Source organism: Pseudomonas sp. FP2294 (assembly GCF_030687625.1).
Lineage (GTDB): Bacteria > Pseudomonadota > Gammaproteobacteria > Pseudomonadales > Pseudomonadaceae > Aquipseudomonas > Aquipseudomonas shahriarae.
This window is the reverse complement of the sequence record NZ_CP117441.1, coordinates 1375838-1485864: the sequence shown is the minus strand read 5'-3', so window position 1 is coordinate 1485864 and position 110027 is coordinate 1375838. Positions and strand designations below refer to the sequence as shown.

Sequence of the window (110027 nt, the reverse complement as noted above, 5' to 3'; positions counted from 1 at the left end):
GGCAGACACTGGGCTAGGCGCGCCAACGCCAATGGCGTCAAAGCCCCCAATCGCGGGTAGCCGCCAATGGTCTGGCGATCATTGAGCAATACAATCGGCTGCCCATCCGGCGGTACCTGGATCGCACCCAACGGGATGCCTTCGGAGATCAGCGACGGCCCCTGATACGCCAACGGCGTGCCCAGCAGGCGCATGCCCATGCGGTCGGCGCGGCTGTCCAGGGTCCATTCGGTATTGAAGGCATCGAACAGGCTCTGGCCACTGAACTGGCCGATCTGCGCGCCGAGGATCACGTCCAGGGGCGCGGTGGATTGCAACCGCTCAACCGGCAACTCACGCAACTCACTGCCGGTACCGGAATACACCAGGGACCCACCTTCAGCCAGGGCCCGGCCAAAACCGTCCAGCCCGCCCAGGGCTTCGCGCCCGACACTGGCACAACTGCCCAGCACCTTGGGCGCGTCAAACCCGCCTGGCGCCGCCAGGTAAGCCCGTGCACCGCGGTGGGGTTGGGTGAAGCGCAAGCGCTGGCCTTTTTGCAGAATGAAACTGCGGCCTGGGCTGATGGCGCGCTCGTCGATGTACGCGCCCAGGTCCGCGCCGGCCAGCGCCAGCACGCAAAGCTCCTCGGCCTGCACGGTAAAACCGCCCAGGGTGATTTCCACCACCGACGCATCCAGCGGATTGCCCAGCAGCCAGTTGGCCCAGGACATCGACACCCAATCCAGCGCGCCGCCCTGGGTCACGCCCAGATGCCGCACACCAAAACGCCCGGCATCCTGCAACAAGCACAGCGCGGTGCTGGCCTCGATCAACAAGCGGCTCATACCTGGGCCTCCAAGGGCGTGTCATCGCCACCCAGGTTGATAAATTCAGCACGCCCGATGGCTTCGAAACGCACACTGTCGCCCGGCTGCATCAGGCTGTAGCCGTCGCGCTCGCGGTCGAACAATTTGGCCGGGGTGCGCCCGATCAGGTTCCAGCCACCCGGGGATTCCACCGGATAGGCTGCGGTCTGGCGCTCGGCGATGCCGACGCTGCCCGGCGCCACCCGTTTGCGTGGGGTGCCCAGACGCGGCGCCGCGAGTTGCTCTTCCACCAGCCCCATAAAGGCAAAACCGGGGGCAAAACCAAGGGCAAAGACCTGGTATTGATGCTGGCTGTGGCGGCGAATCACCTCGTTGACCGCAAGCCCGCTGCGCTGGGCGAGCAAGGTCAGCTCAGGGCCGACGCTGAGGTCGTACCACACCGGCAAGACATGACACTGCCCGCTGCCCTGGGCCTGGGGCTGCAAGCCCGTGAGGGCCTGATTGATCAGTTCCCGCGCCTGTGCCGGACTCAGCGCCAGCAGGTCGTAATGCACCATCAGGGTCGTGTAGGAAGGCACCAGGTCCACCAGCGCCGCGCCAAACCCCTCGCGCAGGCGGCGCGTGGCAGCGAGCATCCAGGGCATGTTGTCTTCGGCGATCACGTCAAACAGGCGCACCATCAGGCAGTCGATGGCTACCACTTCAATCCGTGGGTTCATGCTGGCGTCAACGCCTGGCGAATACGCTGCACCGCCGCCACCGAGCTGGCGTTATCGCCATGCACGCAGAGGGTGTTGGCCTGCAGCAGCAAGGGGCTGCCGTCGCTGGCAACCAGGGTATCGCCACGGGCAATGGTCAAGGCCTGCTCGAGAATGACCTGTGCATCGTGATGCACCGCGCCCGGCAACTGCCGCGAGACCAGATGCCCGGCGTTGTCATAGGCGCGGTCGGCGAAAGCTTCGAACCACAGGGTCACGCCGTACTCATCCCCCAAGGCCTGGGCGGCGCTGTTGTCACGGGTGGCCATCAGCATCAAGGGCAGGCTGGCGTCATACGCCGCCACGGCCTGGATCACTGCACGCAGTTGCGCAGGCTTGGCCATCATGTCGTTGTACATCGCACCATGGGGTTTGACGTAGCTGACCCGGCCACCCTGGGCCCGGCAAATACCATCGAGGGCACCGATCTGGTAATGCAGCAGGTCCTGGATTTCCTGGGGTGCATAGGCCATGGAGCGCCGGCCAAAACCTGCCAGGTCCTGATACGCCGGGTGCGCACCGATCTGCACGCCATGCTGCAACGCCAGGGCGACGGTCTTGCGCATGATGCTCGGGTCGCCGGCGTGGAAGCCGCAGGCGATATTGGCGCAATCAATGAATGGCATGACCTCGGCATCCAGACCCATGGTCCAGGCACCAAAACTTTCGCCGATGTCGCAGTTCAATAGCAGGCGGCTCACGGTGAAGACTCCTGTAGGCTTTATTTTTTTGTAGTGTGGGATCTTTTACCAAGATCTCGCAACGATGTTGTCCTGAGCCCCGACGACGCTTATCGTGAGACAGCCCGATTTTTGGCGCGCAGCCCCTGTTGCGTCCAACTAATAAAAACCGATCCATGCATAAGAAAAAGTTGATCCCATGAATTTGAAGTTCCTCGAAACCTTCGTCTGGGTGGCCCGACTCAAGAGCTTCCGGCTCACGGCAGAGAAGCTGTTCACCACCCAGGCCTCGATCTCCAGCCGCATTGCGGTGCTGGAAGGCGAGTTGGGGGTGAAACTGTTCCTGCGTGACTCGCGTGGCGTGAGCCTGACCCCGGATGGGGTGAAGGTGCTCGAGTATGCCGAGCAGATGATGATCACCATGCAGGGGCTCAAGCAGTCGCTGGAAACCACCAGCAGCAAGGTCGGACGCATCCGTATCGGCGTGATGGACACGGTGATCCATACCTGGCTCAGCCCCTTGGTGACCGAGTTGATGAACCATTTCCCCCTGGTGGAAATCGAGCTGGTCGCCGATACCGCGCTGAACCTCTGCGATCAGCTGCAAAAAGGCTTTCTCGACCTGATCCTGCAAACCGACCTGCTGCGCCAGGAATCGGTGCGCAGCCTGGAGCTGGCCAGCCACCCCATGGGCTGGATCGTCGCCAGCCATTCTATCTACAACCGTGATTACACCTCCCTGGCCGAACTGGCCCAGGAACGGATCATCACCTACTCGAAAAACTCCCATCCGCACCAGGATGTGCTGAGCCTGATGCAAGCCCATGGCGTCGCGGCGCCGCGCATGAACTGCGTGAACTCGGTGTCGGCCATCACCCGCTTGCTGCGCGACGGCTTCGGTATCGGCGCGTTGCCGCCGGTGCTGGTCAGCGAAGAGTTGGCGCGGGGTGAGTTGATATTGCTGCCCATGGCGCAGCGCTTGCCGAACCTGCAGGTGGTGGTGTCGTGGCGGGTGGGGGTGGAGTTGGTGGAGGAAATCGTCGCGCTGTGCCAAAGCGTAGCGGCGCGGTATGCCGAGGAAGTGGGTGAAGAGCGCATGGTGCTCAACCAGAAGAAACCCGATTAAACCTAGCAGGCGCGGGCTTGTGTGAGAGCTGGTTTGTGTGGGAGCTGGCTTGCCTGCGATGCAAGCACCTCGGTACATCAGTTGCATCGCGGTGACGCTATCGCAGCATGGGTATCTACACAACTACTCTCTGGGTATGTGTACATATCCATTGCTGCGGTCACGGCCGCTTAGGGTTCCGCCCTTACGGCGGCTCACTTTGGAGAAGCGCCAAAGTAAGCAAAACGCTCTTGCCGGTATGACTCACCCACATGGGTTACAAATCAGTTCACGCACATAGGTAACAGTTATTAACTGGCAGGGTCGATTTTGTGAGGATCTGACCATGCCCTGGGAAGAGCTGAAACCTATGGACCTCAAAGTGATGTTCATCGCCGCCTATTTGGCTGAAAGAGATACCTTTAGCCAGCTGTGCCGCGACTACCAGGTCAGTCGAAAGACTGGCTACAAATGGGTCGAACGGTACGAGGCTGAAGGACCCAGAGGGCTCGAAGAACGTAGCCGGTGCCGGCACAATCAAACCTATGTTGTGCCTCTTGCTATCAGGCAAGCAATTATCGAGCTTCGTTCTATCGGGGAGACTATTCCCGGGCCGAAGAAGATTCAGAACGACTTGCGCCAGCGTTTTCCCGGGCAGGATCCACCCTCGAAAACCACCATTTACAACATCCTCAAGGCCGCTGATCTGATTGCACCTCGACGTGTGCGTCAGCGCGTGGCTGTCTATCCAAAGCCCCTGTGCAAGGCAGAGACCCCAAATCAGCTCTTTAGCGCTGACTACAAGGGGCAGTTTCTGACAGGGGCCGGAGTGTGGTGTTATCCGCTGACGATCATGGACCATGCCAGCCGCTTTCTACTGGCCTGCCAGGGCATGCGCAATACCAACTTCAAAGAAACCCAACAAACCTTCGAGCGTGTTTTTCGCGAGTATGGCTTGCCTGAACGTATTCGGACCGACAACGGCATACCGTTTGCCAGCACGGGCCGTGCAGGGTTATCACAGCTGTCGATCTGGTGGCTGCGGTTGGGGATTATCCCTGAGCGAATTGAGCCCGGCCGCCCAGATCAGAATGGGCGCCATGAAAGGATGCACCGAACCCTGAAAAGCACTTTGCCCCAACCAGCGGCGATTGCTTGGGAAGCTCAGCAGAAACACTTTGATCGCTTTATGCAGCACTATAATCATGAGCGAGGGCACGAGGCGCTTGGCCAGAAAACACCAGCCTCATGTTATTTGCCCTCACCCCGCGCTTACCCGGAAAAGCTGCCTGAAATGGGGTATGCGAGCCACGTGGAGTGTTACCTGGCTGATAGTAATGGAATCATCAATCGAGCAGGTCTTAGGATCTACATAGGCAATCTGCTCAAGCATCAGACCATTGGAATGGAGCTAATTCGAGATGATGTCTGGGAGGTGATCTTCGGGCCTGTGATCCTAGGCCGTGTCGATGCTAGAGACGCAAAGAACGGGTATGTTTCAATCAAAGTGTCACCTATGTGAATGCACTTTTTTGTAACCTATGTGGTTGTCCCGTACATGCCCCACCACTCGGTGCCTCGCCTAGGCTCGGCATGCCCGCAGTCAGGCATTGCTCCGTGGGCCCGCCGCGATCGGCCATCCATGGCCGTGTCGCGGCTACCCCGGCATCCATGCCGGGGTGCCCACTGCGCAATACCTGCCTGCGGCCATCGTGGTTTAACGGGGCGCCTAAGATCAAGATCAAAAGCCAAATCAAAAGCCAGATCAAAAGCCAGATCAAAAGCCGGATCAAAAGCAGAGCCAGAGCGTGAAGCTGCATTCCTCCCGGTGGGAGCTGGCTCCAACCGGGAGATCTGTGGCGTATTCAGAGGCCTTTGAGGTCCCGCTCTTCAATCGGCCGGCTCTGGCGCAGACGCTTGCCGCCCAGCACCACCCAGTCAATCAAACGGAACAGGCACTCCAGGCCGAACGACAGCAGCATCGCCCCGCCCAAACCCCAGCCCATGGCCTCGGGGGTCAGGAGGATCTGGTAGCTGTAGCCATTCCAGGTTTCCCGGCGGATATCCGGGTCGGCGGCCACCGCCACCTGCAAGGCGCGGATGTACCACGGCCCCTGCATGGCCTGGAACTGCTTGTCCAACGCTACCTGGCGATCGAGCAAACTGCCGAGGCTGTTGGCATCGCTGCGGAATACCGGGTCATCGCTGGCGCGGTAATGGGCGACCAGGGCCTGTAAATCGCCTTTGAAGAACTGCTGCGCAGTGCTTTCAAAACCGCGCAGGCCGGTCTGGGCCTCGATCAAATGGGCCTCGACCCGCTTGGCGTAGTCGTTGATAAACCCCGGGACTTGCACCCCGACCAACAAGCCAATGGCAAACAACACCAGGCGCAGATAGCTGAGCAACATAATCAACGTCCTTATGCAGTTGTGCCCTGGCTGACGCATTCGCCGCGCCGCCATAGGCTCCACTGGCCCGGTTCGTAACGGGTCCAGGTCTCGTTTTCGGTCAAGGGTTCGGTGGCAATCACCGTCACCACATCGTTTGGCGTGGTTTCGGCCTGAAAATCGACGATCACGTCGACATCTTTGAGGCGCGCCGGGCCAAAGGGTGCGCGGCGGGTGATCTGCGCCAGTTTGGTCGAGCAGTAGCAAAACAGCCAATCACCATCACTGAGCAGGCAGTTGAACACGCCCTTGCTGCGGTATTCGGCGCAGGCGGCGATCAGGTCCGGCAGCACCTGCTCGATATCCACGGGCTCGGGAAACGCCTCACGGATGCGGTTGAGCAGGTCGCAGAAGGCGGCTTCGCTGTCGGTATCGCCCACCGGGCGGTAGAACGTGGCCCGGGGCGTGAAGTCGGCGAGTTGGCCGTTATGGGCGAAACACCAATTGCGCCCCCACAACTCGCGGACGAACGGATGGGTGTTGGACAGGCTCACCTTGCCGACGTTGGCCTGGCGGATATGGCCAATCACCACTTCACTCTTGATCGGATAACGCTGCACCAGCAGCGCCACTTCCGACTCGCTGCTGGCCGCCGGGTCCTGGAACAGCCGTAAGCCACGGCCCTCGTAGAAGGCAATGCCCCAGCCATCGCGGTGCGGCCCGGTGCGCCCACCGCGCTGCATCAGCCCGGTGAAGCTGAACACGATGTCGGTCGGTACGTTGGCACTCATGCCCAATAATTCACACATGCCAGGACTCTCGATGCTGGGCAAACAACGTTAAAGACGCGGTTCGACCCGCATACCACTGACGGGGGCCGGCGCACGGCCATAGGGTTCGTCGTCCTCAGGCTCGGCCGCAACCGCTGCCGCAGCGGCGGCTTTCTGCTCACGCCGGGCCTTGGCGGCCCGTTCGATGGGCCAGCGGATCAGCACAAAGACCAGGTACAGGCCAAAGGCGATCATGGCGTACATCAGCAAGTCGGACACCGCCCGCCAGGCGTTATTGCCCACTTTGAGCAACAGATCCAGGGCGGTGATGGCCACGGCCGGGGCGAATTGCTCCTTGACCGGGTCGACAATGGTCGGGCTCAACAGCAGCACCGCCATCAGCAACCGCAGCGGTTCGCGCAGCCAGCGCCAGATCCAGCGGGTCAGGCGAAACCACACCAGCAGGCAGCCCAAAGCGGCGAAGGCGTAGAGGCCCCAAGCGGTCAGATAGTCGTTCTCGGTCATGGTGTCCATGGCAAGGTAGGCAAACAGGCCCGTATGATAACGGCTTTTGAGTGCCACGGCTGCAACGCCGTCGGCCCACCCCCAGACAGAGAGTGATCCATGCCTTCATCGACCCACGCCGCTGCCGCCCCGATTGCCCGCCAGGATTCAGGCCAGGACCCGTACGCCTGGTTGCAGGAGCGCGACAACAGCGAGGTGCTCGACTACCTCAAGGCCGAAAATGCCTGGCAAGAGGCGCAACTTGAGGAGCAGAGCGCGTTGCGCGAAAGCCTGTTCCAGGAGATCAAGGGCCGTATCCTCGAGACCGACCTGTCACTGCCCTCGCCCTGGGGCCCGTACCTGTATTACACACGCACCACTGCCGGTGACGAATACGCGCGGCATTACCGTTGCCCACGCCCGGCCGACGACAGCCAGCAGATCGACGAAAGCGCCGAAGAATTGCTGCTGGACCCGAATGTGCTGGCCAATGGTGGTTTTTTCTCTCTCGGTGCCTTCAGCATCAGCCCGGACCACAAGCGCCTGGCCTACAGCCTGGATACCAACGGCGAAGAGATCTACACCCTGTACGTGAAGGAATTGTCTTCAGGCAAGGTCAGTGAACTGGCCTTCGAAGACTGCGACGGCAGCATGACCTGGGCCAACGACAGCCTGACGCTGTTCTTCGGTGAACTGGACGACACCCATCGCCCGCACAAGCTGTATCGCTATCGGCTGGACGGCACCGCCGCCGAAGAAGTGTTTCACGAGCCCGACGGGCGCTTTTTCCTGCATTGCTACCGCTCCAGTTCCGAGCGCCAATTGCTGCTGTCGCTGGGCAGCAAGACCACCAGCGAAGTCTGGGCCCTGGACGCCGAGCAGCCGCAACAGGCATTTGCCTGCCTGGCGCCACGGGTTGAAGGCCATGAATACGATGTCGACCACGGCAAGCTGGACGACCAATGGACCTGGTTTATCCGCAGTAACCGCGATGGCATCAACTTTGCGCTGTTCCAGGCGGCTGACAACGGCAGCGTGCCCACTGAAGACCAGTGGCACAACCTGATTGCCCACGATGACGCAGTGATGCTCGATGGCGTGACCCTCAACGCCCGGGCCATGACCCTGAGCCTGCGCATTGGCGGCTTGCCGGTAATCGACGTGCACCCACAAGGCCTGCCGACTTACCGCGTGGAATTACCAGACGCGGCCTACAGCCTGTACGTGCAAAACAGCCTGGAATTCGACAGCGACAAGATCCGCCTGCGCTATGAAGCACTCAATCGTCCGGCCCAGGTCCGCCAGTTGGAACTGGCCAGCGGCGCGCAGCAAGTGCTCAAGGAAACCCCGGTATTGGGCGTGTTCAATGCCGACGATTATGTCAGCCAGCGGCTATGGGCCACTTCTGCCGATGGTACCCAGGTGCCGATCAGCCTGGTGGTCAAGCGCGACCAGGTGGGCCAGCCAACGCCGCTGTACCTGTACGGCTACGGCGCCTACGGTTCGAGCCTCGACCCGTGGTTTTCCCATGCGCGCCTGAGCCTGCTGGACCGTGGCGTAGCGTTTGCCATTGCCCATGTGCGCGGTGGCGGCGAATTGGGCGAAGCCTGGTACCGCGCCGGCAAGCAGGAGCACAAGCAAAACACGTTCAGCGATTTTATCGCCTGCGCCGAACACCTGATCGCCGAGGGCCTGACCACCTCCAAACAACTGGCTATCAGCGGCGGCAGCGCCGGCGGGCTGTTGATCGGTGCCGTGCTCAACCAACGCCCGGAGCTGTTCCAGGCGGCGATTGCCGAAGTGCCTTTTGTCGATGTGCTCAACACCATGCTCGACCCGGACCTGCCACTGACCGTCACCGAGTATGACGAATGGGGCAACCCACAGGAGCCCGAGGTGTATGAGCGGATCAAGGCCTATGCGCCCTACGAAAACGTCAGCGCCCAGGCCTACCCGGCGATGCTGGTGATCGCCGGCTATAACGACAGCCGCGTGCAGTACTGGGAAGCCGCCAAATGGGTGGCCAAGCTGCGGGCCACCAAGACCGACGACAACCTGCTGCTGCTCAAGACCGAACTGGGCGCCGGCCATGGCGGCATGAGCGGGCGTTACCAGGGTTTGCGTGATGTGGCCCTGGAATACGCCTTTGTGTTCAAGGCCCTGGGGCTGGTTTAAGAACCCGCCGCCTTCGGCTTGCTGTCGTTTTGCTGCAGGCCGGGCAAGGTCTGGTCCTTGGGCGGCTTGGGCATTTCAATCGGTGGCAACGGCACCCCGGCCCCTTGTGGCTTGGGTGCGGTTGGCGGGGTGATTTGCGGATAGGGGGTCGGCGTTGCAGTGCCCGGCGCGCCGGTGGTGGTCGCCGGCGTGTTCGGCACCGGTTGCAACTGCTGGGCATGTGCGGCACCCAATGTGAGCACACTTCCTACAATGACCGCTAGAATGCTGCACTTCATCGATGGCTCCATGGCCTGACTGTTAACCAGTCCCAAGGCTACTCCCAACCGCGCAAGAATGCCCTTCCCAATGAGATTTCCATGAAACGTTTCGTGCTGCTCGACACCACCCCGATCCCCGATAACGGCGGCGCCCTGTGCCTGTTCGAATACGGCGAGGATTTTGTGATCAAGATCCAGGGCGGTGACGGCGGGCAATTGATGAACACGCGCATGCACGGTTCCGAAGATGCCCTGGCAGAGATTCCCTGCCGCAAGGTCGCCGGACGCCCCGGTTCACGGGTATTGATTGGCGGCCTGGGCATGGGCTTCACCCTGGCCTCGGCCCTCAAGCACCTGGGCAAGACGGCCGAAGTGGTGGTGGCTGAATTGGTGCCGGGCGTGGTGGAGTGGAATCGCGGCCCGCTCGGGGAAAAATCCGGCAACCCGCTGCAGGACCCGCGCACCGTGATCCGCCTGGAAGACGTGGCCAAGGTGCTGCAGGGCGAGCCCCAGGGCTTTGATGCAATCATGCTCGACGTCGACAACGGCCCCGAAGGCCTGACGCAGAAAGCCAACAGCTGGCTGTACTCCGCCGGCGGCCTCAGCGCCTGCGCCAAGGCCCTGCGCCCCAAGGGCGTGCTGGCCGTGTGGTCGGCCAGCGCCGACAAGCAGTTCAGCGACAAATTGCGCAAGGCCGGCTTCAAGGCCGAGGAAGTGCAAGTCTTTGCCCATGGCAACAAGGGCACCCGGCATACCATCTGGATTGCCGAGAAACTCAAGGGCTGAAGGGCGCGCCGGTCAGATCGAGCGGCGCAGGCGATTCAGATGCCGCAAACCTTCCAGCACCAGCACCACCACCGCCAGCCAGATGGGCAGGTAGGTCATCCACTGGCCCGGCTTGAGGCTGTCGCCCAGCATCAGCGACACCGCCACAAGCAGCACCGGCTCAGCGTAACTGAGCAGACCGAACAGGCTGAAGGGCAACAGGCGGCTGGCGAGGATGTAGCAATAACCTGCCGCCGCACTGACCAGGCCCATCACTGGCACCAGCCAGTACAACGCCGGGCGCTGCGCCAGCGTCTCGCCGATGGGGTGGCCGCCGAGGATGAACCACAGCGCCACCGGGATCATCAGCATCATGTCCAGCCATAAACCACCCAGGTTGTCGGTGCCACAGCGCCGGCGCAGGACGAAATACAGCGGGTAACCGACGCAGACCACCAGGGTGGTCCAGGAAAACCCACCCGTGCGGTACAACTCATTGCCCACCCCCACCGCAGCCAACACGGCGGCAATCTTTTGCAGATGGGAAAGGCGTTCGCCATAAACGATACGCCCGGTAATGACCATGGTCAGCGGCAACAGGAAGTAACCCAAGGAAACGTCCAGGCCGTGGCCATTGAGCGGCGCCCACATAAAGATCCATAACTGCACGCCCACCAGCGCGCTGGTCAGCACCACGCAGGGCAGCAAGGCCGGTTTCTCGCGCAAGCGCTTGTAGATCAGCGGCACCCATTGCCAATCCCCGGACAGGGCGAGCAGCAGCGTCATGAAGGGCAACGAAATAAGGATTCGCCAGGCAAATATCTGCTGGCCATCCAAGGGCTCAAGAAGAGAGGTAAAGAAATACAGCACGCCAAACAGGAAGGAAGCGGAAACCGCCAGAACAACACCTTTAGACACAACAGCCTCTACAACAAATTGCATGTATTGAATTGAAGACCGAGCCGTTGAATATAAGCAAAATGAGCATCAAAACTTATTAACACGCACCACAAACTTACAACTCACACAGAATATAATTCCAGAGTCATGAATTTATAAGCACAGGGTAATTCGTCGTTTTTTATTATTGGAAAGACGATCATCAGACTCTTCAACCCACCCGACTTCGGTGATAGGCAGCAGCACGCTCTGGACGAGCGCCTCTGATTTGAAACGCCACAACGCCAGCCGCGGAGGCTGATATCGTGATGGGAAAACCCGATTGCACGGGAAACTAACAGTCGCCCGGAAAGACCAGGCTTATTGAATACTCGACACCACAGCGGCGGTGGGCCAAGAGGCGCCACATTAAAGAACTTGGCAAAGTTAGTCCAACACTTTCTCGCCCCAGACTAACTTTTGCGCTCATTAACTTCCCAACGGTTTTTAAATAGATAGGCGGGCATTATTACCCCGCTCCACAGCACCCCGTCGCCGGCCGGCACCCGGGCTGAAAAAGCCAAGGGCTTATTGCCCCGCGAGCAGCTAGAATCAACGCCATCCGTGATCCACTAGAAAACAGGAGCCATGATGAGCTCAAGCAACCCGCCCTCCCACACCGCCAAGCTGGACCGCATCCTCGCCGATGCCCAGCGCGACCGGGAAATGGGCTACCGCGACAAAGCCCTGAAAATGTACCCCCATGTGTGTGGCCGCTGTGCCCGTGAATTCGCCGGCAAGCGCCTCAGCGAGCTGACTGTGCACCACCGTAACCACAACCATGACGACAACCCCCAGGACGGTTCCAACTGGGAATTGCTCTGCTTGTACTGCCATGACAACGAGCACTCGCGCTATACCGACCAACAGTATTTCGGCGAAGGCTCCACCAGCAGCCCGACCATCGCCAAGGCCACGCACAACCCGTTTGCGGCGTTGGCGGGGTTGATGAAGAAGGACGACTGACGGTCGTCGCTGAACGTTGCGACGTCATCGCGGGCAAACCCGGCTCCCACATTTGAAATGTGTTCACCTGTGGGAGCCGGGCTTGCCCGCGATGACAATCGCCCAAACAGGCCATGTCTATAGCGACCGCTGCTCGAGCAATCCCCGTATAATTGCGGTTTTTCTCGAAGGCACCCTCTCCCGTGGGCAATAAACGCTACAGCTGCATCGGTCTGTATAACCCCAAATCCCCCGAAAACGTCGGTTCGGTCATGCGCGCCGCCGGCTGCTATGGGGTGGCTTCGGTGTTCTACACCGGTAAACGCTATGAGCGGGCCCGGGACTTTATTACCGACACCAAGAAAGTCCACCACGACATCCCGCTGATCGGCATCGACGACCTGAAAAAGATCCTGCCTCTGGGCTGCATTCCGGTTGCCGTGGAGTTGGTGGACGGTGCCCGGCCGCTGCCGGAATACACCCATCCTGATCGCGCGCTGTATATCTTCGGCCCCGAAGATGGCTCCCTCGATAAAGAGATCCGCGAGTGGTGCGAAGATGTGGTCTACATCCCGACCACCGGCTGCATGAACCTCGCGGCCACCGTCAACGTGGTGCTCTACGATCGCCTGGCCAAGGGCAATAACACCCGTTCGGGGCCCAAGTACTGATTTGGCGGGAACATCCACCTCTGGCCCGCAGTCAGTTACATATCTATGGCCCTTTGTTGGAGACAGACCATGAGCGACAGCAAAACCCTCAAACCCATGATTGAATCGACACCGTTCCAGACCCAGCCGACCCAGAACGTCCAGGGCTGGGAGCGCATTGGCTCACTGGCCGGTGGCGTAGTGATGATGGGCAAGGGCATTCGCCGCGGTGGCTTTTTCGGCCTGATCCAGGTGGCGATTGGTGGTGTGGCCTTGGCGCGCGGGATCAGCGGCCATAGTTCGGCCAAGTCGCTGCTGGAAAAAAGCCGCCAGGATATGAATAGCGTGCGCACCCGCATCGAGCGCGCGGGTGAGGAACTGAAGAACCTCAAGACTCGGGCTGAAGTGGCTGCCGAAAAAACCGCGCCCTGAGGCACAAGCCAAAGGTGGGGGCTGGTTTAGTCGGGGCGCAGCATAGGTATCTACGCAACTCTTTCGTGGTTCTTGGGGTTGTGTGCATATCCGTTGCTGGGGTCACGGCGGCTATTGGTTCCGCTCTTACAGCGGGTCACTTTTGGAAAAGAGCCCCAAAAGTAACCAAAAGGGCTCTTGCCCCACCACTCGGCACCTCGCCTAGGCTCGGTGTGCCCGTCATCCGACATTGATTTGGGGGGCCGCCGCGATGGGCCATCCATGGCCCAGCGCGGCTAACCCGGCGTCCTGCCGGGTTACCCCCCAAATCAAAATCGGATGACGGCCAGCGTGGTTTAACGGGGCGCCTAAGATCAAGATCAAGATCACAAGCAAAGCGAGGCGACCTGATCGTCGAGGCGTGCGCAGACTCCTGTGGGAGCTGGCTTGCCTGCGATGACGGTAGCTCAGTCAGCACATTGGCCACTGGTAGACCGCCATCGCAGCGATGCGGCGACCCAACTCCTACACAAACCTGCTTCCACCGTTGAGCTTCAGCGCAGCAATTTGCTGTCGAGCACCTCCGAGGATTGGCCGATCACGCTTTCGGCCAACTGCACAAACTCCTTGGTGCTGAAGCTGTCCAGGCGCATCAGTGCCTGGGTCAGGTCGTCCAGGGAGCGTTTGTTGTGGGTTTTCAGGCGGATTTCACGATCCAGCTCCTGCAACACCACCACTGCCCGCGCCACTGTGGCGCCGTTGACGTGCTCACCGCGTAACGTCGTTACGCCCTTGCCGTCCTTGCTCAAGCGCGCCTGTATCGCCCCATAACGCTCATCGCTGATACCGCCTGCGCGACGCAGCAGTTCGATGGCGTAATACTCCGCGAGGCCCTCACTGATCCAGTCACTGCCCTGATGGTCATTGAACCGGCCAATGGCCTGCACCACTTCGCGGATCAACGGGCTACTGCCGTTTTCACTGACCAGCGGCGTACGGCTATTGAGGTACACCGAATCGCGCCCGGCGAACGCGCCGCGGCGCATCGGGTCACTGGCGCCCACCAGCAGCAGCTTGGCCGGATGCCGGGGAAACGCCGCTTGTACCTGGGGCCAGACAAATGTCAGCAAGGTCAGCACGTCCATGCGGCGCATGGCCTGGCCCTTGGGCGAGGACACGGTGATTTCGGTTTCGCCCAGGCGCACCCGGCGGCTGCCCAGGCTGCCGGCGACCATCCAGCCGGTGGGCCGGTCGAACAGCCGGGAGACATTGTCGATACGGAACTTGTGCTTGCCAATCCGTGGCCAGGCGGTCTCGACGCTTTTCCAGCCCGGCGGCAGCTCGAAGGTCAGCCGGGACACCAACTCCACGCCGTCCTGCTGGTCCAGGCGAGCCGCCGGCACCAGATCCTCGCCGCGAAACAGCGCCCAACTGGGGGTCATGCGCGACTCGTAGATGCCGGCCTTGCGCGCATGGCTCAGGCGCACGCGGTAGGTCAGGCTGGCCTTGTCGGCGCCCGGCTGCCACAGGCCGCGACTGGCCCCCGCGTCAGGCGTGACCTGCCACTGGCCATCGGCCTTGAAGTCGCTGTAGTCACCGTCGCGACCCAGGTCGAAATTCAGGCTGCGCACAGCCGAACCCTGGGACAGGCTCAGGCGCACCTCGGCCTGATCGCTCTGGGGCAACAGTTTGACGTGATAATCGAGGTCGACCTTTTTCGCCGACCACGCCGACGCGCTCAACCCCAGCAATAGCAGGCTCGCCGCCAGCTTGGCTTGGACCGTCATACGCTCTCCTCAGCCTGCGCGGAAAATCAGGTAGTCCTCCCAATCGTCCTCGGGCACGCTGCCTTCGCTGAGCATGCGGCCGGACTGGGAAATGCGTTCGTGGTGCACCGCATCGCGGTCACCGCAGACCAGGTGGTGCCAGAGCGGCAAATCCTTGCGCTCACTGACCAGGCGATAGCCACAGGTCGGCGGCAGCCACTTGAACTGGTCGGCCTGGCCCGGGGTGAGCTGGATGCAATCGGGCACCGAGTCCCGGCGGTTAGGGTAGTCGGTGCACTGGCAGGTTTTCAGGTCCAGCAGTTTGCAGGCGATACGCGTGTAATAGACGCTGTTGTCGTCTTCGTCTTCAAGCTTTTGCAGGCAGCACAGGCCACAGCCGTCGCACAGCGACTCCCACTCCTCCTGGTCGAGGTGCTCAAGGGTTTTGCGTATCCAGAAAGGTTCGACTTTAGCGGCCATGGCTCTACATCAGTATCGGTAGGTGAAAAGGTCGCCAGTCTAGTGCCCAAGCCCCCTGGGGCCAAGCGCTTACGACTGCCGGTAAGGCGAGACTTGTCAGACGTGCAGTGGCGACGTAGCTTTGAAGGCCGTTTTTTTCATCAGGATGCGCTTATGAGCACTGAGCCACGCGTTGCCGATTATCCGATTCATCCGCAGTTCACCGAACGTTGGTCGCCGCGTGCGTTTACCGGCGAGAGCATTGCGGTGGAAACCCTGCTGAGTTTCTTCGAAGCCGCACGCTGGGCACCTTCGGCTTATAACTCGCAGCCCTGGCGCTTTTTGTACGCGCGGCGCGATACGCCGGATTGGCAACGGTATCTGGGCCTGCTGAACGAGTTCAACCGTGGCTGGGCACAACATGCGTCGGCATTGGTGATCGTGATCTCGAAAACCGACTTTGCGGTGCCCGGCGCCAGTGAAGAAACCCCGGCACTCTGGCACACCTTTGACACCGGCTCGGCCTGGGGCCACCTGGCGCTGCAGGCCAGCCTCAGCGGCTGGCACACCCACGGCATGGCCGGTTTCGATCAGGAGCTGACCCGCAAGGAACTGAAGATCCCCGAGGGTTATGCGCTGCACGCGGCCGTCGCCGTGGGCAAGCTCGGTGACAAATCGACTCTGGCGGACTACCTGCAGGCCCGGGAGGCTCCCAGCCCGCGCCGGCCTTTGACCGAGTTGGTGGCTGAAGGGGATTTCAACCTTTAAGCACGGGATCCGCCTGTGGCCAGGGCAGTCGCCCCCCCCTGCCGTTAAACACCGGCAGGGGGCATCGCAAGTTGCTCAAGGGGCTTTAGCGACAAGGCTGGCAAACGCCCTGCGCAGTTCCTCCTTCTGTCGCTTATAAGCCGCCATCACCACCGGCACCATAAACTCCGCGCCCTGCGAATCCATATCCACCGGATAAATCTTCTGGTCTTTGGCCGAATACATAAAGTTCTTTAATTGCAGATCATTGTGATAGATATCCTTGGCCTCCATTTGCGCCAATACATCATCCATTAATGATCGCGCTTCTGGCGGCAAACTGTTTCTTTCAAACTTACTGAGATCCACGCCATCGACTTTGCCCATCTTTATATATTTACGACCGTCCTCGATGATCACACTTGCAAACCCCTCACCATAATATTTATTCAGCGATATCGCCTCCATGCTGACGTATTTAGCGGGAGGTTTGATTGAGGTAGGGCCAAGATCCTTGTAGACACTTTTCCCGTCGCGACTTGCGTAGATGACCCCCTCGCCGCCAAGTCCAATCACCTCCCCCAGATCGTCTGCCACCGATTGCGGAGCGGCGCCGGGCAAACGCAGGCGCTGCCACTGATCGCCCTGTACATGCTGAACCAGCAGCGGCGTCTGCCGACCTTTGTGATAGATCCGAGCCTGCACCACCCCATCCTCGGTACGGGTGACTTGGCGGACTTCATAGACCGCAGTCTTACCAGCGCTGTCGGTGTGGCGGATATGGGACAGGTGGCCATCAGCCGCGACGTAGACCCCCTGACTATTGCGCGAAAGCCCGGCAATGCTTGCGGGTGCAACGCTGTACTCGAGCAGCATCCGATTGCTCAGCTCACTGCCCGGCGCAATACGCGCCACGGCGAGCGTGCCGCCCATCGCCTTGGTTTCTGCGGTGAACCCTTCAAGGGGCCCGCCATAAGGCCGCATCTTGTCGGCGTCGAAGGCATACCATTTGCCGCCCTGGAGCACCGCACCGCCCTCGACACGCTGCCCTGCGACCCTGAACGTGCCCGTGGCCGCGGTGCCATAGTCCTTACTGACCGCCTTCAACAAGTCATAGCTGCCGGAAGCCCCCCTGAGCCGGTTAACCGCCTCAATCCCTTTGGAAACGCCTTTGCCGACCAACCTGGCACCGCCGACCGCCAACTCGCCCCACCCGCCAAGGGGGTTCAATGCACTGATCGTGGCAGCCCCAATGATCTTTGCGCCCTGTAAAACCTTCGCCGCTGCGGATAACGCAGTCCCACCCAATCGGCCCAATTTCCCTGCGTTTGCAGCGCCAGCGCTGAGCAAGCCAAAGATATCCAGCGCAAGGTCAGTAGCCCCTTCGCCATAATTACCCTGCTGGAAATTGCCAATCGCCGAATAAAACGGAACAAGGCTCAACAGATACGCTTCAGCCACTGCTGCCCTGCCCCGCTGTTTGTCCAACGTGGTCTGCCCCCGCGCGTGTTCCTTTATGTCGGGATCATCGAGATCAAGGTGTTCAACAAATGCATCGGCGATGTATCGAGTGCGATCCGAAGCAAAGCTATCCAGTAACGCGTTGCTTACCGGAACGCTTTGTTTTTTCTGCTGCACAGCGTCATTGCGCGGTACGAACTCTCGGGTCTCGCGGACAAGATTGGCCTTTCTTGAAGTGCGCACATCCGCTCGCCAGAGGTCCGTCGATCGAATAACACCTTGGGCAAAGTTGATTTCGTATGCTGCAGGCTCACCCTCCCCTTCAATTTTCAACAGCAGTTCCTGCCCCTTGGGATGATCGGTTTTATCCGCAAATCCAAGGCCTAGCGTGTGGGACAGGTTTTGATAGAAGGTGATTTTTCCATATTCGAATTTCTTCCGATCCGCCAATGGAAGCTGTGCGATCAAGTGTTTGATGGCGACAGCGATCGCAGCCTTTTTACTCCGGATCGTGTCATTGAACTGCTGGTTGAATGCCTCGGTTATGCCAAATCGGTGATTGGCATTCAATTCGGCCAGGGGAATGCGACTGTCCGCCGAATAGAACACCGCCGGCGACGGCAGGTCCATCATGGCGATATCCAACAGCGAATGATGGCCGACCAGTGTGGTTGCCGGTGTTCCGGGGCCACCACGAGGATGATGGGTGGTGTTGATCAACGGCTCTTCAAAAAGCCCGCCCAGCTCGCCAAACCGGTGCTTGAGCGCCTTCAGGGCCATCGCTTTGCGACTGGGAATGTCCTTATCCAAGGACTGGCTGGCAGTGATCATTTGCCGCTGGCGGGTGTTGAAGGTGGTTTGCAGCAGGTTCAGCTCTGCGTCGGTGTAGCGCTCATCCTCCTTGCGTTCGAGCAGGCCATTGACCACACCCCAGCCCACCAGGGCCGCCCGCTGCACATCGCGGGTAAGACCAGGATCGGCCGTGCCCGCACTTTCTGCCTGCTGCATGACCTGGGCGAAGGTCATGTTCGGCACTTTCCCCGGCGACTGGGCCTCGATGGTCGCCGCAGCAATTGCCAGGCTGACCCAGGCCGGGCTGCCATAGGTCACCCGGTCCGGGATGTCCTTGACCAGAAATTCAGGCGCCTTGCGGGCCAGCAACCCATAGGCGCCTACCCCGGCCATCTGCGGGCTGGTCTTGCCACTGCTGCTCAGGTGCCTGCTCAACCTGTCCACCACGAAGGAGGCAGGTTTGCCCCAGTGCGCATCGCTGGCCAGGTCGAAACCCGCCACCTTGTTGCGATGAGGCGCGGCGATGGACTGCGGATCCAACTGCACCGCGATGGCGGCCAGCAGATAGTCGTTGACGCTGCGGTCGGTGGCTATCCCGCCCATTTGCTCTTGCAGATGCTTTCCCAGCCGCTGCCCTTCAGCGGAACTCACCAGGGATTCCAGGGCCTTGACGGGGTTGCTCGATACCGGTGTGGCAACGGGCTGGCGCTGGTCCAGAAAATCCAGCAGCCCCTGGCCTTGTGCGCCCTGCGGCTGCTCTGCGAGGTGGCTCTGGGCGAACGCACCCAGCCTGCGTTGCTCATCCGGGCTCATGGGCACCGGCCACGACAACCCTCCGCCAAAATCGCCAAGCGGATGCTCCAGGGCTCTTGCAGTGACTGCATCGGCGAGGCTGATGAGATGAAAGTGGCTGAGGGGCAGGAACAGGCCGAGGTGCCTGATGACGCTCGCCAAAGTGGCGCTCTTGCCGTCTGCCAGGGGATAGGAGGAGCCGGCGTCTATGTCCAGGGGGGTATGCGCCAACGCGGCCTGCACTGCCTGGGGTGTGGCGTTTACCCCCAGCCGGGTGGCGACTTCGTAGAGCTTTTGCCCCAGTACCTTGAGGTTCTGCCTGTCGCCCAGTGCAGCCTCAAGGCCTGGCTTCTCCTCGACCAGGCTGATCCGGACCTCTTCGCCGCCAGTTGCCAGGTTGGATTCCGTCGGTGGGGTGCTGACGGGATCAGCCAACGATGCGGGCAGCATGGCCCCCAGAGACGGTTGCGAAGCAACAGAGCGCGATTCAAGCATGGAGAGGCCTCCCTTCTTAAGGTCAGTGAGCCTCCCACGTTGCCGCCAGCGATAAAATCAGATGCGCGCTACTCGCGATGTGGGGTGTTTCAGTATCCCCGCTCGAAACTCACCTCGCCACGCAGCGAATCCTTGGCCTGGTACGCCCGCAGATTTTCGACAAACAGTGCCACCATGCGTCGCGGGCAGGTCGGCGCCGAGCTGTGGCCGGTCAGCAACAAGCCCCAGGCGGTCCAGAACGGATGGCGCTGTGGCAGTGGTTCCTGGCGACAAACGTCGATGACCGCGCCGGCCAGGTGCCCTTCTTTCAGGGCCTCGACCAGATCGGCATCCACCACCGCCACACCCCGGCCGACGTTGATAAACAGGCCGGTGGGTTTGAACTGCTTAAACAGCGCCGCATCGTACAGATCGTGGGTATTGGGGGTGTTGGGCAGCAGGTTGACCACATAGTCCACCTCGCCCACCAGACGGCCCAGTTGATCCGGCCCGGCTACCTCGATAAACGGGGCCTGCTCCCGGGCTTGGCTGGCAATGCCGTACAACTCCACACCAAAGGGCAGCAGGAATTGCGCCACGCTCTGGCCGATATCACCGGTGCCGACAATCAGCACCTTGCGCCCCGCCAGGCTCTGGCCCATGCGGTTGTCCCACTTGCGCTCGACCTGGCTGACCAGGCGCGCCAGCACCTCACGCTCGTGACCGAGCATGTAGGTGAGCACGTACTCGGCCATCACCTGGCCAAAAATGCCGACCGCGCGGGTCAGGCGATAATCCCGAGGCAAGCCATCGGCCAGCAGCGGCGTGATGCCAGCCCAGGTCGATTGCAGCCATTGCGGGTGATGGCCCTGGCGCAGCAGGGTTGCCAGCAGGTCCGGCTGGCCCAGCCATACCGGGCAATCGGCGGCATGGCGCGACAATTGGGCCGAGTCGCCACTGGTCAGGACTTCAAGATCCGGCGCCGCTTCGCGCAGCAGTCGGGCGTACAGCGGGTGGTCCTGTTCTGCTATCAGAACGCGCATGGTTCAAACCTTTCAAAAACAGTGCAGGCGGCCACCGACAGCAAACTGACTGCAGGGCTCGGGACTCGCCAGGTCATTCGATTCAAACGTGTCCCGAGCGGGACACGGGTCGATCACATCGGGTCGTTACGGCGCAGCAGTTCTTCGGGCAAGTGCTCGATGTACTCGTCATCCGGCGGTGGCATTTGCAGGTGGTAGCCCTGCTTTTGCAGGTTGTCCAGGACCGCGACGATATCTTCCTGCTGCAGTTTGCGTTCCGGCGTCAGCACCAGGTTGAACGCGTGTACCGGCTTGCCGAACACGGTCAGCAGGCCCTCGGGCACGCGTTCCAGGGCATCGCTTTTGAGCACATAGAGGTACATGCCTGCGCGTTTCGGGCTGCGGTAGATGGAACAAATATGTTTCAAGGCTGTTCTCCGGCAGTGGCCAGGCTGTCGAGCAGCGCCTGGCCCATCAACTCGCGGCGCCAGCCACGCAGCGAGTCAGGCAATTGGTAAGGCCCATCGGGGTAGCCACTCTTGACCAGTGCCTCGAGGGTTTTCTTGCGCAGCATCAGCTCCGGGGCCATGTCCAGGCGTTCGGCGAAGGTCTGGCCGAGGGCGCGCAGTTGCTTGATCAGCACAGCGGCATCCACCGGCAACGGCTCAGGCACGGCCGGCGGCCATTGGTCCATCGGCACACTGGCGGCACGCTTGATCAGGCCCAGCAGGAATTCGCCGTCCTGGCGCACGGTACGCGGGTGCATGTCTTCGATTTTGCCCAAGGCCGCGAGGTTATCCGGCTGCGACTTGGCCAGGGGCCATAGCGAGTGTTCGCGGACGATGCGGTTGCGTGGCAGGTCGCGGGCACGGGCTTGCTGCTCGCGCCAGGCGCACAGTTCGCGCAGGACGGCGAGCTGGGCACGGGACAGTTTCCAGGCCAGCTTGGCGTCGCGGTACACCTCGTAAGGGTCGATTTCCCGGCGCAGGTTGGCCACCAGCTCGGCGCCGTCTTCCAGAACCCAGGCGTATTTTTCGTCCGACAGTCGCGGACGCAGGCGTGTATAGACTTCCGCCAGGTGCACCGCGTCTTCGGCGGCGTAACTGACCTGGGTCTCGGACAATGGCCGCTGCAGCCAGTCCGAACGGGTCTCGCCCTTGGGCAACTCGATGTCCAGCACCGCTTGCACCAGGCGCGAGTAGCCCATGGAGAAACCGAGGTTCAAGTAGGCGGCTGCCAGTTGGGTGTCGAACAATGGCACCGGCAGGCTGCCGGTCAGGCGCAGCAGCACTTCCAGGTCTTCACTGCAGGCATGCACCACCTTGATCACCGCCGGGTTTTCCAGCAAGGCGGCCAGGGGTTGCCAGTTATCAATGGTCAGGGGATCGATCAGATAAGCGCGTACACCATCCCCGATCTGGATCAACCCGGCGATGGGATAGAAGGTGTCGACCCGCATGAATTCGGTGTCGAGGGCGACGAATGGCAACTGCTGCCATTCGGCGCAATGCTGGCCGAGGCTATCGTTGTCGCAGATCCAGTGAATATCGATGGCCACACGGCTCTCCCTTGAAGAATGGCGCGCAGTATATATCGCCCGCGGGACTTTCGAGCACCCGCAGTGTGCCAGCCATCATGAAAACTCTGACAGGAGAGGAAGAATAGCCCGACAGTTGAGGGTTATCCTCTTTTGCGCAGCACATAAACCCGCCACAGGGCCGAGCCGGGCATGAACTCTTGCTGGTTCAGCACCGTAAAGCCCGCCTGGCGAAACTCCGCTTCCACCTCCACACGATGGGACAACAAGGGTTGCCCTGTGCCCGGCGGGTGGAGCTGACGATGGCGGCTGTCGCTGTCCACCGCGACAATCACCGTGTCGCGGCTGACCCGGTGAAACTCGCGCAACAGCGTCAGTCGCGCCTCGACACTGGAGACGTGGCGAAACAGTTCCAGGCAAAAAATACAGTCCACCGCGTTGGCCGACAGGCCGATGGAAAATGCCGAACCCTGGAACGTCTTGATCCGCCGCAGAAAGGCCGCGCCATAGTGGCTCTGGGCATGATCAAGCATGGTCTGGGAAAAGTCCGAGGCCAGGATCACGCGATTGCTGTGCTCGGCCAGCACCGGCCAGAAGCGTCCCGCCCCACAGGCCAGGTCCAGCAACAGGCCGGGCTCCCCCGCGACTTTCAGAGCCTGGCGCACCAGGCGCTCGTCGCGCCATAACCACAGGCGCCGCAACAAGCCTGGCGGCCGTGGGTCAGCACAGACGCGAGCGTGGTCACGGTCACAGCGCGCGGCGAATTCAGCCTCGATGGACGATGGGGGTTGCGACGACATCACGGTACTCATGTAGATGAACCGGTCTCTACGGACACTGGACTTTCAGCTTAATCACCCCCGCGTGAAAAAAAGGTCGAAAGACTCAGGGTTCATCATCACGCCTGGTGCAGGTACCAGCGCCAGTCCTGCTCGCCCACCTCGCCCATGAACTGCCGGTACTCGGCCCGCTTGACCGCCAGGTACACGCCGAGAAATTCCTGGCCGAACGCTTCACGCGCCCAGGCCGAACCTTCCAAGGCACGCAAAGTGGTGAGCCAGTCGGTGGGCAGCAGCTCCTTGGCCTGGGCATAACCGTTGCCCGTCACCGGCGCGCCGGGATCGCGCTGCTCGCGAATGCCACGGTGGATCCCCGCAAGGATGGCCGCCGCCGCCAGGTACGGGTTGGCATCGGCGCCACAGATGCGGTGTTCGATATGCCGCGAAAACGCCGGCCCACCCGGCACCCGCAGGCTGACGGTGCGGTTGTCGACACCCCAGGTGGCCGCCAGCGGCGCATAACTGTTGCTCTGGAAACGCCGGTAAGAGTTGGCGTTGGGACAGAACAGCAGCAAGGAATCGAGCAAGGTGCTGAGCATCCCGCCGACCGCCTGGCGCAGCAGCGGCGTACCGTCGGCTGCCTCGCTGGCAAACAGATTGTTGCCATCGGCGTCCGCCAGGCTGACGTGCATGTGCATGCCGGTGCCGGCCAGGTCGTCGAACGGCTTGGCCATGAAACAGGCGGTCATCCCGTGTTTGTGGGCCACGCCCTTGACCAGGCGCTTGTAACGCACCGCCTCGTCCATCGCCTGCAACGCATCGCTGCGATGCTCGAGGGTGATCTCCACCTGGCCGGGGGCGTATTCGGAAATCGCCGTGCGCGCGGGAATGCCTTGCAGCTTGCAGGCGCTGTACAGGTCGGCCAGAAACGGCTCGATCTGCTCCAGCTCGCGCAGGCCGTAGACCTGGGTCGAGCGCGGGCGACCGCCGTCCATATCCCGCGCCGGTTGTGGGCGGCCGTTACTGTCGGGCTTCTGGTCCAGCAGGTAGAACTCCAGTTCCGCCGCCATCACCGGGTAATAACCATCGGCCTTGAGCCCGTCGATGACCTTGGCCAGCAGGTGCCGGGGGTCGGCCACGGTCGCCGGCAAGCCTTCCTCCGGGTGCATGCTGACCTGCACCGCCGCCGTGGGAATCAACCGCCACGGCATGCGCTGCAAACTACCGCTGATCGGGTAGGCGCGGCAGTCGATATCCCCCACCTCCCACACCAGGCCGGAGTTTTCCACGTCATCGCCATTGAGCGTCAGGCCCAGGATGGTACTGGGCAGCGGCCGGCCGGTGGCGTAGACCGCCAGCAGTTCATCACGGTGCAGCAACTTGCCGCGGGGCACGCCGTTGCTGTCGAGGATGAACAGCTCGAACATCTCGATATCGGGGTTTTGGTCAAGAAAGGATTGGGCTTCGTGCAGGCTGGCAAAGACGGTACTCATGGCAACTCTCTTACGTTTGCGTCAGGCAGGCGCGCGCGACGGCGCACCCGTGATGGGGGCAATCAGCGTAAGGGAGCGGTATCCGGCGGGCGGGCATGGCGGCAGTGCCACAGTGCCCAAAAGGCCAGTTCAGAAGGCAGTGCATCAACGCCCAGCCGACACACCGGGCGGCTGGGCGCGGTGGCGCCAGGCGAGGCCTCGGGGTGAGTGTCGGGGGAACCGTCCATGCAGGGATCACAGTGAAGAGATGAGCGCCAGCCTCACACGCTGGGTTACGCCCTTAAATTCAGTCTTGGTGGAGTTCACTTTCAGGATGACTAAACATTCGCCACCCACTCACCACGTCGACAAACGCCCGGCATGCCGCGCTGCGATAAGCGCCCTTGCGACTGAGCAGGGCCACCGTGCGCTGCGGCAACGGCGGGCGCAGTTGCACCGCGTGCAAGCCCTGCTGGGCCATGGCCACCTCGCGGGGCAGGATCGTCGCCAGTTGGGTATGGCGAATAATTTCAATCACCGCACTGATCGAATTGGCCTGCATGGCAATCTGCGGCGTTATCTCCAGCGTCCGGCAATAGTCATCAATGTAACGTCGCGTCGCAAATCCGCTGTTCAACAGCACCAGGGGTTGCTGCTTGAAGTCAGCCAGCTTGAGCCACTGTTTGCGCTTCAAGGTTGGATGACTGGCGCTGGCCACTACGCTCAACTCCTCGACAAACACGCCTTGGCATTCGATGTCTGGCATGTGCTCGCCGCTGAAGCCAATGCCGATATCCAGCAGATCCTCGGTCAGCGCGCGCTCAAGACGGTCCTGGGGCATTTCCTCGACGCTGACGGTGATCCCCGGATACTGCCGATAAAACCGGGCCAGCAGCGGCCCGATCAGGTACGCGGTGAACGTCGGGGTCATGGCCAGGCGTAAATTGCCGCGGCTCAGGTCCTGCACGTCATGCATGGCCCGGGTGCCCGCCTGCAGATCCTGCAGCGCCAGGCGGGCAAACCGCACATAGGCCTGGCCCGCGTCGGTCAGGTTGACACTGCGCCCGGAACGATCCAGCAGCGGTGCCCCCAGGCTCTCTTCAAGTTGCTTGATCTGTTGCGACAATGTCGGCTGCGACACATGCAACGCTTCGGCAGCCCGCGTGAAGTTACGGTGTTCGGCGACGGCCAGCAGGTAGCGGATATGACGTAGCAGCATGCAAAACACTCCAGCTATAGGCATGACTTATAGAAACCATAATAAGCCGGTCTTGGACCCTATAACCAAAAACTTCCATCCTTGCCCCATCAGCGACGCAAGGAGAAACACCATGCAGCATCTCATCGACGGCTTGCGCAAGTTCCAGAGCGAAGCCTTCAGCCAGCGCAGTGACCTGTTCAAGCAACTGGCAACCACGCAACACCCCAGCACGCTGTTTATTTCCTGCTCCGACAGCCGTGTAGTCCCGGAGTTGTTGACCCAGCAGGAACCAGGCGATCTGTTTGTGATCCGCAATGCCGGCAATATCGTGCCGTCCTACGGCCCGGAGCCGGGCGGGGTCTCGGCCACGGTCGAATATGCGGTGGCCGTGCTGGGGGTCAGCGATATCGTGATTTGCGGCCATTCCGACTGCGGCGCCATGACGGCCATTTCCACCTGCAAATGCCTGGATCACTTGCCCGCCGTGGCCAACTGGCTACGCCATGCCGAGTCGGCCAAGGTGATCAACGCCGCACGTACCCATGCCTCGGATGCAGAGCGACTGAGCGCTCTGGTACGGGAAAACGTGGTCGCACAATTGGCCAACCTCAAGACTCATCCCAGCGTCGCCCTGGCGCTGGAACAGGGCCGGCTGAGCCTGCATGGCTGGGTCTACGATATCGAAAGCGGCTGCATCAACGCCCTGGATGGCCGCACCGCTCGCTTTGTATCCCTGCTGGACAATCCACAGACCCGCGCACACGCCGCCTGAACCTTATTTAACCGAAGAGGACGTCATCATGCTGCAATCCCAATTGTCCCAAACCCCACGCCTGGCCCTGGCCGACACCGTGATTGATATCAAGGCCCGCAAAAACCTGTCCTGGCAGGACCTCAGCGACGGCACCGGCCTGAGCCTGGCGTTCGTCACCGCGGCCCTGCTCGGGCAACACCCGCTGCCCAAGGACGCAGCCGATGTGGTGTGCGCCAAACTGGGCCTGGACGCGGACGCCAGCCGTCTGCTGCAAAGCGTGCCTCTGCGCGGCAGCATCCCCGGTGGCATTCCGACGGACCCGACCGTGTACCGTTTCTATGAAATGCTGCAGGTCTATGGTTCAACCCTCAAAGCCCTGGTCCACGAGCAGTTTGGCGATGGCATCATCAGCGCCATCAACTTCAAGCTGGACATCAAAAAGGTCGAAGACCCGGACGGCGGCTCCCGCGCGGTCATTACCCTGGACGGAAAATACCTGCCGACCCAGCCGTTCTAATCCCCGGGCAACCGTCTACGCTCTTGGGACATTCACAAGAACGAGGGACGGGTAATGAAGGGAATGCTCCGCGCCACCTGGCTGCTACTGTTGCTGTGTTTCAGCCAGGCCCAGGCCGCAACCCCCAATGAACAGGACGCCCAGGCCGCCAAGGCGCTGCTGGAGAAGGCCCTGGCTTATTACCACGACAACGGTGACAAGGCCTTCGCCGCCTTCAGCCGCCAGGGCGAGTTTGTCGAAAAGGACCGCTATGTGTTCGTGGTCGATACCAAGGGCGTGCTGCTGGCCAGTGGCGGTCCGTCATCGGCGCTGATCGGGCGCGACGTGTCCGAAGTGCTCGGGCCGGACCTGCGCCAGTCGTTCAAGGCGGCGCTGAAGATCCCGGAAGGCAATGGCATCCAGCAGGCCGAGTACCGCTGGCAGAACTGGAACGACGGCAAGGTGGAGCGCAAACATGTGTTCTACCAGCGCATCGGCCAGCGCATCCTCGCCGTCGGCTATTACCTGCCCCGGGCCACACCCGAACAGGCCAAGGCCCTGCGGGACAAGGCGGTCAGGGAACTGGAGAAAAACGAAGCCGGCGCGTTGAAAGCCATCAATGCGCTGCAAGGCGGCTTTTTGCAGGACGACCTGTATGTGTTTGTGGTCGACCTGGATACCGGGCGCTATGTGGCCCACGGCACAAACCTGCGCCTGATCAACACCGACTTCGCCAAGGTCAAGGACCCGGACGGCAAGCCCGTGGGCGAGCCGATCCTGCAACTGATGAAGGAGCAGGATCAGGGGGAATATGAATACCGCTGGAAAAACCCGGTGACCGGCAAGGTGGAAAACAAGCATGCCTATCTGCGTAAGAGCGGGCATTTTCTGGTGGCGGTGGGTTACTACAGCCCGTAAGCGGGCAACGCGCACAGCTGCATTGCATGTAGGAGCCGGCTTGCCGGCGCCTACGCTATCGCGCCTTGTCTTCGCGCCCCCGCAACAGGTGGTTTGGCATCGCAATCGCCGCCGCCAACCCCAGCAACGACACCGCCGCACTGACCATCAGTAAATGCCGGAAGGTGCTCAGCAACTCTCCACGCAACGCATCCTGCGCCGGGCCAGGCGCCGCGTTGAGGCCATCGAGCAGCACATTGCCGGAGCTGCCTTCGGCCATCATCGAACCACTGGCCAGATGGGCAAAACTCGAATCCTGCAACAACGCCAACAGCAAGGCCGACATGCACGCCACCCCAACCGCGCCACCCAGTGAGCGGAACAGGTTGGTGGTGCTGGTGGCGACGCCAATGTCGTGTTGCGCCACCGAGTTTTGCGTGCCCACCAGGGAAGTCGGGAACTGCATGCCCGAGGCAATGCCGCTGAGCACCATGAACAGGCTGCTGAGCATCAGCGACTGGGGTGCGCTGAAGGCCATGCCGAGGATCGCAATCGGCGTGAGCAGCGCCCCGCCAAGGATCATCGGTTTATAGCGACCGGTCACCGAGGTCATGCGCCCGGCAAAGAACGCGCCCATCGGCAAGCCTATGGCCAGCGGCAGCAGATGCAAGGCGGCGCTGTCGGCACCGGCACCGGTGACGCTCTGGTAACGCAGGGGCATCAGCACGATCAGCGAGATGGCCTGGAAGCTGGTGAAGAAAATCGTGCACCAGCACAACACCGCGCTGCGGTTGGCGAACAGGTGCATGGGCAACAGGGGCTCCCGCGCCCGGCGCTCATGCCAGACAAATACGCTCAGCGCCACCAAGGCACACGCCAGCAGGCCCAGCACCTGATCATCACGCCAATGATGGCCCTGGCCGATTTCGGTGATGCCCAGCAACAACGCCGTCAAGCCAATGATCATCAGCAGCGTGCCGAGGTAATCAATGACCGGCTTGCGCTGCGGCACCGGCAGCCCTACCAGGGTGCGATGGGCCACCCACCAGGCGCCCGCGCCCAATGGCAGGTTGATCAAAAACACCCAGCGCCACGACAGGTACTCGGTCATATAGCCGCCCAACACCGGCCCGGCCACGCTGGCGACCGCGTACATGCTGCTGAAGTAACCCTGGTAACGCCCACGCTCACGGGGCGGGATAATGTCGCCGATGATCGCCTGGCTCACGGAAATCATCCCGCCTGCGCCAATGCCCTGGAGGATGCGCGCCAGCACCAGCTGTTCCATGCTTTGCGCCATGCCACAAAACAGCGAGGCGACGGTAAACAGGCCCATGCCGATCAGCATCATCGGCCGCCGCCCATACAGGTCGCCGAGCTTGCCGTAGATCGGCACGGCCACAGTCATCGCCACCATATAGCCGGAGATGACCCAGGCCAGCAGGTTGACGTCGTTGAACTGCGCAGAAATGGCCGGCATCGACACGGCGACGATGGTCTGGTCCAGCGCGCCGAGGAAAATCGCCAGCATCAGGGCGGCGAGGATACTGCGTACAGAAGGAGTGGGCGGGGTCACGACAGAACCTGTAGGCAAGGCCCACGGGAAAAGAGCCCCGTGGCAATGCCCGATAGCTTACTCGATAGCCGGCTACTCGATAGCCTCGTAAGGAAGTCCGACGTAATTTTCTGCAATGGTTTTGCGCCCCGCCTGCGACTCGACAAAGTACTCCAGCTCGCTCTGGGCAATACGTTGGCTGAAGCCATCCGCCTCGGGAAACTGGTGCAGCATCGAGGTCATCCACCAGGAAAACCGTTCAGCCTTCCAGATGCGCCGCAGGCAGATCTGTGAATATTTCTCCAGCAACTCCACGCGCCCTTCCCGGTACACCTTGCGCAAGATGCTGAACAAGGTGCTGACATCGCTGGCCGCCAGGTTCAGGCCCTTGGCGCCGGTGGGTGGCACGATATGGGCGGCGTCCCCCAGCAGGAACAGGCGCCCGTACTGCATCGGCTCCACCACGAAACTGCGCAGCGGGGCGATGCTCTTTTCGATCGACGGCCCGGTCACCAATTGCGCGGCCAACTCATCGGGCAGGCGCGCCTTGAGTTCATCCCAGAAGCGCTGGTCGGACCATGCCTCAAGCGACTCCTCGGCCGGCACCTGCAGGTAATAACGGCTGCGGCTGGGCGAACGCATGCTGCACAGGGCAAAGCCGCGTGGGTGCTTGGCGTAGACCAGTTCGGCGTGGACCGGCGGGGTGTCGGCAAGGATACCCAGCCAGCCGAACGGGTAGACCCGCTCGAAGGTCTGGAGCACATCGGCGGGGATCGACTGGCGTGCCACGCCGTGGAAGCCATCGCAGCCAGCGATGTAGTCGCAGTCCAGGCGCACGTGTTGGCCCTGGTGCTCGAAGGTCAGCCAGGGCCGTTCGCCCTTGAGGTCGTGGGGCTGAACATTGCGCGCTTCATACAGGGTGATCGCACCGGCTTGCTCGCGGGCCGCCATCAGGTCGCGGGTGACTTCGGTCTGGCCGTAGATCATCACGGTCTTGCCGCCGGTCAGGGATTTCAGGTCGATATGTTGCAAGCGCCCGTTCAGCGCCAGCTCGAAGCCTGCATGTACCAGGCCCTCGGCGTCCATTCGCTGGCTGACCCCGGCCTGGCGCAACAGGTCGACCATGCCCTGCTCCAGCACACCGGCGCGAATACGTCCGAGGACATAGTCGGGGGCCTGGCGCTCAAGAATCAGGGTTTCAATCCCCGCATTGTGCAGCAACTGGCCGAGCAGCAGCCCCGAAGGGCCGGCGCCGATAATGGCGACTTGGGTTTTCAGGGTTTTCATTATTTTTATGGCCCGCCTGCTTCCCCCGAACGTATTCAGTGAAAGCGTTGTCATTGGTTTTGGTGCTGGCATTTTTCCCTTGAGTGAGCCCCATAAGAAGGTGAAAACTGAGCCAAAGCCTGCGCTTTTCGCCAATTGGGGCGATTACCGAACCACTGTCCTGAGTATCGGATTGAAACCATGACCAAAAATGCCAGTCCCGCCGTTCCAGTGTTCAAACTCTATGGGGAAAGCCAACAGTGGCCGACCCCGGATTTGTTGCACTGTGAAACCATCTCCCGGCGCAGCCGTGAGTACCAGTGGGAGATCCAGCCCCACCGACATGCGGACCTGTGCCAGTTGCTCTACGTGTACAAAGGCCAGGCGCAGTTGGAGATCGAGGGCCAGCGCACGACGCTGACGGAATCGACCCTGCAAGTGCTGCCGCCGTTATGCGTGCATGGGTTTCGGTTTGCCGAGGATGTGCAAGGGTTTGTGGTGACGCTGGCTGCGCCGCTGGTGGCGCATCTGCAAGGCCAACTGGGCTCGGCGGTAGATGGCTTGAGCGCCCTGGGCAGTTATCCGGCGGGCCAGGACAGTGACTACCTCAATAGCCTGTTTGCCCGGTTGCAGGATGAATACAACGACAACTTCCCGGCCCGGGACATGATGATGCACGCCCTGGTCAGCGTGCTGCTGGTGTGGATCAGCCGCCAGGCCATCCAGCGCTGCCATACCCGGGTGCCACGCAGCCTTGAGTATTTTCGGCGCTTCACCCAGTTGGTGGAGCAGCACTACCGCGAACACCCGAAGATCGAAGACCTGGCGCACAAGCTGGGGATCTCGGTGTCGCACCTCAACGGCACCTGCCGCGAACTGGGCGGGCAGCCGGCCTTGCAGATCATGCACGACCGCCAATTGCTGGAGGCCAAGCGCCTGCTGACCTACACCAGCATGACCATCAATGAAATGTCCGACGTACTGGGGTTCTCTGATCCGACGAACTTTTCTCGACTGTTTCGCCGGCGCGTCGGGTTTTCACCCAAGGTGTTTCGCGAACAGTTGAATGCAGAGTGATCGTCCGCCCACATTCTGTAGGCCGATTTACTGTGGTGAGAAGGTTTATTGTGCTGAGGGGGCTTGTTGTGGCGAGGGGGCTTGCCCCCGTTGGGGCGCGAAGCGGCCCTGAAATGGGACTGCTGCGCAGTCCAACGGGAGCAAGCTCCCTCGCCACAAGAGCCATAGAAGCCCCTGGAGCTCCATTGCCTCCACAGCCCTCCGGCTTAGCGCAACGCGCTCAGGGTCGCCGAGTAGGTGCATTGTCCGTGGTTGCAGGTTGCGGCCATGCCGGGTTGCATGCGGGCCTGTTCGGCGCGGTAGACGGCGGTGCCATAGAGGGCCGTGGCCAGGGCGCAGAGGGTAAAAATCATCAGGTACTTTCTGGTTTTGATCGTCATGGCGGTGACCTCCGGACAAATCAAGAAGGTGCTGTGGTAAGCATAGGTCAGCCAGGGCGAGTTGCCAGTATTGAGGGGTATTCAGGCGCCTTATCGCACGTCCAGCCCTGCATCCCATTGCGGCTGCGGCGGGAACCTCAACACCAGGAAATCCAGAAGGCTGCGCAACGCCTGGGGCATGTGCTTGCGCGAGGCATACACCGCGTACATGTTCATCTGCCGTGGCTCGGCATGGGGCAGCAGGCGGATCAACTGGCCGCTGCGGATGTAGTCGCCGGCCTGGTAGGTCGGCAGCATCGCCACCCCCGCCCCGGCCAGGGTCACGCGTAGCAAGGTGCTGGCTTCATTGGCGCTGATGTTGCCGTGCACCGGCACCGACACCGGCTCGCCATCTTCCTCGAAATGCCACAGGCTTTTGCCGAAGTAGGAATGGGTCAGGCAATTGTGCCCCGCCAGCTCTTCTACCCGCTGCGGTTGCGGATGTTCCAGCAGATAGGCCGGCGACGCGCAGATCACCGAGCGGCATACCGTCAGGTGCCGCGCAATCAGGTTGGGGTCCAGGTCGTTGCTGGTGCGAATCGCCAGGTCGATGCGCTCATCCACCAGGTTCACCGTGCGGTCGAGCATTTGCAGATCAATGGTCACCTGCGGGTAGCGCTTGACGTACTCGGCCATCGCCTCCGCCAGTTGCGCCTGGCCAAACGAGGTGCTGACACTCAGGCGCACCAGGCCACGAGGGGTGTCGTCCGGTTCGCTGACGGCGGCCTGCATGTCGCAGGACAATTCCAGCATCTGCCGGCAACGCGGCAGGGTTTCGCTGCCGGCGGCGGTCAGGCTGAGCTTGCGCGTGGTGCGGTGCATCAGGCGCGCGCCCACCCAGTCCTCCAGCTCTGCCAGGTAGCGCGACACGACTGGGCGCGACAGGTCCAGATGATCGGCGGCCGCAGACTGGCTGCCCAAGTCGACCACCGTGACAAACACGCGCATTGCTTGAAGACGATCCATGATTTGCCCGGTTTTAGAAACAAACTATGTTCCAGCATCGCATTTTTTGCTGCGTTAAGTGCAACTAAGCTCTGTCCATCGCCTGCCAAGGCACCTCTGACCTGGACCTGAACATGCTCACCACCCTCAAGCGCTTTGTATTGGCCACCACCGTACTCGGCTTTGCCGCTCACGCAGCTGCCGCCGACCTTACTCTCGACGTGTATAACCCCGGTGAATCGGCGATCTTCCCCGTCAGCTCGGTGCTGGTCAGCGGCGAGAAAGACGCGATCCTGGTAGACGCGCAGTTCGGCAAGGGCCAGGCCGAGCAACTGGTGCAGAAGATCCGCGCCAGTGGCAAACAGCTGACCACCATCTATATCAGCCATGGCGACCCGGATTACTACTTCGGCCTCGACACCCTGGCCAGCGCTTTCCCACAGGCCAAGATCCTTGCACCGCAGCCGGTGGTCGACCATATCAAGGCCACCGTTGCCGGAAAAGTCGCCTACTGGGGCCCGAAAATGGGTGCCGACAAACCCGCCAAGACCATCATTCCTCAGGTCCTCGAAGGCCATAGCCTGACGCTCGAAGGGCAACCGCTGGAAGTCATCGGCCTGGACGGCCCGCAGCCGGATCGCAGTTTCGTCTGGATCCCATCAATCAAGGCCGTGATCGGCGGCGTGGTGGTCTCGGACAATATCCACTTGTGGATGGCCGACACCCAGGGTGCGCAATCCCATGCCGATTGGCTGGGCACCCTGCAACGTATCGAAAAACTCAAGCCGGTCACCGTGGTACCGGGCCACTACCTGGGCACGCCTTCGGTCAAATCCGTCGCCTTCACGGCCGACTACATCAAGGCTTTCGATGTAGAAACCGCCAAGGCCAAGGATTCCGCCGCCCTGATCGCAGCCATGAAAAAACGCTACCCGAAGCTGGCCGATGAAAGCTCCCTGGAGCTGAGTGCCAAAGTCGCCAAGGGCGAAATGCAGTGGTGAATTGATCCAACTCTTACCGCACTGGAGAACGTCATGAGCAAGATCGCAATCATTGGTGCCACCGGCCGTGCCGGTAGCCAACTGCTGGAAGAAGCCCTGCGTCGCGGCCATACGGTCACGGCCATCGCACGCAACACTGGAGCTATCGCCGCGCGCCCGGGCTTGACCGTCAAACAGGCCGACGCCCTGGACGCTGCAGCCCTGCAACAGGCCATCAGCGGCAGCGACGTGGTGATCAGTGCTGCGCACTTCGCCACCCTGCCGGCCCCTGCGGTGATCGGGCCGGTAAAACAGGCGGGCGTGAAGCGTCTGCTGGTGGTGGGTGGCGCAGGCTCGCTGCTGTTGCCGGACGGCGGGCGGGTCATCGACAGCCAGGGTTTCCCTGCCGAATACAAGGCCGAGGCCAGTGCTGGCGCGGCATTCCTCGACACCTTGCGTCAGGAAAAGGAACTGGACTGGACCTTCCTTTCGCCCTCGGCAGAGTTTGTCGAGACCGAGCGCACCGGCACCTTCCGCCTGGGTCAGGACGACCTGTTGGTGAGCAGCGCAGGCCGTAGTTGGATCAGCTTTGCCGACTTCGCCATTGCCCTGATTGACGAAGTGGAAACACCGAAGCATTCGCGCCAACGCTTTACCGTGGGTTACTGACACACCCTGCCGACGAAATCGCCCTGGCTTGTGTGGGAACTGTCTTACCCGGTTCCCACACAAGCCGGTGCCGGTTTTTTCAATAGTCCCTGCGACTTTCTGATTTGCCCACTGCCCTGCGCAGCCGCCTAATAGCAGCCTTGTCCATTCAAGGCCCGCCCATGGAAAACGTCCACGCCAAACCCACCACCGCCCTCTGGCTGATGATCAGTGTTGTACTGGTGGCCCTCAACCTGCGCCCGTCCATGGCAGCAGTCGGTCCTTTGTTATCGTCGATCCGTGGTGATATGCCGCTGAGTTTCAGCACCGCGTCGTTGTTGACCATGCTGCCGGTGATGGCGATGGGCTTGGCAATGTTCTTCGGCATGGGCCTGGGCAAACGCTTTGGCGAACATCGCAGCATCGTGCTGTCGCTGGTAGTGATTGGCCTCGCCACGCTGTCACGGCTATTTCTCGACTCCGCCGCCGAATTGATCCTCAGCGCCATCGCCGCCGGCGTGGGCATTGCGCTGATCCAGGCGTTGATGCCGGCGCTGATCAAGTCGCGCTTTCGTGACAATGTTTCACTGTTCATGGGCCTATACGTCACCGCGATCATGGGCGGCGCGGCATTGGCGGCGTCATTCTCGCCGTTTATCCAGGTGCAGACCGGCAGTTGGCGGATCGGCCTGGCCATCTGGGCGGTGCTCGCCGTGCTGGCGCTGCTGTTCTGGTATGCCCAGCGCGCGGCATTGCCTCCCCTGCCCCACGCCGCTACCGGTGCGCAGGCGTCGTTTTTCGGTAATCGCCGCGCATGGTTGCTGGCGATATTTTTCGGCCTCGGGACCGCTTCCTACACCTGCGTGCTGGCATGGCTGGCGCCGTACTACGTCGAGCAGGGCTGGAGCGAACAGAGTGCCGGTTTGCTACTGGGTTTCCTGACCGCCATGGAGGTAGTCTCCGGGCTGATCACCCCGGCCATCGCCAACCGGCGCCAGGACAAGCGCGCTGTGGTGGCCGTGTTGCTGGTGCTGATCATCGCCGGCTTCTGTGGCCTGATCCTCTCCCCACAGCACCTCACCCTCCTGTGGCCATGCCTGCTGGGCCTGGGCATTGGCGGGCTGTTCCCAATGAGCCTGATCCTGTCCCTGGACCACCTGGACAACCCGCGCCGTGCGGGTGGCCTGACAGCCTTCGTGCAGGGTATCGGCTACCTGATTGCTGGCGTGTCGCCACTGATCGCTGGGGTGATTCGCGACCAACTGGGCAGTTTCGAATGGGCCTGGTGGTCGCTCACGGCGGTGGTGGGGGTGATGCTGCTGATGGTCCTGCGCTTCGACCCGCGCCACTACGCACGGCATATTCGCTAGGGCGTCGTGTTCCAAACAGTATCTGTCCCACAACAGACATAGAAAGGTCCGACAGACCTTTCTATTGGCACGAGCGTTCCGTTAACATTTTGCCTTGTTTGCGCTGCGGTCGCGCAACAGGCTCACGGACGGAACGAATGCTAAACAGCAACTTGCTTAGAAAGCTCGATATGCAGGACCTGATGGTTTTTGTCGCTGTGTATGAGCAAAGCAGCGTCACCGATGTGTCCGAAACCCTGTTTGTCAGCCAGTCCACGGTCAGTTACAGCCTGAAGAAACTGCGCACCAGCTTCGAAGACGATCTGTTTATCAACACCCGTGCGGGCATGCGCCCGACCTACAAAGCCAGCAGCATGTACGGGCATGTGCAGAAAATCCTCGAAAGCATCAACCTCTGCCACGCGGGCGCCCAGACGTTCGACCCCACGCAAAAAGCCGTCACCTTCAACCTTTGCGCGCCCGAATACTTCGAGCAACTGATCCTGCCCAGGTTGCTGAAACACTTCGATCACGCCGACCTGCCAGTGATCGTCAATGTGCAGAAACTGGAAACCGAGATTCCCGTGGAGGCCCTGCGCGACGGGCGCCTGGACCTGGTGATTTGCTTCGGCCCGCACTTTCACCGTGAGCACAAGGATCTCAGGACGCAGATGCTGCTGGAGGACGACCTGGTCTGCGTCTTCGATAAACGCGCCGCCCCGCGCGAGCCGGCGTTCAGCCTGCAGTCCTTTGTGGCCCGGCGCCATGTATTTCCGACACCCTGGACCTCGGACACCAACATGATCGACGGCTGGCTCGCCCGCCAGGCCCACAAGCGCCAGGTTATCGCCCGGGCCAACAGCTACAGCGCGGCGCTGAAGATGATTGCCGGCACCGACTTTATCGTCACCCTGCCCCGGCGTGTGCAACAGCTGCTGGCCCTGGAGCCGCAGTTCGGCCACTGCGAAGCCCCCAACGGCCTGCCGGGGTTCACTCTGGATATGCAGTGGAACGACGTCAGCGAGCAGGAAACTGCCAACGCGTGGTTTCGCGAGCAGGTGGTCAAGGCAGTGGCAAGCGTCAAGCAGGATGCGGCAAGAGAAGCGCAGAGATGACGTGCCGCTTAGCGCTCTCAGCCCCCCATAAATGCTTCCAGCCGCGAGCGCATCCAGCGTTCGGCGGGGTCACTGTCAACGTGGCTGAGCCAGACCATGGACAAGTCCAGGGTCGGCGTATCGAACGGGAACGGCTCACAAAACAGATTGCCCGCTGCGGCCATGGCCTGGGCCGTGTAATCCGGCAGGCTGGCGATCATATCGGTGCCGGCCAGCAGTGCCGGCAAGGAACTGTATTGCGGCACAGATAACACCACATGCCGCTTGCGACCGATCTCCGCCAGCCACTCATCGGCAAACCCTGCGACGTTGGCGGTGTGGGACACCAGCACATGGGGTCGTGAGCAATATTCATCGAGGGTCAACGGCTGATCCGAGGCATCTGCGCGTAGCACGCTGGGGCGGATATGGCGCAACAACTTGCGCTTGGCATTGGCCGGCAGGCCACGGGTCTGGGTGATGCCGACGGTGATATCGCCAGAGGCCAGCAAGTCCGGGATCCGCCAGTAATCGACATGCTGCACCACAAACACCACCTGCGGCGCTTCGGTGCGCAGGGCCCGCAACAGCGGCGGCAACAGGCCGAACTCGACGTCATCGGACAGGCCGATGCGAAAGGTCATGGTACTGACAGACGGATCGAAATCATGGGTAAGGCTCAACGCCGCCGACAGCGAGTCCAGGGCCGGCGACAGATGCAAGATAAGCTCCTCGGCCCGCGCCGTGGGCTCCATACGATGGCCGACACGGATAAACAGCGGGTCGTTGAACAACGTGCGCAAGCGGTTGAGGGCCGAACTGACCGTGGGTTGGCCGAGAAACAGCTTCTCTGCCACACGCGTTACGTTGCGCTCAAGCATCAGCGTTTCAAAGACCACCATCAGGTTGATGTCGGCCTTGCGTAATTCATTGCGATTCATGGCAAACGCCCTACAGCCCAAGACTGCCGGCAGTTTAGGAACACTGCAGGGCCTGCGTCTATGCGTCGACTATCCAACCCACGTGTTTGAGACTATAAATCAGCTTCCATGACAACCGAGAACATCCCCGTGCTGGTCATTCTTGCCCTGGCCATCCTTATGGCCGGGCTGTGTATCTGGAGTATCAGACTCATCGCCCACCCAACCGCCAGGACGCTGCTGCGGGTGTTTGTCGGGCTGTGCCTGGCCGCCATCGTTGCGTATCTGGTCCTGGCGTCGGGGTTTCCCACGGCGCTGCTGGTATAGGCAGATTGACGAGCCCGGCGCCTCGCCCTCTAATTAGCCACTTTCTTCAAGCAAGGAGCGCTTAGCCATGAAATTCGCCTACACCATCGTCTACGTCCCGGACGTGGCCGCGTCACTGCAGTTTTTCGAAAAGGCCTTTGGCTTCAGCCGACGCTTCCTGCATGAATCAGGGACCTATGGCGAGTTGGAAACCGGGGGCACTACGTTGTCCTTCGCCGCCCATGAGCTGGGGGAGATGAACTTCAAGGGTGGGCACGTCGCCGCCCATACCTCGAAGCAACCGCTGGGCATGGAGCTGGGGTTTGTAACCGAAGACGTACCGGCGGCCCACGCCAAAGCGCTGGCCGCAGGTGCCAGCGAACTCTCGGCACCGAGCAGCAAGCCCTGGGGCCAGGTAGTGTCTTACGTGCGCTGCCCGGATGGCACGCTGGTAGAGCTGTGTACGCCGATAGCCGGATGAAAGCGCTGGGGGCGCTCTCATCGTCGGACGTCAGGGCTTAAGCGGGCGCTCCTGGTCGCGCTCGGACAATTCCGTCCCATCATCCGGGTGCTTCCAGGTCTGCGGTTTCTCTTCTTCGTGAAGCCGCCGAGCCCGCTCCTGCGCCGAGTCGTCGCGTGGCTTGGGTTCGTTATTCATACCCACCTCCCATCCATAAGAATTGGTCTTATGACCCAGCATAGAACTGGAGATAGCCATGGGCAGCTTTTCTGATGGATGGTGGCAAGCCAAGCCTTTTCGTGAGAAATGGACAGCCTCAGGTAAGGCGACCCATTCCCCCATAACCTATGGAAACAACCACCGGCCTTATTCAGAAGGGTCGCCTCTCAGCTTCCTCGCTCTTTATTGGATTGGGAGAGCACAGAGGCGGCAAGCGCTTTCGTCTGCTCGCTGTACTTATCGCTCTGAAGCGTCTTTCCAGCTTTCTCCTCCATCTGCGCACTGGTCTGCTTATCCGTACCACTCTGAGCCAACGCCGAGGCAGCCAGGCTTCTGGCGATAGCTGAGGCGTTTGGATTATTCAGGGTTTCGGCTGCTAACGTAGCCATCTTGTCGGAGGTCTTTTTCGTGTTTTTACTCATCAGGCATTCCTTTGCAGTGTTGGGATGGGAGAACTATCTCGCACACGGCAAACGATATTGACTTACAGAGGGGCGCGCAACGCAGGCGCTGTGCGTAACGTTTTGGAAGCCTGCATGAAAGGTGGGAGTGTTGAGTAGTACGGGGAGTGAATCGTAGGAGGCGGTATTTTCAGCAAGTTTCGGAAACGAAAAAGCCCCGTAGTTTTTCAACTACGGGGCTTTTTCTGTGTAATGGCGGAGAGATAGGGATTCGAACCCTAGGTACCGGTGAAGGTACAACGGATTTCGAATCCGTCCCATTCGGCCACTCTGGCATCTCTCCAACGGCGCGCATCATAACAGTCTGTTTCGTGGAAGCAAAGCGCCGAAGCAATTTTTTTCCGTGCTATCAGATGCTTGCGTCGATTACAGCGGTACGCCGAGACGGTTGGCGACTTCTTCGTAGGCTTCGATCACGTCACCGAGGCCCTGGCGGAAGCGGTCTTTGTCCATCTTCTTGCGGGTGTCTTTGTCCCACAAGCGGCAGCCGTCCGGGCTGAATTCGTCGCCCAGGACGATGGAGCCGTCGTGGAATACGCCGAATTCCAGTTTGAAGTCCACCAGCAGCAGGCCGGCGTCGTCGAACAGTTTGCTCAGGACGTCGTTGACCTTGAGGGACAACTCTTTCATGCGCGCCAGTTGCTCAGCGGTGCCCCAGCCGAATGCCACGACGTGGGATTCGTTGATGAACGGGTCGCCCTTGGCGTCGTCCTTGAGGAACAGTTCGAACGTGTAAGGGTTGAGCTTGAGGCCCTCTTCCACGCCCAGGCGCTTGACCAGGCTACCGGCAGCGTAGTTACGCACGACGCACTCGACCGGGATCATGTCGAGCTTTTTCACCAGGCATTCGTTGTCGCCCAGCAGTTTGTCGAATTGGGTCGGAATGCCGGCCGCTTCGAGCTTCTGCATGATGAAGGCGTTGAACTTGTTGTTCACCATGCCCTTGCGGTCGAGCTGTTCGATGCGCTTGCCGTCGAACGCCGAGGTGTCGTTGCGAAACAGCAGGATCAAGCGGTTGGCGTCGTCGGTCTTGTAAACCGACTTGGCTTTGCCGCGGTAGAGTTCTTCACGTTTTTCCATGATGGGCTCCGCTTGGTAAGTAGGTGGGCTAGGCGATATGTCGCCAGTCGAGCCCTGAATCTTGATCGGCCAGTTGCAGCCAGTCCGGGTCGCACCCGAGGGTGTCGACAAAACATTGCCGGGCAAGCTGCGGCAGGTTGTTCTTGCTGCTCAGGTGGGCCAGGACCAGGTGTTGCAGGTCTTGCCAGCCCAGCTCATACACCAGGTACGCCGCCTGGTGGTTGTTCAAATGTCCCAACTCGCCACCAACCCGTTGCTTGAGAAAGTACGGGTAGTGACCGCGCGCCAGCAGGTCCCGGCAATGGTTGGACTCGATCATCAATGCATCGAGGTCCCGATAGCCTTCCAGCACCTTGGCACAGTAGGAACCCAGGTCGGTAAGCAGGCCGAAGCGGCGCTCGCCGTCACTGAATACATATTGCGTAGGCTCATGGGCATCGTGGGCCACGGCAATCACGTCGATGCTCAAGGCACCCACCTGCAGTTGCTCGCCACCAGCCAGGAAACCTGCGGGTTCAACGGGTTTGCGCATCCCGCGCAAGGTGCCGCGACTCAGGTACACCGGAAGATTGTAGCGCCGAGACAGCAAACCCACGCCATGCACGTGGTCGGCATGTTCGTGGGTCACTAGAATCGCGCTCAACTGCGCCGGGTGAACCCCCAGGCGCAGCAGGCGTCGCTCGGTTTCCCGCAGGGAGAAACCACAATCCACCAGGACGTACGTGTCGTCGTGGGCTACAAGCGTGCCGTTCCCTTGGCTACCGCTGCCGAGAACAGCAAAACGCATCAGATCAGCCCAGGTTGTCCTGAATCACGCCCAACACTTTGCGCGCCGTTTCTGCTGGCGCCACGGTGTTGATGTTCTTCTCGACGGTGACTTGCACGTTGTCGCCAACCTTGCTCAAGCGCACTTGATAACGCTCGGCGCGGGTCTCGATCTCTTCCTTGGTCGGCTCGCTGCCGAACAACTTGCTGAAGAAACCACGCTCTTCGTCTTTCTTCTCGGCCTTTTCAGCCACGTTGATGTAGTACAGGCCCAGGCTGCGGTTGATGTCTTCGACGCGCCATGGGCCTTGCTCCAGGGCACGGCCGACGCTGGCCCAGGCACGATCCAGGTCTTCACCCAGGTTGAGCACGACGTTGCCGCTGCCATCTTCGGTGAGGCTGACACGGCTAGGTGTGTCGTAATCACGGGCAGCGAGCAGGGATACGGAACCACCCTTCTCGGAGATGCGGCTCATGCTGGCAAGCATCTCGTCGACCAGCGCAGCATCAACACCGCTGTTGACCGAACGGTTGGTGAACTCGACGTTGGCGGTGCTGCCGGCAGGACGCGCGGCGCTGACCACGTAGACTTCACTGGTATTGCGCTGCACGCCTGGCTCGATGCGCACGCGGATCCGGCTTTCGCCATCAGCGGCAACACCACCGGCCTGCAGGCGCTTGGCCATATTGGCCGACAGTTCGTTCGACTGCTGCCACGCGGTGGTGAACTCACCGGTTTGCGGGCGTTGTTCGTCGATACGGAAGCCATTGTCCTGGAAGAACTGCACCGCCACCGGCCAGACTTCGGCAGGTGGGCGCTGAGCCATGATCCAGCGCGAGTCGCCGCTTTTCTGCAGGCTGTAGTCGCTGGCATCGGCCATGGCCGAAATCGGCTGTGGACGCGGCACTTCGTACTCGCCCTTGACGGTGTCGTCGGCCACGTTGCGCGGGATCGGCAACAGCGGGTCAAGGCGCTTGGCGACATTGACGTCCGACGGCAATTGCATCGGTGCGGTTTGTTGTGCTTCCAGGTAATCGCTGCCGCGGTCACGGAAGTAGCCTTCCGGGCCCCAGATCCAACCGCAGCCACTGGTGCTGGAGATAATCAAGGCAAGTGCGGAAAGTCCGGCCAATCGCTTCATGCGTAGTGCTTCCTCAATTAAACCAGGACGCCGGACTGGCGCAGGGCCTGTCGCAGCGGTTCGTGACAGGCGGGGCTGAGGGGGGTGAGCGGCAGACGGATACCGTCCGGCATCAGGCCCATCTCATGCAGCGCCCATTTCACGGGGATTGGATTGGATTCGATAAACAGGGTTTTGTTGAGCGGCATCAGTTGCTCATGAATCGCCCGGGCCTTGACGGCATCACCGGCGATTGCAGCGGCACACAGTTCGCTCATGGCACGCGGGGCCACATTGGCGGTCACCGAGATGTTGCCCTTGCCACCCAGCAGCATCAGTTCCACAGCCGTGGCGTCGTCACCGGAGTACAGCAGGAAGTCGCTGCTCACACCGGCCAGGATGTCCTTGGCGCGCTGCAGGTCGCCGGTGGCTTCCTTGATACCGATGATGTTCGGCACGGTGGACAGGCGGATCACGGTCGCGGCCTGCATGTCGCACGCTGTGCGACCGGGCACGTTGTACAGGATCTGCGGGATGTCGACGGCTTCGGCGATGGTCTTGAAGTGCTGGTACAAGCCTTCCTGGGTCGGCTTGTTGTAGTACGGCGTCACCAGCAGGCAGGCATCGGCGCCGGCTTTCTTGGCGTTCTTGGTCAGTTCGATCGCTTCGCGCGTCGAGTTGGCGCCCGTACCGGCAATCACCGTGATACGCCCTGCCACGCGCTTGACCACAAACTCGATCACCTTGATGTGCTCTTCCACATCAAGCGTGGCCGATTCACCTGTGGTGCCGACGGCCACAATGGCGTTGGTGCCTTCTTGCAGGTGAAAGTCCACCAGTTTGCCCAGGCTGTCCCAGTCGAGATTACCTTGTGCATCCATGGGTGTGACCAGTGCCACCATACTGCCCGCAATCATGCAACCGCTCCTGCCGGAAAAAGAGAGCCGTAATGGTACTGGCGCCAAGATGCTTGCACAAGCGAAGTACCCTCTGAGGACGCGTTCTGGATCAACTTAGTTGCCAGCAACGCCATCATTGGGCCAAAGCACGGCCAGATGCCGCTGAATATGCAATGAAAACGCCACGTCCTAGCCCTTGGCGGCGCTTTTCGCTACCCTTGATCCTTTGATCGGTACCGCACGTTCGTATCGACCGCTCATCGCTTTAGGAATGCTGCATGTCCACCCCCACAGTCCGCGAACAATTCCTTGTTATCAGTGCCCTTGGCGCCAACCCCATGGAGCTGACTAACGTCCTGTGCCGCGCCAGCCATGAAAATCGCTGCGCCGTTGTGACTTCACGCCTGACTCGCCATGGCGAGTGCAGCGCGCTGGTCCTGCAGATTTCCGGGAGCTGGGACGCCCTGGCGCGCCTGGAAGCCGGCTTGCCGACCCTGGCCAAGAAGCACGACTTCACCGTCAATGTAGTACGCAGTGCAGCCTTGGAGAACCGTCCCCAGGCGCTGCCGTATGTGGCCTACGTCAGTTCGGCCTACCGTTCGGACATCGTCAATGAGCTGTGCCAGTTCTTTATCGACCATAACGTCGAACTGGAAAACCTGACCTTCGACACCTATCAGGCCCCCCAGACCGGCGGCACCATGCTCAACGCCACCTTTACCGTGACCCTGCCGGCAGGCGTGCAGATCAGTTGGCTGCGCGACCAGTTCCTGGATTTCGCCGATGCGCTGAACCTGGATGCACTGATCGAACCGTGGCGCCCACAGAATCCAATGTAAGGAAGTTTTTCATGGCGGTAGTCATCGACACACCAGTCGCCGATTTCGAAGCCCAGGCGACCAGCGGGCAGACGTTCAGCCTCGCCGGGCTCAAGGGCAAGCAAGTGGTCCTGTATTTCTACCCGAAGGACAGCACCCCGGGCTGCACTACTGAAGGCCAGGGGTTCCGCGACCAGCATGCTGCCTTCCAGGCTGCCAACACCGAGGTGTTCGGGGTGTCCCGGGACAGCCTGAAGTCCCATGAAAACTTCAAGGCCAAGCAAGCCTTCCCCTTCGAGCTGATCAGCGACAAGGATGAGGCGGTTTGCCAGCTGTTTGATGTGATCAAGCTGAAGAAGCTATACGGCAAGGAATACCTGGGCGTTGATCGCAGCACCTTCCTGATCGACAAGGAAGGCGTGCTGCGCCAGGAATGGCGCGGCGTGAAAGTGCCGGGGCATGTGGAGGCGGTATTGGCCGCGGCACAGGCACTGCACAAGGCTTGATGGGGCGAGTGGCAGTTAGATAGCTATCGCAGGCAAGCCAGCTCCCACATTGGATCGGTGCCAGGCAAGACAGCCCGGCCAGTGTGGGCGCCGAATCCGCCCCCCCTCCCCGCAGGCTCAGGCCTTGCGCAACCAGTAGCGATAGACGCCATTGTCGGCCTCTTCGTGCACCAGCACATGCCCCGCCAGCTTGGCAAACGTGCGGAAGTCCCGCTGCGACCCGGCATCCGTGGCAATCACCTTGAGCACCGCACCACTGGCCAGCCGATTGAGCTCCATCTTGGCCTTGAGCAGTGGCAACGGGCAATTGAGGCCACTGGCATCGAGCTCAGCGTCGTGGTTTACAGCAGCGGTCATGGTTTTGCTCCGGATGGCATCAGGGGGTGCTTAGAATATCTGGTCCCAGGCTCAGTGTCCGGCTACAGTAAGGTCTTTGTCGAAAGGCTTTGTGCATGACTTTTTTGCGCCCTACCCTGCTGACGCTGGCTTGCCTGCTTGCCTCTCCAGGCTTCGCCGACGACCTGCCGTCACTTGGCGACGCCAGTTCTGCCATTGTCTCGCCACAACAGGAACACCAACTGGGCCGGGCATGGCTGGCGTTCCTGCGCGGCCAGGTCTCGGTCCTCAATGACCCGCAGCTCAAGGATTACGTCGAGACCAGCGTCTACAAGCTGGTAGAGACCAGCCAGGTCAATGACCGGCGCCTGGAGTTCATCCTGATCAACAGCCCGCAACTCAACGCGTTTGCCGCGCCGGGTGGGATTGTCGGGGTCAACGGCGGCCTGTTTCTCAATGCCCAGACCGAAGGCGAATACGCCTCGGTGATGGCCCACGAATTGGCGCACTTGTCCCAGCGCCACTTCGCCCGAGGCGTGGAAGCCCAACAACGGATGCAGATCCCGATGATGGCCGCGCTGCTCGGCGGGATTATCGCGGCCGCCGCCGGTGCCGGTGACGCCGGGATTGCCGCGATTGCCGGCAGCCAGGCTGCAGCGATTCAGGAGCAGCGGCGCTTCTCGCGGCAGAATGAACAAGAGGCCGACCGCATCGGCATCCTCAACATGGTCAAGGCCGGTTACGACCCGCGCTCGATGCCGACCATGTTCGAACGCTTGATGCGCCAGTACCGCTTCGATGCCAAACCTCCGGAATTCCTGCTGACGCACCCGGTCACCGAATCGCGGATCGCCGATACGCGCAACCGCGCCGAACAGGCCAAGACCGGCGGCACCGAAGACAGCCTGCGCTATCAACTGATTCGCGCCCGAGTTCAGCTGTATTACGAAGACACGCCCGGGCTGGCCGCCAAGCGCTTCCGTGCGCAACTGGATGAGAACCCGAAAAGCGATGTAGCACGTTATGGATTGGCCATAGCCCAGATCAAGGGCACCCAGCTCAACGAGGCGCGCGAGACCCTCAAGCCTTTGCTGGCCAAGGCACCCAACGACATCACCTACAACCTGGCGCAGATTGAGCTGGATATCACCAACAATCGCATGCCCGATGCGCAGCAACGTACCGACCGCATGCTGGCCCAGTACCCCAGCAACTACCCGCTGAACCAGGTGCGCGTGGACCTGCTGCTCAAGCAGAACCGCACCGCCGACGCGGAAAAAGCCCTGGAAGGCCTGCTCAAGTCGCGCTCCGACGATCCGGACGTGTGGTACCAGGTGGCCGAGACCCGCGGCCTGTCCGGCAATATCATTGGCCTGCATCAAGCCCGCGCCGAGTACTTCGCGCTGGTCGGCGACTTCCAGCAGGCCATCCAGCAACTGGACTTTGCCAAGCGCCGGGCCGGCAGCAACTTCCCGCTGTCGTCACGCATTGATGCGCGCCAGCGTGAGTTGATCGAACAGGAACGCATCGTCAAAGGCATGATGAGCTAAATCCAGCGCCCACAAAAAAGCCCCGCTCTCGACTATCGAGAGCGGGGCTTTTTATTGACCTACGGCTAGCGGCTTACTCGGCCAGCTTGAAGGTGATGAAGCTGGCACGCCCTTGACGCAGGACGCGCATCGACACCGAGCGATTCTTCGGCAGCGCCTTGGCGATGTCGGTGAATTCCTTGGTGGAGTTGATCGCCTGGTTGTTCAAGTGGGTGATCACATCACCCGGTTGCAGGCCGATCAGGGCGGCCGGGCCGTCCTGGACCTCCTTGATCACCACACCACTCTTGAGGTCGAAGCTCTTCTTCTGCTCGTCAGTCAACTCGACCACGGCGATGCCCAGGCGATTGCTGCTGCGCTCGGCACCCGATTTACCGCCCAGCGCGCCTAGCTCCTGACCTTCTTCAGGGATCGCGCCCACGGTCAGCTCGACGTTCTGGCGCTTGCCTTCGCGGATCACTTCCAGCTTGGCCTTGCTGCCCGCCTTGAGTGCGCCGACCAGGTGCGGCAGGTCGGCCGACATGACAATCGGCTGGCCGTTCATGGTCAGGATCACATCGCCAACCTGCAAGCCGCCTTTGGCCGCCGGGCCGTCGTCCTGAATCTGCGCGACCAGGGCGCCAGCAGGCTTGTCCAGGCCAAAGGACTCGGCCAGGTCTTTGTTCACTTCCTGGATCACTACGCCCAACCAGCCACGGCTGACCTTGCCACCGGCTTTGAGCTGGTTGGAAACATCCATGGCCACATCAATCGGGATGGCGAAGGAGACGCCCATGAAACCGCCGGAACGGGTGTAGATCTGCGAGTTGATCCCCACCACTTCGCCCGCCAGGTTGAACAGCGGGCCACCGGAGTTACCCGGGTTGATCGGCACGTCGGTCTGGATGAACGGCACGTAGTTCTCGTTCGGCAGGCTACGACCGATGGCACTGACGATGCCCTGGGTCACGGTGTGGTCAAAGCCAAACGGCGAACCGATGGCCACCACCCATTGCCCGGCTTTCAGATCCTGGGACTTACCCAGTTTCAGCACGGGCAGGTCCTTGCCTTCGATCTTCAGCAAAGCCACGTCGGAGCGTGGATCGGTGCCGACCAGCTTGGCCTTGAGTTCACTACGATCTGCCAGGCGCACGAGGATTTCGTCGGCGTCGGCGATCACATGGTTATTGGTGAGGATGTAGCCATCAGGCGAAATGATAAAACCCGATCCCAGGGACTGGGCTTCACGCTGACCGCCACCGCCGCCACGGGGTGAACGCGGCTGAGGCATACCGCGCTCGAAGAACTCCCGCAGCATCGGCGGCAGGCCTTCAAGGTCAGGCATCTGCTGGTTCGAGACTTTACGCTCCGGCAGCTTCTGCGTGGTACTGATGTTCACCACGGCAGGCGAGGCTTGCTCTACCAGCTGGGTGAAGTCAGGCAGTTCCGCCGCTTGCGCGGTAACGGCCTGACCCAGCACCAGCACCGTGGCGACTATGGAAAGGTAAGACTTCAAACGTGGTATCGACATACAGCTCCCGTTACGACGAGCAGGGTTGGGCGACAAGGTTCTTTAAACGCCGGAGACTACTACTACCGACGTCAACATTGCGTGAACAACACAAGGCCAGAACCGAGAAGTTCTGACCTATAAAAAACATAAGGAAATTTTGCAAGTGAAAATACTCTCCAGACATTTCATGTTCTGTGCAGCAGGGCAGGCACTTCCCGCATTACTGTGAACAATCTGGATGAGCATAGGATTAACAGCTCACGGTTTTTCGGGCGCCGTGCCACTGCGCACCGACAGCGCGATCCGTTCGGCGGTGCCGAGGGGGATCTCCCCGACCACCGTCACCATGATCTCGCCTTGAGGGGTATTCATGCGGCGCGATACGGCAACCGTTGGCCCCAGTTGCACCCGGCTCTCCGTCGCAGCCTCGCCACTGACGGGCTCCAGGAACACCGAAAAACGCGCCAACCCATCCTCGTACATCAAGCTGTTTACCACCACATGGGTCCGGGAGTCCTTACGCGAAGCGCTACGGGCCAACTGGAAGCCAGGCGGCAGCCAGCTCGGATGCCAAGCCTGGGGGGCGACCACGTCCTCGGCCTTGCTGCTGGCGACCGACAATGGCTTGCAGTCCCTGCCGGGTTGCAAAGCGCTTTCATCCGGGGCTTTGGTACTCAATTGAGTGAACTGGAAACGCTCCAGCAACTGCCCCTTTTCATTGATCAACAATGATTTGAGCGGCAGCGCGGTTTCACGATCCAGATGCATCTCAAAGCCGTAGCGGTGCTGGTCGCGCGGCGTCAACGAGACGATCACCGCTTTACGACCAGCCACACGGGATTCGCCGATGGTGGCAAGCGTGTAAAAAGAATTGAGTTTTTGCGGATCAAGCACATGGGCGGAACCGCCCGGGGAGTTACCAAGACCCGCTACCAGGCTGCCGCTGACACATTGAGTGTGCCCATCGACACGTACGACTTCCTGAGCTGATCCATCGAGCTGCAATATCCGTTCGCGGACCTGACCATTCTGGACTAGATGCCAGATGTCATGGGTAGAGAAACTACCGTTACGCTCGTAGATAAATGTACCTTGGTAGCTTTGCTGCTGCTCTGCCCGCCCAAGACGCTTCAGCCAGTCTTGGGCTTCATCGGCATGGGCGGGAACTGCAAACCAGCCACTGAGCAAAAGCGCAAGGAGCGGTATGGCACGCATAAGGCTCCTTAACGGTTTAGCGGTTTTCCAGGCTTGCAGCGCGAGCGTATGGCAGCGCGCTTTCAGTGCCTTTTACAGCCGATTCCTGAGCGTGCTGGCGCAGATAGCCTGGCAGACGCTGATCCTGCCAGCCGGATTGCCCTTGAAGCACGCCATTGGCCATCGGACCCGTTGCGTCGGAGCTTTCCTTGTAGCCAGCCAGAACAGCTGGACCCTTGACCTGCGGACCGGCCATGACCGGCTGCTGGGTTTGCTGGGCCAGTTCGGCACCGGCGATCTCGTCCTGGTTGTACAGGCGCACACCAGCCAGTACGGCCACCGTCACGGAGGCAGCGACTGCCAGGCGACCCAGGCTACGCCAAGGACCACGAGCAGCTTTTGCCGGAACGGCTTCATCAGCCAGCGCAGCAGAAACGGCCGCAGCAATATCCAGACGAGGGATTAACAGATCTTTGTGCATCACCGCCCGAGCGACTTGGTAACGAGACCAGGTATCACGGGTTTCGGCATCATCAAATGCATTGAGCACTCGACGAAGTTCCAGTTCATCCGCTTCGTTATCCATCACTGCGGACAGCGATTCCTGCAGGGCATCACGACTCATGGCGGTTCCTCTCTTGGCTGTCGCCGCTGTCTTTAGTTTTCCTGCAACAACGGTTGCAAGGCTTTATCAATGGCTTCCCGAGCCCGGAAAATCCGGGAGCGTACGGTCCCCACCGGACATTGCATGACGCTCGCAATGTCCTCGTAACTCAGACCATCGAATTCACGTAAAGTTAATGCCGTACGCAAATCTTCTGGCAGTTGCTGAATAGTGCGATGGACAGTGCCTTCGATCTCGTCGCGCAGCAATGCACGCTCCGGCGACTCGAGATCCTTGAGGCCGTGATCACCATCGTAAAATTCTGCATCTTCCGAACTCACATCACTATCGGGTGGGCGGCGTCCGCGAGACACCAGATAGTTCTTCGCCGTGTTGATGGCGATGCGGTACAGCCACGTGTAGAACGCACTGTCACCGCGAAAATTACCGAGTGCACGGTAGGCCTTGATAAAGGCTTCCTGTGCAACGTCCTGCGCTTCATGGGTGTCGTGCACAAACCGCACGATCAACCCGAGAATTTTGTGCTGGTATTTCAGCACTAGCAGATCAAATGCACGCTTGTCACCGCGCTGAACGCGCTCGACCAGCTGCTGATCCTCTTCCTGGGTTAGCATGAACACTCCTCGTTGTACTTGAAGGAGGCTTGCATAACTAAACGATCAGGCTTGCAAACATAGACTAGGACTTTTCGCAAAAGTTCTCCCCCTTCAAGCAAGTTTCCGGTGGGCTCTGTTTTGGCACACACGAAAAACGCAGCGCGGGCATAGCCGGCTGCGTGAATAATCTTGTCGCCGGTTTTCTGACGCTCCCATGCTCCAGGCCAATCAGTAAAACCAACGTTTTCCCAGCTTTCGGGCATCCTGTTATGGAGTCGGAGTGGATACAAAAGTTCCCACCTCGACGCCGGACCGCCTCATCAAACCGTGCAGTTCGTTCACCGTAGTCTCACAATGCCACGAATGCCCGGCTATTGTGCCGATCCCCCCCTCTATATACTAGTGGGCCGTGTGACCCTTTGATTCGCCGATCCAGGCGTCCTGTTTGCGCCACCCCTACGGATCGCTTTTTGCGGAATCCCATAAATGAGCCAACAGTTTCAACACGATGTCCTGGTGATTGGTAGCGGCGCCGCAGGCCTGAGCCTTGCTCTGACTCTGCCGAGCCATCTGCGCATAGCCGTCCTGAGCAAGGGCGACCTGGCTAACGGTTCGACATTCTGGGCCCAGGGCGGGGTTGCCGCCGTGCTGGATGACACCGACACGGTGCAATCCCACGTTGAAGACACCCTCAACGCCGGCGGCGGCCTGTGCAATGAAGACGCGGTGCGCTTCACCGTCGAGCACAGTCGCGAAGCCATTCAGTGGCTGATCGACCAGGGCGTACCCTTTACCCGCGATGAACATGCCGGCAGTGACGACGGCGGTTTCGAGTTTCACCTGACCCGTGAAGGCGGCCACAGCCACCGGCGCATCATCCATGCCGCCGACGCCACTGGCGCCGCAATCTTCAAGACCCTGCTCGCCCAGGCCCGGCAGCGGCCGAATATCGAACTGCTCGAGCAACGAGTCGCCGTCGACCTGATCACCGAGAAACGCCTGGGCCTGGCGGGTGAACGCTGCCTCGGCGCCTACGTGCTCAACCGCGCCAGCGGCGAAGTGGATACCTACGGCGCGCGCTTCACCATCCTGGCCTCAGGGGGCGCCGCCAAAGTCTACCTCTACACCAGCAACCCCGATGGCGCCTGCGGGGACGGCATCGCCATGGCCTGGCGCTCGGGCTGCCGGGTGGCGAACCTGGAATTCAACCAGTTCCACCCCACCTGCCTATATCACCCCCAGGCCAAGAGCTTCCTCATCACCGAAGCCCTCAGGGGGGAAGGTGCGCACCTCAAACTGCCCAATGGCGAACGTTTCATGCAGCGCTTTGACCCACGGGCCGAACTGGCGCCACGGGACATCGTGGCTCGCGCCATCGACCACGAGATGAAGCGCCTGGGCATCGACTGCGTCTACCTGGACATCAGCCACAAGCCCGCCGACTTCATCAAGACCCATTTCCCGACGGTCTACGAGCGCTGCCTGGCCTTCAATATTGATATCACCCAAGGGCCGATCCCGGTGGTGCCGGCGGCGCACTACACCTGCGGCGGCGTGATGGTCGACCAGCAAGGCCGCACCGATGTCCCCGGCCTGTACGCGATTGGCGAGACCAGTTTCACCGGCCTGCACGGCGCCAACCGCATGGCCAGCAACTCGTTGCTCGAATGCTTCGTCTACGCCCGTTCCGCCGCCGCCGATATCCTCGAACAACTGCCACGCATCCCGGTGCCGGCCGCCCTGCCCCGCTGGGATGCGAGCCAGGTCACCGACTCGGACGAAGACGTGATCATCGCCCACAACTGGGACGAGCTGCGGCGCTTTATGTGGGACTACGTGGGTATCGTGCGCACCAACAAGCGCTTGGCGCGGGCGCAGCATAGGGTGCGGTTGTTGCTGGATGAAATCGACGAGTTCTACAGCAACTACAAGGTCAGCCGCGACCTGATCGAGTTGCGCAACCTGGCCCAGGTCGCCGAACTGATGATCCGCTCGGCCATGGCGCGCAAGGAAAGCCGGGGGCTGCACTACACGCTGGATTATCCCGAGATGCTGCCAGAGGCCCTCGACACTATCCTGGTGCCAACCACCTACGGCGACTGAACTTCAAGCGCACGCGCAGGCGCCGATGCACATCGGCGGCCTGCGAACCGCGCGGTACGCACACCGAGCGTACTCGCCAGTCTCCCGGCAGTCGGTAGCGCAGCACCACGATCAGCGGCAACGCCAGGCTGTCGGGACGCAACTGCACCGCATGCCAACCCCGCGCTACGCTCCACAGTTGCCAGCCGTCAGCATTGCGCCGCAGGCCACGAACCGACGAACGGTGGGTCAAGCGAATATGGCGTGGCAGCGTCCACAGGGCGTGGCCCAGGCACGCGAGCACACCCAGTGCCGCGATCGAAAAAGGTATAGCCAGCAGACACAGCGCACCCAGTGCAAGCACCTGTGCGAGGAGATACGCCGCCAGCAACAGCCCGCAGGCCTGCCAGCGGCATTCGAAGCTATTACTTGGGCTGGACACGATCCAGGATCATCCGGACCATGCGCTGCAGCTCCGGATCTTCTGATTCGGCACGTTCCATGAACCAGCCGAACATGTCCTGGTCTTCGCAGGTCAGCAACCTGACGTAGAGGTCGCGGTCTACCTTATCGAGGGTCGCGTACACCTCTTTGGTGAACGGTACCAACAACACATCCAACTCCAGCATGCCGCGACGGCTGTGCCAGTACAGGCGATTGATTTCTACATCTTCGACCATGGAGCGCTCCTCAAATAGGGCGCAAGTATACAGGCCCACGCCCCTCGGAACAGTCGGCTTTGGTCGGGCTTATGAAACTACCCATTTGCCGGGCGCCCCTCTATGATGCACTCATGACTCTCCAACTGCGATGACCCATGGCTGACTCTGCTTTCTTCTGCTCCCTGTCCCACGAAGGTGTCCTGGCCGTTCGCGGCGCTGACGCGGCCAAGTTCCTCCAGGGGCAACTGACCTGCAACCTCAATTACCTCGACGACACCCACGCCAGCCTCGGCGCGCGCTGCACCCAAAAGGGGCGCATGCAGTCGAGCTTCCGGATCGTGCTGCAAGGTGACGGTGTACTGCTGGCCATGGCCAGCGAACTGCTGGAACCGCAACTGGCGGACCTGAAGAAATACGCTGTGTTTTCCAAGTCCAAGCTGACGGACGAAAGTGCTACCTGGGCCCGCTTCGGTCTGGTGAATGCCGATCAGGCTCTCGCCAGCCTGGGCCTGGATTTGCCGGCCGAGACCGACAGTGTGGCGCGCCATGAAGAACTGCTGGCCATTCGCGTCTCCCCGGGCCGCGCCGAACTCTGGGCGCCCGCCGCGCAAGCCGAGTCCCTGCGCAGCCAACTGGCCGCCACACTTGCCGAAGGCGATCTCAATGCCTGGCTGCTGGGGCAGGTTCGTGCCGGCATCGGCCAGGTCATGGCCCAGACCCGCGAGCTGTTCATCCCGCAGATGCTCAACCTGCAAGCGGTCGGCGGCGTAAGCTTCAAGAAAGGCTGCTACACCGGCCAGGAAATCGTCGCCCGCATGCAATACCTGGGCAAACTCAAGCGGCGCCTGTATCGCCTGAGCCTCGACAGCCATGCGCTGCCCGAGCCCGGCACGCCACTGTTTGCCCCCAGCCATAACAGCGCCATCGGTGAGGTAGTCATCGCCGCCCGGGCCGACGAAGGGATTGAACTTCTGGCAGTGCTGCAAGCCGAAGCAGCCGACAGTGGCAACGTGCATTTAGGCACGCTGGAAGGCCCAGGCCTCAAGTTACTTGACCTGCCTTACCAACTGGACCGTGATCGCGAGATCCAGCGCTAATCGCCGTACCCTTTTGCAGCACCCTAGAGAGCATGAATGAATAAACTGGCGGAAAAAGTCCAACAGGCGTTGGTGATGGCCATCGATAACGATGACCTGGTTCTGCCCACGTTACCGGAAGTGGCCCTGAAAATTCGTCAGGCCGCCGAAGACCCCGAAGTCAGCATCAGTCATTTGAGCAAAGTCATCAGCCGCGATACCGCCCTGACGGCGCGGCTGATCAAGGTCGTCAACAGCCCACTGTTGCGCGCCACCCAGGAGGTCACCGACCTGCACACCGCCATCACGCGCCTGGGCACCAACTACAGCAGCAACCTGTCGATTGGTCTGGTGATGGAGCAAATCTTCCATGCCCGCTCAGAAGTCGTCGAACAGAAGATGCGTGACGTATGGCGCCGCAGCCTGGAAGTCGCAGGCGTCTGCTACGCCCTGTGCCGCAACCACAGCCAACTCAAGCCGGACCAGGCAGCACTTGGCGGGCTGGTGCACCAGATCGGTGTGCTGCCGATCCTAACCTACGCCGAAGATCACTATGAACTGCTCTCCGACCCGGTCAGCCTCAACCATGTGATTGACAGCATCCACCCGCTGCTGGGGGACAAGCTGCTGAGGGGCTGGGACTTCCCGGAAATGCTGGTAAATGTGCCCGCACACTACCAGGACCTCGAGCGCGATTCGGCCAGCCTGGACTACGTCGACCTGGTGCAAGTGGCGGTGCTGTACTGCCACAAGAATACCGATCACCCGCTGGCCAACGCTGCGCTGTCGAGCTTGCCGGCATTCAGGAAGCTGCGCATCGACCCGCTCAACGAGGCGGTGCGCACCGAGCTGGACGAAGCGCGCTCAATGTTCTATTGACCGGTCGGTGTGGCAAGCACGGCCCTACCCAGCGATAAAACTCACCCGCACCTTAAGCCCTTTCAGCTCGCCATCATGCAGGCTGATCTGGGCCAGGTGTGCGCGGCAGATCTCCCCGACAATCGCCAACCCCAGGCCCGAACCCGCGCCCTGCTGGTTACGTCGATAGAATCGCTCGAACACCCGATCCCGTTCGTCCTGCGGAATCCCAGGGCCATCATCCTCCACTTCCAGCACTGCCGGCGCCGTCACCCGCAAGATCACATTGCCACCTGACGGCGTGTGGGCCAGGGCGTTATCCACCAGGTTGCTCAGCAGCTCGTTCAACAAGGTCGGCTCGCCCCGCAGCCACACCGGCTCATCCGCCTCCAACGCCAGCGCCACCCCACGGGCATGTGCCAGAGGCGCCATGGCCATACCCAACTCACGGGCCAATTGGCTGAGGTCGAGCAATTGCGCGCCGCCTTCTGCAATCGCCCGCGCCCCGTTTTCGATGCGTGCCAGGGACAGCAACTGGTTGGCCAGGTGGGTCAAGCGATCCGTGCCTTGCGCCGCCGTTTCCAGGGTGCTGCGCCAGATCGCCGGCTCCTCGGCACGCAGCCCCAGCTCCAGGCGGGCTTTGAGCGCGGCCAGCGGGGTGCGTAATTCGTGGGACGCGTCGGCAATAAACTGTGCCTGGCGCTCGAACTGCCCGCGCAGGCGTTCGGTGAAGTGGTTCAACGCCCGCACCAGCGGCCCGAGTTCGTGCTGCACTTCAACCAGCGGCAGCGGCCGCAGATCATCCGGCTGGCGCTCCTCTACCGCCGTGCGCAAACGCTCCAGCGGGCGCAGCGCCGCACTCACGGTAAACCACACCAGCAGCAGGGCCCCGACGCCCAGCATGCCCAGGCGCAGCAGGGTATCGGCCATCAGGCTGCGGGCCATGCTGACCCGGGCTTCGTCGGTTTCTGCGACGCGGATTTCTGCCATGCCATTCATGTTCGGCTCCGACACCGCCTTGAGCAGGCTCACCACCCGCACATTCTGCCCCTGGTACTTGGCGTTATAGAACCGCGCCAGGGCCGGGTAATCGTCGGTGCGCGGCGTCCCGGGCGGCGGGCCTGGCAGGTGTTCGTAACCGGAAATCAGCTTCTGGTGAATATCATTGACCTGGTAGTAAATCCGCCCGGCACTGTCATAGGCGAAAGTGTCCAGCGCCACGTAGGGCACATCGGCACTCAGGGTGCCGTCACGCTGGGACAGCCCGGCGGCGATGGTCCGCGCCGAGGCCAGCAGGGTGCGGTCGTAGGCAGTGTCTGCGGCCTCGCGACCGTTCCAGTAGGCGCTCAGGCCGCTGGCCAGCATCAGCACCACCAACAGCAGCGCCAGGTTCCACAGCAGGCGCCAACGCAGGCTGCTGTGCTTACGCATCGCGGGCTTCCAGCAGGTAGCCAAGGCCACGGAAGGTGACGATGGCGACCGGCTGGCCATCGAGTTTCTTGCGCAAGCGGTGCACATAGATTTCGATGGCGTCGGGGCTGGCCTCCTCATCCAGGCCAAACACCTGGGACGCCAATTGCTCCTTGCTCATGACCCGGCCGGGACGGGCGATCAGCGCCTCGAGCACCGCCTGCTCGCGAGAGGTCAGGGTCAGCAGTTCACCGCCGAGGGTAAAGCGCCGGGTTTCCACGTCATACACCAGCACGCCACAGGTCTGCTGCCGCTCGCCACCCAGCACGCTGCGGCGCAACAGCGCCTTGACCCTGGCCTCCAGCTCGGTCAGCTCAAAGGGCTTGGCCAGGTAGTCATCGGCGCCCAGGTTAAGGCCATGCACCCGATCCTTTACATCACTGCGGGCGGTGAGCATCAGCACCGGAAGATTTTTCCCACGGGCCCGCAGGCGTGCCAACACCTCGAAACCATCCATGCGCGGCAGGCCCACGTCGAGAATCACTGCCGCGTATTCCTCGCTGCTCAAGGCCAGGTCCGCAGCCACGCCATCGTGCAGCACATCCACCGTCAAGCCCGTGCTCTTGAGCGCCTGGGCGACACTTTCGGCGAGCTGCAAATGGTCTTCGACGAGCAGGACACGCATGGATTTGTACCTCGTTAAGGGGCAGCCGATGCCGCCCTCTGTTTACCGACTCGCGGCGCAGTTTACAGCCGCCGCCTGTGCTGTGAAGCCCGAAAACATTGAAAGACCGTTGAAAGGTTAGTGAAAGGTTCGCCCATTAGCATCCAGAAACGGACGGTTACACCTTCCGAGCTATTTCACCCATAGCGCCCGAAAAACGCCTCGAAGCGTTTTCGCCCTATAAGAACAATAAACGGAGTGCTCTACGATGCTGTCGACACAGCCCCAGGCTTGCCCGCCTGTTCGTTTTTCCCGCCTGACCCAGACCGCCCTCGCCAGTGCCGCTGCCCTTGCCGGTTTTTCGCCGCTTAGCCAGGCTGCCTTCTTCGAAGACAGTAGCGCGACCCTGGAAACCCGCAACATGTACTTCAACCGCGACTTTCGCGACGGTACCAGCGCCCAGCAATCCAAACGCGACGAATGGGCCCAGGGCTTCATGCTCAACCTGCAATCGGGCTACACCGACGGTACCGTCGGTTTTGGCGTGGATGCGCTGGGCATGCTCGGGGTCAAGCTCGACTCCAGCCCGGACCGCACCGGCAGCGGCCTGCTGCCCACCCACGATGATGGCCGCGCCGCTGACGAGTACTCAAAACTGGGGCTGACCGGCAAAGTGAAAATCTCGGCTACCGAGCTGAAAATCGGCTCGCTGATTCCTGAGTTGCCAATCCTCAAGGCCAACGACGGACGCATCCTGCCGCAGACGTTCAACGGCGGCCTGCTGACCTCCAAGGAGTTCAAGCAGCTGACGTTCACCGGCGGCCGCCTGGACAAGGCCAAGGACCGCGACGACAGCAACTACGAGGACATCGCCCTCAACAACAAGAACGGCCGCTTCGTCGGCGGAGCCACCGGCAAGCACTTCAACTTTGGTGGCGTGGACTACAAGTTTGCCGAGAAGGTCACCGGCAGCTATCACTTCGCCCAACTGGACGACGTGTACCGCCAGCACTTCCTCGGTGTGGTCGCCTCCACTCCGATGGGTCCCGGCACTTTCGGTACCGACCTGCGCCTGGCCATCAGTGATGACACCGGCAGCGCGCGCGGCGGCAGCATTGATAACAAATCCCTCAACGGCCTTTTCAGCTACGCCCTCAACGGCCATAAACTGAGCGCCGGCTACCAGCACATGTCCGGCGATAGCGCGTTCCCGTATGTGGATGGCAGCGACCCGTACCTGGTCAACTTTGTGCAGATCAACGACTTTGCCGGCGCCGAAGAACGCTCCTGGCAGGCTCGCTACGACTACGACTTCGCCAAGCTGGGGATTCCCGGCCTGAGCTTCATGAGCCGCTACCTGTCCGGTGACAATATCCAACTCAAGAACGGCGACACCGGCAAAGAGTGGGAACGCAACACCGAGATCAAATACGTGGTGCAAAGCGGCACCCTCAAGGATGTGGCCGTACGCCTGCGTAACGCCACTTACCGCTCCAACTATTCGGCACGGGACGCAGACGAAGTGCGCGTGCTGGTCAGTTACAGCGTCGCGCTGTGGTAACCCTGCAAGTCATATCCCCAATAACAACAATGACGGAGTTCCCCATGTCCTCATCCCTGCGTAAATTTGCCCTGGCCGCCGGCTGCATGCTGTTTGCCGGCCAACTGCTGGCAGCCGAAGAACCCAAGCGCCCGGAATGCATCGCACCGGCCTCCCCCGGCGGTGGTTTTGACCTGACCTGCAAGCTGGTGCAAAGCGCACTGGTCAACGAAAAGCTACTGAGCAAGCCGATGCGCGTGACCTACATGCCCGGCGGCGTGGGCGCGGTGGCCTACAACGCCGTCGTCGCCCAGCGCCCCGCCGATGCCGGCACGCTGGTGGCCTGGTCCAGCGGTTCGCTGCTGAACCTGGCCCAGGGCAAATTCGGTCGATTTGATGAAAGCGCAGTGAAATGGCTGGCCGCCGTCGGCACCAGCTATGGCGCGATTGCGGTGAAAGCCGATTCGCCCTACAAGAGCCTCGATGATCTGGTACAGGCCCTGAAGAAAGATCCGAGCAAAGTGGTAATTGGTTCCGGCGGCACAGTCGGCAGCCAGGACTGGATGCAGACCGCACTGATCGCCAAGGCTGCCGGGATCAACCCGCGTGACCTGCGTTACGTGGCCCTCGAAGGCGGCGGTGAAATCGCCACTGCCCTGCTCGGTGGTCACATCCAGGTAGGCAGTACCGATATCTCCGACTCCATGCCACACATCCTCAGCGGCGATATGCGCCTGCTGGCGGTGTTCTCCGAAGAGCGCCTGGACGAGCCGGAAATGAAGAATATTCCGACTGCCAAAGAGCAAGGCTACGACATCGTCTGGCCAGTGGTACGGGGCTTCTACCTCGGGCCAAAAGTCAGCGATGAAGACTACGCCTGGTGGAAGGCTGCGTTCGACAAGCTGCTGGCCTCCGAAGAGTTCTCCAAGCTGCGTGACCAGCGCGAGCTGTTCCCGTTCGCCCTGACCGGACCGGAACTGGACACCTACGTGAAGAAACAGGTGGCTGACTACAAAGTGCTGGCCAAAGAGTTCGGCCTGATCCAGTAATCGCCCCCCTGTCGCGCGGCCACGCCCCTTTGAATCGGGGGCGTGGCCCAGGAGTTCTACATGCTCTTACAACGCATTTTCGCCGCAGTGCTGTTACTGGTGTGTATCGGCCTGGCGCTTATGGCCTGGCCCTATCAGGCGGCCTTTTCCTACGAGCCAGTAGGGCCTCGGGCCTTCCCACTGCTGTTGCTCGGGCTGATGGGCCTGGCTCTGACCTACATGCTGATTCGTCCGCAACCGACCCAACACACTGACGATGAACCGCCGCTGGACCGCCCGACCCTGATTAAGATCGGGATCTGCGTGAGCTTGCTGCTGGTGTTTGCCGGCACTTTCGAATCTCTGGGTTTCATTCTCAGCAGCATGCTGATTGGTATTCCGATGGCACGGCTGTATGGAGGGCGCTGGTTGCCCGGCGTGGTGATCATCACCTTGATGAGCGTCGGTCTTTATCTGCTGTTCGATAAAGCCATGGACGTACCGCTGCCCCTCGGTCTGCTCGACGTTCTGGAGAACTGATATGGATACTTTTGGCTATTTGGGCCAGGGTTTCGGCGTCGCGCTGAGCCCCTATAACCTGGTGACCGCGCTGTGTGGCACCCTGATCGGCACCGTCGTCGGCCTGTTGCCGGGCCTGGGCCCGATCAACGGCGTGGCGTTGTTGATCCCCATCGCATTTGCCTTGGGCCTGCCGCCCGAATCGGCACTGATCCTGTTGGCAGCCGTGTACCTGGGCTGCGAATACGGCGGCCGGATCAGCTCGATCCTGCTGAACATCCCGGGCGAAGCCTCCACCGTGATGACCACCCTCGACGGCTACCCAATGGCCCGCAAAGGCATGGCTGGGGTGGCGCTGTCGCTCTCAGCCTGGAGCTCGTTCATCGGTGCGTTTATCGCCACCTGCGGCATGGTGCTGTTCGCCCCGCTGCTGGCCAAATGGGCGATTGCCTTCGGACCTGCGGAATACTTCGTACTGATGGTGTTTGCGATTGTCTGCCTGGGCGGCATGGCCGGTGACAAGCCACTGAAGACCTTTGTCTCGGCGTTGATCGGCCTGTTCCTTGCCTGCGTCGGCATTGATGCCAATAGCGGTGTCTACCGATTTACCGGTGACAACATCCATCTGACCGATGGTATCCAGTTCGTGGTCCTGGTCCTGGGTCTGTTCTCCATCAGTGAGATCCTCCTGCTCCTGGAAAAAACCCACCGTGGCCAGGAAGCGGTGAAGGCCACCGGGCGCATGATGTTCAACGTCAAGGAAGCCTTGTCGGTGTTGACCGTGAACCTGCGCTGCGGTGTATCGGGCTTCATCATCGGCGTATTGCCAGGTGCTGGCGCGACCATGGCCTCGGCCGTGGCCTACATGACCGAAAAACGTATCGCGGGCGCCAGCGGCAAGTTCGGCCAAGGCGACATGCGCGGCCTGGCCGCCCCGGAAACCGCCATCGGCGCTTCAGTCTGCGGTGCCATGGTGCCAATGCTGACCCTCGGCGTTCCGGGCTCGGGCACCACGGCGGTGATGATCGGCGCCCTGTCGCTGTACAACATCACGCCAGGCCCGCTGCTGTTCCAACAGCAACCGGACATTGTCTGGGGCCTGATCGCTTCGTTGTTTATCGCCAACATCATGCTGGTGGTCCTCAACATCCCGATGATCCGCATCTTCACCCGCATCCTTGCCGTGCCGAACTGGGCACTGGTGCCGGTGATCGCGATCATCACCGCGATTGGCGTCTATGCCGTACACGCCACCACCTTCGATCTGTTCCTGATGATCGCCATCGGCATCTTCGGCTACATCCTGCGCAAGCTGGACTTCCCACTGTCGCCACTGCTGCTGGGCTTTATCCTCGGCGGCCTGATGGAGCAGAACCTGCGGCGTGCATTGTCGATTTCCAATGGCACCCTGGAAATTCTGTGGTCGAGCCCGATCACTTTGGGCGTCTGGGTACTGACCGCCATCATGCTGCTCGTGCCATTGCTGCGTATCTGGCGCAAGCGCGCGTTGCAGCGTCGTGCCGTAGCCGATGTCTGAGGTCACCCTTAGACAATGGTGGGGAACACCGCTGGTCGGCCTGGCCGGCGGTTACCTGGCCAGCCTGGTCGGCTGGCCTTTGCCGTATATGGTCGGCTCGTTGCTGGCGATCATCCTGGTGCGCTGCCTGACGCCCTGGCAGTTGGGCGAGATTCCCGGCGGGCGCAAATGCGGGCAGTGGGTGGTGGGCATTGGTATCGGCCTGCACTTCACCCCGGTGGTGATCGAACAGGTGATGAGCCACTTTGGCCTGATCTTCTTCGGCGCGCTGGTCACCAGCCTGTCGAGCATTGTCGGCGTGTGGTTGATGCGCCGCAGCGGTGAAGATCGCGCCACTGCGTTTTTCTCAAGCATGCCGGGCGGTTCCGGGGAGATGGTCAACCTGGGCGCACGCAATGGCGCGGTGCTCAGTCGCGTGGCAGCTGGCCAGAGTCTACGGGTGTTGCTGGTGGTGCTGTGTGTGCCGGCAATCTTCAAGTATTTACTGGGCGGCGGCGCACCACAGTTTCACCCGGCGCCTGTGGATTGGGCCTGGCTGGCCCTGCTGTTTCCCATTGGCGCGCTGGTGGCCTGGGGCTGGCAACGCTTGCGCCAACCCAACCCCTGGTTGTTCGGGCCGTTACTGGTCAGTGCCGTCGCCAGTATCACCTGGGATTTGCACATCGGCCTGCCAGAGGGTGGCAGCCAGATCGGCCAATGGTTGATCGGCAGTGGCCTGGGTTGCCACTTCAACCGGCAGTTCTTCCGACGGGCACCGTCGTTCATGGGCCGCACGGTGGTTGGCACACTGCTGAGCATGCTGATCGCGACCTTTGCGGCGGTGGGTTTGAGTGCATTGACGCAGTTGGATCTGCGCTCGCTGACGCTGGGGATGATGCCCGGTGGGATTGCCGAGATGAGTTTGACGGCTGAGACCCTGCAATTGTCGGTGCCGTTGGTAACGGCGATGCAGGTGATGCGGCTGTTGTTTGTGCTGTTCCTGGCGGAGCCGTTATTCCGCCATTGGAACCGCCAGCCGGACACCATTTAAATATAGGCGTTGGCTTGCCTGCGATTGCGGTGTGTCTGCCAACAGAGATATCGGCAGACTGTCAGTCATCGCAGGCAGCTTCTACCTTGTGTTGACCTTCAGAGCGGCGGCAACCGCCACTCGATCGGCGTCTCGCCATTCTGCTCAAGAAACTTATTCGTCCGGCTGAAATGCCCGCAGCCCAAAAACCCGCGATACGCCGACAACGGCGACGGATGCACCGAGGTCAGCACCAGATGCTTGGTCGCGTCGATCAGCTTTTGCTTGCCCTGGGCATGGGCGCCCCACAGCAGGAACACCAGGTGCGGCTGATGCTCGCTGACAATCTCGATCACCCGGTCGGTGAAGAACTGCCAGCCCTTGCCCGCATGGGCGTTGGCATTGGCGCGCTCCACGGTCATGGTGGTATTGAGCATCAACACACCCTGGTCGGCCCAGCTTTGCAGGCAGCCGTGGCTGGGGATGTCGATATTGAGGTCGCGCTTGAGCTCTTTGTAGATATTGACCAGGGACGGCGGCGCCGGCACGCCCGGTTGCACCGAGAAGCACAGGCCGTGGGCCTGGCCCGGGCCGTGATACGGGTCCTGGCCGAGGATCACCACCTTGACCTTGTCCAGCGGCGTGGAGTTGAGCGCGTTGAAGATCAACGGGCCCGGCGGGTAGATTTCCTTGCCCGCCGCATGCTCCTGGCGCAGGAACTCGCGCAATTGGCTCATGTACGGCTGCTCGAATTCCTCACGCAGGGCGTGTTTCCAGCTCGGTTCAAGTTTGATACGGTCGTCGACAGTCATCAGAAAAGCATCATGTAAAAAGAATGGGCGAACCCTAGGAAAGCCCACCCCACTTGTCAATTGATCTGACGCGCAACCGGCACTTTCCCACGAAGGGATCATACTCAACGTTCAATTTACCGATTGAGGTCATGATGAATCTGCACTTCGAAGAGCTCACTGGCACAGACGGCGCCCGTATCGGCATCGCCAGCCTGGACGCAGAAAAGTCCCTCAATGCCCTCTCCCTGCCGATGATCCTGGCCCTGAGCGAGCGCCTGGACAGTTGGGCCAAAGACCCGCAAATCGTCTGCGTGCTGCTGCGCGGCAACGGCGCCAAGGCGTTTTGCGCCGGCGGTGAAGTGCGCAGCCTGGCCCAGGCCTGCCGCGAGCACCCGGGCGAAGTCCCCGCCCTGGCCGCGCAGTTTTTTGCTGCCGAATATCGTCTGGACTACCACCTGCACACCTACCCCAAGCCGCTGATTTGCTGGGGCCATGGCTATGTTCTGGGCGGTGGCATGGGGTTGCTGCAAAGCGCCGCCATCCGCATCGTCACCCCGAGCAGCCGGCTGGCCATGCCGGAAATCAGCATCGGCCTGTACCCGGACGTCGGCGCCAGTTGGTTCCTCTCGCGCCTGCCCGGCAAGCTCGGCCTGTTCCTGGGCCTCACCGGCGCCCATATGAACGGGCGCGACGCCCTGGACCTGGGCCTGGCCGACCGCTTCCTGCTGGATGAGCAACAGGACGAAATGCTTGAGGGCCTGTTACAGCTGAACTGGCAGGAACAGACGGCGATGCAGCTCAACAGCCTGTTCAAGGCCCTGGCCCAGGAGGCCGCCAGCCAGCAGCCCGAACCACAGTGGCTGCCGCGCCGCCAGCAGATCGACGCATGGTTGGATGTGGGTGATGTGCACTGCGCCTGGCGCGCCTTGAGCCAACTGCGCGAGCATGCCGACCCGCTGTTCAGCCGGGCCGGCAAGACCTTGAGCGAGGGCTGCCCGCTGACCGCACACCTGGTCTGGGAGCAGATCCGACGGGCGCGGCACCTTTCTCTGTCGCAGGTGTTCCAGATGGAATACACCTTGAGCCTCAACTGTTGTCGGCATCCGGAGTTCAGCGAAGGGGTACGCGCTCGCCTGATCGACAAGGATCAGCAGCCACACTGGCACTGGCCAGATATCAAGCGCATTCCCGAGGCGGTGGTCGAGGCGCACTTTCACAAGGCCTGGGAAGGCCGCCATCCCCTGGCAGACCTGTCTGATTTATGACAGACGCAAGTCAAGCGACGGGCTAGTATTTTGGGCGATCGAGGGTGAACGAACAGTTGTCGGGCTGGCTGTCCGTGCACACAAAAATTTCCTGGTCAAACGGCCCGCGGGCCGGCATCCAATGGGTGGAGTCGGTCAGCGACATGCCGGACAGGGGCTCGGGCGCCTGGAACCTGAGGTTGACCCACTGGTTGTTGGCCGCCTTGTAGGTGCAATACTCCAAGTAGCCTTGTTTGCGCTCCTGGTCATTGGCCGGAATAAAAACCGCCCCGACAAATCTTTCCAAAAAACTGTCGGCCCCGCCTACCGGGCTCCTCCAGTGGCCATTGTCACTTTGGAAATGGCCCGCCTTGCGCTTGATCGACGAGGGATAGGGGCAGCTGAATTCTGCGCTGGCGTGAGCGAAGGAAAAAAAACCGAGTAAAAAAAGAATAAGTGCCCGGCTGATCATGTGTCATTCCGTTGAGCTACTGAGGTCTTGCCACCCAGTAAAGTCCTAGAAGAGCACTTAAGATAGCTGTTAAATATGACAGCCCAGACAGATGGTCGCCCACAAAAAAACGGCGCATTTCGCGCCGTTTCAAAGAAAAGTCTGACTACCGATGCCCGCCACGTCCCCGGCCATGATCACCGCCACGTCCATCGCCGCGACCATGGCCGTTGTAGCCCCGATGATCCCCCCATCCCTGACTGGGATAGGGACGGTAGCCCGCCCTTGGCCCGGCCTGATAGTAACGGGGCGCCGGCTGGTAATAACGCGGCGCCGGGTAATAGCGTGGTGGCGGTGCGTAATAACCGCGCCGGTACTGGTATGACGGACCGCCGCCGTAGTAATAGACCGGCGCGGGTGCGGTATAGACTTCGGATCGATAGTAGCTGGAGCCTCCATCGTAATAGGGCACGCAAGCAGAAAGGGTCAAACCGAGCACAGCTATGATGAGCAATCGACGATACATGGCGGCCTCCTGGACCGCGGAAGAGCACACACCAGCGACGCTGGGGGGCGACAGACAGCTTTCACTGAATGACAAGAGATCAGACCGCAAAAAGCAAATCTGGTGCGACTTGGACATAGATTGATACATCTATGGCGCAATAAACCGCCCAGGTCTGTATCGTGCCAAATACACCGGTTTCGCCGGAACCTCGACGCCATGACACCTGAACCGACCGATGAACACTCCCACACTTTGCCCGGCCTGCGGCGCTCGCAACGATTGCACCCTGGCCGACCCGCGCACCGCTGACCGTGCCTGCTGGTGCTACAGCGTCACCATCGATCCCAAGGTGCTCGAAGCCCTGCCGATGGAGCTGCGCAACAAGGCCTGCCTGTGCCCGCGCTGTGCCCAGGTCGACGCACAACTGCGCGCAGCCGAGCCCCGGTAATGCGTATCGACCGATTCCTCAGTAACCTGCCCCGCTTCAATCGCCAGCAAGTGCGCTTACTGCTGGCGGAGCGACGGATTCAAGTCGATGGGCTGCCGGTTGCCGACCCCCACCATGAAGTGCGCGAGTTCAGCCGCGTGGAATGTGATGGCGAGATCCTGCAGGTGGGGAAACCCGCGCGCTACTTCATGCTGCACAAGCCGCCAGGCTGCGTCAGTGCCACCGTCGACCCCCAACACCCCACCGTCCTCGACCTGCTGGATGAGCCGGACAAGGGCGACCTGCATATCGCCGGCCGCCTGGACTTCAACACCACCGGCCTGCTGCTGATCACCAATGATGGCCAGTGGTCCCGGCGCCTGACCCAGCCCAGGACCAAGCTGCCCAAGGTCTACTACGTGGAGACCGAACAGGCGATTGGCCCGCAGTACGCCGCAACGTTCAGTGCCGGCCTGTACTTCGCCTTCGAAGACCTGACCACCCAACCGGCCGACCTGCAAGTGTTGAGCCCCAAAAGCGCGCGCCTGAGCATCATTGAAGGGCGTTATCACCAGGTCAAGCGCATGTTCGGGCACTTCGACAACAAGGTGACGCGCCTGCATCGCGAACGCATGGGCCCGCTGGTGCTGGATGAACAACTCGCCCCCGGCCAATATCGGCCGCTGACAGAAGCTGAAATCCGCCAGATATGACCGTTCAGCCGGTGATCGGCAAAAGCCCAGGGTCAAACGTGCGACCTGGCCCGCCTCCTGCTTAAATCAAACCGCCAGCCGCAATCTGACTGGCGAGTCACCCGACCTCCAAGAAACACATTGCCGGCCCGTACCGCTTGACGTAGGGGCCCAAGCAAGTTGCCCGCCATAACAACACCCGTCGGCCAGCCTCATCGGACCGACATGGGCCTCCCTTCCAGGCGTATGCCTACCTGTCACAAAGCTCGTGCAGAGTGATCTGCGCGCATCACCCGCTTGCCAGGAGTCTTACGACATGAGGCCAGAAATCGCTGTGCTGGATATACAGGGTCAGTATCGGGTTTACACGGAGTTCTATCGCGCGGAGGCTGCTCAAAAGACCATCATCCTGGTCAACGGCTCCATGGCCACCACCGCGTCGTTCGCCCAGACCGTGAAAAGCCTGCATCCGCAATTCAATGTGGTTTTGTACGATCAGCCCTACGCCGGTCGTTCCAAAGCCCACAACCGCCATGAGCAAATGCTGACGAAGGACATTGAGGGCCAGATCCTTCTGGAACTCATCGAACACTTCGCCGCCGAGCATGTGCTGTCGTTTTCCTGGGGCGGTGTCGCCACGCTCGTCGCCCTGTCCCAGCGTCCCCGGCGCGTGGAGAAAGCCGTGATCAGCTCCTTCTCCCCAGTGATCAACGCACCGATGCGCGACTATCTGGAACGTGGCGTCGACTACCTCGGCACCCTCGACCGCCACAGCGTCGGCAACCTGGTCAACAGCACCATCGGCAAACACCTGCCGCCACTGTTCAAGCGCTTCAACTATCGACACGTCAGCACCCTGGCCGAGCACGAGTACGGGCAGATGCACTACCACATCAGCCAGGTGCTCAATAGCGACCGCCAGTGTTACCTCAAGGCCGCACGGCAGATCGACATTCCGGTTCTGTTCTTGAATGGCGAGTGGGACGAATACACCAGTGCCGAGGATGCCCGGCTGTTTGGGCAACATGTAGCGAACAGCAGCTTCGGCACCATCCAGGCCACCGGGCACTTTCTGGACATGGAGCACAAGGCCGCGTGCAATGACAGTCGGCAGGCATTGATGGGCTTTTTGAAACCGGAACAGTCGGTGAGTCGACTGCGGCATCACCAGGGCCAGGCCCTGCATGCGTTTGCGATTTGAAAGCAAGGCCCTGGGCAGGGACGGTGCAGCGTTTCTGCCTGGGGTGGGCTCAAAGCATCCGCTGACGCTCGCAACTTGCACATTTTTCAAAGAAAAACTTCAAATCGCCGCGCACTTCTGGTACAAAGTCAGCCGCTCTGAGCGGGTATAGTTTAGTGGCAAAACGAAAGCTTCCCAAGCTTTAGTTGAGGGTTCGATTCCCTCTACCCGCTCCACTCAGATTGTCCTCCCCCATCAGCTTGTCCTTGATGGAGGATGAATAAAAAACCGGCTCCTGAAGCCGGTTTTTTTGTGCCTGGGATTTATCAGTAAAACCCCGCAATACCTTCGTCCAGCAGCCTCGCCCCGCCCCCATAAACTTCTTGCACCGCCTGCCCTCTTTTGTTGGTGGGTAGAGTGTTGAAAATTTTTATTTAGTAGTTATAGTCACCACCAACACACCACAAGGAGGTGATGTGGATAGCCGATATTTGATAGGCCATATCGTGGCTGATGGCTGGTACCTGGTGCGCGTCAGGGGCAGTCATCATCATTTTAAACACCCTGCCAAGCCTGGGCTGGTGACCATTCCCCACCCCAAGAAGCATCTGTTGGACAAGACCGCCAAGAGCATCTTGAAACAAGCTCTGCTCGCTTGAAGCGTACCTGGAGGACAAGAACATGCTGTATCCGATTGCAATTTCAACCGGCGACGATGACCACGCCTGGGGCGTAGAAGTCCCCGACATCCCTGGCTGCTTCTCTGCCGGTGATGACCTGGACGACGCCATGGCCATGGCACGGGAAGCCATAGAAGGCCATTTTGAGCTGCTGGCCGAAGAGGGCGCGCCCATTCCCAGCGCACAAAAGGTCACGCTGCACGCAGCCAACCCCCTGTACGCCGGCTGTACCTGGGCGGTGGTGGATATTGATGTGACCAAGTACCTGGGCAAGGCGCAAAAACTCAACATCACGCTGCCTGGCTACTTGCTCAACCGCATTGATGAGTACGTGCTGCACCACCCGGAAGAAAAAAGTCGTTCGGGGTTCCTGGCATCGGCAGCGCTGAAGGTGCTGCAACAGGAGCGATAACATCGCCGAATTTGAGCGCAAGAAACGTAGTTCAGCCACCCGCGACGAGCGCTAAAGTGCAGGCGATAAACGATCCACTCAACAAGGAGCCCGCTCATGCCGCGTGAATACAAACTCATGCCCTCCCCCGTCGGCCAACTGACCCTGGTTGCCCGCAACGGCAAGCTCGCCGCCATCTTGTGGGAGGCCGAGCGCGCCAACCGTGTGCGCCTGGGCGAGCTGGTGGAAGTCAACCACAGCGCGGTGCTGCTGGAGGCCGAGCGGCAGTTGAACGAGTATTTTGCCGGCACCCGCGAGTGCTTCGAGCTGGAACTGGACTTTGACGGCACCGAGTTCCAGAAAAAAGTCTGGGGTGCGCTGCTGACTATTCCCTTCGGTGAAACCCGCAGCTACAGCCAGATCGCCCAACAGATCGGCAACCCCAAGGCTGTACGCGCGGTGGGGGCGGCGAACGGGCGCAATCCTATTTCGATCGTCGCGCCCTGCCATCGAGTGATTGGTGCTGCGGGCGGCCTCACCGGGTTTGCCGGCGGGCTTGAAGCCAAGCAGTACTTGCTGACCCTCGAGGATGGCGGGGTCACAAGGTCATTGTTCTGACAGCCACGTAGCGCTAGGGCTGATCAGCCTTGGAATCCTTCATTTGCACCGAGGATTTGCTGCCGCCGGTGTTGTCCTGGGTTTCATTGTCAGAGCTGTCGAAACAGCCTTGCAACAGCACCAGGCAGCAGGCCAGGCAGAGAGTACGAGAGAGGCTCATGATCGCGCTTCCATTCAACGGGGTGATGAAACAGTGACCAGCCTGCACAAGCAGGGTTCGATGCCTGCACCCCGCACCTGCCCAACGGTTGCACGGCCCGACCGAATTCATGTAGGTCAACAATTGTAAAAAGAAATTTCAGCGTGCCGCCACGGTCAGTACTTTCATCAGCACTTACCTGGAGCATCGCCATGAAGCCTCGATGGCCTGGACTTCAAAGCCCTGGAAAAACTGCGCAGCGAATACCGTACCTTGGGCGAGCGCCATACCGTCAACCTCGGCGGCGACGGCACGGCGGCGGACCCAGGCAAGACCGACCTGAACCAGGCGTAAAAAAACGGCGGTTGGATCAGCTCCAACCGCCGTTTCCTGGCAAAGCCCGCGATCAACCGTCGCTGTTGCGGCTCTTGCTGTAGGACGAAGCCAGCGCCCGGGCTTTTTCCAGGCGGGTTTCCAGCTTGGGCAGGGTTTCGTCGACCAATGCCTTTATCTCAGGGATATCCGAAGCAGCGCCTTCCTGCTTGAACAACGCGATTGCATCTTCGTTGGCCTTGACCTGCTGAGCCGTGTAGGCGGCGTCAAAGGAGTCGCCATCGGTCAGCTCAGGCATCAGGGTTTCAGCCTTGTCGACGATCTGGTCGCGAGGCGCCACCGGCAAGTCGAGTTTTTTCGCAATGGCCGCCAAATGTTGATTGGCCAGGGTGCGTTCGTTGATGACCTCGATGGTGTAGTCCTTGATTTCCTGAGACGAGGTCTTGGCGTGGGCCATGCGGCTGGTTTCGATATCGGCCATGCCCTTGGCCGAGGCTTGCTCGATAAATTCGGCGGGGCCTTGGGCAAAAGCATTGCTGGCGCCGAGGCCCAGCAGCATCGCGAAAGTGGCGGTGCGTAACCGGATAGCCATGCGGCTCATGATGGGTTCCTCCAGGTAATAAATACATGCCGGGGAACGAGCCCCGCCCTGAATCTGAATTTTCAGGGCGGCAAAGGTTTAGAAAAAACTTGCTGGTGCGACGAACGGTCGTCGGTACTCAGGACGTTTTACTGCCCAGCAAGCCCGGCAACGCATGGGCCAGGGCATTGATCGCGAAGCCGATAAACATCACCCCGCACAGCTTGGTGATCAACACTTCATGACGCTGATACACCGTACGCACCTGCCGCGCGCCCACGACGCCGATGAGGATCCCGTAAGCCAGCAGGCCGCCTACAAAGCTCAGGACAATCAACCACGGCAGCATGCTCCAGGTCAGCAGCTCGGCCCGGCTCGACAGGAGTGCGGTGAACGTGGCCACGGCCACCGGATAGGCCTTGGGGTTGGTCAGGCCAAACAGAATGCCGTGCCAGAACGGTTGGCGCGCCGCCCCCTGAGGCGCGTCCCCGCTGCGGTTGCGGGTGCGAATGGCACGGATGCCGAGCCAGAACAGGTAAAGGGCACTGAGCACACCCAGCACATCAAACGCGCTGCTACCGATCTCCCGGGCGCCGACAATCGCCACCAACGCGGTGCTGCACCACACCACATCGCCCAGCAGGTGCCCACACAGAAAACCCGCGCCGGCCCGACGGCCGCGTGCCGCACCAATGCCAAATACCGCCAGCACCCCGGGGCCCGGCGTGATGCCATAGATAAAGCCCGAGGCGATGACGGCAAACAGCAATGATGAAGTCATGGGTAACACGCTCAGAAAAGAGGGGGCGCGTCGATTGTGCACAATCCACCGGGCACTGCAATGCTAGGCCGCACGTTTGGCCAACACGTCTTGCACTTGGGTGATCAGCCACTGCAAGGCGCCATCCCCCGCGCGGCGTTTATGCCAGGCCAGTACAAAACCGAAGGATGGGATATGAAACGGCGGCGGCACCACCAGCAAGTGCCGCGAGTCGATGTTCAGCAGCCCTTGGGAGGACACGGTAAGGATCAGGTCAGTGCCCTGGATCAACTGCGGCGCGATGCCCCAATGCGGCAGGCTGATCGCCACGTGCCGTCGCTCGCGGATCGCGGTCAGCGCCCGCTCGATTTCCGGGGTGCCGCTGCCGCGCATTTCCAGTAGCACATGGGGCCGTGCCAGGTAGGTCGGCAGGTCGAGCCCACCGTCGGCGGGCAAGCTGTCGCGGTCCACCAGGCAGGCGTAGTGCTCTTCGAATAACGGCGTGCTGCGCAACTCGGCCGGCAGGTCGGGAAACACGCCGGCGGCCAGGTCGATCTCCCCACTGAGCACCCCTTCCTGCATGCCTTCGCGACTGGCGTGGGTGATGGCCAGATCAATCCCCGGCGCCTGCTCGCGCAGCGCCCGCACCAGCCCAGGCAACAAGAGAGCCGCGCCGTAATCGGACATGGCCAGGCGAAAGGTGCGCCTGGCCGACGCCGGATCAAAACGGTTCGGCGCCAGCAACGACTGGACCTGGACCAAGGCATCAGCCAGCGGCGCCGCCAGTTCCAGCGCGCGAGCGGTGGCGACCAGGCCGCCGCCTTGGCGCACCAGCAACGGGTCGCCTAGCAGATCACGCAAGCGCCCCAGCGCATGGCTGACCGCCGGCTGGCTCAGGTGCAGGCGCTCGGCAGCGCGGGTGACGTGCTGCTCGCTGAGCAACGCGTCGAGGATCACCAGTAGGTTAAGGTCAACACGGCGCAGATCATTCATGGCATGCATGTTTAGCATAAGAACTTGGAATTTAAATCTGCGCGACGAATACCGTAGAGTCCAGTAAAACCTTTTGGAGATTGATCATGACCACTTTGCATTGGCTGGGCTTGTTACTGCTGGCGGTGATTGCCGGGGCGGTGGTGCCGTTTCAAAGCGCAATCAACGCCAACCTCGGGCGCGGCCTCGGGCATCCGTTGTGGGCGACCCTGGCCTCGCTGCTGGTGAGTATTCTGGTGTTATTGCCGGTGATCCTGGCGTTACGGCTGCCGCTGCCAAGCCTCGGCTTTATCACTAAGGCGCCGCTATGGATGTGGACCGGCGGCGCATTCGGCGTGTGCTTTATCTCCCTGGCCCTGGTCTTGCTGCCCAAGCTCGGGGCCTCGGGGTTTATCGCCCTGGCCATGGCCGGGCAAATCCTCGCGTCATTGTTGCTCGACCACTTCGGCCTGTTTGGTCTGGTGGAGCGGCAACTGACCGCCCCCCGCTTGCTTGGGGTGCTGATGTTGATTGGCGGGGTGGTGTTGATTCAGTTCAGCAGCGCGCCGGCCAAGGCATTGGCTGGCGTGAGCTGAGTCGTCAGCGCTTGTCGGAGGTGCGCAACTTATGCGGCAAGCCCCATAGCAGCAGCGCCGCCGCAATCAATGCACACACGCCAATCACATACAGCGCCGGGGTCGTGCTGCCCGTGATGTCCTTGATGCGCCCGACCATTACCGGGCTGACGATGCCACCGAGTTGGCCCAACGTATTGATCAGCGCAATGCATAGAACTGCCACTCGGCCGTCACAAACACCATCGCGGCCGTCGCCAGCCCCCAGGACACCATGATCCGGGCAATCCAACGCCGGGCGCCGACCTTGTACAACATCATGTTGCTCGGGACTTCGAAGATCACATATCCGATCACAAACAGCCCTGCGCCCAAACCGTAGGCGGTGTTACTCAAACCCAGGTCAGCCTGCAACTGGAACTTGGCGAAGCTGATATTGATGCGATCAAAAAAGGCAAACAGATAACACACCATGATCAACGGCATCAGGCGCCAGGCGACGGATCAGGCTTTTCGAGAGCATTACAAACGCTCGGCAGCCAGGCGATGGATCTGCGCAGGCTCAATCACCGCTTGCGGAGCGCCATGCCGGACCACCGCGAGCATCGCCCGGCCCACGGTCTCGGTACTCACCACCCAGGCTGGTCGCATGCGCCGGACCAGGGACAGCAGCGGCCCGATCAGGTTGTAGATCGTCTGGTAGAGCGCGGTTTTCGAACGCACGCCATGCAGCGGCTGAATGATCCCCGGCCGGAATAGATACACCGCCTTGAATGGCAGGCGCAGCAAGGCGTTCTCGGTCTTGCCCTTGACCCGCGCCCACATCACCTTGCCCTGCTCGGAACTGTCGGTGCCGGCACCGGACACGTACACAAACGTCATCTGCGGATTGAGCCGCGCCAGGGTACTGGCGGCGACCAGGGTCAGGTCGTAGGTCTGCCGGGTGTAGGTGGCTTCATCCACGCCCACCGACGACACCCCCAGGCAAAACAGACAGGCATCAAAGCCCTGCAGCAAATGCTCCAGGGGCTGGAAGTCGAACATATCGGCATGCAACACCTGGTGCAGCTTGCCATGTGCCTGGGTCAACGCCGTGCGCCCCACCGCCACCACTTCCTGCACATCAGCGGCCAGCAGACACTCACGCAACACGCCCTGGCCGACCATGCCGGTGGCGCCGAATAGCAGAACTCTCATCAGGGAGGCCTCAGTGGCAAGTTTCAAGCTAAAGACAAATACACTAACAGCTTGTAGCTTTGCGCCTGAAATTTAGCGTTCAGAAAGGAACTCGCCCCCTTGAAGAGCACCACAACCCTCGCCATTGCCTGCTGCACCGCCTTCCTGTCCCAGGTTGGCATCAGCATTTACCTTCCCGCAGTCCCGGCCATTTCCCAAGCGCTGCAGGCCCTGGAGGCTCAAGCTTCGCTCGCCTTGGCGGTGTATCTGGTAGGCATGGCGTTGCCCATGCTGCTATGGGGCAGCCTGGGTGAGCGCCTGGGCAGGAAGCCGGTATTGCTGGCGGCATTGGCCCTGTATGCAGTGGCCAGTGCGGCCATCCCCTTGGCTCACAACATCGAGACGTTTCTGTCGCTACGGTTTGCCCAGGGCCTGGGCGCCGGTGGCGTTTCGGTGATGGCTCGGGTGTTGGTGCGCGACAGTTTCAGCGGTGCATTGTTGGCCAAGGGGCTGTCGTGGCTGGGCATGACCTTCGTGATCGCCCTGGGCATCGGCCAGTTCATTGGCTCGGTATTGCAGGTGGCGTTTGGTTGGGAGGCGATCTTCTATGGCCTGGCGTTGGCGGCAATCGGGCTGATTGGCGTACTGCAAGGGGTGGCGTTCCCGGCGCGGATGAAAGCCGATGGACAGGTTTCTGCGTGGCGTATCTACCGCATGATTTTGCAACACCCGGCGTTTCTCCGAGCGGCGTTGGCGGGCGGATTGGGGTATGGCGTGATCATCGCGTTCAACACCTGCGCTCCGCTGATTCTGCAGGGTCGCTTCGAGTGGACTGCTGCGCAGTACGGGCTGCTGGGTTGGCCGATCAGCGCGGCCTATCTGGCGGGCGCACTGATGGTCAATCGCTGGGTTGCCCGCAGCGGGCGCCTGCCGATGATGACATGGGGTGTGACATTGGTGATGGGCGGCAGCTCGGTGATGTTGCTCGCAGGCTGGTTCGCCAGCGATTGGGCCTGGCTGCTGTGGCTGCCGTATTGCGTGGCGGTGTTCGGGCAGTCGATGAGTTACCCCATCAGTCTGTCCTTGGCCAACGATCACTCTCCGATAAGCGGCTCGTACGCCATGGCCCTAAGTGGCTTTCTGCACCAGTTGCTGGCGGCGCTGATAGGGGGTGTGGCCAGCTTGCTGGTCAGTCAGCAAGTGTGGCCATTGGCCGCGCTATGTGTAGCTCTGGCGGGCGGCGCACTGTGGTGCGTCGCCCGTTCCAGGGCGGATTAAAACGCGCTACGGAAAATCTCCTCAATCTGGCGCTGGTCCGCCCGCCGAGGGTTGGTCAGGCCGCACGCATCCTTGAGGGCGTTGGTGGCCAGCAGCGGGATATCCTGCAGCTTGGCGCCGAGCTCACGCAGGCCGGCCGGGATATCGACGTCCTGGGACAGGCAGCGGATCGCCGCGATGGCCGCCTGGGCGCCCTCTTCCGGGCTGGCGTGTTTGTTATCCACCCCAAGGGCGCGGCCGACGTCGCTCAGGCGCGCTGCGCTGACACTGGCGTTGAAGCTTTGCACGTGGGGCAACAGCACCGCGTTGCATACGCCGTGGGGCAAGTCGTAGAGGCCGCCCAACTGGTGGGCCATGGCGTGGACAAACCCCAGGGAGGCGTTGTTGAAGGCCATGCCGGCGAGAAACTGCGCGTAGGCCATGTTTTCCCGGGCCGCCATATCGCTGCCGTCGCGCACGGCCAGGCGCAGGTTGGCGCTGATCAGCTCGATAGCCTTGATCGCGCACGCGTCGGTGATCGGGTTGGCGGCCGTGGACACATAGGCTTCGATGGCGTGGGTCAGCGCGTCCATGCCGGTGGCGGCGGTCAGGCCCTTGGGCATGGCGACCATCAGTGCAGGATCGTTGACCGACAGCAACGGTGTGACGTTGCGGTCGACGATGGCCATTTTCACGTGGCGGGTTTCGTCGGTGATGATGCAGAAACGGGTCATTTCGCTGGCGGTGCCGGCGGTGGTGTTGATCGCCACCAGGGGCAGCTGTGGCTTGCTCGATTGGTCGACACCTTCGTAGTCGCCGATATGCCCGCCATTGGTGGCACACAGGGCAATGCCCTTGGCGCAGTCATGGGGCGAGCCGCCGCCCAGCGACACCACGAAATCGCAGGCACTTTGCTGCAACAACGCCAGGCCGTTCTCGACGTTCTCCACATTGGGGTTGGGCTTGGCGCCGTCGTAAATCACTGAGTCGATGTCCTGCATTGCCAGTTTCTCGGCAATCATCCTGGCCACGCCCGCCTTGGCCAGGCCGGCGTCGGTGACAATCAGGGCCTTGCGAAAACCGTAGTTGCGGATCGCGTTCATGGCTTCGTCGAGGCAGTCGATGCCCATGATGTTGACGGCGGGAATGAAGAACGTGCTGCTCATGATGAATCCTCGGGGATGCGTTGATTCCTACAGCATCAACCTCACCCGCCTGCGGCATCTTGACCAAGATCAACGCCCGCCCGTGATAAAGTCACCGCCCAGCCGTTTTTGAGTAGACCCGCCGCAATGAAGGATTTCCAGGATATCGACGCCACCCTTGAAGACTGGAACGCACTGCGCAACAGCATCGCCTTCGACGCCATCCTGATCGGCAACGGCGCCAGTCGCACAGTATGGGAAGACTTTGCCTACGACTCGCTGTTTGAAAACGCACGCACCGTGGAAGAAAAGCCCTTGAGCGCTTCCGAACTGAGCGTGTTTGACGCGATGCAGACCCGCAGCTTCGAGCAGGTGCTGGGCGCCCTGAAAACCACCAGCCGCGTCAACAAGGCCCTGGCCGTCAGCTCCGCCGCGCCGCGCAATCGCTACTACGCGATCAAGGAAGCGCTGATCAATACCGTCCACGCCGTGCATATCCCGTGGCGCCTGGTACAGCCGTCGACCCTGGTGACCATCAATCAGGAACTGGCGAGCTACAAGACAGTGTTCACCAGCAATTACGACCTGCTCAATTACTGGTCGATCCTGCATACGCCGGGTATCGACGACCTGTTTCGCGGCGCCGAATCACGCTTTGACTTGCGCGATACCGCAACCACCGCGACGCGCATTCTGTACCTGCACGGCGGCCTGCACCTGGTACGCAACCTGGATGGTTCGGCGCGCAAGCTGGCCTCCACCGACAGCACGTTGCTGAGCAGCTTTGCGATCAACAACACGATCAAGACCCTCGACGATGTGCCGCTGTTTATCAACGAAGGCCCCAGCAGCGAAAAGCTCAAGAGCATTCGCAGCTCGGATTACCTGTCGTTCTGCTATGAGCAATTGCTGGGACAGGAAGGTGCGTTGTGCCTGTTCGGCCATCACCTGAGCGAACAGGATGGGCACTTGGTGGAGGCAATTCGCCGGTCGAAGATCAAGACCCTGGCGATCTCGGTGTTTGGCCGCAGCGACGGGTTTATCCAACAGCAGAAACGCCGGTTTGCCGCACTGTTTGAGGAGATGGAAGTGGAGCTCAGGTTCTTTGCGGCACGCAGCCATGCACTCGGCAACCCGGCCCTGGCGGTGCCTGTCGAACACTGATCGGGTTAACGAAGGCGATCAAATGTGGGAGCCGGCTTGCCTGCGATGGCGGTGTATCAGCCACACCGCTATCGCAGGCAAGCCAGTTCCCACATTGACCGAGTTCCAACACAGCGTTGGCGTTATTCCTCGGCGCTGTGCACCACCACCAGCAACTGCGCCTGCACCTCGCCCACCGAGCGAATCCGATGGGGCTTTTGCGCGTTGAAGTGCAATGCATCGCCACGCTCCAACAGCACCCGTTCGGTCATGAAGTCCACTTCCACCCGGCCTTCATGCACAAACAGAAACTCTTCCCCCAAATGCTCCTTGAAGGTCTTGTCGCTGAATTCTGCCGGCGGATAAATGATGAACGGCAGCAGGCTGCGCTCGCTGACCTGATGGGCCAGTACTGCATAACCCGGCGCGGTCTCGGGCCGCTCGTGGCTGCGCACCAGGCTGTAGCTGTCGAGGCTGACGCTGCCTTCGCTGAACAGTTCCTCGACCTTGACGTTCAACGCCTTGGCCAGTTTCAGCGCGGCGGCAATCGACGGGGTGTTCAAGCCGCGCTCGACCTTGGACAGATAACTCTTGGTCATCCCGGATTTTTCGGCCAATGCCTCCAGGGTGACGCCGAGTTTTTTTCTCAATAGTTTCAAACGGATAGACATGCGCAGCGATTAATCCAAGCAGAATGCGATGATTATTGCTTGCCAATGACACAAAGTGTCATATAGCCTCTTTAGTGTCATTTGCAGAACCCAACGACCTTGCGAGCAGCGGGAACCAGCAAATCGACGTCCATTGAACCACCCAAAGGACACCGATATGGCCAAGACATTAGCACTCCCGAAAGAACAACTGGTCAAGCAAGCGCTGACCCAGATGCAAAGTACCCTGGCGGATAATACGTGGACCGACCGGCAAAAGCTGGCCCTGACCTGCCGTATTCTGTTCGAGAACGGCCACGACTCGGGCCTGGCCGGGCAGATTACTGCACGTGGCCCACAGCCTGGCACCTACTACACCCAGCAACTGGGCCTGGGTTTCGATGAAATCACCGCCAGCAACCTGCTGCTGGTCAACGAAGACCTGGAAGTGTTGGAAGGCCACGGCATGCCCAACCCGGCCAACCGTTTTCACAGCTGGGTGTACCGTGGCCGGCCGGATGTGAACTGCATCATCCACACCCACCCCACCCACATCGCCGCGCTGTCGATGCTCGAAGTACCGCTGCAGGTGTCGCACATGGACCTGTGCCCGCTGTATGAAGACTGCGCGTTCCTCGAAGCCTGGCCGGGTGTGCCGGTGGGTAACGAAGAAGGCGAAATCATCACCCAAGCCCTGGGCGACAAGCGCGCCATCCTGCTGTCGCACCACGGGCAGCTGTCCACCGGAAGCACCATCGAAGAGGCCTGCGTAATCGCGCAATTGATCGAACGGGCGGCCAAATTGCAATTGCTGGCCATGGCCGCCGGGACCATCAAGCCGATCCTGCCGCAGTTGGGACGCGAGGCCCATGACTGGATCTCCAAGCCCAAGCGCCACGGCGCCGCGTTCAACTACTACGCTCGGCAGAACCTGCGTCAACACGCCGATTGCCTGAACTGAAGCCTTTTTCGACCGGAGATATTCCATGTCCAGCCCTACTATTCACGGCATCATCGGCTACACCATCACCCCGTTCAGCGCCGACGGCAGCACCGTTGACCTCGACGCCCTGGGTCAATCCATCGACCGCTTGATCGACAGCGGCGTCCACGCCATTGCCCCGTTAGGCAGCACAGGTGAAGGCGCTTACCTGAGCGACGCCGAGTGGGACGACGTCAGCGCCTACAGCATTCAAAAGGTCGCCAAGCGCGTGCCGACCATCGTCAGCGTATCCGACCTGACCACCGCCAAGGCCGTGCGCCGCGCACGCTTTGCCGAAGCCGAAGGCGCCGATGTGGTGATGGTGCTGCCGACGTCGTACTGGAAGCTCAGTGAGGCGCAGATCCTTGCGCACTACGCGGCCATCGGCGACAGCGTCGGCGTGCCGATCATGCTCTACAACAACCCGGCCACCAGCGGCACGGATATGTCGGTGGAGCTGATCCTGCGTATCGTCCACAGCGTCGACAACGTGACGATGGTCAAGGAGAGCACCGGCGATATCCAGCGCATGCACCAGCTGTACCGCCAGAGCGAAGGCCAGGTGCCGTTCTACAACGGCTGCAACCCACTGGCCCTGGAAGCGTTCGCCGCCGGTGCCAAGGGTTGGTGCACGGCTGCACCGAACCTGATCCCGCAACTCAACCTGGACCTGTACCAGGCGATACTGGCCAATGACCTGAACCAGGCGCGGGAGCTGTTCTATCGGCAGTTGCCGGTGCTGGACTTCATCCTCAAGGGCGGCTTGCCAGCGACGATCAAGGCCGGCTTACGCCTGACCGGGCTGGAGGTGGGTGATCCACGGTTACCGGTGTTCCCACTGGACATGGCGGGTCAGGCGCAGTTGCAGAAGCTGCTGACCTCATTGAGCTAAAACATCCCCCTGTAGGAGCGGGCTTGCCCGCGATAGCGGTGGACCAGACACACCGCCATCGCGGGCAAGCCCGCTCCCACAGGGGAATGCATGCATCGCTAAATTTACGGAGACAAATAGCAATAATTCTCGATATCATTCGCGACTTTTCTGCAGCGTGCTGCGTCAAGAAGGATATCCATGCCTCGTTTCAAGCCCGACCCGCTGTCGGCCGATGCCTTTCGCGGGTTCTATGCAGATATCCTGCATTACCTGCGTAAACGCACGGACAACGCCAGCGACGCGGCGGACATGACCCAGGATGTCTTTACCCAATGGCTGGACTACCGCGACCGAGCCAAGGTCGAGCAGCCACGGGCCTTCCTGTTTCAGATGGCGCGCAACCTGTTGCGCGACCATTGGCGCAAACAGAAGGTGCGCCATGGCGTACATCACGAGCAGGCCGAACGGGATGCCGAACCTGTCAGCGACGAGCAAAACGATCCCCTGGCCGCCGCCCAACGCCTCCAACGCCTGGAACAGTTGAAAGAAGTCCTCGCCGAACTCTCGCCCCGCAGGCGAGAAGCCCTTATGCTGCACCGCTTCGAAGGCCTGAGCCAGGCGCAGATCGCCGAACGCATGGGTATTTCGATCAGCATGGTGGAAAAGCACATCGCCTTTGCCCTGCTGCACTGCAAGCAGCGACTTCAAAAAGACCGGGCAAGGAGCAGCCAGAATGACCCGCTTGAGTAACCGCGACAGCCACAACATTGATGAGCACGACTGCATCGATGCCCAGGCTGCCAGTTGGTTTGCGCGCAATCGCAACGAAGGCAACACGCAGGAGCGCAAGGCCTTCGCCGCCTGGCATGCCGTGCCAGCCCATGCGCGCGCCTACGCCGAATTCGAACAGCTGTGGGCCGACCTCGGCGAGTTGCAGCAACTGAACAAACCCGTGCCCTTGCCCGCCCGCAAACCCGCGCCCTGGCGCCCCGCCCTGGCGGTGGCAGCCGCGCTGGTCTGCGCCTTGCTCGCCAGCAACCTCGGGGCCCCGCGCGGGCTGTATCACACCGACATCGCGGCGCAGGACAAAGGCATGCGCACCCTGGACCTGCCGGACGGCAGCACCTTGTACGTCAATGCCAGCACGCAGTTGCGGGTGGACTTCGATGCCCATCGCCGTGTGATCCATCTGGACCGGGGCCAGTTGTACCTGGAGGTGGCACCCGACAAGGAGCGGCCGCTGTTCGTGCGCGCAGGCGAGGCCGATGTGCGGGTGGTGGGCACCGCTTTTGATGTGCGCCGCGGCCAGCAGCAGCTGGTGGTCAGCGTAGCCCACGGGATGGTCGCCTTCGCCCCCGACCAGAAAGCCAGCGCCGTTATGCTCGGCGCCCAGCAGCGGGCGACCTACAGCTACGCCAAGGGCTCCGTGCAGCAGCAAACCGTGGCCGCTGGCGAAGTCGCCGACTGGCGCAGCGGGCACCTGTCCTTTCGCAACCGCGAACTGGCCAGCCTGCTGGATGAGTTGAGTCTGTACCGGCCCAAGGCCGTGGTGTTGGCCGATGGCGCGGTGGCGCGGTTGAAGGTTTCTGGCAATCTCGACGTGAATGACCCGGACGCGCTGATCAGTGCCCTGCCGGCCCTGTTGCCGGTGAAAACCGTGGCCCTGGGCGATGGCAAGATCCGTATCGAAGCGCGCAAGTAACACCACTTGAGAATATTTTGCATTCGCATGTGAGGATTTTTTTTCCTGCCGCGTCTTCCTCCGGTCTGCGTTTGATACGCATGCCTTTTTTGGCTATTTAGCCGCTTTGGGGGATTTCATGTTTCGCGCGCCTTGCCTTGCCCAGCACCTGTTTGTTCGACCGACACTGATCGCCGCCTGCCTGGCCGTCAGCCTCACGGCCCAGGCCGAGTCGTTCACCCTGCAACTGCCGGCCCAACCCTTGGCCACGTCCCTGAGCCAGGTGGCGCAACAAGCAAAAATCCAGCTGCTGTTCGATGAAGACCTGCTGAAAAATATCCAGGCGCCCGCGCTCAACGGCGATTTCACCCCCGAAGTGGCAATCCGCACCCTGCTCAATACCGGCGCGTTCACCCTGATCAAAGTGGGCAACACCTATGTCGTGCGCCCCGAAGAAAGCCGCACCACCAACAGCGCCAGCTTACAACTGGACGCCTTGAGCGTGATCGGCACCGGTAACCAGGTCGACGCCAGCACCGTCGGCCGCTCCACCCTGTCCCAGGCCGATATCGACCGCCTGCAGCCTAACAACATCGCCAGCCTGGTGCAGACGCTGCCGGGGGTGACCATGGGCGGCTCGATGAAACCGGGCGGGCAGATCATCAACATTCGCGGCATGGGCGAGGCCGAAGACGTGCCGATGACCGTCGATGGCGCCACCAAAAGCGGATTCGAGCGCTATCAGCAAGGCACCATCTTTATCGAGCCCGAGATGATCAAGAACGTCGAGGTGGAAAAAGGCCCGCACTCGGCCTTCACCGGTAACGGCGGGTTTGGCGGCACGGTCAATATGGTCACCAAAGATGCACCGGACCTGCTCAAGGACGGGCGCAACAGCGGTGCGATGCTCAAATACGGGTATGCCAGCAACGACCACGAACAGGTCTACACCGGCGCAGTGTATGGCCGCACCGAGGACGGGCGCATCGACGCCCTGGCCTACCTGACCCAGCGCGACGGCGGCGATTTGAAGCTGGCCGCTGCGCGCGACTACGACAGCAAGCGCTACCCGATCAACCCGCAGCGCCTGCCCAACAGCGCCCAGGATGTGGACGGTCAACTGTTCAAACTGAACATGTACCTCACCGATGAGCACAGCCTCGGTTTCTCCTACTCCCGGGCCAACAGCGAACGCTGGACGCCCTTCTCGGCCAGAAGCTACCCATCGCCACCGCAGCAGAAAGATATCGATCTCTATGGCTACGATGCTGCCGTAAGACGGTACCTGGCCAACCGCCACACCGTCGATACCACGTGGTCGGGCAAGTACGAATACCACCCCCTGGATAACCCGCTGATCGACATGAAGCTCAGCTACTCGGAGTCCAACACCGACCAGACCGACGAGCGCGACGCCACGGCCGTTGTCGGCTTGTCCACCGGCGGGCGCAAGATGGACACCGCCTACACCGACAAGATTCTGGAGCTGCGCAACATCAGCCGCTTCAACACCGGCCCGCTGGACCATGCCTTGACCACCGGGGTGCAGATCCGCAAGCACATCCGCGATACCGACAGCTGGATGCCCGGCGCCAAGTACGACACGCCTGAGTACAACTACGGGCATTTCCAGCCGGCGTTCATGCCCCACGGCAAAGTCGACACCAACGCGTTCTACATCCAGGACGCGGTCACCCTGGGCGACGTGACCATCACCCCATCCCTGCGTTATGACCACGTGCTCAACCGTGGCAAAGCCAACGATGCGCCGTACTACAGCAACCCCGATCCGGCCTACGGCCATGACTACGGCGACCGCACCTATGCCGGCTGGTCTCCGCGCCTGGCGGTGTTCTGGAAAGTCACCCCGGACGTGGTGATGTTCGCCAACTGGAGCCGCACCTGGCGCGCACCGGTGATCGACGAGCAATACGAAGTCCAGGGCCTGGGCAGCCGCACCTCCACCAGCCGCAACCTCGACCCGGAACGCATCACCGCCATTACCGTGGGTAACGTCACCAGCTTCGCCAACGTGATCGCCAGCGGCGACAGCCTGCAACTGCGCAGCACGTTGTTCCACAACAAGATCGAGGACGAGATCTTCAAGGCCACCGGCCTGGGTTGCGCGCAACAGAACTCCATCAAAGGTTCCATCGCCGAGGTCTGCACCGATATGGCGTCGAAGACCAACTACCGCAACGTCGGCAGCATGACCATCAAGGGCTTCGAGCTTGAGGGCTACTACGACTCGACTTATCTGTTCGGCTCCCTGAGTTACTCGTGGGCCACCGGCAAACGCGAAAACCCCTACACCAACCCATGGGCGACCGACATCCACGTCTGGGCCCGGGATATTCCACCGGCCAAGTGGGTTGCCGTGCTGGGCACCAAGATTCCGGCCTGGGACGCTCAGGTGGGTTGGCAAGGTCAGTTCGTGCGCAAGACCGATCGTCTGCCCAGCGACAAATACTCAGGCGGCCTGAACAGCGGCTTCGGCGACAGCTTCTACGACCAGTACCCCAACGCCAGCTACGACACCCAGGGCCTGTTCGCCAAATGGACGCCGCAACAGGCGTACCTCAAGGGCACCGAAGTCAACTTCACGGTCGACAACCTGTTCAACCGCAGCTACATGCCAGCCTTGAGCGGCGACAGCGCCACCAGCGTCGGGCGCAACGCCAAGATCAGCGTGACGCGGTTCTTCTAACCCCAGCGCCTGCAGGAACTGTACGGTTCAATCTGCAGCCAGCTGTAAGCCCGCGTCCTGCGGGCTTTGTGGCTAGATGGGCATCAACCTCTAGCCCATTTGAATCCGGTCGCGCCCCATGAACTCCCGCGAAAACACCGGCATGGCCCTCGGCCTGCTCGGCGTCGTTATCTTCAGCCTGACCCTGCCCTTCACCCGCATCGTGGTGCAGGAAATCCATCCGCTGCTCAACGGCCTGGGCCGCGCGCTGTTCGCGGCGGTGCCGGCGGCCTTGCTGTTGCTGTGGCGCCGCGAAGCCTGGCCGACCTGGCGCCAGGTGCGCGGCCTGACGCTGGTGATTGCCGGGGTGATCCTTGGTTTCCCAGTGCTGTCGGCCTGGGCCATGCAAACCCTGCCGGCCTCCCATGGCGCCCTGGTCAACGGCCTGCAACCGCTGTGCGTGGCGCTGTATGCGGCGTGGTTGTCCCATGAGCGTCCGTCCAAGGCCTTCTGGGCCTGCGCGGCGCTGGGCAGTGCGTTGGTGCTCGGGTATGCATTGATCAGCGGTGCCGGCAGCATCCAGGCCGGCGACTTGTTGATGCTCGGGGCGATTGCCGTGGGTGGCCTGGGTTATGCCGAAGGCGGCCGACTGGCCAAGGAAATGGGCGGCTGGCAGGTGATCTGCTGGGCGCTGGTGCTGTCGACGCCGCTATTGATCGGGCCGGTGACGTACCTGGCGCTGCAACACGACGGCGCAATCTCGGCGCGCACCTGGTGGGCGTTTGGCTACGTCTCGTTGTTCTCGCAGTTCCTGGGGTTCTTTGCCTGGTACGCCGGGCTGGCCATGGGCGGCATTGCGCGGGTCAGCCAGATCCAACTGCTGCAGATCTTTTTCACCATCGCCTTTTCCGCGCTGTTTTTTGGCGAACACATCGAACCGATTACCTGGCTGTTTGCCTGCGGGGTAATCGTGACGGTGATGCTGGGGCGCAAGACCGCCGTGCAGCCGGCGCCCTCTCCCAAGGTAAATGCAATCTAATGTGGGAGGAGGCTTGCCCGCGATAGCGGTGTATCAGGCGCCAGATAGGTTGACTGACACTCCGTCATCGCGGGCAAGCCCGCTCCCACATTTTGATCCGCGCACTCTTCAGGATAGGTAGCCGTCAGCGCGCAGCAAGGTTTCCAGGCAGTGCTCACTGATCTGATAAAACGCCTTCAATTCCCGGATCTTCTCCAGCAACTGCGTGTTATCCGCAGGCTCCGCACGCTTGACCGCCAAAATCATCTTGTTCTTGTTGGTGTGGTCCAGGGAGATGAACTCAAAGACCTTGGTCTCATACCCACAGGCTTCCAGGAACAAGGCGCGCAAGCTGTCGGTGACCATTTCTGCCTGCTGGCCCAGGTGCAGGCCGTATTGCAGCATCGGTTTGAGCAGCGCCGGGCTCTGGATCTGCAAGCGGATCTGTTTGTGGCAGCACGGCGAGCACATGATGATCGACGCCCCGGAGCGGATGCCGGTGTGGATTGCGTAGTCGGTGGCGATGTCGCAGGCATGCAGGGCGATCATCACGTCCAGCTCGCTGGGCGCCACGCTGCGCACGTCACCGCACTTGAACACCAGCCCCGGGTGGTCCAGGCGGGCGGCGGCGTTGTTGCACAGGGTCACCATGTCTTCGCGCAACTCCACACCCGTCACCTGGCCTTCGGCCTTGAGGGTGTTGCGCAGGTAGTCGTGGATGGCGAAGGTCAGGTAGCCCTTGCCCGAACCAAAGTCCGCGACACGTACCGGCCGGTCCAGTTGCAAGGGGGATGAGGTCAGCGCATGGCTGAACACTTCGATGAACTTGTTGATCTGCTTCCACTTGCGCGACATCGCCGGGATCAGCTCGTGCTTGGCGTTGGTCACGCCCAGGTCGGCGAGAAATGGCCGGCTGAGGTCAAGGAAGCGGTTTTTCTCGCGGTTGTGCTCGGCCGACGGCGCCTCACGCAGCTGCTGGGGCTTGCTTTTGAACAGCGAGCTTTTGTTCTTCTTGCTGTATTCCAGCTGTGCCTCATCGGTCAACGCCAGCAGGTGCGCGTTCTTGAACGAGGCCGGCAGCAGCTCGGCAATCATCGCGACCCCATCGGCCAGGGCGAAGTTCTTGGTGATGTCACGGGTCTTGTAGCGATAGACAAAGGACAGGCAGGCCTGCTCCTTGACCGTCACTGGCTTGATGATCAGGCGCTGCAGGTCCGCCTCGTCGCCCACGTACTTGGCCAGCACCAGCTTGATAAAGGCGTTCTGCTCAAGGCTTGCGCGCAGCAGTTCGATGAACTGGGCGTGATGGTCCGGCGCGGGGCTGGCAGGTTTAGCGGTGACAGACATGAACAAAAACGCCTCGGGCTGGGAATGCCGGGCATTTTAGGGGGGATGGGGGCTCAGGGCACGGAGTTATTTGCCCAACGGTCAGCGCAATTCAAAATGTCGCTTGTGTAGGAGCCAGCTCCCACACAAGCCAACTCCCACAGGTTATTTCAGGACGACCAAGCGGTTGGGCAGTTCATTGCGCGTGTGCGTCTGCGGCACATGCACCTTGAGCAGTTCGCCACAGGCCTCAATGCACGTGATAAACCCGCTCAACGTCTGCCCCTGTTTCACCTGCTGGGTAAACGTCTTGACGATGGCATCCCAACTGCTGTCATCCAGCCGTTTGGAAATGCCGTCATCCACCAGGATCTCCACGTAACGCTCGGCCTCGCTGACAAAAATCAACACCCCGGTGCTACCCAGGGTGTGGTGCAGGTTCTGCTCCAGGAACTGCCGGCGTGCCAGGTTTGACGCGCGCCAATGCCGTACCGAACGCGGGATCAGGCGGGTGGTGATGGCCGGCAGGCGGAACACCAGGCACAGCACAATGAAGGTCGCCCATTGCGCCAGCAACAAGGTGTGCATGGTCAGCCAGCCCGACAGGTAATGCACGATCCCCGGCACCACCAACGCCACCACACTGGCCCACAACAGCGGGATATAGGCGTAGTCGTCGGCGCGGGCGGCGAGTACGGTCACCAGTTCGGCATCGGTCTGTTGCTCGACCCTGGCAATCGCTTCGGCCACCTGGCGCTGCTCGTGTTCTGTCAGTAAAGCCATGGTTGTAGATGCTCTTTAGTTATTGTCATTACCAGCCACCCGAAGCCCCGCCGCCGCCGAAACCACCGCCGCCGCCCCGGAAACCGCCGCCTCCACCACCGCCACCGCCACGCCCGCTGCTGCTGAGAATCGCCAGCAGGATGGCGCCCACCGGCAGCCCCATGCGGTTGCACAGCCACAGTACCACCAGCAACAGGATGAACAGGCCGATGGAAAACACCGGGTTGTCCTTGGCGAAATTGGGGTCCGCCACATGGGCCGGCACGGCCAACGGCTCACCGCCAACCACCTGGATCATGGCGGCCACGCCGTCGCTGATGCCCTGGGTGAAATTGCCCGCCTTGAACTTGGGCGCGATCACCTGGTTGATGATCACCCACGACTGCGCATCGGTGAGCACGCCTTCCAGGCCGTAGCCCACTTCGATGCGCAACTGACGCTCGTCCCTGGCCACGATCAACAGCGCGCCGTTGTCCTTGCCCTTCTGGCCGATGCCCCAGTGCCGGCCCAGTTGATAACCGAAGTCTTCAATGGGCAGGCCTTGCAGGTCGGGCACCGTGACGACCACTATCTGGTCGCCACGGGTTTGCTCCAGCGCCTGCAATTGCTGGTTCAGTTGCGTGCGCACCGCCGGGTCAATCATCTGCGCGTTGTCGACCACCCGCCCGGTCAGCGCCGGAAAGTCCGGGGCCGCCTGGGCAGTCAGGCTAAAGGCCAGCAGCAGCGCCGCCAGCCACCAAGCACGCCGGGTCATCAGAATTTCACTTGCGGCGCTTTATCGGCATCGGCACTGGTGGCCTCGAAGTTGGCGCGTACTGGCAAGTCGCTGTACATCACGCTATGCCACAGGCGGCCAGGGAAGGTACGGATCTCGGTGTTGAAGGCCTGCACCGCGGCGATAAAGTCACGACGGGCCACGCTGATGCGGTTTTCGGTGCCTTCAAGCTGGGATTGCAGGGCCAGGAAGTTCTGGTTGGCCTTGAGGTCCGGATAGCGCTCGGACACCACCATCAGGCGGCTGAGGGCTCCGCTCAGGCCTTCCTGGGCCTGCTGGAATTGCTTGAGTTTTTCCGGGTTGTCGAGGGTGCTGGCATCGACCTGGATCGAGGTGGCCTTGGCCCGCGCTTCGATCACGGCGGTGAGGGTGTCCTGCTCATGGGCCGCATAGCCCTTGACCACTTCCACCAGGTTGGGGATCAGGTCGGCACGCCGCTGATACTGGTTCTGCACCTGGGCCCAGGCCGCCTTGACCTGTTCGTCCAGGGTCGGGATCTTGTTGATGCCGCAACCGCTCAGCACGCTGCTGATCAGTAGCAGGGCGGCGGCTTTCCAGCCCCATCGAATAGTCTGTGCTGCTTGCATGGTGTGTCTCCTGACCAACCTTATGGAATTTGACGACTGACCCTATACATCACGCGCTTGGGGCATAATCCGCCACTACTGGATTACAGCGAGCCAATCAGCTAAAAGATGCCCTTCTTTATGGATAGTTCATAAAGAGCTGAGAAGTGTGCGGTATTTATCCACACAACACCCGAACAACAATAGTCGCTCCCCACATTTTGGCCGAGCAGTGTTTTACCTGAACGCTGCGCAGTACGCCGAAAAAGGATATTCATGAAAAAGCTGTGTTTGCTGGGCCTTGTTGCCACTCTGGCCAGTCACTCCGTCGTTGCCGAGACCAAGCCCGCTGCGCTTAAAGACAAGGACGCGTTCGTCAGCGACCTGCTCCGGCAGATGACCCTGGATGAAAAGATCGGCCAGTTGCGCCTGATCAGCATCGGCCCGGAAATGCCCCGCGAGATGATCCGCAAGGAAATCGCCGCCGGGCGTATTGGTGGCACGTTCAACTCCATCACCCGCCCGGAAAACCGTCCGATGCAGGACGCGGCCATGCGCAGCCGCTTGAAGATCCCGATGTTCTTCGCCTATGACGTGATCCACGGCCACCGCACCATTTTCCCGATCAGCCTGGCCCTGGCCTCGAGCTGGGACATGGACGCCATCGGCCGCTCCGGGCGCATTGCCGCCAAGGAAGCCGCCGCCGACAGCCTCGACATCACCTTCGCGCCGATGGTCGATATTTCCCGCGACGCGCGCTGGGGTCGGACCTCCGAAGGTTTTGGCGAAGACACCTACCTGGTGTCGCGCATCAGCGAAGTGATGGTCAAGGCCTTCCAGGGCCCGAGCCCGGCCCAGGCCGACAGCATCATGGCCAGCGTCAAGCACTTCGCCCTGTACGGCGCAGTGGAAGGCGGTCGCGACTACAACGTGGTCGACATGAGCCCGGTCAAGATGTACCAGGACTACCTGCCGCCCTACCACGCCGCCATCAAGGCCGGCGCTGGCGGCGTGATGGTGGCGCTGAACTCGATCAACGGCGTGCCTGCTACCGCCAACACCTGGCTGATGAACGACCTGCTGCGCAAGGAGTGGGGCTTCAAGGGCCTGACGGTGAGCGACCACGGCGCGATCTTCGAGCTGATCAAGCACGGCGTGGCCAAGGATGGTCGCGAAGCGGCCAAGCTGGCGATCAAGGCCGGCATCGACATGAGCATGAACGACCAGCTCTACGGCAAGGAATTGCCAGGGCTGCTGAAGTCCGGCGAGATCGAGCAGAGCGATATCGACAACGCCGTACGTGAAGTGCTCGGTGCCAAGTACGACATGGGCCTGTTTGCCGACCCGTACCTGCGTATCGGCAAGGCCGAGGATGATCCGGCCGACACCTATGCCGAAAGCCGCCTGCACCGCAGCGAAGCGCGCGATATCGCGCGGCGCAGCCTGGTGTTGCTGAAAAACCAGAACGACACCCTGCCGCTGAAGAAATCCGCGACCATCGCCCTGGTCGGCCCGCTGGCCAAGGCACCCATCGACATGATGGGCAGTTGGGCCGCCGCCGGTAAGCCCGCGCAATCGGTAACCCTGCTGGACGGCATGAACGCGGTGATCGGCGAAAAGGGCAAGCTGATCTACGCCCGTGGCGCCAACATCACCAGCGACAAGGCGGTGGTGGACTACCTGAACTTCCTCAACTTCGATGCCCCGGAAGTGGTGGATGACCCGCGCTCGGCCCAGGTGCTGATTGACGAAGCGGTCAAGGCCGCGAAAAACGCCGATGTGGTGGTAGCCGCCGTGGGTGAATCCCGTGGCATGTCCCACGAATCATCGAGCCGTACCGACCTGAACATCCCGCAAAGCCAGCGCGACCTGATCAAGGCCCTGAAAGCCACGGGCAAGCCGCTGGTGCTGGTGTTGATGAACGGCCGACCACTGTCGATCCTCGAAGAGCACCAGCAAGCCGACGCGATCCTGGAAACCTGGTTCGCCGGCACCGAAGGCGGCAACGCGATTGCCGACGTACTGTTTGGTGACTACAACCCGTCGGGCAAGCTGCCGATCACCTTCCCACGCTCCGTGGGGCAGATTCCGACCTACTACAACCACCTGACCATTGGCCGGCCGTTCACCCCGGGCAAACCGGGCAACTACACCTCACAGTACTTCGACGACACCACAGGCCCCCTGTACCCGTTCGGTTATGGCCTGAGCTACACCAGTTTCAGCCTGTCGGACATGGCGCTGTCGTCCACCACCCTGAACAAGACCGGCAAGCTCGACGCCAGCGTCACCCTGAAAAACACCGGCAAAGTTGACGGTGAAACCGTGGTGCAGTTGTACATTCAGGACGTGGCTGGCTCGATGATCCGCCCGATCAAGGAGCTGAAGAACTTCCAGAAGATCCTGCTCAAGGCCGGCGAATCGAAGGTGGTGCACTTCAGCATTACCGAGGATGACTTGAAGTTCTACAACACCCAGCTCAAGTTCGCCGCCGAACCTGGCCAGTTCAATGTGCAGATCGGCCTGGACTCCCAGGATGTGCAGCAGCAGAGCTTTGAACTGCTCTGACTTGAAGCTGTAAACACGGTCAATGTAGGAGCTGGCTTGCCTGCGATGGCAGCACCTCGGTGTAACTGATAGACCGAGGTGCCTGCATCGCAGGCAAGCCAGCTCCTACAGTTGATTGCGGTGTGTTCCCTACCCTCTTCGATCCAGCAGATTGACCACCAACCGGTCGATCCACCCCCACACCCGCTGCTTCACCCGCCGCCACAATGGCCGGGCCTTCCACGCCTCAAGGCTGACCGCCTGGCTCTGGGCAAAATCGCGCTCGAAACTGCCCGCCACCGCCAGCGTCAACGCTGGGTCCAATGCTTCCAGATTGGCTTCCAGGTTGAAACGCAGGTTCCAGTGATCGAAATTGCACGAGCCAATGCTCACCCAGTCGTCCACCAGGACCATCTTCAGGTGCAGGAAACACGGCTGGTACTCAAAGATTTTCACCCCCGACTTGAGCAGGCGCGGGTAGTAGCGGTGCCCGGCGTAACGCACCGAGGGGTGGTCGGTGCGCGGCCCGGTCAGCAGCAGGCGCACGTCCACACCACGCCCTGCCGCACGGCGCAGGGCCCGACGCACGCCCCAAGTGGGCAAGAAGTACGGCGTGGCCAGCCAGATACGGTGCTGGCCGTTGTTCAAGGCGCGGATCAGCGATTGCAAAATGTCCCGGTGTTGCCCGGCGTCGGCATACGCCACTCGTCCCAGGCCCGGCCCGGTCGCGGGCACCTTGGGCAGGCGCGGCAAACCAAAATGCGTGGCCGGCTTCCAGGCCCGGCGGTGGTCGTTGACCCGCCATTGCCTGTCGAACAGGGCCTGCCAGTCCTGCACCAGCGGGCCGCTGATCTGCACCATCACTTCGTGCCAGTCGCAGGTGTCCTGGCCAGGGGTCCAGAACTCGTCGGTGACCCCGGTACCGCCCACCACAGCAATGGTCTGGTCGACCAACAGCAGCTTGCGATGGTCGCGGTAGAGGTTACGCATCCCGCGGCGCCAGCGTAGCGGATTGTAGAATCGCAGTTGCACCCCGGCCTCGATCAGGCGGCGCCGCAGGCTGAGGGTAAACGCCAGGCTGCCGTAGTCATCGAACAGGCAACGCACCTGCACCCCACGCTCGGCCGCCTGCACCAGGGCCTGGACCATCGCCTCGGCGCAGGCGCCCGCCTCCACCAGATACAGCTCAAGCTCCACCTGGTGCTCGGCACGGGCAATCGCCACGAGCATCTGCGGGAAAAAATTCGGGCCGTCGATCAGCAATTCATAGCGGTTGGCGCTGCGCCAGGGGAACACCGCGCCGCTCATGTCAGCGCGCCGTGAAAATCAGCACCGCACCTACCGGCACCGACAGGCTGATCGCGTCCAGGCCCGCAGCCTTGCGCAGGGTCTCGACACCGGTGAGCAAATCAAAATCCTTGGCGTGCAGCACCAGCGGCTCCAGGGTCACCACCTGGAAACGCCGGTCATCCAGGCGCGTGGCCAGCAGTTCGGCGTTGTAGGTCTGGGTCTTGCCGTGCAGGGTGACCGACAGCGGCAGGCGCAACTCCAGTTGCGCGCCGGTGGCCAGATCGTTGATCGGCTGCAGATTGATTTGCGCGTTGATCTGCGCATCAGGGTGGGTCTTGATCTGGAACAGGTCGTTGCGCATGCGCTCGTCACGCAGCGGGATGCCACTGTTGATCGACTCCAACTCGACTTCCAACTGCGCGGCACCTTTCTCGTCGACCTTGCCATGCAGCACCAGGAAGCGCTGGACTTCGGAAACATCGGTGTTTTTGGTGGTGACGAACGACAGCCGTGAGGATTCGTTATCCAGATACCAGGCGGCCTGTGCGGGCAGGGAGGCAGTGGCCAGCAGCAAGAGAGCCAGGGGTTTGAGGAGGGATGTGTTGAACATTAAACACTCGCGCGGAGAAAAACCTGCCTGAACATTAACTGGCCGGCTTGCTGCACGCAATGTAAGGGAGACAGCAATGTATATCCCCCTCAGCCCAACGCATGCTGCACCCCGCGCACAGTCGCCTCCAGGCTGGCCAGATGCAAACTCAACACCCGCTCCACCGGCGCCTGGTGCATCGGCCAGTGCAACGCCATGCTCCCCACCAACCGGCCATTGGCCCGCACCGGCAGGGCCACCGCGCGGATCAGGAACGGCAAGCGCACCGGGTACTCCCAGTACCCCTCGGTACGCTGGCCAAACCCCTGGTGCTGGGATTGCTCACAGGCGCGGTACTGGTCGTCGGCCGGCACATGTTCGCGGCTGGCCAGGCGCTCTACTTCATCAGAAGCCAACTCGGCCAGGCACGCCTTGCCCATGGCCGAGTGGAACAAACTGGCATGCTGGCCGACGATCTGGCAGTTGTTCGGGTACAGCTTGCGCAGCACCGTGGGGATCGCGCTCTCCATGACTTCCAGGCGTTCGCCGTCAAAGTTCGACAAATCCGCCACCAGCCCGGTGCGTTCGCTGAGTTCCAGCAGCCAGGGCGCCGCGCACTCCACCAGGCGGCGCTTGAACCGTTGCTGGGTATCGCCAAACAAACGCTGGGCACTGATGCGATAACGCCGGTCGCTCAGGCCGCGATAGATCCAGCCCTGCTCCTGCAAGGTCAGCAGCATGCGCGACACCGTGGCCTTGGGCAGGCGCGTCAGGTAATGCAGCTCCTCAAGCCCCAGGGCCTGGTGCTCACCGAGCAACTCGATGATGGCCAGTGCCCGCTCCACTGAGCGCACAGTACCTGTGTCGGCGTTGCTGCCCATGGCTGATCTCCCGGTTGCTGATGGATGATCGAATTTCACAGCAAGATACAGGCCGCTGCCAGCTCAGGCGTTCGCCCGCAAGCATTGCGGAGGGCGACGCTGCACCCAGCGTGTCAGTTGTTCATGGGCATACGCCAGTTGCAGCACGGCGCGATCCGCCTGGGCCGGGCCAATGATCTGCAAGCCCATGGGCAAGCCACGGTGGTTGAAGCCCACCGGCACACTCATGCTCGGCAGGCCGGCCAATGTGGGGCCGATCACCACCTCCATCCAGCGATGATAAGTGTCCATGGTTTGCCCCCCGACGACGCGTGGCCAGGGCTGTTGTGCATCGAAAGGGAACACTTGTGCGCTGGGCAGCAGCAGAAAATCGTAACGTTCGAACAACCTGGCCAAGGCGCGATACCAGTCGCTGCGCGCCAGCGACGCCTGATACACATCCGCCGCGTTCAGGCCCAGGCCGCCCTCGACTTCCCACTGCGCTTCAGGCTTGAGCAGCGCACGTTTATGGGGGGCGGCATAGGCCGCCCCCAGCGTGCCCTGCACCAGCCAATGGCGATGGACCAGCCAGGTTTGCCACAGGCGCGCCATGGAAAAGTCCGGCTGGCAGCTTTCTACCTCGCACCCCAGCGCGCCGAAATCGCCGAGGGCTGACTCACACAGGCCCAGCACGCCGTCGTCCATCGGCAGATAGCCGTTGTAGTCCCCCAGCCAACCCAGGCGTGCGCCGTTGAAATCACGGGCCAACGATGTGCCGAACACGCCGGGATCGTCTTTGAGCGACAACGGCACCCGCGGGTCATAACCGGCCTGGACGCTTAACAGCCGCGCCACGTCAGCCACACTGCGCCCCATCGGGCCTTCGGTGGCCAGTTGCTGGACAAACACCTCCGGCGCCGGGCCATGGGGTACGCGGCCCTGGGAAGGACGCAGGCCGAACACGTTGTTGAACGCCGCCGGGTTGCGCAGCGAACCCATCATGTCGCTGCCATCGGCCACCGGTAGCATGCGCAGCGCCAGGGCCACCGCCGCCCCGCCGCTGCTGCCGCCCGCGACCAAGGTCGGGTCATAGGCATTGCCGGTGGTGCCGAATACGCTGTTGTAGGTCTGCGAACCCAGGCCGAACTCCGGCACGTTGCTCTTGCCGATGATAATCGCGCCACTGGCACGCACCCGCGCCACGACGATCGCGTCTTCACTGGGAATCTGCTCGGCGAACAGGGGCGAGCCCAGGGTGGTGCGCAGGCCCTGGGTCGCCGCCAGATCCTTGATGGCCTGGGGCATGCCGTGCATCCAGCCACGGGAGCGGCCCTGGTCCAGCTCAAGGTCACAGGCACGGGCTTCGGCCAGCACATCGGCTTCGTCGCGCAACGACACCAGGGCATTGACCGAGGGGTTGAAGCGCGCGATCTGCGCCAGATAGGCCTGCATCACTTCGTGGCAGGACACCTGCCGTGCATGGATCGCCCGGGACAGCTCGAGCGCATCCAGTTCAACGATGTTCAAGGTTTCACCCCCTTGGCAAAGCGCGCCGGCGCTGCAGCCCTCGGCGCTTCATGCATGCAGTAAGTGCCCAGCAGCGTCAGGACGCAAGCGAACAGCACATAAAACGCCGGGGCCACCGGTGTGCCCAACTCTTTGCTCAACCAGGTGACGATCAGCGGGGCAAAACCGCCGAACACCATCACCGCTACGTTATAGGCCACCGACACACCGGTGGAACGCACCTCGATGGGAAACTGCTCGGCCAGGGCGGTCGGCGCCGGGCCGAAGAAGCCGCCGATGGCGGTGCACAGCATCACTTGCATCACCAACAAACGCTCGATGGACGGCGCCGCCGCGACCCACACATACAGCGGGTAAACCATCACAAAGAACGCCAGGGTAAAGCCCATCAACACCGGTCGCCGGCCCAGGCGATCCGAGAGCAGGCCGGACAAGGGGATGACCACGGTCATCAGCGCCACGGCAAACATCTGCACCATCAATACCTGGTCCAGGGGCAGGCCGAGGTTCTTGTGGGCGAAGGTCGGCATATTCACCAGCACCACGTAAAACGACACCGTCGCACCGCACGCCAGGCCCATGCTCACCAGGATGCTGCGCCGATGCTCACGCAGCACTGTCATCAGGCTCGGCGCCGGGCCGGTGGCCTGTTTGCGCGCTTCGATAAACTCCTCGGGGTCTTCCATGTGCCGACGAATCCACAAGCCCACCGGGCCAATCAGCAAGCCGAATACAAACGGCAGGCGCCAGCCCCACAGGTCGAGGGTCTGCGGGGAAAAGAAGTGAGTGACCAATGCCACCATCGCCGCGCCGCCAAACACCGCCAGGCACTGCCCGACCAATTGCCAGGAGCCGTAAAGGCCTTTGCGATGAGCCGGTGCGCTTTCCACCAGGAACGCCGTGGCGCTGGCATATTCGCCGCCGGTAGCAAAGCCCTGGAGCATCCGCGCCACTACGATCAGCAGCGGTGCGCCCATGCCGATGGCGGCGTAGTTGGGCGCAAACACGATCAGTGCGATGGACACGGTCATCAAGCGGATAATCAACTGCATGGCGGCCTTGCGGCCTTTGCGGTCGGCGTACATGCCGAGCAGGATGCCGCCCACCGGGCGCATAAAGAAGCCCACGCCGAAGGTGGCCAGGGCCATCAGCAGCGATGCGTACTCATCGTCCGAGGGGAAGAACTGCCGGGCGATGATGCTGGCCAGAAAGCCATAGACGATGAAGTCGTACCACTCCAGCGCGTTGCCGACCACCGCCGCTACCACTTGCCGGGTGCGGGACACACCTTTTATTGAAGTCTGCATGAGAACACTCCATTCAACCTGTTGAGGAAAGGTCCAGCGGCAGGAAAAAGGCAGGTGGTCAGGCCGGCTTGAGCCAGCTCTCGGCCAGGGCGCCCCAATAGGCGGCGCCGGTCAGCAGGATCTCGTCGTTGAAGTCATAGGCCGGGTTGTGGACCATCGGCCGCGACACGCCGTTGCCGATAAACAGGTAGCTGCCGGGGCAGCGTTGGAGCATCCAGGCGAAGTCTTCACTGCCCATCAACTTGGGCGTATTGGCGTCGACCGCCGCTTCACCGAGCAAGGCAATGCCGACCTGGCGGGCGAACTCGGTTTCGTCGACATGGTTGACCAGCACCGGGTAGGCCGGGCGGTGTTCGATCTGTGCGGTACAGCCAAAGCTGGCGGCCTGGGTCTGGATGATTGCCTTGACCCGCTCCAGCATCTGCTCGCGTACCGGCGCATTGAGGGCACGCAGGCTCAGGCGCAGGATGGCCTGCTGAGGAATCACGTTGGCGGCCTGCCCCGCTTGCAGGGCGCCGACCGTGACTACCGCAGCTTCCTGGGCATTGATATTGCGCGCGACCACCGTCTGCAAAGCCATCACCGTACTGGCGGCGGCCACCAGCGGGTCCACGGTCAGGTGCGGCATGGAACCGTGGCCGCCGACGCCTTCGAGGGTCACGGTGAGCAGGTCCTGGGAAGCCATCATCGGCCCGGTCCGCAAGCCCAGGTGGCCGGCGGGCAGGCCGGGCATATTGTGCATGCCGAACAGCGCGTCGCAGGGGAAGCGCTCCAGTAAGCCATCGGCGAGCATCGCTTCGGCGCCGCCCTGGCCTTCTTCGGCCGGCTGGAAAATCAGGTTGAGGGTACCGTCGAACTGACGCGTCGCCGCCAGGTAGCGCGCGGCGCCCAGCAGCATGGCGGTGTGACCGTCGTGACCGCAGGCATGCATGCAGCCGGCGTGCTGGCTGCTGTAGGCGACGCCGGTGTTTTCGATAATCGGCAAGGCATCCATATCGGCCCGGATCCCCAGGGTGCGTGGGCTGCTGCCATTGCGCAGCACGCCGACCACGCCGGTGTGGCCGATGCCGGTATGGACCTCGAAGCCCCAGTCCTTCAGGGATTGGGCGACCAGGGCCGAGGTGCGGTTTTCTTCAAACCCCAGTTCAGGGTGGGCGTGGATGTCCTGGCGCACGGCGTGCAGGTCGCTGGCGACATCGCTCAGCCAATCCAGGATGTGCTGGTGTGGGCGCATGGTGACTCTCCTCGCAGGCGGGTGTTCCCGTTCTTTTTTGTGGCACCGCCACAGATAACCGCGATGGGCGTGCGAGGACAATCAAAGGTGGTTCCACCCTGTGGAACCTCAGGGCAGCAGGCGGCAACCCTGGCGTTCGCCCAGCCATTGGGCACTGTGGCTGCGGCCCAGGCCGCTGGCGGTGACCAGGCGCGTTTGCGGATGATCGGCAAAGGCGCTGGTGGGAACGTATTGCTTCACATACCCCAGGCAATAGTCAGCAGGATTGCCCGCCACATACCGACACGAGCAATACTCCTTGGCCGTATACGCCGCGATGATGTCGGGGAAGGCTTGCAGGTTGACGCGCTCGTGCCAGATCCACCCCAGCAAGGCGAGCAACAGCAGGAGAAACAGGCTGATAAACGGGCGACGACGGATCATGGTTGCACCGCCGCGAGCACGCGTTTGAGCAGTTCGTTGTGGCGATAGCTGCCGTCGCGGTCATCGCCGTAGCGCACGATCACCAGCTGTGCCTCGGGCAACACATACAACGCCTGGCCCCAGTGCCCCAGGGCCGCGAAGGCATCGTCGGGCGCATCCGGCCAGGGCCGGGCAGCGCCCTGCACGTGGCGGTTGAGCCACCAGTGGCCGCCGGGTACCGCCTCGTCCTGGCCAGCGATGTACTGCGCCAGGGGTTGGCGATTGAAATCGACCCAGGCCTTGGGCAGCAATTGCCGCTCACCCCAACGCCCGTCCCGCGCCATCAACAAGCCAATCCGTGCCAGATCGCGGGCAGTCATATAGGCATAGGATGAGGCGACAAAGGTTTCATTGGCGTCGCTTTCCCAGCTGGCACTGCGAATGCCCAAGGGCGTGAACAGCGCGGTCCACGGGTAATCGACATAAGCCTTATGGCCAAGCATGCCCTTGAGGGCAGCAGACAATAGATTGCTGTCACCGCTGGAGTAGCGGAATGCCTGGCCAGGTGCGGCGAAGGGGCTGGTATCAGCGGCAAACTCCGCCATATCAGCGCGGCCACGGGTGTAGAGCATGGCCACCACCGAGGATTTCAGCGGCGCGTATTCGTAGTCTTCCTGCCAGTCCATGCCCGAGGCCCAATTGAGCAGGTGCCCCAGGGTAATGGTCGGGTGCTGCTTCATCGGCGGATAAAAGCGCGCGGCCGGGTCGCTCAGTTTGAAGCGGTTTTCGCCGTACGCCACGCCCAGGATGGTGGCCATCAGGCTTTTACTGATGGACCAGGTCAGGTGCGGGGTGGTGACGGTGGTCGGTGCTGCATAGCGCTCATAAATGACTGCGCCATCGCGGATCACCAGCAGCGCGTCGGTGCGGATGCCTTCGCGGGTGATGTCATTGCGCGCCGGGAAGGCATAGTCCTCCAGCGCCTTGACGGCGGGACCGGCCAACTGCGGGCCCTGGGACCAATCCTTCGTCGGCCAGGTCTGGGCATGGGCGGTAGCGGTGAACAGCAGCAAGGCGACGGACAGCAGGCCTTTGACCATGGACAAGCACTCGGGGGCATTCAAGCCCGCGAGCCTAATGCAGATAAATGACGGTTTGGCGACAGGCCTGGGAACCACCACATAGCGCCTGTGGGAACGGGCTTGCCCGCGATGGCCATAGGTATCTACACAACTCTTTCGTGGTTCTTGGGGTGGTGTACATATCCGTTTTTGCGGTTACGGCGGCTATTGGTTCCGCTCTTACAGCGGCTCACTTTGGAGAAGCGCCAAAGTAAGCAAAACGCTCTTGCCCCACCCCTCGGTGCCTCGCCTAGGCTCGGCATGCCCGCAGTCAGGCATTGCTCCGTGGGCCCGCCGCGATCGGCCATCCCTGGCCGTGTCGCGGCTACCCCGGCATCCATGCCGGGGTGCCCACTGCGCAATACCTGCCTGCGGCCATCGTGGTTTAACGGGGCGCCCAAGATCAAGATCAAAAGCCAGATCAAAAGCAGAGCAACAGCAAAGCCGGGGCGCGAAGCTGCATTCCCCCCTGTGGGAGCTGGCTTGCCTGCGATGGCGGTGTATCAGTCGATAAATGTATTGGCTGATACACCGCCTTCGCAGGCAAGCCAGCTCCCACAGGTATATGCGTACATCTCGACGATCAGGTCGGCTGTCAGGCCGACTCGCTTTGCTTGTGATTTTGATCTTAGGCGCCCCGTTAAACCACGCTGGCCGTCATCCGATATTGATTTGGGGGGTAACCCGGCAGGACGCCGGGTTAGCCGCGCTGGGCCATGGATGGCCCATCGCGGCGGCCCCCCAAATCAATGTCGGATGACGGGCACACCGAGCCTAGGCGAGGTGCCGAGTGGTGGGGCAGGAGCCCTTTTGGTTACTTTTGGGGCTCTTTTCCAAAAGTGACCCGCTGTAAGAGCGGAACCAATAGCCGCCGTTACCGCAAAAACGGATATGTACACATACCCAGAAGAGAGTGTGTAGATACCTATGCCCCGATGGCGGTATATCAGTCACCGCCTGTATTGCCTGCCCCCCTGCTATCGCGGGCAAGCCCGCTCCCACACAAGCTCATCCCACAGTCAGCGGGGGGCTGGACTCAGGGCTTTTTCCAGACGTTTGGCCCGGGCGCTGGCGGCGAGGTCCAGCACGGCTTGGTCGCGCTGCCACATCGCGGCCCACGGTCCCGCCCCCATCGCCTGATTGACCTGCGCCTTCAGCCCCTCGAACTGCACAAACAATCCCCCCAACAACACATGCCCCGCCGCCGACGCGCTGGGTTGGCGAACAACCTCGGCACAGCCGGCCAGCAATGCCAACAACTGCAAACGCAGGGCCTGGGGCCAGTCGCATTCCTGGCCGATGCCATGCAGCCAGGCGGTCATCGCGCTGAGTACATAGGTGTCCTCCAGGGTGCGGAAGGGTTTGACGTAATCGTCCCAGCCATCCCCCGGCAAGCGCTCGCAGGCGGCGTGGTCGAGGTGGACGCGACCATGGCTGATATCGGGCATCAAGGGGATCGCCGGCAAGGGCTCCACACGCACGCCGGGCTCGCCGGCCAGCACCACGGCCAGGGTCAGGCGCGGCTTTTCGCCGGGGGCCTCGCAGCGGGCGGCGATCAACAGCCAGTCGGCGGCATCGCCGGCGGTGACGAAATCCTTGCGTCCGCTCAGGCGCAGGTCGTCCAGGCGCGTTTGCATGTCCAGCGGGCGCAGGCTGCGCTGTTCGGTCGCACACAGGGCGCCCAGGCTGTGGGGCGCGCTGGGCCATAACGCGCGCAATGCTGCTTGATAACCCACCAGGAACGCCAGGCCGGGCGTGGCCATCAGGCGGGCGCCCTGGGTTGCCAGCTCGAAGGGCGTGAGCGGCCCCAGGCGTTGCAATAAAACGCTGTAGCCCTCGGCCAGGTTGGCGTGGACGGGCAGTCGGGCAGGTCGGTCGAGCAACGCGTGCCAGGGCATGGAAGGCTCCTTGGGGGCTGTCATCTAAGCGTCACCGTAGATTCATGGAGATGACACCGGGGGTACATAGCCTGACTTTGCACAACAAAGTCGACTGGCCGCAACCCTGGCCGGCACCTGGAGACTCGCCATGACTCAGATCGCCCGCATCAGTGACACCGGCAATGAACGCCGTCTGCAAGCCGAACGCCTGATCGGCGCCCAGGCGTTGCAGGAAGCCCAGGCCCTGCGTTTCAGCGTTTTCAGCGGCGAGTTCAATGCCAAGCTGAAAGGCGCGGAGCTGGGCCTGGACATGGATGACTATGATGTTCACTGCAGCCACATTGGCGTACGGGACTTGAACACCGGGCGCCTGGTGGCCACCACCCGCCTGCTGGATCACCAGGCGGCCAGCACCCTGGGCCGGTTCTACAGCGAAGAAGAGTTCAGCCTCCACGGCCTTCTGCATTTGCAGGGGCCGATCCTGGAGATCGGCCGTACCTGTGTCGACCCGGCCTACCGTAACGGCGGCACCATCGCGGTGCTGTGGGGCGAGTTGGCCGAGGTGCTCAACCAGGGCGGCTACAGCTACCTGATGGGCTGCGCGAGCATCCCGATGCACGACGGCGGCATCCAGGCCCACGCGATCATGCAGCGCCTGCGCGAACGCTATCTGTGCAACGAACACCTGCGCGCCGAACCGAAAAAGCCTCTGCCGAGCCTGGACTTGCCGTCCAACGTCATCGCCGAAATGCCGCCGCTGCTCAAGGCCTATATGCGCCTGGGCGCGAAGATCTGCGGCGAGCCGTGCTGGGACGAGGATTTCCAGGTGGCCGACGTGTTCATCCTGCTCAAACGCGACGAGTTGTGCCCGCGGTATGCCCGCCACTTCAAGGCGGCCATGTGATGGGCCGCCTGCGGGTCTACGGGCGGATCGCCCGCGTGCTGCTGGTGGTGGCCCTGGGCTTGAGCATGGCCGGCGTGTTTGGTGTGTTCGAGCGCCTGGGAATCGCCAACTCCATGGTGCGGCGCCAGCGCTGGTCGCGGTTTTTCATGGCGCGCCTGAGCAATGCCCTGCCCTTTCGCGTGACGGTGCACGGTGAGCTGCCGCAACAGCCGATGCTGTGGGTCAGCAACCATGTGTCCTGGACCGACATCCCGCTGCTGGGGATGGTGGCGCCGCTGTCATTCCTGTCCAAGGCCGAAGTGCGCACCTGGCCAGTGGCCGGTTGGCTGGCCGCGAAGGCCGGCAGCCTGTTTATCCGCCGTGGCTCGGGGGACAGTCAGTTGATTCGCAAACAGATGACTCGTCATCTCGAGCAAAAACACCCGCTGCTGATGTTCCCCGAAGGCACCACCACCGATGGCCGCAGCCTGCGCACCTTCCATGGCCGGCTACTGGCCAGCGCGATTGATGCCGAGGTGGCGCTACAACCGGTGGCGATCCGTTATTTGCGCGATGGACAGATTGATCCGCTCGCACCGTTTATTGGTGACGATGATTTGCTCTCGCACCTGATGCGTTTGTTTGCCAATGATCAGGGCGACGTTGAGATTCATCTGCTCAAGCCCATTGCCTGCGCCGGCCAGGAACGTGCGGCGCTGGCGTATCAGGCGCAGCAGGCGGTGCAGAAGGCCTTGTTCGGGCCGGTGCCACAAAACCAGCCAGTGCCGGTTCGGCCGGCGTATGCGGCCTGAAGCAAACGCAGTACCCAATGTGGGGGCTTACTCCCACATTCAGGTTTGTATTACCAAGTGGCTATTCGAGAACGCCTGCAACTGGGGATAGAACACCCGGAAATCCTCGCTCAACGGCTCATACAGCACCCGCAACTCCTGCATCGCCTGGTCCAGTTCCCGGGGTTGGCTCAGGCGCCGGGAAATCCCCCGCAGCACATGCTCCATCACCGCAAACTCGCGGTAGGAGCCCAGCCAGTCATCCGTCGCCATAGACGGTGCAATCTGCGCCAGGCGCCCCGGCAATTGCGGTTCGGCCGCCAGCACCTGGTACACCTGGGAGGTAAAGCGCTCCAGTGGCTGATCGGCATACAACGCCCAATCCCGCGCCAGGCAATGGTCGAAGAACACGTCGAGGACGATCCCCGCATAACGACGCCGAGTCAGGGTAAACCGTGACAACGCCTGCCCGACCAATGGGTGGCTGTCGGTGAAACGGTCGATGGAGCGATGCAGCTGGATCGCCGCCTCGATTTGCGGGCTGTACTGGCCCTGCAGGCGGCCTTTGACGAAATCGCCATAGAGGCTGCCCAGCAGTTGTGCAGGAAGTTGGCCGCCGAGGTGCAGATGTGCGAGATAATTCATGGCGCGCAGTTTAGCACTGCTGCCAACGTATCGTTATAACCCGATATACCGATTTATTAAGTAACAAGATCAAAATCGTATTGGTATATCGGGATATAGCGATTTAAAGTTCGCCTCATCGCGATATAACGTTTTACCCACACCGAGCCCTGCCATGTCCATTGACCTCGACGAAATAATAAAAGCCCTGGCACACCCAGTACGGCGAGACATTCTCAACTGGCTGAAAGACCCGAAAGTGCAGTTCCCCGAACAAGTCCACAACCACGAGTACGGCATCTGCGCCGGGCAGATCGACCAACGCTGCGGCCTGTCGCAGTCCACCGTGTCGGCGCACCTGGCAACCCTGCAACGGGCAGGCCTGATCAGTAGCCAGAAAGCCGGGCAGTGGCACTTTTTCCGCCGCAATGAAGACGTCATCCAAGCGTTTATCCAAGCCATCACCGAAGAACTCAGCCCACCGCTGTAAAGGATCCCGCATGCCTCTCTCGCTCCTCATACTGGCCTTAAGCGCCTTCGCCATCGGCACCACCGAATTCGTCATCATGGGCCTGTTGCCCGATGTGGCGGCCGACCTTGGTGTGTCGATTCCTGGCGCCGGCTGGCTGGTGACTGGCTACGCCCTGGGCGTGGCCATTGGTGCACCCTTCATGGCACTGGCCACCGCCAAACTGCCGCGCAAGGCTGCACTGGTAGCGTTGATGGGCATTTTCATCGTCGGCAATCTGCTTTGCGCCCTGGCCAGTGACTACAACGTGTTGATGTTTGCCCGGGTAGTCACCGCGTTGTGCCACGGTGCCTTCTTTGGGATCGGCTCGGTGGTGGCCGCCAACCTGGTGCCAGCCAACAAACGCGCATCAGCCGTGGCCCTGATGTTCACCGGCCTGACCCTGGCCAACGTGCTCGGCGTGCCCCTGGGCACCGCGCTGGGCCAGGAAGCCGGCTGGCGCTCGACCTTCTGGGCGGTGACGGTGATTGGTGTGATCGCGCTGATCGGCCTGATCCGCTTCCTGCCGGCCAAGCGTGATGAAGAGAAACTCGATATGCGCGCCGAACTGGCGGCCCTCAAGGGTGCCGGGATCTGGTTGTCGCTGAGCATGACCGCGCTGTTTGCCGCGTCGATGTTCACCCTCTTCACCTACGTCGCGCCGCTGCTCGGTGATGTCACCGGCGTCTCGCCCAAAGGCGTGACCTGGACCCTGCTGCTGATCGGCCTGGGCCTGACTGTGGGCAATATCATCGGCGGCAAACTGGCGGACAAACGCCTGGCGGCGACCCTGATTGGCGTGTTTATCAGCATGGCCGTGGTATCCACCGCATTGACCTGGACCAGCGTCGCCATCATCCCCACCGAAATCACCCTGTTCCTCTGGGCCACCGCGTCGTTTGCCGCCGTACCGGCACTGCAGATCAACGTGGTGACCTTCGGCAAGGCCGCGCCCAACCTGGTGTCGACCCTCAATATCGGCGCTTTCAATATCGGCAACGCCCTGGGCGCCTGGGTCGGCGGCAGTGTGATTGCCCACGGTTTCGGCCTGACCAGCGTGCCGCTGGCGGCTGCGGCCCTGGCGATCCTGGCGCTGGTGGTCACGCTGATCACCTTCCGCCAGAGCGCCGATGCTGACCTGGCCCCTGCTACCCATTAATCACTTAGAACAGACGAGTATTTGCGATGACGACTATTTTCGATCCGATCAAACTGGGTGATGTGCAGCTGTCGAACCGCATCATCATGGCACCGCTGACCCGCTGCCGTGCCGACGCCGGTCGCGTGCCCAATGCGCTGATGGCTGAATACTACGTGCAGCGGGCGTCTGCCGGCCTGATCCTCAGCGAAGCCACTTCGGTGACGCCGATGGGCGTGGGCTACCCGAACACCCCAGGCATCTGGTCCAACGACCAGGTGCGCGGCTGGACCAACATCACCAAGGCCGTGCACGGCGCCGGCGGCAAGATCTTCCTGCAACTGTGGCACGTGGGGCGGATCTCCCACCCGTCGTACCTGAACGGCGAGAGCCCGGTAGCCCCGAGCGCCATCCAGCCCGCCGGCCACGTCAGCCTGGTGCGCCCGCTGGCCGACTACCCAACCCCACGAGCCCTGGAAACCGCAGAAATCGCCGATATCGTCGATGCCTATCGCGTGGGTGCCGAGAACGCCAAGGCTGCCGGTTTTGACGGGGTGGAAGTGCACGGCGCCAATGGCTACCTGCTCGACCAGTTCCTGCAAAGCAGCACCAACCAGCGCACCGACGAATACGGCGGTTCCCTGGAAAACCGCGCGCGACTGTTGCTGGAAGTGACTGACGCGGTGATCGAAGTCTGGGGCGCCGGCCGCGTGGGGATGCATCTGTCGCCACGGGCCGACCTGCATGACATGGGCGATGCCAACCTGGCAGAAACCTTCACCTACGTCGCCCGTGAACTGGGCAAGCGTGGCATCGCCTTTATCTGCGCCCGCGAGAAAGAAGCCGGCGACAGCCTGGGCCCGCAATTGAAAGCCGCGTTCGGCGGTCCGTACATTGCCAACGAACGCTTCACCAAGGACAGCGCCAATGCCTGGCTGGCCTCGGGCAAGGCCGATGCGGTGGCGTTTGGCGTGCCGTTTATCGCCAACCCGGACCTGCCGGCCCGTCTCAAGGCCGATGCTTCATTAAACGAAGCGAACCCACAAACCTTCTACAGCCCAGGCCCGGTCGGCTATATCGACTACCCGACCCTGGCGCTCTGACCCGCAACAATGCAAAAGCCCCGGCTCGCAAGAGCCGGGGCTTTTTATTGGATCTTGAAAACACCGCGCCCGCTCCCACAGATTCGGTAACAATCCTTCACAGCAATGAAACAATATCGCTACAAAATACTTAGCCGGCTACCTTTCAACCTGGGGCCAGCGCGTATATAACGTCACCCCACAAATAAGTCGGAAGGACGATTGATCATCCTTAGGCTTTACTGTTGACACCAACGAACGCAATTACGCATTTTGTATCAATTGTGCAGGCTGGGACTCAAGCGCAGCATGTCCAGCCCGATATCCACCAGGCGCTCGGCCTGCTGATACAGCTCAAAGCTGTCTGGCACCAGTAGCCACTGGCCAATAAGCCCGTTGATGTAGGCATGAATGCACACCGCCCCGCGAGCGGTGTCGAGGTTTTCCGGAAGTTGCCCGCGGTGGACTGCATTGCGCAGTGTCAGGCCAATGCGCAGGTTGCACTCAAGGCTGTGGGTCTGGCGCTGACGGCGCATGTCACACATTTCATCGGTAAATTCGCACTTATGGAACAAGATCTCATTAATGCGCCGGGTTTTCGGGTCCAGGGCCACCTGATGAAAAAGATGGATCAGCAGCTTGCGCATGCAGCCCAGCGGATCTACCTCATCCTCGCTTTCACTGGCCCTGGCCAATTCGTCCAGGGGCTCGTGCAGCGTGTCCAGCAGCGCCTGCAGCAGGTCCGACTTGTTGCTGAAGTGCCAATAGATCGCGCCTCGCGTCACGCCCGCCCGCGCCGCGATATCCGCCAGCGTAGTACGGGCAACGCCACGCTCATAAAAGGCTTGCTCGGCAGCTTCAAGAATCTGGCTGCGCGTTTCCTGAGCTTCCTCTTTGGTACGACGAACCATGGCAGTAACACCTCAATCAGGACACGAGCGGTGGTTGATAACCACCTTCTGAATAATTATGGGACGACACCGTCAAGGGCGCCGAACGTAATAGAATCGAGGCTTTCAGCGCTGCCTTGCAAGGAATCCGCGAAGCCTGTCAAGAGTTTACAAACAACCATGAACGTAAGTATATTGCCTAGCAAGCTACTTATCTACTCACTGCCTGTTTTTTACCCTTCCACACTTCTTGTGCGCATCGAGCGCGCCTGACCCGAGGATCTTCATGCAACTTAAGCCAGCTGTTACCGCTCTGGTCACTGCCGTCGCCCTGGCATCGCTGCTCAGCGGATGTAAAAAGGAAGAAGCGGCTCCGCCCGCTCAAACCCCTCAGGTCGGCGTGGTCACTATTCAACCTCAAGCCTATACCCTGACCTCCGAATTGCCGGGCCGCACCACTGCATTCCGCATCGCGGAAGTCCGCCCGCAGGTCAATGGCATCATTCTCAAGCGTCTGTTCAAGGAAGGCGGCGACGTCAAGGAAGGCCAGCAGCTCTATCAGATCGACCCGTCGGTGTATGAGGCGACCCTGAAAAGCGCCCAGGCCAACCTGCAACAGACCAAGTCGATTGCCGACCGCTACAAACAACTGGTCAACGAGCAGGCCGTCAGCCGCCAGGAATACGACACCGCCGTATCCAACCGCATGACTTCCGAAGCCAACCTGCAGACCGCCCAGATCAACGTGCGCTACACCAAGGTGTTTGCCCCGATCTCCGGGCGTATCGGGCGTTCCTCGGTCACCGAAGGCGCGCTGGTCAGCAATGGCCAGGCCGATGCCATGGCCGTGATCCAGCAACTGGACCCGATCTACGTCGACGTCACGCAATCCTCCGCCGAGATGCTGAAGCTGCGTCGCGACCTGGAAAGCGGCCAACTGCAGAAATCCGGTGAAAACGCGGCCATGGTCAAGCTGACCCTGGAAGACGGCAGCGAGTACGCGCAACAGGGCAAGCTGGAATTCTCTGAAGTGTCGGTCGACCAGACCACCGGTTCGGTAACCCTGCGCGCCGTGTTCCCCAACCCTGATCACACCCTGTTGCCGGGCATGTTTGTCCACGCCCAATTGCAGGCCGGCGTGAACAGCAAGGCGATCCTCGCCCCACAACAAGGCGTGACCCGCGACATCCGGGGCATCCCGACTGCGCTGGTCGTGACCGCCGACAACAAGGTCGAACAGCGCGTGCTGGTGGCCAACCGTACCGCTGGCGCCTACTGGCTGGTGGAAAAGGGCCTGAATGCCGGTGACCGTGTGATCACCGAAGGCTTGCAGTTCATCAAGCCGGGCATCACGGTTGACGCGAAGGAAGCCACCAACGCCAAGCCTGCCGGTACTGCTCCTGCCGCCGCCGCTGGCAAAGGGGAGTAATACATGTCGAAATTTTTTATCGACCGTCCCATTTTCGCCTGGGTAATTGCCCTGGTGATCATGCTGGTCGGGGCACTGTCGATCCTGAAGTTGCCCATCAACCAATACCCGGCCATCGCGCCAACCGCCATTGATATCCAGGTGACCTACCCAGGCGCGTCCGCACAAACCGTGCAGGACACCGTGGTACAGGTGATCGAGCAGCAGCTCAACGGTATCGACAACCTGCGTTATGTGGCCTCGGACAGTAACTCCGACGGCAGCATGACCATCACCGCGACGTTCAACCAGGGTACCAACCCGGACATCGCCCAGGTTCAGGTGCAGAACAAGCTGAACCTGGCGACCCCATTGCTGCCGCAAGAAGTGCAGCAACAAGGGATCCGCGTAACCAAGTCGGTGAAGAACTTCCTGATGGTGATCGGCCTGGTGTCCGAAGACGGCACCATGAGCAAGGATGACCTGTCCAACTACATCGTTTCCAACATCCAGGATCCGATTTCGCGGACGTCTGGCGTGGGTGACTTCCAGGTCTTCGGTTCCCAGTACGCCATGCGTATCTGGCTGGATCCGGCCAAGTTGAACAACTTCCAGATGACCCCGGTGGATGTCAGCAGTGCCATTGCGGCGCAGAACGTCCAGGTGG

Annotated in this window: 115 protein-coding genes, 2 tRNA genes and 2 pseudogenes (2 of these 119 running past the window's edge); 54 read left to right on the top strand and 65 right to left on the bottom strand. The window is 61.4% G+C overall.

Annotated features, from left to right (window positions below):
• The 3 genes in view from PSH73_RS06645 to PSH73_RS06635 are tightly spaced (each overlapping or abutting the next) and all read right to left on the bottom strand, a layout consistent with a single transcriptional unit that may run on beyond the window.
• Positions 1 to 827, bottom strand: partial view of a biotin-dependent carboxyltransferase family protein gene (locus PSH73_RS06645; protein WP_282405484.1) — the 5' portion only. The gene continues 88 nt to the left of window position 1, outside the view; the window shows 827 of its 915 coding nt (coding positions 1–827); the start codon lies at positions 825 to 827; the stop codon falls past the left edge of the window.
• Positions 824 to 1528, bottom strand: coding sequence for an allophanate hydrolase subunit 1 (locus PSH73_RS06640; RefSeq protein ID WP_057441270.1), 705 nt, complete (start codon positions 1526 to 1528; stop codon positions 824 to 826). Before PSH73_RS06640 ends, PSH73_RS06645 begins: the two co-directional genes overlap by 4 nt.
• Positions 1525 to 2268, bottom strand: coding sequence for a 5-oxoprolinase subunit PxpA (locus PSH73_RS06635; protein ID WP_057958815.1), 744 nt, complete (start codon positions 2266 to 2268; stop codon positions 1525 to 1527). The genes PSH73_RS06640 and PSH73_RS06635 overlap by 4 nt, the downstream gene beginning before the upstream one ends.
• A gap of 178 nt (positions 2269 to 2446) precedes the next feature.
• Here PSH73_RS06635 and PSH73_RS06630 point away from each other — a divergent pair, with 178 nt between their 5' ends.
• Complete coding sequence (locus tag PSH73_RS06630) at positions 2447 to 3373, top strand: LysR family transcriptional regulator (protein WP_128593757.1); 927 nt, start codon at positions 2447 to 2449, stop codon at positions 3371 to 3373.
• Positions 3374 to 3698: 325 nt separating this feature from the next.
• On the top strand, positions 3699 to 4874 hold the full coding sequence (locus tag PSH73_RS06625) for an integrase core domain-containing protein (protein ID WP_047229189.1): 1176 nt from the start codon (positions 3699 to 3701) through the stop codon (positions 4872 to 4874).
• A 343-nt stretch (positions 4875 to 5217) separates the two neighbouring features.
• On the opposite strand, the gene PSH73_RS06620 is transcribed toward PSH73_RS06625, so the two are convergent.
• Genes PSH73_RS06620 through PSH73_RS06610 form a run of 3 tightly spaced genes read right to left on the bottom strand, consistent with a single transcriptional unit; the run spans position 5218 to position 7043 of the window.
• Entirely contained in the window at positions 5218 to 5760 is a 543-nt protein-coding gene (locus PSH73_RS06620) for a DUF2937 family protein (protein WP_057958812.1), read from the bottom strand.
• 11 nt (positions 5761 to 5771) lie between these two features.
• On the bottom strand, positions 5772 to 6548 hold the full coding sequence (locus PSH73_RS06615; protein ID WP_057441274.1) for a class II glutamine amidotransferase: 777 nt from the start codon (positions 6546 to 6548) through the stop codon (positions 5772 to 5774).
• 30 nt (positions 6549 to 6578) lie between these two features.
• Positions 6579 to 7043, bottom strand: coding sequence for an MFS transporter (locus tag PSH73_RS06610; protein WP_225923868.1), 465 nt, complete (start codon positions 7041 to 7043; stop codon positions 6579 to 6581).
• A 90-nt stretch (positions 7044 to 7133) separates the two neighbouring features.
• On the opposite strand from PSH73_RS06610, the gene PSH73_RS06605 reads away from it, so the two are divergent.
• Positions 7134 to 9188, top strand: a complete 2055-nt coding sequence (locus PSH73_RS06605; RefSeq protein ID WP_057958811.1) for a S9 family peptidase — start codon at positions 7134 to 7136, stop codon at positions 9186 to 9188.
• On the opposite strand, the gene PSH73_RS06600 is transcribed toward PSH73_RS06605, so the two are convergent.
• Positions 9185 to 9466: a hypothetical protein gene (locus PSH73_RS06600; protein WP_057441276.1), complete on the bottom strand. Its 282-nt coding sequence runs from the start codon at positions 9464 to 9466 to the stop codon at positions 9185 to 9187. The two genes, PSH73_RS06605 and PSH73_RS06600, sit on opposite strands and share 4 nt — an antisense overlap.
• Before the next feature lie 81 nt (positions 9467 to 9547).
• Here PSH73_RS06600 and PSH73_RS06595 point away from each other — a divergent pair, with 81 nt between their 5' ends.
• Complete coding sequence (locus PSH73_RS06595; RefSeq protein ID WP_120732156.1) at positions 9548 to 10234, top strand: spermidine synthase; 687 nt, start codon at positions 9548 to 9550, stop codon at positions 10232 to 10234.
• 12 nt (positions 10235 to 10246) lie between these two features.
• Here the strand turns inward: PSH73_RS06595 and rarD are convergent, their stop codons facing one another.
• Entirely contained in the window at positions 10247 to 11131 is an 885-nt protein-coding gene (rarD, locus tag PSH73_RS06590) for an EamA family transporter RarD (RefSeq protein WP_057441280.1), read from the bottom strand.
• 612 nt (positions 11132 to 11743) lie between these two features.
• On the opposite strand from rarD, the gene PSH73_RS06585 reads away from it, so the two are divergent.
• From PSH73_RS06585 to PSH73_RS06575, 3 genes are all read left to right on the top strand, one after another.
• Complete coding sequence (locus tag PSH73_RS06585) at positions 11744 to 12118, top strand: YajD family HNH nuclease (RefSeq protein ID WP_038448187.1); 375 nt, start codon at positions 11744 to 11746, stop codon at positions 12116 to 12118.
• A gap of 182 nt (positions 12119 to 12300) precedes the next feature.
• A complete protein-coding gene (locus PSH73_RS06580) occupies positions 12301 to 12768 on the top strand; it encodes an RNA methyltransferase (protein ID WP_057441281.1) in 468 nt (155 codons plus the stop codon).
• A gap of 69 nt (positions 12769 to 12837) precedes the next feature.
• Positions 12838 to 13179, top strand: a complete 342-nt coding sequence (locus tag PSH73_RS06575; protein ID WP_057958810.1) for a DUF2892 domain-containing protein — start codon at positions 12838 to 12840, stop codon at positions 13177 to 13179.
• A gap of 533 nt (positions 13180 to 13712) precedes the next feature.
• On the opposite strand, the gene PSH73_RS06570 is transcribed toward PSH73_RS06575, so the two are convergent.
• Together PSH73_RS06570 and PSH73_RS06565 are read right to left on the bottom strand one after the other, a co-directional pair.
• Positions 13713 to 14945 (bottom strand): hypothetical protein, encoded by a 1233-nt coding sequence (locus PSH73_RS06570; protein WP_305462118.1) that lies wholly within the window; start codon positions 14943 to 14945, stop codon positions 13713 to 13715.
• 9 nt (positions 14946 to 14954) lie between these two features.
• Entirely contained in the window at positions 14955 to 15404 is a 450-nt protein-coding gene (locus PSH73_RS06565; protein ID WP_029292333.1) for a YcgN family cysteine cluster protein, read from the bottom strand.
• 153 nt (positions 15405 to 15557) lie between these two features.
• Between PSH73_RS06565 and PSH73_RS06560 the strand changes: the two genes are divergently transcribed.
• Positions 15558 to 16151: a nitroreductase family protein gene (locus PSH73_RS06560; RefSeq protein WP_057958808.1), complete on the top strand. Its 594-nt coding sequence runs from the start codon at positions 15558 to 15560 to the stop codon at positions 16149 to 16151.
• 75 nt (positions 16152 to 16226) lie between these two features.
• Here PSH73_RS06560 and PSH73_RS06555 read toward each other — a convergent pair whose 3' ends face one another.
• From PSH73_RS06555 to cynR, 7 genes are all read right to left on the bottom strand, one after another.
• Complete coding sequence (locus tag PSH73_RS06555; RefSeq protein WP_305462116.1) at positions 16227 to 19670, bottom strand: hypothetical protein; 3444 nt, start codon at positions 19668 to 19670, stop codon at positions 16227 to 16229.
• 89 nt (positions 19671 to 19759) lie between these two features.
• Positions 19760 to 20692, bottom strand: coding sequence for a D-2-hydroxyacid dehydrogenase (locus PSH73_RS06550; protein ID WP_057441285.1), 933 nt, complete (start codon positions 20690 to 20692; stop codon positions 19760 to 19762).
• Positions 20693 to 20805: 113 nt separating this feature from the next.
• Entirely contained in the window at positions 20806 to 21099 is a 294-nt protein-coding gene (locus PSH73_RS06545) for a YcgL domain-containing protein (protein WP_057441287.1), read from the bottom strand.
• Positions 21096 to 22229 (bottom strand): ribonuclease D, encoded by a 1134-nt coding sequence (gene rnd, locus PSH73_RS06540; protein WP_057958805.1) that lies wholly within the window; start codon positions 22227 to 22229, stop codon positions 21096 to 21098. Before rnd ends, PSH73_RS06545 begins: the two co-directional genes overlap by 4 nt.
• A gap of 122 nt (positions 22230 to 22351) precedes the next feature.
• Positions 22352 to 23008, bottom strand: coding sequence for a class I SAM-dependent methyltransferase (locus PSH73_RS06535; protein WP_057958804.1), 657 nt, complete (start codon positions 23006 to 23008; stop codon positions 22352 to 22354).
• Between the two features lie 98 nt (positions 23009 to 23106).
• On the bottom strand, positions 23107 to 24480 hold the full coding sequence (locus PSH73_RS06530; RefSeq protein ID WP_057958803.1) for a glutamine synthetase family protein: 1374 nt from the start codon (positions 24478 to 24480) through the stop codon (positions 23107 to 23109).
• 286 nt (positions 24481 to 24766) lie between these two features.
• A complete protein-coding gene (gene cynR / locus PSH73_RS06525) occupies positions 24767 to 25678 on the bottom strand; it encodes a transcriptional regulator CynR (RefSeq protein WP_057958802.1) in 912 nt (303 codons plus the stop codon).
• A gap of 112 nt (positions 25679 to 25790) precedes the next feature.
• On the opposite strand from cynR, the gene PSH73_RS06520 reads away from it, so the two are divergent.
• From PSH73_RS06520 to PSH73_RS06510, 3 genes are read left to right on the top strand one after another with little or no spacing between them, the layout of a single operon-like run.
• On the top strand, positions 25791 to 26432 hold the full coding sequence (locus PSH73_RS06520; RefSeq protein ID WP_057958801.1) for a carbonic anhydrase: 642 nt from the start codon (positions 25791 to 25793) through the stop codon (positions 26430 to 26432).
• Positions 26433 to 26460: 28 nt separating this feature from the next.
• The gene (cynS, locus tag PSH73_RS06515; RefSeq protein ID WP_057958800.1) at positions 26461 to 26931 is read left to right on the top strand and encodes a cyanase; all 471 of its coding nucleotides are present in this window, start codon (positions 26461 to 26463) and stop codon (positions 26929 to 26931) included.
• 54 nt (positions 26932 to 26985) lie between these two features.
• Entirely contained in the window at positions 26986 to 27828 is an 843-nt protein-coding gene (locus tag PSH73_RS06510; protein WP_198799755.1) for a cache domain-containing protein, read from the top strand.
• 55 nt (positions 27829 to 27883) lie between these two features.
• On the opposite strand, the gene PSH73_RS06505 is transcribed toward PSH73_RS06510, so the two are convergent.
• A complete protein-coding gene (locus PSH73_RS06505) occupies positions 27884 to 29338 on the bottom strand; it encodes an MDR family MFS transporter (RefSeq protein WP_233093317.1) in 1455 nt (484 codons plus the stop codon).
• A 117-nt stretch (positions 29339 to 29455) separates the two neighbouring features.
• Positions 29456 to 30640, bottom strand: a complete 1185-nt coding sequence (pobA, locus tag PSH73_RS06500; protein ID WP_169989441.1) for a 4-hydroxybenzoate 3-monooxygenase — start codon at positions 30638 to 30640, stop codon at positions 29456 to 29458.
• 189 nt (positions 30641 to 30829) lie between these two features.
• On the opposite strand from pobA, the gene PSH73_RS06495 reads away from it, so the two are divergent.
• Positions 30830 to 31705, top strand: a complete 876-nt coding sequence (locus PSH73_RS06495; protein WP_115127604.1) for a helix-turn-helix domain-containing protein — start codon at positions 30830 to 30832, stop codon at positions 31703 to 31705.
• Positions 31706 to 31911: 206 nt separating this feature from the next.
• On the opposite strand, the gene PSH73_RS06490 is transcribed toward PSH73_RS06495, so the two are convergent.
• Together PSH73_RS06490 and PSH73_RS06485 are read right to left on the bottom strand one after the other, a co-directional pair.
• Entirely contained in the window at positions 31912 to 32085 is a 174-nt protein-coding gene (locus PSH73_RS06490) for a hypothetical protein (protein ID WP_164844855.1), read from the bottom strand.
• 90 nt (positions 32086 to 32175) lie between these two features.
• Positions 32176 to 33090 (bottom strand): LysR family transcriptional regulator, encoded by a 915-nt coding sequence (locus tag PSH73_RS06485; protein WP_057441299.1) that lies wholly within the window; start codon positions 33088 to 33090, stop codon positions 32176 to 32178.
• 113 nt (positions 33091 to 33203) lie between these two features.
• Between PSH73_RS06485 and PSH73_RS06480 the strand changes: the two genes are divergently transcribed.
• From PSH73_RS06480 to PSH73_RS06465, 4 genes are all read left to right on the top strand, one after another.
• Positions 33204 to 34070 carry an MBL fold metallo-hydrolase gene (locus tag PSH73_RS06480; RefSeq protein WP_115127602.1) on the top strand — a complete coding sequence of 289 codons (867 nt, stop codon included), beginning with the start codon at positions 33204 to 33206 and terminating at the stop codon, positions 34068 to 34070.
• Positions 34071 to 34103: 33 nt separating this feature from the next.
• Positions 34104 to 34718 carry an NAD(P)-dependent oxidoreductase gene (locus PSH73_RS06475; protein WP_120732140.1) on the top strand — a complete coding sequence of 205 codons (615 nt, stop codon included), beginning with the start codon at positions 34104 to 34106 and terminating at the stop codon, positions 34716 to 34718.
• Between the two features lie 161 nt (positions 34719 to 34879).
• Positions 34880 to 36067, top strand: a complete 1188-nt coding sequence (locus PSH73_RS06470; RefSeq protein ID WP_186625248.1) for a cyanate transporter — start codon at positions 34880 to 34882, stop codon at positions 36065 to 36067.
• A gap of 137 nt (positions 36068 to 36204) precedes the next feature.
• Complete coding sequence (locus PSH73_RS06465; protein ID WP_057441306.1) at positions 36205 to 37161, top strand: LysR family transcriptional regulator; 957 nt, start codon at positions 36205 to 36207, stop codon at positions 37159 to 37161.
• Between the two features lie 17 nt (positions 37162 to 37178).
• Here PSH73_RS06465 and PSH73_RS06460 read toward each other — a convergent pair whose 3' ends face one another.
• Positions 37179 to 38081 carry a LysR family transcriptional regulator gene (locus tag PSH73_RS06460; RefSeq protein WP_057958792.1) on the bottom strand — a complete coding sequence of 301 codons (903 nt, stop codon included), beginning with the start codon at positions 38079 to 38081 and terminating at the stop codon, positions 37179 to 37181.
• Positions 38082 to 38189: 108 nt separating this feature from the next.
• Here PSH73_RS06460 and PSH73_RS06455 point away from each other — a divergent pair, with 108 nt between their 5' ends.
• A complete protein-coding gene (locus PSH73_RS06455; RefSeq protein ID WP_057441308.1) occupies positions 38190 to 38387 on the top strand; it encodes a hypothetical protein in 198 nt (65 codons plus the stop codon).
• Between the two features lie 67 nt (positions 38388 to 38454).
• Complete coding sequence (locus PSH73_RS06450; RefSeq protein WP_057441310.1) at positions 38455 to 38847, top strand: VOC family protein; 393 nt, start codon at positions 38455 to 38457, stop codon at positions 38845 to 38847.
• A gap of 30 nt (positions 38848 to 38877) precedes the next feature.
• Here the strand turns inward: PSH73_RS06450 and PSH73_RS06445 are convergent, their stop codons facing one another.
• The 7 genes from PSH73_RS06445 to dapA all read right to left on the bottom strand — a co-directional run bounded on the left by PSH73_RS06445 (position 38878) and on the right by dapA (position 43389).
• The gene (locus PSH73_RS06445) at positions 38878 to 39024 is read right to left on the bottom strand and encodes a hypothetical protein (RefSeq protein ID WP_162947713.1); all 147 of its coding nucleotides are present in this window, start codon (positions 39022 to 39024) and stop codon (positions 38878 to 38880) included.
• A gap of 188 nt (positions 39025 to 39212) precedes the next feature.
• A complete protein-coding gene (locus tag PSH73_RS06440) occupies positions 39213 to 39467 on the bottom strand; it encodes a hypothetical protein (RefSeq protein WP_057441312.1) in 255 nt (84 codons plus the stop codon).
• Positions 39468 to 39699: 232 nt separating this feature from the next.
• Positions 39700 to 39789 (bottom strand) — tRNA-Ser (locus PSH73_RS06435).
• Positions 39790 to 39872: 83 nt separating this feature from the next.
• A complete protein-coding gene (gene purC, locus PSH73_RS06430) occupies positions 39873 to 40586 on the bottom strand; it encodes a phosphoribosylaminoimidazolesuccinocarboxamide synthase (RefSeq protein ID WP_003211975.1) in 714 nt (237 codons plus the stop codon).
• Positions 40587 to 40614: 28 nt separating this feature from the next.
• A complete protein-coding gene (locus PSH73_RS06425; protein WP_057958791.1) occupies positions 40615 to 41373 on the bottom strand; it encodes an MBL fold metallo-hydrolase in 759 nt (252 codons plus the stop codon).
• A 4-nt stretch (positions 41374 to 41377) separates the two neighbouring features.
• On the bottom strand, positions 41378 to 42493 hold the full coding sequence (gene bamC, locus PSH73_RS06420; protein WP_186625238.1) for an outer membrane protein assembly factor BamC: 1116 nt from the start codon (positions 42491 to 42493) through the stop codon (positions 41378 to 41380).
• A gap of 17 nt (positions 42494 to 42510) precedes the next feature.
• On the bottom strand, positions 42511 to 43389 hold the full coding sequence (dapA, locus tag PSH73_RS06415; RefSeq protein ID WP_057444335.1) for a 4-hydroxy-tetrahydrodipicolinate synthase: 879 nt from the start codon (positions 43387 to 43389) through the stop codon (positions 42511 to 42513).
• 260 nt (positions 43390 to 43649) lie between these two features.
• Here dapA and PSH73_RS06410 point away from each other — a divergent pair, with 260 nt between their 5' ends.
• The gene (locus tag PSH73_RS06410; RefSeq protein ID WP_029299075.1) at positions 43650 to 44210 is read left to right on the top strand and encodes a glycine cleavage system protein R; all 561 of its coding nucleotides are present in this window, start codon (positions 43650 to 43652) and stop codon (positions 44208 to 44210) included.
• A gap of 11 nt (positions 44211 to 44221) precedes the next feature.
• On the top strand, positions 44222 to 44695 hold the full coding sequence (locus PSH73_RS06405) for a peroxiredoxin (protein WP_057958790.1): 474 nt from the start codon (positions 44222 to 44224) through the stop codon (positions 44693 to 44695).
• A gap of 117 nt (positions 44696 to 44812) precedes the next feature.
• Here the strand turns inward: PSH73_RS06405 and PSH73_RS06400 are convergent, their stop codons facing one another.
• Positions 44813 to 45052: a sulfurtransferase TusA family protein gene (locus tag PSH73_RS06400; protein WP_057958789.1), complete on the bottom strand. Its 240-nt coding sequence runs from the start codon at positions 45050 to 45052 to the stop codon at positions 44813 to 44815.
• A gap of 95 nt (positions 45053 to 45147) precedes the next feature.
• On the opposite strand from PSH73_RS06400, the gene PSH73_RS06395 reads away from it, so the two are divergent.
• Positions 45148 to 46581: a M48 family metalloprotease gene (locus PSH73_RS06395; RefSeq protein WP_029299078.1), complete on the top strand. Its 1434-nt coding sequence runs from the start codon at positions 45148 to 45150 to the stop codon at positions 46579 to 46581.
• Positions 46582 to 46654: 73 nt separating this feature from the next.
• Here PSH73_RS06395 and PSH73_RS06390 read toward each other — a convergent pair whose 3' ends face one another.
• From PSH73_RS06390 to rpoE, 4 genes are all read right to left on the bottom strand, one after another.
• Positions 46655 to 48091 (bottom strand): DegQ family serine endoprotease, encoded by a 1437-nt coding sequence (locus PSH73_RS06390; protein ID WP_057958788.1) that lies wholly within the window; start codon positions 48089 to 48091, stop codon positions 46655 to 46657.
• 240 nt (positions 48092 to 48331) lie between these two features.
• On the bottom strand, positions 48332 to 49288 hold the full coding sequence (locus tag PSH73_RS06385; RefSeq protein ID WP_120732110.1) for a MucB/RseB C-terminal domain-containing protein: 957 nt from the start codon (positions 49286 to 49288) through the stop codon (positions 48332 to 48334).
• A gap of 16 nt (positions 49289 to 49304) precedes the next feature.
• Complete coding sequence (locus PSH73_RS06380) at positions 49305 to 49892, bottom strand: sigma-E factor negative regulatory protein (protein WP_057958786.1); 588 nt, start codon at positions 49890 to 49892, stop codon at positions 49305 to 49307.
• A 32-nt stretch (positions 49893 to 49924) separates the two neighbouring features.
• Positions 49925 to 50506 carry an RNA polymerase sigma factor RpoE gene (gene rpoE, locus PSH73_RS06375; RefSeq protein ID WP_003172477.1) on the bottom strand — a complete coding sequence of 194 codons (582 nt, stop codon included), beginning with the start codon at positions 50504 to 50506 and terminating at the stop codon, positions 49925 to 49927.
• Between the two features lie 468 nt (positions 50507 to 50974).
• Here rpoE and nadB point away from each other — a divergent pair, with 468 nt between their 5' ends.
• The gene (gene nadB, locus PSH73_RS06370) at positions 50975 to 52591 is read left to right on the top strand and encodes an L-aspartate oxidase (protein ID WP_120732108.1); all 1617 of its coding nucleotides are present in this window, start codon (positions 50975 to 50977) and stop codon (positions 52589 to 52591) included.
• Here the strand turns inward: nadB and PSH73_RS06365 are convergent.
• Positions 52560 to 53012 (bottom strand): hypothetical protein, encoded by a 453-nt coding sequence (locus PSH73_RS06365; RefSeq protein ID WP_057958784.1) that lies wholly within the window; start codon positions 53010 to 53012, stop codon positions 52560 to 52562. The genes nadB and PSH73_RS06365 overlap by 32 nt on opposite strands.
• Positions 52996 to 53250: a succinate dehydrogenase assembly factor 2 gene (locus PSH73_RS06360; protein WP_017736358.1), complete on the bottom strand. Its 255-nt coding sequence runs from the start codon at positions 53248 to 53250 to the stop codon at positions 52996 to 52998. Before PSH73_RS06360 ends, PSH73_RS06365 begins: the two co-directional genes overlap by 17 nt.
• A gap of 137 nt (positions 53251 to 53387) precedes the next feature.
• Between PSH73_RS06360 and PSH73_RS06355 the strand changes: the two genes are divergently transcribed.
• Entirely contained in the window at positions 53388 to 54329 is a 942-nt protein-coding gene (locus tag PSH73_RS06355; RefSeq protein WP_057958783.1) for a folate-binding protein YgfZ, read from the top strand.
• A 36-nt stretch (positions 54330 to 54365) separates the two neighbouring features.
• A complete protein-coding gene (locus PSH73_RS06350) occupies positions 54366 to 55187 on the top strand; it encodes an HDOD domain-containing protein (RefSeq protein WP_057439740.1) in 822 nt (273 codons plus the stop codon).
• A 24-nt stretch (positions 55188 to 55211) separates the two neighbouring features.
• On the opposite strand, the gene PSH73_RS06345 is transcribed toward PSH73_RS06350, so the two are convergent.
• Positions 55212 to 56597: a sensor histidine kinase gene (locus PSH73_RS06345; protein ID WP_057439741.1), complete on the bottom strand. Its 1386-nt coding sequence runs from the start codon at positions 56595 to 56597 to the stop codon at positions 55212 to 55214.
• Positions 56590 to 57261: a response regulator gene (locus PSH73_RS06340; RefSeq protein WP_057439742.1), complete on the bottom strand. Its 672-nt coding sequence runs from the start codon at positions 57259 to 57261 to the stop codon at positions 56590 to 56592. The genes PSH73_RS06345 and PSH73_RS06340 overlap by 8 nt, the downstream gene beginning before the upstream one ends.
• A gap of 247 nt (positions 57262 to 57508) precedes the next feature.
• Between PSH73_RS06340 and PSH73_RS06335 the strand changes: the two genes are divergently transcribed.
• The 5 genes from PSH73_RS06335 to PSH73_RS06315 are packed head-to-tail and all read left to right on the top strand — an operon-like array spanning position 57509 to position 62894.
• A complete protein-coding gene (locus PSH73_RS06335; RefSeq protein ID WP_198799762.1) occupies positions 57509 to 58801 on the top strand; it encodes an OprD family porin in 1293 nt (430 codons plus the stop codon).
• A 44-nt stretch (positions 58802 to 58845) separates the two neighbouring features.
• Complete coding sequence (locus PSH73_RS06330) at positions 58846 to 59829, top strand: tripartite tricarboxylate transporter substrate binding protein (RefSeq protein WP_120732104.1); 984 nt, start codon at positions 58846 to 58848, stop codon at positions 59827 to 59829.
• 60 nt (positions 59830 to 59889) lie between these two features.
• Positions 59890 to 60348 carry a tripartite tricarboxylate transporter TctB family protein gene (locus tag PSH73_RS06325; protein WP_057958778.1) on the top strand — a complete coding sequence of 153 codons (459 nt, stop codon included), beginning with the start codon at positions 59890 to 59892 and terminating at the stop codon, positions 60346 to 60348.
• Position 60349: 1 nt separating this feature from the next.
• Positions 60350 to 61864: a tripartite tricarboxylate transporter permease gene (locus PSH73_RS06320; protein ID WP_057439746.1), complete on the top strand. Its 1515-nt coding sequence runs from the start codon at positions 60350 to 60352 to the stop codon at positions 61862 to 61864.
• A complete protein-coding gene (locus PSH73_RS06315) occupies positions 61857 to 62894 on the top strand; it encodes an AbrB family transcriptional regulator (protein WP_057958777.1) in 1038 nt (345 codons plus the stop codon). The genes PSH73_RS06320 and PSH73_RS06315 overlap by 8 nt, the downstream gene beginning before the upstream one ends.
• Before the next feature lie 98 nt (positions 62895 to 62992).
• On the opposite strand, the gene ung is transcribed toward PSH73_RS06315, so the two are convergent.
• Positions 62993 to 63685, bottom strand: a complete 693-nt coding sequence (gene ung, locus PSH73_RS06310) for a uracil-DNA glycosylase (protein WP_057958776.1) — start codon at positions 63683 to 63685, stop codon at positions 62993 to 62995.
• Between the two features lie 134 nt (positions 63686 to 63819).
• On the opposite strand from ung, the gene PSH73_RS06305 reads away from it, so the two are divergent.
• A complete protein-coding gene (locus PSH73_RS06305; protein WP_169990279.1) occupies positions 63820 to 64932 on the top strand; it encodes an enoyl-CoA hydratase/isomerase family protein in 1113 nt (370 codons plus the stop codon).
• Between the two features lie 22 nt (positions 64933 to 64954).
• Here the strand turns inward: PSH73_RS06305 and PSH73_RS06300 are convergent, their stop codons facing one another.
• Positions 64955 to 65383, bottom strand: coding sequence for a DUF3757 domain-containing protein (locus tag PSH73_RS06300; RefSeq protein WP_169990278.1), 429 nt, complete (start codon positions 65381 to 65383; stop codon positions 64955 to 64957).
• A 145-nt stretch (positions 65384 to 65528) separates the two neighbouring features.
• Positions 65529 to 65888: a hypothetical protein gene (locus PSH73_RS06295; protein ID WP_115127582.1), complete on the bottom strand. Its 360-nt coding sequence runs from the start codon at positions 65886 to 65888 to the stop codon at positions 65529 to 65531.
• A 217-nt stretch (positions 65889 to 66105) separates the two neighbouring features.
• Here PSH73_RS06295 and PSH73_RS06290 point away from each other — a divergent pair, with 217 nt between their 5' ends.
• From PSH73_RS06290 to PSH73_RS06260, 7 genes are all read left to right on the top strand, one after another.
• Positions 66106 to 66318: a cysteine-rich CWC family protein gene (locus PSH73_RS06290; protein WP_057439751.1), complete on the top strand. Its 213-nt coding sequence runs from the start codon at positions 66106 to 66108 to the stop codon at positions 66316 to 66318.
• Positions 66318 to 67010 (top strand): 16S rRNA pseudouridine(516) synthase, encoded by a 693-nt coding sequence (locus tag PSH73_RS06285; RefSeq protein ID WP_120732098.1) that lies wholly within the window; start codon positions 66318 to 66320, stop codon positions 67008 to 67010. The genes PSH73_RS06290 and PSH73_RS06285 overlap by 1 nt, the downstream gene beginning before the upstream one ends.
• 295 nt (positions 67011 to 67305) lie before the next feature.
• Positions 67306 to 68190 (top strand): alpha/beta fold hydrolase, encoded by an 885-nt coding sequence (locus tag PSH73_RS06280; protein WP_120732097.1) that lies wholly within the window; start codon positions 67306 to 67308, stop codon positions 68188 to 68190.
• Between the two features lie 141 nt (positions 68191 to 68331).
• Positions 68332 to 68405: transfer RNA gene (locus PSH73_RS06275), tRNA-Gly, on the top strand.
• A gap of 240 nt (positions 68406 to 68645) precedes the next feature.
• Positions 68646 to 68828 (top strand): type II toxin-antitoxin system HicA family toxin, encoded by a 183-nt coding sequence (locus tag PSH73_RS06270; RefSeq protein ID WP_115127579.1) that lies wholly within the window; start codon positions 68646 to 68648, stop codon positions 68826 to 68828.
• A 22-nt stretch (positions 68829 to 68850) separates the two neighbouring features.
• A complete protein-coding gene (locus tag PSH73_RS06265) occupies positions 68851 to 69261 on the top strand; it encodes a type II toxin-antitoxin system HicB family antitoxin (protein ID WP_057439755.1) in 411 nt (136 codons plus the stop codon).
• Positions 69262 to 69357: 96 nt separating this feature from the next.
• Positions 69358 to 69858 (top strand): methylated-DNA--[protein]-cysteine S-methyltransferase, encoded by a 501-nt coding sequence (locus PSH73_RS06260; protein WP_057958770.1) that lies wholly within the window; start codon positions 69358 to 69360, stop codon positions 69856 to 69858.
• A gap of 13 nt (positions 69859 to 69871) precedes the next feature.
• Here PSH73_RS06260 and PSH73_RS06255 read toward each other — a convergent pair whose 3' ends face one another.
• From PSH73_RS06255 to PSH73_RS06240, 4 genes are all read right to left on the bottom strand, one after another.
• Positions 69872 to 70018, bottom strand: a complete 147-nt coding sequence (locus PSH73_RS06255; protein ID WP_164844853.1) for a hypothetical protein — start codon at positions 70016 to 70018, stop codon at positions 69872 to 69874.
• Positions 70019 to 70403: 385 nt separating this feature from the next.
• The gene (locus PSH73_RS06250; RefSeq protein ID WP_057439756.1) at positions 70404 to 70931 is read right to left on the bottom strand and encodes a DUF4142 domain-containing protein; all 528 of its coding nucleotides are present in this window, start codon (positions 70929 to 70931) and stop codon (positions 70404 to 70406) included.
• Between the two features lie 118 nt (positions 70932 to 71049).
• Entirely contained in the window at positions 71050 to 71691 is a 642-nt protein-coding gene (locus PSH73_RS06245; RefSeq protein WP_128593594.1) for a LysE family translocator, read from the bottom strand.
• Positions 71692 to 71754: 63 nt separating this feature from the next.
• Positions 71755 to 72672 carry a LysR family transcriptional regulator gene (locus PSH73_RS06240; RefSeq protein ID WP_233096829.1) on the bottom strand — a complete coding sequence of 306 codons (918 nt, stop codon included), beginning with the start codon at positions 72670 to 72672 and terminating at the stop codon, positions 71755 to 71757.
• Positions 72673 to 72749: 77 nt separating this feature from the next.
• On the opposite strand from PSH73_RS06240, the gene PSH73_RS06235 reads away from it, so the two are divergent.
• A complete protein-coding gene (locus PSH73_RS06235; RefSeq protein ID WP_057958768.1) occupies positions 72750 to 73238 on the top strand; it encodes a DMT family transporter in 489 nt (162 codons plus the stop codon).
• Positions 73239 to 73242: 4 nt separating this feature from the next.
• On the opposite strand, the gene PSH73_RS26960 is transcribed toward PSH73_RS06235, so the two are convergent.
• The 3 genes and pseudogenes from PSH73_RS26960 to PSH73_RS06225 form a co-directional block, all read right to left on the bottom strand.
• Positions 73243 to 73443 (bottom strand): hypothetical protein, encoded by a 201-nt coding sequence (locus PSH73_RS26960; protein WP_233096830.1) that lies wholly within the window; start codon positions 73441 to 73443, stop codon positions 73243 to 73245.
• Positions 73422 to 73718, bottom strand: a pseudogene (locus PSH73_RS26955) (MFS transporter); the annotation flags it as partial. The pseudogene PSH73_RS26955 and the gene PSH73_RS26960, both read right to left, overlap by 22 nt.
• Before the next feature lie 21 nt (positions 73719 to 73739).
• Positions 73740 to 74414 (bottom strand): NAD(P)H-binding protein, encoded by a 675-nt coding sequence (locus tag PSH73_RS06225; RefSeq protein ID WP_057958766.1) that lies wholly within the window; start codon positions 74412 to 74414, stop codon positions 73740 to 73742.
• A gap of 99 nt (positions 74415 to 74513) precedes the next feature.
• On the opposite strand from PSH73_RS06225, the gene PSH73_RS06220 reads away from it, so the two are divergent.
• Positions 74514 to 75671, top strand: coding sequence for an MFS transporter (locus PSH73_RS06220; protein WP_057439761.1), 1158 nt, complete (start codon positions 74514 to 74516; stop codon positions 75669 to 75671).
• Here PSH73_RS06220 and yiaY read toward each other — a convergent pair.
• Positions 75668 to 76816, bottom strand: a complete 1149-nt coding sequence (yiaY, locus tag PSH73_RS06215) for an L-threonine dehydrogenase (RefSeq protein ID WP_057439762.1) — start codon at positions 76814 to 76816, stop codon at positions 75668 to 75670. The two genes, PSH73_RS06220 and yiaY, sit on opposite strands and share 4 nt — an antisense overlap.
• Positions 76817 to 76942: 126 nt before the next feature.
• Here yiaY and PSH73_RS06210 point away from each other — a divergent pair, with 126 nt between their 5' ends.
• Positions 76943 to 77959 carry a DUF4917 family protein gene (locus PSH73_RS06210; RefSeq protein WP_305462107.1) on the top strand — a complete coding sequence of 339 codons (1017 nt, stop codon included), beginning with the start codon at positions 76943 to 76945 and terminating at the stop codon, positions 77957 to 77959.
• 122 nt (positions 77960 to 78081) lie between these two features.
• Here the strand turns inward: PSH73_RS06210 and PSH73_RS06205 are convergent, their stop codons facing one another.
• The gene (locus PSH73_RS06205; RefSeq protein ID WP_170059961.1) at positions 78082 to 78609 is read right to left on the bottom strand and encodes a helix-turn-helix domain-containing protein; all 528 of its coding nucleotides are present in this window, start codon (positions 78607 to 78609) and stop codon (positions 78082 to 78084) included.
• Positions 78610 to 78766: 157 nt separating this feature from the next.
• Here PSH73_RS06205 and PSH73_RS06200 point away from each other — a divergent pair, with 157 nt between their 5' ends.
• The 6 genes and pseudogenes from PSH73_RS06200 to PSH73_RS06175 all read left to right on the top strand — a co-directional run bounded on the left by PSH73_RS06200 (position 78767) and on the right by PSH73_RS06175 (position 85850).
• Complete coding sequence (locus PSH73_RS06200) at positions 78767 to 79549, top strand: aldolase (protein ID WP_057439765.1); 783 nt, start codon at positions 78767 to 78769, stop codon at positions 79547 to 79549.
• 25 nt (positions 79550 to 79574) lie between these two features.
• Complete coding sequence (locus PSH73_RS06195) at positions 79575 to 80462, top strand: dihydrodipicolinate synthase family protein (protein WP_057958764.1); 888 nt, start codon at positions 79575 to 79577, stop codon at positions 80460 to 80462.
• Positions 80463 to 80642: 180 nt separating this feature from the next.
• A pseudogene (locus PSH73_RS06190) lies at positions 80643 to 81181 on the top strand (RNA polymerase sigma factor).
• Positions 81178 to 82146: a FecR domain-containing protein gene (locus PSH73_RS06185; RefSeq protein WP_170059959.1), complete on the top strand. Its 969-nt coding sequence runs from the start codon at positions 81178 to 81180 to the stop codon at positions 82144 to 82146. The pseudogene PSH73_RS06190 and the gene PSH73_RS06185 overlap by 4 nt, the downstream one beginning before the upstream one ends.
• Before the next feature lie 118 nt (positions 82147 to 82264).
• On the top strand, positions 82265 to 84832 hold the full coding sequence (locus PSH73_RS06180) for a TonB-dependent receptor (RefSeq protein WP_057958762.1): 2568 nt from the start codon (positions 82265 to 82267) through the stop codon (positions 84830 to 84832).
• Positions 84833 to 84950: 118 nt separating this feature from the next.
• Entirely contained in the window at positions 84951 to 85850 is a 900-nt protein-coding gene (locus tag PSH73_RS06175) for a DMT family transporter (protein WP_057958761.1), read from the top strand.
• Positions 85851 to 85958: 108 nt separating this feature from the next.
• On the opposite strand, the gene PSH73_RS06170 is transcribed toward PSH73_RS06175, so the two are convergent.
• The 4 genes from PSH73_RS06170 to PSH73_RS06155 all read right to left on the bottom strand — a co-directional run bounded on the left by PSH73_RS06170 (position 85959) and on the right by PSH73_RS06155 (position 89300).
• The gene (locus PSH73_RS06170; RefSeq protein ID WP_115127571.1) at positions 85959 to 87176 is read right to left on the bottom strand and encodes an SAM-dependent methyltransferase; all 1218 of its coding nucleotides are present in this window, start codon (positions 87174 to 87176) and stop codon (positions 85959 to 85961) included.
• Positions 87177 to 87320: 144 nt separating this feature from the next.
• On the bottom strand, positions 87321 to 87938 hold the full coding sequence (locus tag PSH73_RS06165) for a TPM domain-containing protein (protein ID WP_057439769.1): 618 nt from the start codon (positions 87936 to 87938) through the stop codon (positions 87321 to 87323).
• Between the two features lie 28 nt (positions 87939 to 87966).
• Positions 87967 to 88692: a YgcG family protein gene (locus tag PSH73_RS06160; protein WP_057439771.1), complete on the bottom strand. Its 726-nt coding sequence runs from the start codon at positions 88690 to 88692 to the stop codon at positions 87967 to 87969.
• Positions 88692 to 89300, bottom strand: a complete 609-nt coding sequence (locus PSH73_RS06155) for a LemA family protein (protein ID WP_029297013.1) — start codon at positions 89298 to 89300, stop codon at positions 88692 to 88694. Before PSH73_RS06155 ends, PSH73_RS06160 begins: the two co-directional genes overlap by 1 nt.
• Before the next feature lie 255 nt (positions 89301 to 89555).
• Between PSH73_RS06155 and bglX the strand changes: the two genes are divergently transcribed.
• A complete protein-coding gene (gene bglX / locus PSH73_RS06150; protein ID WP_057958758.1) occupies positions 89556 to 91847 on the top strand; it encodes a beta-glucosidase BglX in 2292 nt (763 codons plus the stop codon).
• Positions 91848 to 91976: 129 nt separating this feature from the next.
• On the opposite strand, the gene PSH73_RS06145 is transcribed toward bglX, so the two are convergent.
• From PSH73_RS06145 to PSH73_RS06105, 9 genes are all read right to left on the bottom strand, one after another.
• Positions 91977 to 93134: a phosphatidylserine/phosphatidylglycerophosphate/cardiolipin synthase family protein gene (locus PSH73_RS06145; protein ID WP_057958757.1), complete on the bottom strand. Its 1158-nt coding sequence runs from the start codon at positions 93132 to 93134 to the stop codon at positions 91977 to 91979.
• A gap of 1 nt (position 93135) precedes the next feature.
• Complete coding sequence (locus tag PSH73_RS06140) at positions 93136 to 93726, bottom strand: YceI family protein (RefSeq protein WP_120732003.1); 591 nt, start codon at positions 93724 to 93726, stop codon at positions 93136 to 93138.
• Between the two features lie 89 nt (positions 93727 to 93815).
• Entirely contained in the window at positions 93816 to 94586 is a 771-nt protein-coding gene (locus tag PSH73_RS06135; RefSeq protein ID WP_057439776.1) for an IclR family transcriptional regulator, read from the bottom strand.
• 63 nt (positions 94587 to 94649) lie between these two features.
• A complete protein-coding gene (locus PSH73_RS06130; protein WP_120732001.1) occupies positions 94650 to 96092 on the bottom strand; it encodes an amidase in 1443 nt (480 codons plus the stop codon).
• A complete protein-coding gene (locus PSH73_RS06125) occupies positions 96089 to 97399 on the bottom strand; it encodes a citrate-proton symporter (protein WP_057439778.1) in 1311 nt (436 codons plus the stop codon). The genes PSH73_RS06130 and PSH73_RS06125 overlap by 4 nt, the downstream gene beginning before the upstream one ends.
• A 58-nt stretch (positions 97400 to 97457) precedes the next feature.
• The gene (locus PSH73_RS06120) at positions 97458 to 98633 is read right to left on the bottom strand and encodes a M20 aminoacylase family protein (protein WP_057958754.1); all 1176 of its coding nucleotides are present in this window, start codon (positions 98631 to 98633) and stop codon (positions 97458 to 97460) included.
• Positions 98634 to 98741: 108 nt separating this feature from the next.
• A complete protein-coding gene (locus tag PSH73_RS06115) occupies positions 98742 to 99056 on the bottom strand; it encodes a hypothetical protein (RefSeq protein WP_057439782.1) in 315 nt (104 codons plus the stop codon).
• Positions 99053 to 100135, bottom strand: coding sequence for a serine hydrolase (locus tag PSH73_RS06110; RefSeq protein WP_305462101.1), 1083 nt, complete (start codon positions 100133 to 100135; stop codon positions 99053 to 99055). The genes PSH73_RS06115 and PSH73_RS06110 overlap by 4 nt, the downstream gene beginning before the upstream one ends.
• A gap of 1040 nt (positions 100136 to 101175) precedes the next feature.
• Positions 101176 to 102054, bottom strand: coding sequence for an acyl-CoA dehydrogenase family protein (locus PSH73_RS06105; RefSeq protein WP_057958752.1), 879 nt, complete (start codon positions 102052 to 102054; stop codon positions 101176 to 101178).
• 130 nt (positions 102055 to 102184) lie between these two features.
• On the opposite strand from PSH73_RS06105, the gene olsB reads away from it, so the two are divergent.
• Together olsB and PSH73_RS06095 are read left to right on the top strand one after the other, a co-directional pair.
• Positions 102185 to 102940 carry an L-ornithine N(alpha)-acyltransferase gene (olsB, locus tag PSH73_RS06100; protein ID WP_057439788.1) on the top strand — a complete coding sequence of 252 codons (756 nt, stop codon included), beginning with the start codon at positions 102185 to 102187 and terminating at the stop codon, positions 102938 to 102940.
• A complete protein-coding gene (locus PSH73_RS06095; RefSeq protein WP_170045321.1) occupies positions 102940 to 103731 on the top strand; it encodes a 1-acyl-sn-glycerol-3-phosphate acyltransferase in 792 nt (263 codons plus the stop codon). The genes olsB and PSH73_RS06095 overlap by 1 nt, the downstream gene beginning before the upstream one ends.
• A 39-nt stretch (positions 103732 to 103770) precedes the next feature.
• Here the strand turns inward: PSH73_RS06095 and PSH73_RS06090 are convergent, their stop codons facing one another.
• Positions 103771 to 104355 carry an ACP phosphodiesterase gene (locus PSH73_RS06090; RefSeq protein ID WP_170059952.1) on the bottom strand — a complete coding sequence of 195 codons (585 nt, stop codon included), beginning with the start codon at positions 104353 to 104355 and terminating at the stop codon, positions 103771 to 103773.
• A 154-nt stretch (positions 104356 to 104509) separates the two neighbouring features.
• Here PSH73_RS06090 and PSH73_RS06085 point away from each other — a divergent pair, with 154 nt between their 5' ends.
• The 3 genes from PSH73_RS06085 to PSH73_RS06075 are packed head-to-tail and all read left to right on the top strand — an operon-like array spanning position 104510 to position 107083.
• Complete coding sequence (locus PSH73_RS06085) at positions 104510 to 104824, top strand: helix-turn-helix transcriptional regulator (protein ID WP_029297039.1); 315 nt, start codon at positions 104510 to 104512, stop codon at positions 104822 to 104824.
• A gap of 10 nt (positions 104825 to 104834) precedes the next feature.
• Positions 104835 to 106001 (top strand): MFS transporter, encoded by a 1167-nt coding sequence (locus tag PSH73_RS06080; RefSeq protein ID WP_057958749.1) that lies wholly within the window; start codon positions 104835 to 104837, stop codon positions 105999 to 106001.
• Between the two features lie 26 nt (positions 106002 to 106027).
• The gene (locus tag PSH73_RS06075; RefSeq protein WP_057439794.1) at positions 106028 to 107083 is read left to right on the top strand and encodes an alkene reductase; all 1056 of its coding nucleotides are present in this window, start codon (positions 106028 to 106030) and stop codon (positions 107081 to 107083) included.
• 257 nt (positions 107084 to 107340) lie between these two features.
• On the opposite strand, the gene PSH73_RS06070 is transcribed toward PSH73_RS06075, so the two are convergent.
• Positions 107341 to 107973 (bottom strand): TetR family transcriptional regulator, encoded by a 633-nt coding sequence (locus tag PSH73_RS06070; protein ID WP_057439796.1) that lies wholly within the window; start codon positions 107971 to 107973, stop codon positions 107341 to 107343.
• 265 nt (positions 107974 to 108238) lie between these two features.
• On the opposite strand from PSH73_RS06070, the gene PSH73_RS06065 reads away from it, so the two are divergent.
• Positions 108239 to 109381, top strand: coding sequence for an efflux RND transporter periplasmic adaptor subunit (locus PSH73_RS06065; RefSeq protein ID WP_057439798.1), 1143 nt, complete (start codon positions 108239 to 108241; stop codon positions 109379 to 109381).
• A 3-nt stretch (positions 109382 to 109384) separates the two neighbouring features.
• A protein-coding gene (locus PSH73_RS06060) for an efflux RND transporter permease subunit (protein ID WP_057958748.1) crosses the window boundary here: on the top strand, positions 109385 to 110027 show its 5' end (the start). 2525 nt of this gene lie beyond the right edge of the window; only the first 643 of its 3168 coding nucleotides appear in the window; its start codon is at positions 109385 to 109387; its stop codon lies off the right edge, out of view.

What these genes read in the sequence shown, in the direction of transcription:
- PSH73_RS06600 (WP_057441276.1), bottom strand. Translation starts at nt 9,466, where the DNA reads ATGAAGTGCAGCATTCTAGCGGTCATTGTAGGAAGTGTGCTCACATTG.
- PSH73_RS06550 (WP_057441285.1), bottom strand. Translation starts at nt 20,692, where the DNA reads ATGCGCGTTCTGATAGCAGAACAGGACCACCCGCTGTACGCCCGACTG.
- PSH73_RS06290 (WP_057439751.1), top strand. Translation starts at nt 66,106, where the DNA reads ATGAACACTCCCACACTTTGCCCGGCCTGCGGCGCTCGCAACGATTGC.
- PSH73_RS06195 (WP_057958764.1), top strand. Translation starts at nt 79,575, where the DNA reads ATGTCCAGCCCTACTATTCACGGCATCATCGGCTACACCATCACCCCG.
- PSH73_RS06245 (WP_128593594.1), bottom strand. Translation starts at nt 71,691, where the DNA reads ATGACTTCATCATTGCTGTTTGCCGTCATCGCCTCGGGCTTTATCTAT.
- PSH73_RS06125 (WP_057439778.1), bottom strand. Translation starts at nt 97,399, where the DNA reads ATGCAGACTTCAATAAAAGGTGTGTCCCGCACCCGGCAAGTGGTAGCG.
- PSH73_RS06510 (WP_198799755.1), top strand. Translation starts at nt 26,986, where the DNA reads ATGAAGGGAATGCTCCGCGCCACCTGGCTGCTACTGTTGCTGTGTTTC.
- PSH73_RS06410 (WP_029299075.1), top strand. Translation starts at nt 43,650, where the DNA reads ATGTCCACCCCCACAGTCCGCGAACAATTCCTTGTTATCAGTGCCCTT.
- PSH73_RS06440 (WP_057441312.1), bottom strand. Translation starts at nt 39,467, where the DNA reads ATGAGTAAAAACACGAAAAAGACCTCCGACAAGATGGCTACGTTAGCA.
- PSH73_RS06455 (WP_057441308.1), top strand. Translation starts at nt 38,190, where the DNA reads ATGACAACCGAGAACATCCCCGTGCTGGTCATTCTTGCCCTGGCCATC.
- PSH73_RS06170 (WP_115127571.1), bottom strand. Translation starts at nt 87,176, where the DNA reads ATGTCTGTCACCGCTAAACCTGCCAGCCCCGCGCCGGACCATCACGCC.
- PSH73_RS06400 (WP_057958789.1), bottom strand. Translation starts at nt 45,052, where the DNA reads ATGACCGCTGCTGTAAACCACGACGCTGAGCTCGATGCCAGTGGCCTC.
- PSH73_RS06235 (WP_057958768.1), top strand. Translation starts at nt 72,750, where the DNA reads ATGACCACTTTGCATTGGCTGGGCTTGTTACTGCTGGCGGTGATTGCC.
- PSH73_RS06115 (WP_057439782.1), bottom strand. Translation starts at nt 99,056, where the DNA reads ATGATCCGTCGTCGCCCGTTTATCAGCCTGTTTCTCCTGCTGTTGCTC.
- PSH73_RS06570 (WP_305462118.1), bottom strand. Translation starts at nt 14,945, where the DNA reads ATGACGGTCCAAGCCAAGCTGGCGGCGAGCCTGCTATTGCTGGGGTTG.
- PSH73_RS06075 (WP_057439794.1), top strand. Translation starts at nt 106,028, where the DNA reads ATGACGACTATTTTCGATCCGATCAAACTGGGTGATGTGCAGCTGTCG.
- PSH73_RS06105 (WP_057958752.1), bottom strand. Translation starts at nt 102,054, where the DNA reads ATGCCCTGGCACGCGTTGCTCGACCGACCTGCCCGACTGCCCGTCCAC.
- PSH73_RS06585 (WP_038448187.1), top strand. Translation starts at nt 11,744, where the DNA reads ATGAGCTCAAGCAACCCGCCCTCCCACACCGCCAAGCTGGACCGCATC.
- PSH73_RS06320 (WP_057439746.1), top strand. Translation starts at nt 60,350, where the DNA reads ATGGATACTTTTGGCTATTTGGGCCAGGGTTTCGGCGTCGCGCTGAGC.
- PSH73_RS06205 (WP_170059961.1), bottom strand. Translation starts at nt 78,609, where the DNA reads ATGTCTATCCGTTTGAAACTATTGAGAAAAAAACTCGGCGTCACCCTG.
- PSH73_RS06335 (WP_198799762.1), top strand. Translation starts at nt 57,509, where the DNA reads ATGCTGTCGACACAGCCCCAGGCTTGCCCGCCTGTTCGTTTTTCCCGC.
- PSH73_RS06625 (WP_047229189.1), top strand. Translation starts at nt 3,699, where the DNA reads ATGCCCTGGGAAGAGCTGAAACCTATGGACCTCAAAGTGATGTTCATC.
- PSH73_RS06200 (WP_057439765.1), top strand. Translation starts at nt 78,767, where the DNA reads ATGGCCAAGACATTAGCACTCCCGAAAGAACAACTGGTCAAGCAAGCG.
- PSH73_RS06615 (WP_057441274.1), bottom strand. Translation starts at nt 6,548, where the DNA reads ATGTGTGAATTATTGGGCATGAGTGCCAACGTACCGACCGACATCGTG.
- PSH73_RS06315 (WP_057958777.1), top strand. Translation starts at nt 61,857, where the DNA reads ATGTCTGAGGTCACCCTTAGACAATGGTGGGGAACACCGCTGGTCGGC.
- PSH73_RS06210 (WP_305462107.1), top strand. Translation starts at nt 76,943, where the DNA reads ATGAAGGATTTCCAGGATATCGACGCCACCCTTGAAGACTGGAACGCA.
- PSH73_RS06330 (WP_120732104.1), top strand. Translation starts at nt 58,846, where the DNA reads ATGTCCTCATCCCTGCGTAAATTTGCCCTGGCCGCCGGCTGCATGCTG.
- dapA (WP_057444335.1), bottom strand. Translation starts at nt 43,389, where the DNA reads ATGATTGCGGGCAGTATGGTGGCACTGGTCACACCCATGGATGCACAA.
- purC (WP_003211975.1), bottom strand. Translation starts at nt 40,586, where the DNA reads ATGGAAAAACGTGAAGAACTCTACCGCGGCAAAGCCAAGTCGGTTTAC.
- PSH73_RS06560 (WP_057958808.1), top strand. Translation starts at nt 15,558, where the DNA reads ATGAGCACTGAGCCACGCGTTGCCGATTATCCGATTCATCCGCAGTTC.
- PSH73_RS06300 (WP_169990278.1), bottom strand. Translation starts at nt 65,383, where the DNA reads ATGATCAGCCGGGCACTTATTCTTTTTTTACTCGGTTTTTTTTCCTTC.
- PSH73_RS06090 (WP_170059952.1), bottom strand. Translation starts at nt 104,355, where the DNA reads ATGAATTATCTCGCACATCTGCACCTCGGCGGCCAACTTCCTGCACAA.
- PSH73_RS06255 (WP_164844853.1), bottom strand. Translation starts at nt 70,018, where the DNA reads ATGAGCCTCTCTCGTACTCTCTGCCTGGCCTGCTGCCTGGTGCTGTTG.
- PSH73_RS06280 (WP_120732097.1), top strand. Translation starts at nt 67,306, where the DNA reads ATGAGGCCAGAAATCGCTGTGCTGGATATACAGGGTCAGTATCGGGTT.
- PSH73_RS06575 (WP_057958810.1), top strand. Translation starts at nt 12,838, where the DNA reads ATGAGCGACAGCAAAACCCTCAAACCCATGATTGAATCGACACCGTTC.
- PSH73_RS06565 (WP_029292333.1), bottom strand. Translation starts at nt 15,404, where the DNA reads ATGGCCGCTAAAGTCGAACCTTTCTGGATACGCAAAACCCTTGAGCAC.
- PSH73_RS06340 (WP_057439742.1), bottom strand. Translation starts at nt 57,261, where the DNA reads ATGCGTGTCCTGCTCGTCGAAGACCATTTGCAGCTCGCCGAAAGTGTC.
- PSH73_RS06505 (WP_233093317.1), bottom strand. Translation starts at nt 29,338, where the DNA reads ATGCTGGCGATTTTCCTCGGCGCGCTGGACCAGACCATCGTCGCCGTG.
- PSH73_RS06085 (WP_029297039.1), top strand. Translation starts at nt 104,510, where the DNA reads ATGTCCATTGACCTCGACGAAATAATAAAAGCCCTGGCACACCCAGTA.
- PSH73_RS06120 (WP_057958754.1), bottom strand. Translation starts at nt 98,633, where the DNA reads ATGCGCCCACACCAGCACATCCTGGATTGGCTGAGCGATGTCGCCAGC.
- ung (WP_057958776.1), bottom strand. Translation starts at nt 63,685, where the DNA reads ATGACTGTCGACGACCGTATCAAACTTGAACCGAGCTGGAAACACGCC.
- PSH73_RS06155 (WP_029297013.1), bottom strand. Translation starts at nt 89,300, where the DNA reads ATGCAAGCAGCACAGACTATTCGATGGGGCTGGAAAGCCGCCGCCCTG.
- PSH73_RS06080 (WP_057958749.1), top strand. Translation starts at nt 104,835, where the DNA reads ATGCCTCTCTCGCTCCTCATACTGGCCTTAAGCGCCTTCGCCATCGGC.
- PSH73_RS06470 (WP_186625248.1), top strand. Translation starts at nt 34,880, where the DNA reads ATGGAAAACGTCCACGCCAAACCCACCACCGCCCTCTGGCTGATGATC.
- PSH73_RS06450 (WP_057441310.1), top strand. Translation starts at nt 38,455, where the DNA reads ATGAAATTCGCCTACACCATCGTCTACGTCCCGGACGTGGCCGCGTCA.
- cynR (WP_057958802.1), bottom strand. Translation starts at nt 25,678, where the DNA reads ATGCTGCTACGTCATATCCGCTACCTGCTGGCCGTCGCCGAACACCGT.
- PSH73_RS06350 (WP_057439740.1), top strand. Translation starts at nt 54,366, where the DNA reads ATGAATAAACTGGCGGAAAAAGTCCAACAGGCGTTGGTGATGGCCATC.
- PSH73_RS06460 (WP_057958792.1), bottom strand. Translation starts at nt 38,081, where the DNA reads ATGAATCGCAATGAATTACGCAAGGCCGACATCAACCTGATGGTGGTC.
- PSH73_RS06405 (WP_057958790.1), top strand. Translation starts at nt 44,222, where the DNA reads ATGGCGGTAGTCATCGACACACCAGTCGCCGATTTCGAAGCCCAGGCG.
- PSH73_RS06110 (WP_305462101.1), bottom strand. Translation starts at nt 100,135, where the DNA reads ATGGTCAAAGGCCTGCTGTCCGTCGCCTTGCTGCTGTTCACCGCTACC.
- PSH73_RS06160 (WP_057439771.1), bottom strand. Translation starts at nt 88,692, where the DNA reads ATGACCCGGCGTGCTTGGTGGCTGGCGGCGCTGCTGCTGGCCTTTAGC.
- PSH73_RS06425 (WP_057958791.1), bottom strand. Translation starts at nt 41,373, where the DNA reads ATGCGTTTTGCTGTTCTCGGCAGCGGTAGCCAAGGGAACGGCACGCTT.
- PSH73_RS06595 (WP_120732156.1), top strand. Translation starts at nt 9,548, where the DNA reads ATGAAACGTTTCGTGCTGCTCGACACCACCCCGATCCCCGATAACGGC.
- PSH73_RS06305 (WP_169990279.1), top strand. Translation starts at nt 63,820, where the DNA reads ATGAATCTGCACTTCGAAGAGCTCACTGGCACAGACGGCGCCCGTATC.
- bamC (WP_186625238.1), bottom strand. Translation starts at nt 42,493, where the DNA reads ATGAAGCGATTGGCCGGACTTTCCGCACTTGCCTTGATTATCTCCAGC.
- PSH73_RS06175 (WP_057958761.1), top strand. Translation starts at nt 84,951, where the DNA reads ATGAACTCCCGCGAAAACACCGGCATGGCCCTCGGCCTGCTCGGCGTC.
- PSH73_RS06495 (WP_115127604.1), top strand. Translation starts at nt 30,830, where the DNA reads ATGACCAAAAATGCCAGTCCCGCCGTTCCAGTGTTCAAACTCTATGGG.
- PSH73_RS06605 (WP_057958811.1), top strand. Translation starts at nt 7,134, where the DNA reads ATGCCTTCATCGACCCACGCCGCTGCCGCCCCGATTGCCCGCCAGGAT.
- PSH73_RS06485 (WP_057441299.1), bottom strand. Translation starts at nt 33,090, where the DNA reads ATGGATCGTCTTCAAGCAATGCGCGTGTTTGTCACGGTGGTCGACTTG.
- PSH73_RS06325 (WP_057958778.1), top strand. Translation starts at nt 59,890, where the DNA reads ATGCTCTTACAACGCATTTTCGCCGCAGTGCTGTTACTGGTGTGTATC.
- PSH73_RS06140 (WP_120732003.1), bottom strand. Translation starts at nt 93,726, where the DNA reads ATGTTCAACACATCCCTCCTCAAACCCCTGGCTCTCTTGCTGCTGGCC.
- PSH73_RS06095 (WP_170045321.1), top strand. Translation starts at nt 102,940, where the DNA reads ATGGGCCGCCTGCGGGTCTACGGGCGGATCGCCCGCGTGCTGCTGGTG.
- PSH73_RS06145 (WP_057958757.1), bottom strand. Translation starts at nt 93,134, where the DNA reads ATGAGCGGCGCGGTGTTCCCCTGGCGCAGCGCCAACCGCTATGAATTG.
- PSH73_RS06640 (WP_057441270.1), bottom strand. Translation starts at nt 1,528, where the DNA reads ATGAACCCACGGATTGAAGTGGTAGCCATCGACTGCCTGATGGTGCGC.
- PSH73_RS06480 (WP_115127602.1), top strand. Translation starts at nt 33,204, where the DNA reads ATGCTCACCACCCTCAAGCGCTTTGTATTGGCCACCACCGTACTCGGC.
- PSH73_RS06295 (WP_115127582.1), bottom strand. Translation starts at nt 65,888, where the DNA reads ATGTATCGTCGATTGCTCATCATAGCTGTGCTCGGTTTGACCCTTTCT.
- PSH73_RS06630 (WP_128593757.1), top strand. Translation starts at nt 2,447, where the DNA reads ATGAATTTGAAGTTCCTCGAAACCTTCGTCTGGGTGGCCCGACTCAAG.
- olsB (WP_057439788.1), top strand. Translation starts at nt 102,185, where the DNA reads ATGACTCAGATCGCCCGCATCAGTGACACCGGCAATGAACGCCGTCTG.
- PSH73_RS06490 (WP_164844855.1), bottom strand. Translation starts at nt 32,085, where the DNA reads ATGACGATCAAAACCAGAAAGTACCTGATGATTTTTACCCTCTGCGCC.
- PSH73_RS06265 (WP_057439755.1), top strand. Translation starts at nt 68,851, where the DNA reads ATGCTGTATCCGATTGCAATTTCAACCGGCGACGATGACCACGCCTGG.
- PSH73_RS06250 (WP_057439756.1), bottom strand. Translation starts at nt 70,931, where the DNA reads ATGAGCCGCATGGCTATCCGGTTACGCACCGCCACTTTCGCGATGCTG.
- PSH73_RS06360 (WP_017736358.1), bottom strand. Translation starts at nt 53,250, where the DNA reads ATGGTCGAAGATGTAGAAATCAATCGCCTGTACTGGCACAGCCGTCGC.
- PSH73_RS06520 (WP_057958801.1), top strand. Translation starts at nt 25,791, where the DNA reads ATGCAGCATCTCATCGACGGCTTGCGCAAGTTCCAGAGCGAAGCCTTC.
- PSH73_RS06445 (WP_162947713.1), bottom strand. Translation starts at nt 39,024, where the DNA reads ATGAATAACGAACCCAAGCCACGCGACGACTCGGCGCAGGAGCGGGCT.
- PSH73_RS06465 (WP_057441306.1), top strand. Translation starts at nt 36,205, where the DNA reads ATGCTAAACAGCAACTTGCTTAGAAAGCTCGATATGCAGGACCTGATG.
- yiaY (WP_057439762.1), bottom strand. Translation starts at nt 76,816, where the DNA reads ATGAGCAGCACGTTCTTCATTCCCGCCGTCAACATCATGGGCATCGAC.
- PSH73_RS06065 (WP_057439798.1), top strand. Translation starts at nt 108,239, where the DNA reads ATGCAACTTAAGCCAGCTGTTACCGCTCTGGTCACTGCCGTCGCCCTG.
- PSH73_RS06285 (WP_120732098.1), top strand. Translation starts at nt 66,318, where the DNA reads ATGCGTATCGACCGATTCCTCAGTAACCTGCCCCGCTTCAATCGCCAG.
- PSH73_RS06345 (WP_057439741.1), bottom strand. Translation starts at nt 56,597, where the DNA reads ATGCGTAAGCACAGCAGCCTGCGTTGGCGCCTGCTGTGGAACCTGGCG.
- rpoE (WP_003172477.1), bottom strand. Translation starts at nt 50,506, where the DNA reads ATGCTAACCCAGGAAGAGGATCAGCAGCTGGTCGAGCGCGTTCAGCGC.
- PSH73_RS06225 (WP_057958766.1), bottom strand. Translation starts at nt 74,414, where the DNA reads ATGAGAGTTCTGCTATTCGGCGCCACCGGCATGGTCGGCCAGGGCGTG.
- PSH73_RS06535 (WP_057958804.1), bottom strand. Translation starts at nt 23,008, where the DNA reads ATGTCGTCGCAACCCCCATCGTCCATCGAGGCTGAATTCGCCGCGCGC.
- PSH73_RS06180 (WP_057958762.1), top strand. Translation starts at nt 82,265, where the DNA reads ATGTTTCGCGCGCCTTGCCTTGCCCAGCACCTGTTTGTTCGACCGACA.
- PSH73_RS06390 (WP_057958788.1), bottom strand. Translation starts at nt 48,091, where the DNA reads ATGTCGATACCACGTTTGAAGTCTTACCTTTCCATAGTCGCCACGGTG.
- PSH73_RS06475 (WP_120732140.1), top strand. Translation starts at nt 34,104, where the DNA reads ATGAGCAAGATCGCAATCATTGGTGCCACCGGCCGTGCCGGTAGCCAA.
- PSH73_RS06355 (WP_057958783.1), top strand. Translation starts at nt 53,388, where the DNA reads ATGGCTGACTCTGCTTTCTTCTGCTCCCTGTCCCACGAAGGTGTCCTG.
- PSH73_RS06530 (WP_057958803.1), bottom strand. Translation starts at nt 24,480, where the DNA reads ATGAGTACCGTCTTTGCCAGCCTGCACGAAGCCCAATCCTTTCTTGAC.
- PSH73_RS06165 (WP_057439769.1), bottom strand. Translation starts at nt 87,938, where the DNA reads ATGGCTTTACTGACAGAACACGAGCAGCGCCAGGTGGCCGAAGCGATT.
- PSH73_RS06185 (WP_170059959.1), top strand. Translation starts at nt 81,178, where the DNA reads ATGACCCGCTTGAGTAACCGCGACAGCCACAACATTGATGAGCACGAC.
- PSH73_RS06395 (WP_029299078.1), top strand. Translation starts at nt 45,148, where the DNA reads ATGACTTTTTTGCGCCCTACCCTGCTGACGCTGGCTTGCCTGCTTGCC.
- PSH73_RS06380 (WP_057958786.1), bottom strand. Translation starts at nt 49,892, where the DNA reads ATGAGTCGTGATGCCCTGCAGGAATCGCTGTCCGCAGTGATGGATAAC.
- PSH73_RS06610 (WP_225923868.1), bottom strand. Translation starts at nt 7,043, where the DNA reads ATGGACACCATGACCGAGAACGACTATCTGACCGCTTGGGGCCTCTAC.
- cynS (WP_057958800.1), top strand. Translation starts at nt 26,461, where the DNA reads ATGCTGCAATCCCAATTGTCCCAAACCCCACGCCTGGCCCTGGCCGAC.
- nadB (WP_120732108.1), top strand. Translation starts at nt 50,975, where the DNA reads ATGAGCCAACAGTTTCAACACGATGTCCTGGTGATTGGTAGCGGCGCC.
- PSH73_RS06135 (WP_057439776.1), bottom strand. Translation starts at nt 94,586, where the DNA reads ATGGGCAGCAACGCCGACACAGGTACTGTGCGCTCAGTGGAGCGGGCA.
- PSH73_RS06240 (WP_233096829.1), bottom strand. Translation starts at nt 72,672, where the DNA reads ATGCATGCCATGAATGATCTGCGCCGTGTTGACCTTAACCTACTGGTG.
- PSH73_RS06070 (WP_057439796.1), bottom strand. Translation starts at nt 107,973, where the DNA reads ATGGTTCGTCGTACCAAAGAGGAAGCTCAGGAAACGCGCAGCCAGATT.
- PSH73_RS06385 (WP_120732110.1), bottom strand. Translation starts at nt 49,288, where the DNA reads ATGCGTGCCATACCGCTCCTTGCGCTTTTGCTCAGTGGCTGGTTTGCA.
- PSH73_RS06620 (WP_057958812.1), bottom strand. Translation starts at nt 5,760, where the DNA reads ATGTTGCTCAGCTATCTGCGCCTGGTGTTGTTTGCCATTGGCTTGTTG.
- bglX (WP_057958758.1), top strand. Translation starts at nt 89,556, where the DNA reads ATGAAAAAGCTGTGTTTGCTGGGCCTTGTTGCCACTCTGGCCAGTCAC.
- PSH73_RS06555 (WP_305462116.1), bottom strand. Translation starts at nt 19,670, where the DNA reads ATGCTTGAATCGCGCTCTGTTGCTTCGCAACCGTCTCTGGGGGCCATG.
- PSH73_RS06260 (WP_057958770.1), top strand. Translation starts at nt 69,358, where the DNA reads ATGCCGCGTGAATACAAACTCATGCCCTCCCCCGTCGGCCAACTGACC.